This window comes from Acidipropionibacterium timonense, from assembly GCF_900605005.1.
GTDB classification, from domain to species: domain Bacteria; phylum Actinomycetota; class Actinomycetes; order Propionibacteriales; family Propionibacteriaceae; genus Cutibacterium; species Cutibacterium timonense.
The window spans coordinates 2,635,376-2,750,184 of sequence record NZ_LR027558.1; the positions used below are offsets into that span (position 1 = coordinate 2,635,376).

Here is a 114,809-nt window from a genome sequence, read left to right on the forward strand (position 1 = left end):
GGTCCGGTACTTCGTATGGTTCTGGGGTAGGGGTGACGACCACCCTCCTTCCCGACGAAAGGCTGACATGACGACTCCACCACGCCACAGCATGGCCCAGGACGGCCCTGCCGCTGCGAGCCCGGAGGGCCCTCTCACGGGCGCCCGACGCGGCGTCGAACCGATGCCCCCCGGAGTCCCGATGCAGTCCCCCGACGCCGCCGCCGGCATCAAGCTCACCAAGGTCTACGGTTCCGGGGACACCCGGGTCATCGCCCTGGACCAGGTCGACGTGCGCTTCGCCACGGGGTCGTTCACCGCGATCATGGGCCCGTCGGGGTCGGGCAAGTCGACCCTCATGCACTGCCTCGCCGGCCTGGACCGGATCACCTCGGGCCGGGCCTTCCTCAACGGCCACGAGCTCAACGCCATGCCCGACGCCGCCCTCACCCGGGTGCGTCGTGACGAGGTCGGTTTCATCTTCCAGTCCTTCAACCTGCTGCCCATGCTCACCGCCCGGCAGAACATCGTCCTGCCCCTCGACCTGGCAGGCCGCAAGCCGGACGCAGCACTCTTCGACCAGCTCGTCACCGGCCTGGGCATCGCCGACCGACTGAGCCACCGACCGTCCGAGCTGTCCGGAGGTCAGCAACAGCGCGTCGCCTGTGCCCGCGCCATGGTGACCAAGCCGTCGGTCGTCTTCGCCGACGAGCCGACCGGGGCGCTCGACTCGAAGTCGGGCACCGCCCTGCTCGAGTACATGCGTCAGTGCGTCGATGAGCGTGGTCAGACGATCATCATGGTCACCCATGATCCTCGGGCCGCCTCCTACGCCGATCGGGCCGTGCTGCTGCTCGACGGCCGCATCGTCGACGACATCGCCTCGCCGACCGCCGACACGGTCGGCGCTGCGATGGCGCGTCTGGAGGCGTGATGCTCAAGGACGCCGTCAAGGAGGTGCGCTACCACCCCGGCCGGGTGGCAGCCACCGTCATCGCCATCGCCATCTCGGTGGCCTTCCTGGCCGGGGTGTCGATCTACCTGCGCACCCAGGGGGTGGCCGAGGGCAAGCGTCAGGCCATCGCGACCTCGCGCGCGGACCTGGTCGCCAGCGTCGGGACCGCCTCGCAGATCGAGGACCCGACGGCCGTGACCAAGGCCATCTCCGAGGTCCAGGGGGTCGACGTCGTCGAGCCCATCGCGACGGAGTCCGCGGTGCTGTCCCATGGCGGCACGTCGGTCATGGCCACCGTCTACCCGCTGCCGAACGAACGGTTCCGGTGGTCGCGCCTCACCGCCGGCCAGTGGCCGACCTCACGGACCCAGGCGGTCATCTCGCAGGAGGCCGCGAAGAAGCTCGGCGTGAGCATCGGGCAGACCTTCGATCGTGACGACACCAAGGTCACCCTCGTCGGCACCTCCGACGAGCCGAAGTCGATGACGAGCCAGACGATGTACGTCGGGGCCGGTGCGGCGGCCGGTCAGAACGTCAGTGAGTGGGACATCGCCCTCAAGCCCGGTACCGATCGGACCACCGCCATGGATGCCGTTCGTGCAGCCCTGCTCAAGGTTCCCGGCGCCTCGAAGGACGCCAAGGACGGGGTCAAGGTCGTCGACTCCAAGACCTTCCAGAAGGACGCCGTCGACAACCTCATCGGCCAGTTCGACGCCACCAAGTACATGCTCATGGTCTTCGGCGGCATCGCGCTGCTCGTCGGGGTCATCATCATCACGACGACCTTCCTCATCCTGCTGGCCCAGCGACGCCGTCAGATCGGCCTGCTCCGGGCTGTCGGCGCATCCGGTGGGTACGTCCGACGGATGGTGCTGTCGGAGGCGATCGTCCTGGGCGTCATCGGGTCGCTCCTGGGCATCGTCGTCGGTGCGGCCCTCGCCACGGCGGGGGCCTGGTACACCGGTGCCCTGTGGTTCGGCCTGTCGTGGCCGTGGGTGGACCTGCTCGTCGAGTTCGGCGTCGGCGTCCTCATCACCGTCCTGGCGGCCTTCGTCCCGGCCATCCACGCCACCCGCGTCGCTCCCCTGGAGGCTCTGCGTCCGGTACCGACGGTGGAGCAGCGCAAGAAGGCGTCCCTGGTGCGGATCATCAGCTGCTCCCTCGTGTTCGCCGGCGGCGTCGTCATGGCCGTCCTCGCCTTCAAGGCGCCGACGCGCCAGTCCGTGCCGTGGGCCATGGGAGGGGCAGCGCTCATCGCCATCGCCGTTCTCGTCGCCGCTCCGCTGTACGTCCCGACCCTCATCCGCGGAATCGGCCTGCTCGTGCGTCCGTTCGGGCCGACTGCGCGCCTGTCGACGGCCAATGCGGTGCGCAATCCGACCCGGACCTCGCTCACCGCGGTGGCTCTCATGCTGGCGGTCGGCCTGTCGGTGACCCTCCAGATCGGCACGGCCACGACCAGGACGACGGCGATGGACCTCATCGACATGTACTACCCGGTCGATCTGCAGTTCACCAGCCAGCCGACGACCTTCGACCGCACCACCGGCAAGGTGGTGACGAACGCCACGCCGCAGCTGTCGCGGGAGGCGGTCGACGCCGCCGAGAAGTTGCCGAACATCAAGAGCCGGCTCACCCTGCCCGGGACGATGGTGACGACCGGCGACTCCTCGGACTCGCCCGTCCTCGCCCTGGCGGCATCACCGGAGAAGATGCGCGCGATCAGCACACGCACGTCCGAGCAGATGGCCGACGGAACCGTCCTGGTGGCCGAGAGCGGGCCGTTCAGGACAGGCTCCAAGGTGACCCTCACCGGCTCCAAGGGGAAGGTGACCCTCACCGCGAAGGTGACGAAGGCGCTGCACAGCTTCGACGTCATGGTCGTCACCGACGCGACCATGAGCCAGCTCGACACCTCACCCAAGCCGGCGTCGATCTGGATGAAGATGGCCAGCCGGGACAACATGGCCACCACCCTCAAGGCAGCCGTGCCCCTGCTGTCGATGAAGGGGACCAGCATGGACGGCGGGTTCCTCTTCGCGGCCATCCTCGACCAGATCCTCAAGACCCTGCTCATCGCCACATCGGCGCTGCTCGGCGTCGCGGTGCTCATCGCCCTCATCGGGGTGGCGAACACCTTGGGTCTGTCGGTACTGGAGAGACGGCGCGAGTCGGCCCTGCTGCGCGCCATGGGCATGCAGCGTCGTGACCTGCGTCTCATGCTGCTCTACGAGTCCCTGCAGACCGGTTTCGTCGGACTGCTCGTCGGGGTCGTCGGGGGGGCGTTCTTCGCCTGGCTGGGCATCTCGTCGGTGTTCCGGACGGCCAAGGCCCCGGTCGAGGTGCACTTCGCCATCGACTGGGGGTGGACCCTCGGCCTGGTCGGGGTGTGTCTGGCCGCCGCCTCGCTGGCCTCGGTACTCCCCGGACGTCGTGCGGCCCTGGCCGCTCCGACGGAGGCACTCGCCGACGAGTGAGGTGGCCCCCGAGCGACGTGGGGCCGGACCCGGCGAGGGTCCGGCCCCACTGCCGTGTCATCGGCTGCGCCCCGGCGCCGACCGCGGACAACACCTGCGGGACGACGGACAACACTCGGCGCGCAACGAACAACACGCGACGCCGTCCGGACAACATCTCGGCCAACACCGATCCGATGGAGTGGGACCACCCGACAAGGAGGCCCACATGTCCACGATCACCGTCCTCGACCCGACGCGACGCCGCCGCAGTGAGCACCGACGCCTCGGCCCCGTGCCCCGGCGACCCGATCTCGTCTCCGTCCTCGTCCACGACTGGCAGCTGCTGTGCGCCCGAGCCCTTGCGGCATCGTGGTTCGCCGACCTGGGACTGGGCGACGATCCGCGCGAGCTCCACGACTCCGCCCGACGCGACAGGCACCTGGCCACCCGACTCCTCCTGCTGGCCAGGTCGAGCCACGAGGGATCCAGGTGGGCGGCGATGACGATGCTGCGAGCGGTCCTCGACGACCTGCTCCACCTGGCCGAGGTCGATCCGCGCATCGACGTCCAGGACTGGCTCGGTGAGGCATGGGTCCTCATCATGACGATGCCGGTGGAGCCGAGGATCGACCCGTGCCGGGGTCTGGTGGAAGCCTGCGCGCGCTCGATCGGGGCCAGAGGGGCTCCATGGGCCGAATTGCCGGCGCCGCCGTCGGAACTGGAGTGCATCGAGCAGGCGGTCGCGAGACCCTCGGCCTCCGCGGGACGCCGGCGGCGTGTGCCGGGCGTCGACTGTCCCCGGTGTCATCGAGGTCGGGACGGCGTCTCGGGGCGGCTCGGGGCAGTCGCCTAGACTGGCCGGCGTGACGAGAACGACGCGGATCCTGGCGATCATCGGCGTGGCGTACCTGCTTGCGGTCGCGGGCCTGTATTTCGCGCTCTTCGACCGCAACGAGGACTTCGCCCGCAACGGCGAATCCCTCACCGGCACGGTGCAGCGGGTCGACCGCAACGGTCGGGCCTGCACCGGTCCTTGGCGACCGGTCGCCAGGGTCCACGGGTGCAATGTCGCGATCATCAGGTACACCGACAAGGGCGAGACCGCCGCGATCGAGTCGGCGCCGTACTCCAACCCCCAGCAGTACACCGTGGGACAGCAGGTCCAGTTGTCGATCTTCCGCGCCCCCTCGGGGGCCCAGGACAATGTCGTCACCGTGAAGGGTCACACCGTCATGGGGTTGAGGACGATGCCCTGGGGTTTCATCGCCGCCGCGATCGGGTTGACGTGGTACTTCGTCGCGAAGAGCCGTCCGGGTCTCCTGCGACGCCGCCGTGCCGCCGTGACGGCCGGCTGAGGTCGGCCTCAGTCGGCGTCGAGGACCCACTGGAGGAACTCGCGCAGGTCCCCGGTCTCACCGTCTCGCCCGCCGCGGCCGATGTGCAGTGGGGCCGGCGTCGGGCTGAGGCTCACCCCCCGAAGACGCTCCCTCAGGCCGCCGGGTACGACGAGCTGGTAGTAGCCACCGTCGGTCCCGATCGCCAGGGAGCGCTTCGCGTTGAGGTACCAGCCGGTGAGGTCGGTGCGAGCCTCGTGCCCGTCCATGAGTTGGGCGCGAAGAGGTTGGGGTGCGATGCCACGCTCGCGTGCCTTCGACACGAAGTCGTCGATGAGCTCCTGGGCGCGTGCGGCCTCCCGGCGTCGGTCGATCTCCTCGAGTTCGATCCGGCGACGGGCGTCCTCGGCACGTGACATGGGCGCCAGCCTACGCGGCCGTCCTTCCCGGGACGAGATGCAGGGCGTCCCGGGGTCGGTACCGTGCCTCAGAAGAGGCCGACGATCTGGCCGTTCTCGTCGATGTCGATCCTCTCGGCGGCCGGATGGGCGCCCAGACCAGGCATGGTGCGCATGTCACCACAGATGGCGTAGACGTAGCCGGCCCCGGCTGCGGCGCGGACCTCGCGGATCGGCAGACGCCATCCGGTCGGCGCACCCTTGAGCCGTGGATCGTGGGACAACGACAGGTGCGTCTTGGCCAGGACGACCGGGAATCGCCCGTAGCCGAGCTCCTCGAAGTGGGCCAGATCCTTCGCAGCCTGGGGTGACACGTCGATGCCGTCGGCGCCGTAGACCCGGGTGGCGACCGCCGTCATCTTCTCGACCAGAGAGGCCGACAGTTCGTAGGTGTACCGGAAGTCGGTGGGCGCCTCGCAGGCGTCGACGACGACCCGGGCCAGGTCCTCGGCCCCGCGCCCGCCGTCGACGACGTGGGTCGACGCGGCGAAGTGGGCCCCGGCCTCCTCGGCGATCCGCCGGACGGCCTCGATCTCGTCGGGATGGTCGTCGGGGAAGACGTTGAGGGCGACGACCGGTGAGACCCCGAAGCCGCGAACGATCTCGATGTGCTTGCGGAGGTTCGCCGCGCCGGCCATGACGTCGTCGGGGCTGTCGGCGAGCATGTCGAGGGGCAGCGGTTTGCCGGCGACGACCCGGTACCGACCCGAGTGCACCTTGAGGGCTCGGACGGTGACGACGAGGACGGCGGCGTCGGGGCGCAGGCCGGAGGTGCGGCACTTGATGTTGAAGAACCGCTCGGCTCCCATGTCGGATCCGAACCCCGCCTCGGTGAGCAGGTAGTCGCCGCAGCTGATGCCAACTTGGTCGGCGATGACCGAGGAATTGCCGGTGGCGATGTTGCCGAATGGTCCGGCGTGCACGAAGACCGGGGTGTTCTCGGTGGTCTGCAGGAGGTTCGGTTTGATGGCGTCTCGCAGGATGACGGTCATGGCGCCGGCGGCGTGCAGGTCCTCGGCGGTCACCGGACGACCCGATCGGTCGTACCCGATGACGAGGCGACCCAGCCGCGCGCGGAGGTCCTGCAGCGAGGTGGCCAGGGCGAGGATGACGCCGACCTCACTGGCGGCGGTGATGTCGAACCCGGTCTCGCGCGGGACCCCGTCGATGCGGGCGCCCAGACCGACGATGACATTGCGCAGGGCGCGGTCGTTGATGTCGACGACGCGCCGCCAGGACACCGAGTGCGGTTCGATGCCCAGGACGTTTCCTTGGTGCAGGTGATTGTCGATCATGGCGGCCAGCAGGTTGTGCGCCGCGGTGATGGCATGGAAGTCGCCGGTGAGGTGGAGGTTGAGCTTCTCCATCGGCAGCACCTGGGAATAGCCGGCTCCGGCGGCACCACCCTTGATGCCGAAGGTGGGGCCCATCGACGGCTGCCGCAGGGCCAGCACCGAGCGCTTGCCGATCTTCTCCAGGCCCTGGGCCAGGCCGACGGCGGTCGTCGTCTTGCCCTCGCCGAGCGGGGTGGGGGTGACAGCCGTGATGACGACGTATCGTGCTCTGGGCCGATCGCGATGGGCGTCGATGACGTCGAGGGACACCTTGGCGACGTCCCGTCCGTAGTGTTCGAGGTGGTCCTCGGAGATTCCGGCACGTGCGGCCACGTCCTCGATGGGGTCCAGATGGGCCTCTCGGGCGATCTGCAGATCAGACTTCATCGTCATGGCCCCATCCTGCCGTCCTGTGGAGTCGAGGCGCACGCCGGGGGGTCGGTCGTGCCGCATGCCGGCAAGCGCCGGTGCGGTTCCGCCGAGCACGCCCGGACGCGTCGCCCCGACGTCGCCTCGCCGTCCGTCTAGGATCGACTCGCCCGACGAAGGAGATCCCCGTGTTCTGGCAGAACCTGAGACGTCTGGGACGCCACCCCAAGTTCCGCAAGATCGTCGGTGTCCGGTTGGCCACCCAGGCCGCTGACGGCACCCTTCAGGTGGGGATGGCGTCGTACGTCCTGCTCTCCCCCGAGCAGCAGCCTGACGCCTGGTCGATCGCCATGGTCCTGGCCATCACGCTGCTGCCGTTCTGCGTCATCGGGCCGTTCGTGTCCCTGGTGCTCGACCGGTGGTCGCGTCAGCGAATCCTCGTGGGCACCGACGGCCTGCGCTGTGTCATCGCCATCGTGCTGGGACTGCTCGTGTGGGACGGGGCACGCGACGCCCCCTCTCACATCGCCCTGCTCGTCCTGCTGCTCGTGGCGATGAGCCTCAACCGGTTCCTCCTCGCCGCCCTCACCGCCGGCCTGGAATACACGATCGACAAGCGTGAATACCTCACGGCGTCGTCGATCATGCCGACCATCGGCCCCCTGGGGCTCATGGTCGGCGCCATCGTCGCCACCGTGGTGCGCATGGTGGCTGGCCGCTACATGCCGGTCCACCACGCCGACACCATCATCTTCTGCATCTCCGCATGTCTCTTCGCGGCGTCGGTGGCCATGGGCCTTCGATTCGGACGCCGTGAGCTCGGCCCGGCCGTCGTCGACCGCTCCGAGACGGCCCGCGACGTCATGAGAGCGGCGGTCGAGGGATTCCGGCACCTGTCGGTGCTGCCGGCCGTGCGCTCCGGTCTGGTGCTCATCGGGGCGCAGCGGTTGCTCTTCGGGGTCTACTCGGTGGCGATGATCCTCGGTTACCGCAACCTCCTGCACGCCCAGTCCGACATCAACGGAGCCATGGGCGACATGATGATGTGGGCGGTCGCCATGGGCGCCGGATTCGTCCTGTCCGCAGGATTCATGCCCCCGCTGGTGCACGGGCTGGGAATGAGGCGGGCGCTCGTCGTGCTCATGGTGGCCACCGCCGTCATCCAGGTGGTACCGGGGGCCTTCGTCAACCGCTGGGGTCTTCTCGTGGCGGCCTTCCTCGTCGGGCTGTTCGGCCAGTCCGCGAAGGCCGGCGCCGACACCATCTGCCAGGCGCACATCGACGACGAGTTCAAGGGCCGGGTCTTCATCGTCTACGACATGGTCTACAACGCCTTCTTCGTCGCCGGCGCCGCCGTCGCCGCGCTCGTCATCCCCACGCGAGGACTGTCTCGACCCCATCTCATCGGCCTGGCCTGCGCCTACCTCCTCGTCGCCGTGGTCTTCTGGGCCCTCACCAGACGCGACGGGGACGAGGTGTTCAACCGCGGGACGGCGCTGGGTGGGGAACCCCTCGAGGTGGCCTGACCACTCACACCACCCTGGCCCTGGCCCGGCCCTCCATGACCTCCTGGAGCAGGACCACTGACTCGTCCGACAGATCGACGCCGATCCGACGAGCCTGACGCGACAGCAGGTAGACGAGGCGCTCGACCTCGTCGCGCTCGCCGGACAGGTGCGCCAGTCGGATCCGGGAGGCCATGAGGACCTCGTCCTCCGGACAGGCTGTCCCCGCCCTGGCCAGCGCCCGTCGGGCACCCTCGAGGTCGCCGGCCGCCATGCGACGGCGTGCCAACTCGACGCCGACGTCACGGATCGCCTGCACCATGTCGAGGCGCCATTCCTCGGCCCACTGCCACTGGCCGGGGGCGGCGTCGGCCAGTGGCGCGCCGCGAACCAGGTCGAGGGCGGCCGCCAGGCTGGCGTCGCTGGCCCGGTTGACGCCCCCGGCGAGGTGCACCTCGAACCTCTCCCAGTCCGTGGTCACCCGCTCCGACAAGCGCAGACAGCCGTCATAGGCGTCCGGCAGGTAGGACTTCCCGGCATCATCGGCCCCGAGCCACCGACGCAACCGGGACACATTGGATCTTCTGGTGGCCTCGGCCACCAGAAGGCTGTCGGACATCGAACTCGAGCGCGCACCCGGGTGGGCCAGGATCCACGCGGCGTACTCGAGACACTGCCGCTGGGCCTTCGTCGGGGCCGTGCCCCTGGCCCCGATGAGGTCCACCGGGCCGAGCAGCCGCAACACCGGGCTCGGGCCAGCGGCCACCGTCTCCTCGACGACCTCGATCACGGTCTGCTCCTCCCTCCTGGTCGTCACCTCCCCCTCGCTGACATCGCCCTGCGCCGCCCGGCGCGCCGGCGGATCGGCCGACGACTCCGACCCACCGTCCTCGAACTGACTTTCCTCGGGGCGGACGAGTTCGGCGGGGACCCAACCGGGCAACGCCACCGGATCGGAGCCGGCGTTAGGCAGGTCCTCATGGCCGATCGTCGCCTCGGCGTCAGGCACCCACCAGGGGGCTGGCTCGGCCTCGACCCGCCCCGTGAGCTCGACGAGATCGACGACTGCTCGTCGCAGCGGCTCGCTCACCGGCTGGGCATAGAACTCGATCCCGTCGACGACACCGCGCCACCGGTCGGGTCCATCGGACCGCAGGACGATCGTCGTGCCCGGTGTCGCCGGCCGACCCGTCATGACGAGGACGATCCCGTGGGCACGCAGATCGGCGACATCGGGGACGGCGCCGAGGGTCTCGTCGACGAGGACGACCCTCGTCACCGGGACCCTCCGCAACGCCGGCCCGGGCTGGAAGGTCCACCAGCGCAGGTCCTCGCACACGGCGTCGGGAGTGCTCACGGTGACCTCCTCGAGGCCGTCCATCCAGTCCAGCGACTGCCCCGCGACGACGACCTCAACTCCCCCGCTCCACAGCGCTGCGACGAGGGACAACGCCATGGCCGCGAGCATGCCGCGAGCTGGCTCGGCCGGGCCGTCGACGGTGACGAGCCCGCCGACCTCGGCCAGGTCCAGGAGCATGGGGGCACCATCAGGCTCCTGGCCCAGGACGACGGTCGTCGGCGGGAGGTCCTCGACCCCACCGACGTCGACCGGTGGCATGCGCTCCCCGACGTCGGTGCTCTCAGACGCCGAACCGGCTGTCGCGGACGGCACCAGGCTGAGCGAGGCGCCGGTGATCGCCGACCGGGTGGGCGAGACCGCGGTGCGCGTCTCGGCCTCCTCGTCGTCACCGTGGCCCGGTTCGGTCAGGGTCCCGGCGGTGTCCAACAGGGTCTTGACGCGCTGCGCCGAACCGGTGACCTGCGGGATGCGGCGCCCCGGGGCGCGGGTGAAGAGTTGTTGACGGCGTCGGGCGGCCAGGGCACCGGCGATGCCACCGGCCAGGAAGAGACTCAGCCCGCCGAGGGCCGCCTGGACGGCATCGAGCGTGGGGCCGGCCTCGTCGCCGCCATCGGGCAGGGCGAGCGGCCCGGTCGGTGTCGGCGTCGAGGATGCGGGCGCGCCGCGAACCGGGGAGACGGACGTCGCGGCTGACGACGAGGTGCTGGGGACGGGGCTCGGCCGGGCGGCGGTCCCCGGGTCGGTCGCGTCGAGGGCGGACGGGGCCGCCCCCGGGGTGCCTTCCTCAGAAGTGGCGGACCCGGACGTGGCGGACTCGGACGGTGCCGCGTGGGAGGCGGCCGGGGCAGGGATGCCAGGCGCAGGTGCACTCGGGGTCGACGCCGTGGGCGCGGCACGATCCCCCACGTCGGCGGGAGCCTCAGTCGAGGATCTCGGTGACGTCCCGCTCCCCGTCGTCGTGCTCGGGGAGTCGTCGACCTGCGGCAGGACGAGCCGCCATCCGACGTCGATGAGGTCGGGGTCGTCGATGAGATCGCGGTTGAGTTCCCAGATCCGCGGCCACTGGTCGGCCTCCCCCAGGTACCGCTCGGCCAGGCCACTGAGCGTGTCGCCGGGCCGGACCGTCACGGTGCGGGGCCGGTTCTGCGACTCGGGGTGCTGGTCCGTGCCATCCGAGCCGGTGGACGGCAAGCCACGCGGCGCCCCGGGCAGGACGATCGTGCGGCCGGGGTCGAGGTGGTCGGGGTCCAGACCCGGGTTGGCGGCGACGATCCGGCGCCACTGGGTGCCGTCCCCGTAGGTCCGCTCCGCCAGCGACCACAAGTCGTCCTGGGGACCCAGGACGTGCTCGACGACACGTCCGGCGTCACCGTCGAGGGGGCCGTCGCCGGGTGACGGCGCGACCCGCCCACCCGTGACGGAGCCGACGTCGCCACGGACCCCCACGTCACCAAGGGCCCCCATGTCACCGCGGGCCCCCATGTCACCACGGGCGCCGATGTCACCGCCCGGGTGGTAGCGCATCGCCCCGTCGACCACCACCGCGGCCGCCCGCGCCGAGGCCACCTCCATCGACGACGGGGCCGCCGGCGCCACCCGATGGGAGAGAGGCGAGATGAGGGCGACACTGGCCACGAGCAGCCCGGCGGCCACGCCCTGGACGGCCGACAGGCCCGGAAGTCGGGGTTGCACGCGCCAGCGCGTCGCCATGGCCACGGCCTCGACGACGACGCAGAGCGTGAAGACGAACCAGGCGACCCAGCCCACCAGGGTGACGAACCCCAGCAGGACGGTCCCGTCGTCGGGTGTGAGCAGGGTCGAGGGTCCCAGCCTGGCGAGGGCGTCGAGTCGGCCCCAGGTCAGCAGGGCTGTTGGTGCGACGAGGACGAGGGCGACCAGCAGGGTGGTCGCCGCGAGGGACCGGAGGACGCGCAGGATCATCGACGCTCCCGATGGCTGTCGGCCGGCGCCTGGGCGCGGCCTCGGACGGTGAAGGATCCGGGCAGACCCGGCAGGACGAGGTCTCCCATGGAGACGGTGCAGGTGACGTCGACCGTGACCCGTCCCCGCTGCCCGGGTGGTGTGCCGAGGATCGCGGCGTCGACGTCGGTGCGCGGTTGACGACAGCGGGTGGGAGCCAATTCGGCCGAGGCGGTCAGGGTGGCGCGACGGCGTCCGTCATCGACCGACCCACCCACCGAGGCAGCCCTGGCGGCGGTCTGGGCGGCCGACTGGGCATCGGCCCGGGACTGCCACAGACGCCAGGAGGCGACGGTGAGGGCAGCGACGAGGAGGATGAGCGGAAGGATCAGGGCGACCTCGACCGCGGTCGCGCCACGGTCCCGGATCGTGGAATGCGTGGTCACGTGCCCTCCCGGACGGCGTAGGCATGGGCGCTCACCCGGGACAGTGGCCCGGCGATCAGGGTCGGCGCCGTGGCCTGGACGTCGACCCGCACCAACCCGGACTCCTGACTCGTGCGTACCTGGAGGTGCTGGACGCCCGATCCGGCGCACACCTGGATCGCGGCGGCCCGAGCGTCGCCGGGCTGTGACCCGACGAGCGCCTGGGCACGGACCGCCGCCCTGGCCGCCTCGGTGACCGCCGACCTCGCCTGGAGGACGACAGCCCCTTGGACGACGGCCAGGAGGGACAGGAGGACGAGGGGCCACAGCAGGGTCCACTGCACCGATTCCGACATCCCTCGCTCGACCAGGGGTGCCCGGTGAGGACCGGGGCGGACGATCCACGCCCGGTCTCGGCCGGCTCGGCTCACCGGGGCATGTGGTCGGTGACGTAGGCGGTGATCGCCCCGATGACGATCGTCGCGATCGCGACCGCGCCGACGAGGAGGACGGCATTCTCGGTCGACTGGCTCAGGCCACGCTCGTCGCGGCGGGCAGGTCGTTCCCCGGCCAGGACAGGCAGCACTAGCCCGGCGAGGATGTGGATGGTTCTCATGGCTTCCTCCTGGGTCGTGGGGGGCGGTCTGTCCGTGCTCCCCCCGTCTCACCCCGGTCGGACGACCGGGGAACTCCTGGGCCCCACTGCACGGGGCGTCGTACACCTCGGCCGCTCCGAGCGGGGAGGTGTCCGTCACGGCTCCACCGCGTGGGGCGGGCCGAACCACGGCCCGGATCCGTGCGTCGGGGTCCGCGCGCACACCGATGTCATGGGCAGTCATGGCGTCACCCCTGCCAGGGTGAGCAACGGCGGCGTGATGAGCACGAGCCCGAGCACCATGACCGGCACGACCATCCACACCGTCATCGACTCGCTCACCTGCTGGGCGGCCATCTTCTCGGCGGTGAGGTGGGCGTCACGCATCTCGGCGGCACGAGCCCGCAGGGCGCCCGCCAGCGAGGCGCCCTGTTCGTCGAGGCGGAGGACCTCGACGAGTTCGCCGAGCTGGGGGAGGTCGAGGTCGCGCGCGAGGGCGTCCAGACCGTCCCAGGGGGCCTGCTGCTGGAGCCGTGCCCGTTCGAGGGCAGCGCGCACCCGGACCATGACCGAGGTGTGCGTCAGGGACGCCGCCAGGAGCAGTGAGCGGGTCGCCGACTGGTTGGCCAGCCGTGCCAGGGTCACCAGGTCGATGAAGGTGAGCAGCGTCTCACCCGCGTCCTGCCGTACCGACCGTCGTGCCCCGCGCAGCCGCAGGTCGGGGACGAACCAGCCCACCGCGCAGCCGACCAGCCCCACCGCCACCGGGACGGCCGAGACCGCCAGCCCGCCCAGATCACCGATGATCTGCACCAGGACCGGCAGGAGCAGGCCGGCCAGCGACCACACGGCCTTCTCGATCATGAAGTCGCCGATCGATCGACCCTGCAGGGACAAGGTGCGTCGCGTCGACGACGACAACGTCCCGAGACGCGTGTTGGCCAGCCAGGCACCGAACCGGTCGAGGATGCCGTCGCCGTCGGGCACGACGAGCGGCTGAGCGGGCCCCTGATGACCGGCCACCGCGGCCAGGGCGTCCGACAACCGGGCAGGGGCGCGACGTCGTCCGGCCGCGACGAGCACCGGGGCGCAGCCCAGGACGACTCCGCACACGACGAGCACGAGCATGGGTTCAGACATGGCCCGCCCCCACCCCGACGAGGATCCGCTCGCGAGAACGGGGCCGACTGCGCCGGTCGAGCACCCACAGCGCGCCGACGTACATCGCGCAGTAGGCACACAGCAGCACCTGGCCCGGACCCGTCGCGTAGGGATGGAAGTAGTCGCGTCCCACCGCCAGCGCCACGACGAGGACGACGCCCACGATGACCGTCACCTGCCGCACGACGATCCGCGGCTTGGCCCGTTCGGTGGCGATCTCACGGTGGGCCCTCAATCGGTCCTGCATCGAGGAGGCCAGCGCGAGCAGGGTGGACGTCGCCCCGGTCCCGCCGAGCTCGGCGGCGAGGATGATCGCGGCGACGACCTGGTCGGCGTCCGGACTGTCGAGGTCGTCGGCGAATCGGACGAGGGCGTCCCGCGGCTGCCAGCGGGAGTCGAGCCGGATGACGAGAGCCTCCAGCGGCCCGGCGAGGTCATCGGGGGCCTGGGCCCGGGTGGCGCGGATGGCGTCGAGCACCGACTTGCCCGTCGACGCCGACCCGCACAGCAATCGCACCCATCGTTCGAGCGCCGCCAGCACCACCAGGTCCTTGTCGGGCGGGTTGGCGAGCAGCGCCGGCAGCACCGCGAGGAGGACCGGCACGAGGACGACGAGGACGACCCATCCGGTGAACACCGACCCGACGATTCCCAGGCACAGGCCGATGCCGATGCGCCGCCGCAGCGGTGCCGGGAGATCCCGGAACCGTCTGTCCACCGTTGTCCACAACCTTGTGGACAACGGTGTGGACGGCCGTGGGCGTGGGACGAGGCCGACGAGGAGGAGGATGATCCCACCCACCACGAGGACACCGCACAGACCCGCCAGCACCGTGCTCATCCGATCCCCACCACCTCGGGCAGATAGGTGGCCAGTTCCGCCAGCAGGGACGGGTCCGGGTGCAGGACGGCCGGTTCAGTGGGGGTCGCGGCCCGGTACACCAGGTGGGTCACCGGACGTCCCGACTCCATGGCCCCGGTGAGTTGCCGGATCTCCGAGACCATCCGACGACGCACCCCGCCACGCCACGTGTCGTCGACGAGGAGGACGTGGACGAGGAAGGTGATGTTGTGGGCGATCTGGCGGAAGGCCTCCTCCATCGTCAGCACGCCGCCCTGGGCGACCCGGGCGGCGAGCCGGTCCATCGTCGAGGAGGCGGAGTGGGAATGGGTCGTGCTCATGGTGCCCGCCCCCGCCTGCATGGCCTCGAACATCGCCCCGGCCTCGGCCCCGCGCACCTCGCCGACGATGATCCGCGAGAGGTTCTGCCGCAGCGCCTCGGGGATGAGGTCGGCCACGGTGAACTCGCCGACGCGATGGCCGTCGACCCGTTCCCCCAGGCCGACGGTGGCCTGCAGGGCCACCATGTTGCGCTGTCCGGGTTGCAGGTGGGTGAGCAGTTCGTAGTCGGTCTCGAGGGTGCCGAACCGCTCGGTGCGCGGGATGGCGTCGACGAGGGCGCGCAGCAGGGTCGTCTTCCCCGCACCCTGGTCGCCCGAGATGACCAGGGAGGTCCGCGCCAGGACGGCGGCGCGCAGCAGGACGGCGACCTCGTGCGGCATCATCCCGGTCTCGGCGAGCTCGTCGAGGGTGACGTCGGTGAGGGTGTGGTGGCGGATGACGATCGACGGCCGATGTGACAACCCGAACCCAATGGCGTGCAGGCGGTACCGGTCGCCCAGGGCCACCGTCATCGTCGGGTGGGCGTCGTCGAAGGGCCGTGGCGGGCTCGCCGACTCCCCGAGGAACCGGATCGCCTCGACGAGTTCCTCGTCGCTGTCGGCGACCGGAGGTCGTTCCTCGCGGTGCCCGTCGCCGAACTGGACCTGCACCGGGCAGCAGCCGCTGATCTCGATGTTCTCGGCCTCGTCGATCTCGAAGAGCGGTTGCAGCCGCCCGTACCCGAAGATGGCGTCGGTGAGGGCCTCGACGTGCGCCAGTTCGAGGTCCATCGACCACAGGGCCTGCCCCGAGGTCGTCAGCGACTCGGCATGGGCGTGGACGACCTGACGGATGATCGATCCGCCGAGCATCCGGGTGTCCTCCGGCGGCAGGTCGCGCCCGGTGCGGTCCCGGTGGTCCCCACGGGCCCGGCTGATCCGGTCGGACGCCTCCCGACGCAGCGCGACGACCAGCCCCCAGTCGACCTCGCCGGCGCCCTCGCGAGCAGTCGACGACACCCAGTCCGGCGGCACCTGCGCGGGTGTGACGACCCCGGGCCGGACCGCTCCGGGTCGGTGGGCTCCGGCCGGGACCGGACCCGATGGGACGATGGCCTCGTCCCCGGCCCGACGGGGCGTTCCCGTCCCCGGGGCCGTCCCACCCGGACGGGAGCGGTCCGGGGCGAGCCGGCCGATGAGGCTCGTGAGATCGGCGGCGGGGGCGCTCATGGGGTGACCTCCGCCCCCGGCAGGCCGGCGGTGCGATGATGCTCGGCCAGCACCGCGGCCAGCCGGTCGGCGGCATGGCGCAACGACCCGGCATGCCGGCTCCGGTGCCAGCGTCCCGGAGCACCGTCCGACAGGACCGAGGCCCCGCGATGGTCGTCTGCCACCTCGGCCAGGACGGGACGACGGAACTGCGTGGCGATCTCGGAGACGCCGTACGGCTGGCCGACGCCGATGAGGACCAGTCCTGTCCGGGCCGTCGTCGAGTCGGCCATCTCGTCGAGGATCTGTGCCTGCAGGGCCAGACCGGCCAGGGACCGCAGGCTCGACCGGGTGACGATCCCGACCGCCGCGGCCCTCGACACGAGCTCGTCAGGTGGCCGGGTGCCGGACATCCGGCCCAGGTCGACGATGACGTCGATGCCGGCGTCGTCGAGGTCGCGCAGGGCCCGGGCGACCGAGGGCCACACGACCCCCATGAGCCCGGCCTGACCGGGGTGGGTGAACCCGGCCAGGAAACTCACCTGGCAGCCGGGGCTGCCGACCGGACGCGGCAGCTCGACGACCTGTTGCCACAGCGCCGCCGTCATGTCGACCCCGGTGCGATGGGCGATGGCCAGGTGCGACAGGCCCGGGGTGACGCCGGTGCGCCCACCGAGGTATCCGGCCTCGATGCTGCGCGAAGGGTGCGGGTCGGCGTCGACGAGCAGCACGTCGCGCGGCCAGCACAGGGCCAGGCCGAGCGCCGTCGTCGTCACCCCCGGGGCACCGGAGGCGCTGGCGAGCAGGAGGATCGACATCAGGCACCCCGCCTCACCAGGGCGATCCGGTCCCGAGCCGCCAGATCGGCCACGTGAGCGGCCTGCGCGCTCGGCACCGTCACGTCGACGAGGACCTGGCCGCCGTCGGAGCGACGCGGTGGCGACGCGACCAGGGCGTCGACGGCCTCGGGCAGGGTCACCGCCCCCACCTCACCGGTCCCGTCACCGGTCGGGGTGTCCCCGCCCACCGCGACGACGACGACCTTGACACCCACCGTCAACCCCTGCGCCGGCACCCGTCCGGCGGCCAGCTTGAGGCCGACCTGCGAGCTCCCCGGTGGCACGGGGAGCTCGCCGACGCTGTCGGCGGCCACGAGCGACCCGGCGGGCAGGTCGACGAGGGCATGTCCGCCGACGAGCTGCTCGAGCCGCGAGGCCGGGACGGTGGACACCCGCTGTCCCACCGACACCTGGGCCACCGCCAGGTCGGTGCTGCGCACCTCCTCACCTCGCGGCACCGCCCTCGTCATGACGACGACCGACTCGGCGTGGCTCGCCTGGTGCCAGGCCCAGGCCCCGCCCAGACCCCCGAGGCAGGCGCAGAGGACCCCCAGGGCCACGAGGAACGGCGAGCGTCGGTCGCGGACCGCCCGGGAGCGCGTCGGGACGGCCTCATCGGCGGTCACAGCGGACGCGGACGGCATGCCACCGATGCGGGTCACGCCCGGCCTCGTCGGCGCGTGCGGGGAGGTCGATGGCTGCGCGGTGCGGGGTCGGGCGGGCGATTGGTCCGATGCTCGGCGGTCGGTGGGCCTGGTGAGGGTCGACATGGCCGCGACACTAGGCAGGGCCGACGACGACCCTCCAGACTTCATGGCCAAATCTGTGGACAACTTCTCCCGATGTGATGTTCATCACACCTTGACCCGAGTTGTCCACATCGTCACTCGGGTTGTCCACATGAGATCCACACCCGCTGTGGACAACGCCGGCCACGGAGCCGCCCTCGCCCCGCTCAGCTGAGGTGCACCGATCCGCTCACCGTCCAGCTCAGACCCGAGTCCGGGGTGCCCGAGTCGTCACTGACGACGACCCGGGCGCTCACCTTGAGTTCCTCGGCCTCCTCGTACGGCACGATCTGGCCCACCATGAACGACTCCCCTGACCCCAACGCATAGGGCGGCCGGCCGGGATCGGCCCGGAAGGGCGTCCCCGGCGCGCCGTCCTTGGCCTCGACCGACGGATACCGGACCGAGAGCAGGTCCTGCGCCCATCCCCAGTCGGGGTACCGCGTCGTCACGGTGACGGTACCCAGCCCGAGCTTGAGCGTGTCCGTCGACACATTGGTGACGACGTACCGCAGGACGACGAGCTGGTCGCCCTTGGCGACAACGGACTTGCCGGTGCGCGGATCGACCATGACCGACGGACTTGGCGAGCGCGTCAGACCGACCTGGTACACGTCGATGCGCACCCGCGAGTCCGACAACACCCCCAGGTGGGTACCCGTCGTCACGACCTTCGTCGCCCAGGACGCCGTGCGCGGGGAGCTGGCCACGAAGCTGGGGGACGGCGTCGGGGAGGCGTCGACGCCACCGATGGCACCCGAGCAGCCGGTGAGCGCCAGGGACCCGGCCAGGACGACGCCCGCGACCGCCCTCTTCATCGACGCACCTCCCCCGACTCAACCTGTCCCAGTCTGGCATGAGGGCCGGGCTCACGCCGACCGGAGTCGGGCCATCTTCACCGAGTCCCACCGGCGTCCCCGCCATGACCTCGCCTGCGGCACCCTGGCACATTCGACGTAGCCCGCCCGGGCACCGGCCCGCACCATCCGCTCGTTGCCCGACCAGGTCGTCAGGGTGAGGACGTGGGCGTCGGTCTCGTCGAAGGTCTGGTCCGTCCACAACCGCAGGGCGGTCGTGCCGATCCCGTGGCCCCACGAGGCGGGGTCGAAGAGGACGATACCGACCTCCCACCAGCCGCCGCCGACCGGAGGCTCCTCGAACCTGCTGACGAACCCGACCCGCGTACCGTCCACCGTGACCAGGGCCCGGTCGGCGCGGGCGATCTCGGGCCGCCACTCGTCGGCGAACTCCTCGAAGGTGCGATCCTCGGCCGGGAAGTAGGGTCCGTCCCAGTGCGTCCACTCGGGATCGACGACCTCCCCGACCCAGTGCCACAGCCACCCCAGGTCGTCCTCGACGGCCGGGATGACTTCGACGTGCGGGGTCGGCCTCACGGGACGACCACCGAGACGACCGTCGGCCCACCACGGGGCGAGTCGACGTCGATGACGCCGTCGAACGGCGCGATCCGCCGCTGGATGCCCGACAGGCCACTGGGGCCGTCGGCGTCGGGCAGGACGAGCCCGCCCACCCCGTCGTCGGTGACGAGCACCCCGATGCGCCCCAGGGCCGAGGTGAACCGCACCGAGACCGAGGCCGCCCCCGAGTGCTTGGCGGCGTTCGTGACGAGTTCCACGACACAGAAGTACAGCGCGGTCTCCAGGGCCGCGTCCATCCGGTGGATCCCCGGATCGGTCTCGACGGTGACGTCGAGCGGGTGGACGGCCGCCAGGGCGCGGACGGCGTCGACCAGCCCCCGGTCGGCCAGGACGGGAGGGGCGATCCCGCGGACGATCGACCGGATCTCGGCCAGGGTGATCGCCGACTCGTCCCGGGCCTCCCGGATGAGCCGACGGGCCTGCTGTGGGTTCTCGGCCACCAGATGATCGGCGGCCGACAGGGTCATGCCCATGGCCACCAGACGCGCCTGCGCGCCGTCGTGCAGGTCGCGCTCGATCCGGGCGATCTCGTCGGCCCGCGAGTCGACGGCCACCTTGCGGGTCGACTCGAGGGTGCGGACGCGGTGGGTGAGGACCTCCTTGGACGACGGCGTCAGCACCCACAGCGCCAGCCGGTGCCGGGCGCGCACGAGCCACGGCATCGGCAGGGCCGCGGCGGTGAGCAGGAGCAGGCCGACGACGAGGTAGCCGACGTAGTCCAGGAAGGACGGACCCCACGCCGCGCTGGCTCCGGTGAGGTCATCCCAGACGAGACGTCCGACGTGGTCGACGCCGAGCAGGAGATAACCCAGGAGGATCATCGGGACGCAGAAGATGACGAGCCCGGTCACCGGCGACAACCAGTGCCACAGGACGTCACGACGGTGGCCCGGGTCCCTGCGGACCCGGCGCAGCCGCGTCGGACAGGTGTACGACGTCTCGGCTGCGAGGTCGGCGTCCTGCCAGGCCAGAGCCCGTTCGGCGTCGGCGTCGAGACGCACCAGGGCGCGCGCCCGGGCGGCCGAGTTGGTCGTGACCCCGAGCCCGTCGAGGCAGCTCGTGATGACGAGCAGCACCGTGACGACCATCTGCCACAGGGTGAGCGCCGCCAGCCGGAACCCCTGGCCGAGTGCCTGGACCGGCTTGCGACGTCGGTCGACGCGGGGATCGTCGGCGTCGTCGACGTCAGGGTGGTCGCCGTCGGGGAAGGGCAGGCTCGTGCTCGTCATGGACCCATCATCACCCGTGGGGAGGCTCCACGCAGTAGGGACCACCCCACCCTTGCCGGATCGGGACGCCAGCCGGACCGGCACCGACGCCGGGCCCGTGCACGATGGTGGGGCCAGCCCCACTGCGCCCCTCCCCCGTGCCCCGTATCGTGGGGGTCCGGCCCGTATCGTGTGGGCCGAAGGGTGGTGGGGTCGGTGCGTGTGCTCGTCGCGGAGGACCAGATGCTCCTGCGCCATGGCCTCACGACGCTCCTGTCGGCGCACGGCGTCGAGGTGGTCGCGCAGATCGATCGAGGCGACGAGGTGCTCGACGCGTGCGCCCGGACCCGACCCGACCTGGCCCTGCTCGACATCCGGATGCCCCCGACGAACACCGACGAAGGGCTGCGCGCCGCGATCGCCCTGAGACGACGCCGCCCCGGGTTCCCGGTGCTCCTGTTGTCGCAGTATGTCGAGCTGCTCTACCTCGACGAGCTCATGAGCGATCGACGCGGCAGTTTCGGATATCTGCTCAAGGACCGGGTCTTCGACGCCGACGCCTTCGTCGCCGCCCTGACGACGGTCGCCTCGGGAGGCACGGCGGTCGATCCCCAGGTCGTCACCCAACTCATGGCCAAGCGCCGACATGCGCAGGTGCTCGGCCGCCTCACCCCGCGCGAGCGGGAGGTCCTGGCGCTCATGGCCCAGGGTGACTCGAACTCACGGATCGCCGAGCGCCTCGTCATCACCGGCAAGGCCGTCGAGAAGCACATCGGGTCGGTCATGGCCAAGCTCGACCTGCCTCCCGACGCCGACTCCTCGCGCCGGGTCATGGCGGTGCTCACCTATCTACGTGGAACCGCTCCGCGCGGCTGAGACGGGCGTCGGGCCGGAGTCCACGGCGGTTCCGGGGGCCGGCGAGGCGTGCGGGCCGGGGAGGTTCCGGGCGGGACAGCGCCAGCGCAGGAGGTCAGGGCCCGACAGACATCAGGACCGCAGGCTCGCCAGCGCTGCCAGGGCGCGGTCGTCCTCCCGGACCGACCCGACCGACAGCCGGATGCCCTCCCCGGACCACGACCGGGCGAACACCCCAGCGGCGCGCAGGCCGGCGTCAACCCGATCGGTGTCGGCCCCCAGGGCGAGCCACAGGAAGTTCGCCTGTGACGGCCCGACCGGCCAGCCGGCGTCGAGGAGTCCGGAGCGCAACCGCTCACGCTCGGCGACGATGAGTTCGACCCGCTCGGCCAGCTCGTCCTCGGCCAGCAGCGAGGCCATCGCCGCACGCTGGGCCAGGTTGGTCACGGTGAACGGGGTGGCGACCCGGCGCAGGTCGTCCGACAGGTCGGTCGAGCTGACGGCGAACCCGATCCGCAGCCCGGCCAACCCGTAGGCCTTGGAGAACGTCTTGAGGGAGATGACGTTGGGGTACCGGCGCACCAGGTCGAGGCCGTTGACGGCGTCCTGGTCGCGGTTGAAGTGGGTGTACGCCTCGTCGAGGACGACGACGACGTCGTCGGGGACCTGCGCCAGGAAGTCTTCGACCTCCCCGGTGCTCAGGGTCGTCCCGGTCGGGTTGTTGGGGGTGCAGAGGAAGACCAGGCGGGTACGGTCGGTCACGGCCGCGGCCATGGCCGGCAGGTCGTGGCGCAGGTCAGCGGTGAGGGGGACGGGAACCGGGGTGGCCCCGGCGACCCGGGTGAGGATGGGGTAGGCCTCGAAGGAACGCCACGCGAAGACGACCTCGTCCCCGGCCCCGGCGACGGCGTGGATGATCTGCGAGGCGACCTCGGTGGACCCGGCGCCGACGGCGACCTGGTCCGGTTCGACCCCGTGCCGCACGGCGATGGCCGAGCGCACCTCGGCGGCGGCCATGAGCGGGTACCGGTTGATGCCCGCGAGCTGCTCGGTGACGACCTTGAGCACCGAGGGCAGCGGCGGGTAGGGGTTCTCGTTGGACGAGAGCTTGACCGCGTCGACCCCCTGCGCGTCGCCCTGCTTGTAGAGCGGGAGAGCCCGCACGTCGTCGCGCCTGGTCATGGCCGTTCCCTTCGTCGCCGGTGCAGGCCACTGTGGCACACCGGGGCGCCACGGAGGCGGCCGTCCGCGGTGCGGACCGCGCCGGAACCCGCCGGCAGAGCCGGTCCTGCTGACAGGGTCGAGGAGCGGGTGTCAGGAGAATCCCGCCAGCGCCAGAATGCTCCCCTTCAGGGGAACACATCCTCGCTCAGGGGATTTTCCTGACACGAGGACCGCCTGCCCCGACCGTCCCGGGTGACCACGAGGTCAGCCCAGAACCAGGTCCACGAACTCGGCGACCGAGGAGACGACCCGCTCGCACCGGCATGAGACCTCCCGCGGTGCCGCGGCCATGGCGACGGGGTGGTCGGCGACCTCGTGCATGGCCAGGTCGTTCCACGAGTCGCCGATGGTCCACACCGGGCCGTGGTCGCCGAGGTCGGCGAGCACCTGTCGGAGCCCGGTCCCCTTGGTCGCCCTGGCGGGGACGATGTCGATGTAGTCGAGGTTGAGATGGACCTCGGCCCGGCCGTCACACAGCCCCTCGAGCCCCGCGATGACCCTGGCGCGATCGTCGGGGTCGGGCACGTGCACGGGGATGCCGAAGAGGTCGGTGGCCCGGAGGGCCTCGGCCTCACCGGGCTCCCAGAACACCGGGATGGCGCCCTCCGCGACGTCCCGAGAGCGTCGCAGGAGGTAGTCCTGCTCGATCTGCGAGGCGAAGACAGTGGCGTCGACCCCGGCGAGGAGCCCCATGACATCGCCCAAGAGCTCACGCGGAAGGGGTTGGCTGCGCATCACCCGCAGCGAGGGATCGGCGACGACGGCACCGGTGAAGCCGATGAAGGCGTGTGGGGCCGGCAGGGCGTCGTCGACCCAGACCCGCCGGATCGACCCGATCGATCGACCGGTGTTGACGATGAGGACGTTGCCCTCGTCGATCCACCGGTGCAGGGCCCGCGTGTCGTCGGCGTGGACGCCGTCGGGGAACACGAGGGTCCCGTCCAGGTCGGTTGACAGAACTCTCGTCATCGCTGGTCCCCCTGTCGGTCGGCAGATCGTCCCCAGCCTCTCACGTCCTTCCCATTCCCACGCACGGGCATCCGGGCAGCACGATGCCCGGCACTCGCTCACAACACCTTCGACAGGAAGTCCTTGGTGCGCGCCTCCTGGGGATCGGCGAGGATCCGGCGCGGGTCCCCCTCCTCGACGACGACGCCGTCGGCCATGAACATGAGACGCCCGCTCACCTCACGGGCGAACCCCATCTCATGGGTGACGACGATCATCGTCATGCCCTCGGATGCGAGCTTCTGCATGACGTCGAGCACCTCACCGACCATCTCGGGGTCGAGGGCCGAGGTGGGTTCGTCGAAGAGCATGACGTCGGGGCGCATCGCCAGGGCTCGGGCGATGGCGACGCGCTGCTTCTGGCCACCGGACAGCTGGGCGGGGCGGGCCTGCGCCTTGTCGCCCATCTGGACCCGGTCGAGCAGGCCGGTGGCGGCCTCCTGGGCCTCCGCCCGGCTCATCTTCTTGAGCTGCACCGGGGCCAGCATGATGTTCTCGGCCACGGTCATGTTGGGGAAGAGGTTGAAGTGCTGGAAGACCATGCCGATCCTCTGGCGCACCTTGTTGATGTCGGTGGCCTTGTCGGTGAGGTCCTGGCCCTCGATGAGAACCCGTCCCGAGGTGACCTCCTCGAGCATGTTGAGGCACCTCAGGAAGGTCGACTTCCCCGACCCGGACGGGCCGATGACCGAGACCACCTCGCCCTTGGTGATCGTCGTCGAGATGCCCTTGAGCACCTCGTGGTGGCCGAACGCCTTGTGCAGGTCCTGGACCTCGATGACGGGGCCGTCATATGCCGTCTCGCTCATGACCTCATCTCCACTCACTTGTTGAACCTGCGGTCGATGGAATTGGACAGTTTCGTCAGCGCGAAGATGACGATGAAGTAGATCGCGCCGACCATGAGCCAGATCTGGAACGACTTGAAGTTCCGAGCGATGATCTGCTGGCCCTGATAGGTGAGTTCGGCGAAGCCGAGGACGGCCAACAGCGAGGTGTCCTTGAGGCTGATGACGAACTGGTTGATGACCGACGGGGTGGCGATCTTGATGGCCTGGGGGACGATGACCCGCCGCATCGACTGCAACCACGTGAGACCCAAGGACCGGGACGCCTCCATCTGTCCCGGGTCGACCGACCGGATGCCGCCGCGGACGATCTCGGTCATGTAGGCGCCAGCGTTGAGGGAGAGGGTGAGGACGCCGGCCGTGAAGACCCCCATCTTCACCCCGGTCGCCGCGGGCAGCCCGAAGTAGAAGAAGAACGCCTGGACGAGAATTGGCGTGCCGCGGAAGATGTCGACGTAGATCGCGGCGAGGATCTGGAGAATCCTCACCCCCGACACCTTGCAGAAACCGAAGGCGATGCCGAGGACAGAGGCGAAGAAGAGGCTCAACGCGGTGGCGGCCAAGGTCATCGCCAGGCCCTTCATGAGAGCCGGGAAACTCTCGACGAGCAGACCCCAGAACGACTGCTTGGCGGTGGACTGGGTGTCAGGGGCCTTGAGGTACTTGTCGAGGGTCGCCTGGTAGCTGCCGTCGGACTTCATCGCCGCCAGCCCGGCATTGAAGGCGGACAGGAGGGCGGCGTTCTGCCCCTTGAGGACGGCGAACCCGTAGGACGCCCCCTGCTCCTTGGGGGTGACGACCTTGAGACCGTTGCCCTGGGCGATGCCATAGGCCAGAACCGGGTAGTCATCGAAGACTGCGGCAGCGTTTCCCGTCTGCACCTCCGAATACATGGTGTCGGCCTTGTCGAGCGCCTTCACGGTGAAACCGTACTTGCCCGCGATGGACTGCGCGAAGGACAGGCCCTCGGCGCCGGTCTTCGCCACGACCGTCTTTCCCTTGAGATCGGCATAGCTCTTGATGGTCGAATCGCTCTTGACGGCCATCTGCACCCCCGAGTCGAAGTACGGAGCGGAGAAGTCGAAGATCTGTTTGCGGGCATCGGTGATCGACATTCCCGCGATGACGCCGTCCGCCTGCCTCGACTGCACCGCCTGGAGGGCGGCATCGAAACCGATCGACTTGATCTGCACCGTGAATCCCTCGCGCTTGGCGATCTCACGCAGCAGATCCATGTCGATCCCGGTCATGTTCCCCGACGAATCGCGATACTCGAACGGCGCGAAGGTCGTGTCTGTGGCGATGACGAACGTCTTGCCCTTGACCGAGTCATCCGCCCAGGCCCGGGTGAGTCCTGCAGGGAGCAGGCTGAGGATCGACAGCAGGAGGGCCATGGCGGCCATCACCCACGTTCGTCCCCGCATCAGCGTGTGCCGCATGTGGAAACCTCCCTCGGTCGTCCCAGTGACGACTACCCGCGGATAGTACGGCTTTCGGCGATGATTTCCACGCAGCGACCAGATCGCGCGGCGCGGGCTTGACGACGTGGCACCCGATAGGGTGCACTCACCGTCCCTCAGCCAGGAGTGCCCATGAGTCCGACCCAGTGGCAGGCCGCAGCCATCGTCGTCTACCTGGTCGCCATGGTCGTCATCGGTTTCTGGGGGCACCGCCAGACCAGCGACCTCGATGACTACATGTTGGGCGGACGCCGATTGCCGGCCGTCACCTCGGCGCTGTCCGCCGGTGCTGCGGACATGTCCGGATGGCTCCTCATGGGCCTGCCCGGGGCCATCTACCTGTCGGGGCTGGCCCAGGCGTGGATCGCCATCGGCCTGACGGTGGGTGCGTGGACGAACTGGAAGATCGTCGCCCCGCGGCTGCGCAGCTACACCGAGGTGGCCGGGGACGCCATCACCCTGCCGAGCTTCTTCAGCAATAGGCTCCACGACCGCTCCAACATCCTGCGCATCATCGCCGGGGCGATCATCCTCGTCTTCTTCACCTTCTACGTCTCCTCCGGCATGGTCGCCGGCGGCACCTTCTTCGAGTCGAGCTTCGGGGTGCGCTACCTCTGGGGGATGCTCACGGTCGCCGCCGTGACGGTCGCGTACTCGCTCGTCGGCGGCTTCCTCGGGGTCTCCTGGACCGACGTCGTCCAGGGCACGATGATGCTCCTGGCCCTCATCGTCCTGCCGGCGGTCGGGATCGCCCATGTCGGAGGGTGGTCGGCGATGGTGGCGCAGATCCACGACGTCGACCCGAACCTGCTGCACCTCTTGACCGGGACGACGAGCCTGGGGATCGTCTCGGCGGTCGTGTGGGGGCTGGGGTACTTCGGTCAGCCGCACATCCTCGTGCGGCTCATGGCGCTGTCCTCGCCGGCCGAGGCGGCCAAGGCGCGACGCATCGGCATCGGCTGGATGCTCCTGTCGTGTCTGGGGGCGATGGTCACGGCGCTGGTCGGGGTGGCGGTGTACCACCACGACGAGCACGCCCTGCCCAATCCCGAGGGGGTGTTCATCGCGCTGGGACAGCTGCTCTTCCACCCCTTCGTCGCCGGTTTCCTCCTGGCGGCGATCCTCGCGGCCATCATGTCGACGATCTCGAGCCAGCTCATCGTCACGAGCTCCGCGCTCGTCGAGGACGTCTACCGCGGCATCACCCATCGCAGCCTGTCGCCGCGTCAGGGGGTGTGGCTGGGTCGGGCCGGCGTCCTCGTCGTGGCCGTCGTCGCCACGGCGCTGGCGGTGCAGCGCTCCGACACCATCCTCGGGCTGGTGGCCTTCGCGTGGGCCGGGTTCGGCGCCGGATTCGGTCCGACCACCTTGCTCACGCTGTGGTGGCGTCGGCTCACTGCCGCCGGGGCGGCCGCCGGGATGTTCCTCGGCGCGACGACGGTCTTCGTCTGGCACCACCTCGGTCAGACCCGCGGCGGCATCTTCACCCTCTACGAGATCCTGCCCGGATTCGTCGTCAACCTCGTCGTCGCGGTGGTCGTGTCGCTGCTCACCCGAGCCCCGGAGGCATCGGTCGGCGAGGAGTTCGAGCGTGCGGCCGCCTTGGCGAGGTCGGGGCGGCGCTGACGCGACCCGACTCGAGCCAGGGACGTGCGGAAAATCCCCGGAGCCCGCAAACCTTCCCCTCCAGGGGAACAAACGCTCGCTCCGGGGATTCTCCTGACGCTCGGCGGTCGAGCACGGATCTCGTAACACACGTCATGCCTAGACTATTCACAGGCCTACGTGGCTCGCGCGCCCGACGACAGTGTGAACGCCTGATCCGAAGTGATCGCGCGGACGTGTGCTCGCCGACTCACATCAGGAGGATTCTCATGCAGGCTCGACTCAGAATCGCCGCCGCCATGCTTCTCCCAATGCTGTTCACCGCCTGCACGGCGGCAAGCAGCGACGCGTCCACAAGCGCTGAGGACACGAAGGATCCGAAAATCTGCGACATCAGCATGACGGACTACACCTGCAAGTTCGGCCAGACAGCAAGATACGAGCGCGGCACTCGATTCGGCGATGTCAAGTACGAGATCACCGTCGGTCTCCCGGTCACGTTCAAGCCGAGCAAGAACGCGACCACTCCCGACAATCGGCCGCTCGGCCCAGTCAACGTGTACTTCCCCGTACGCGTGAAGAACGTCGCCGACTCGTTCGTCGACGGGAACGTCGCACTGTCGCATGCGTCGAACTCGAAGCAGGGAACGGAGTACGACGGGGTTCTCGAGGTATCCGATGGGGAGATCTCCTCGTTCGGTCTGGACGCCATCAAGTCGCTCAAGCCCGGCAAGACCCTGACAATCAAAGATGGTTTCAGTATGGCAACCCTCGATGGCGTGAAATATGAACTCGCTGTCAACGGCCTGGCCGGATACACCATCAGGTGGGAGCGATGAGGGTAACCATCCCGGCCGCGAAATGCCGGGGTGACGTGCCTACTGGCATGAGGCCATTCTCGGGGAACGCCCGGCAAGTCTGGCGGACGCCGATCGTCAGACATGGCGGGCCTCACCGCGGCGCGATCACCTGGAGCCCGACTACGGCCGCCGCCTCCGCGAGCCGATGGTCGTAGGTGAGGATGGCATCAACCTCGAGCCGCAGCGCCGCCTCGAGGTGTAACGCATCAAGGGTTCTCAGGTGAGGCATCGGCAGCAACCCTGCAGCCCGAAAGGCGGCCCGGTCGAGGACCGCGAGCGACACGTGATCGAGCACCTCGCTCACGAACCCTTGGTCGACGCCTTCCCTCATGGCCACGCGCCGAAGCTCGGTCTCGAGAAGATCACTCGACACTGGTTCGATGTCGGCTCGGTCAAGCCACAGCGCAAGCGCCTCGCTGTGCGGCTGGTCGATGATGAGGGCGGCCAGTGCCGAGGTGTCGACGTAGACCCTCTGGCCAGTCACAGCCGATCCTCGCCCAGCTCGTCCAGAACTTCATCCAACGCGGCACCTGCGCGAACTCGACGCTTCGCGAGCTCGCTCCAGCCCCCTGCACGTCTGGACGGACGCGAGATCTGCAGCCCGGGCACTGGGTGATCGAGCGGAACGAGACGCCCGACCGGGATCCCCGCGTTGGTGACGATGAACGAATGACCCCCTGCGACCTCACGTAGCACACGGCCCGACTCGTTGCGCATTTCACGCTGAGTCAGGCTTTCCTCACCGCGTCCGACGGAAGTCATGGTCAAAATGTAGCACGCGTGCTACGACCTCGAGGTGCTCAGGTGTACCGACATCCGCGGCGGGATGACAGGACGTCAGTGTCCGGAAAATCCCCGGAGGTCGCAAACCTTCCCCTCCAGGGGAACAAACGCCCGCTCCGGGGATTCTCCTGACGCTCGGCGATCGAGCACGGCCCCCGCGCCTCGCCCCATGGACCTTCGCCAACCGCGCACCAGCGGGCCAGGACGCACAACACCCCTCCTGCCGGCTCTTCGCCGCGCAGGAGGGGTGTTCGGTGGGCCTAACTGGACTTGAACCAGTGACCTCCGCCTTATCAGGGCGGCGCTCTAACCGACTGAGCTATAGGCCCGAACCGTGACCGTGAACCGGCCGCGAAGAAGAACGATAGCGCAACCCGCAGAGCGCCGCCAAATCGGCCCGGGTCCGCCCCGCGACGCGGACGCGCCGCGCCACTGCCCCACGACGAGTGCCACGATGGACCCGAACTCTCGGAAGGACCACCATGTCAATCGCCCCTCACCTCGTCGTCGTCGGGATCGGCCACGTCGGCTCCGACGTCGTCACCAACGCCGCCTCCCTGGGTCTCTTCTCGCGCATCTCCCTCATCGACTGCGACGAGAAGGTCCGCGACGGCCAGGCCCTCGACAACCACCAGGCGACCGGCGTCGCACCCGCGATGACGACGACCGTCTCGGCCGCGGACTACACCGCCTGTCGAGACGCCGACGTCATCATCGTCGCCGCTGGCCCCTCGATCCTGCCGGAGAGCTACGGCGGTGGCCACGACTCCCGCAATGCGCTGGCCGAGGTCAACTCGAAGGTCATCCGCGAGGTCATGGGCGGCATCAGCCGGTACACCCACACCGCGCCGGTCATCCTCATCACCAACCCGCTCGACGTCAACGTCCACATCGCCGCGACCGAGTTCGACTACCCGACGAACCTCGTCGTCGGCACCGGCACCTCCCTCGACTCGGCCCGACTGCGTCGGCACATCGCCGACCGGGCAGGCGTCTCCCCCGACTCGGTCCAGGCCTTCATACTCGGCGAGCACGGGGCCACGGCCTTCCCGTACCTGTCGCACGCCTCGATCGGCGGCCTCACCCTGACCGAGGCCTCGGCCACCCTGGGCTTCGAGCCCTTCGAGCCCGAGACGGTGCGCCAGGCGGTCGTCCAGTCGGCCTTCGACGTCCTCGAGGGCAAGGGGTGGACGTCGTCGGGGATCTCTCGGGCCGCCGTGAGCCTGGCCCGCGCCATGATGCTCGACCAGCACTCGATCCACCCGGTGTGCACCGTGGCCGACGGCATCCTGGGCTTCCACGGAGAGGTGTCCCTGTCCCTGCCGGCGGTCGTCGGCGCCCATGGCGTCGAGAGGCACCTGGAGATCTCCCTGGACGACTGGGAGCGCGAACATCTCCAGGCCTCCGCGCAGGCCGTGCGGGCCGTCTACGAGACCGTCCGGGCCGACTGAGCACGGGCCCGGCCACCCCACACAGGACGACCCCACATGCGACGGGAGCGGCGCCCCACCGGACGCCGCTCCCAGCTGCGAACAGGAGAACTCAGTCCTCGGCCAGGGTGAGCTCCAGACCACCCATGACCTGGGCGGCGAGGTTGTAGAGGAAGGCGAAGAGCACCGACAGGGCGGTGAAGAGCACGGCGTCGATGACCCCGATGATGGCGGTCAGACCCAGTACCCGTCCGGTGTTGACGTAGTCGGACAGCTGGAACTTCGTCGTCGACGTCGGGGAGGCGATGAGGTCGTTGACGGCCTTGTTGATCGAGTCGAAGGCCCCGGAGGCCCCGATGACGCCCCAGACGATCCATGTCGCGACGAAGAAGATGATGGCCCCGGCCACCCCGAAGAGCAGCGCGGTCTTCATGACCGACCACGGGTCGATCCGCGTCACTCTGAGCCGCGCCTTGCGGGTGCGATGGGAAGGTCGCCGCGGCGCCGGCCTGGCGGCGGCGTCGGCCCGCTTGACCTCGGTCACCTCACCACGGCGGCCGTCGGCGGGCCGGGGCACCGAGTGACCCGTCCTCGCGCCCGTGTCGCCGTGGTCCGGCTCCGGGGCCGACACGCCCCGATCCGACTCGGCCGACCCGGAAGGGGTGTCCGTGGCCTCCCCGCCGAAGGCACGACCGGCGTCCGCCGCCGTCCAGTGGGTGGCCTCGGGGTCGTCCTTGCCGGCCGCCGGGCTCACCTGCGCGTTGTCGTCACTCACCATCGTCCTCCAGGGTCACGGGATCGGTCCCGGCCGACTCGACGCCCTGCGCCTCGTCCCCGGACAGTCCGTCGCCGTCGTGGTCCTGCCCCACGCTACCGTCTGCGTCCAGCTCCGACGGGCCGCCCTGCGGTGTGCCGTCCGACTCGTCGACGTCCTCCTCGTCCCGCTCGGGGTTGAGGGCGATGATCGAGACGGCGTCGTCCCCGCGGACCGAGACGAACTTGACGCCCATGGTGGAACGTCCCTTGACGGGTACCTCGGCCACCTGCGATCGGGTGATCTGCCCGGAGGTCTTGATGGCGATGACCTCGTCGGACTCCTGGACGACGAGCCCGCCGACCAGGGAGCCGCGCTCCTCGTTGAGGGCCATGGCCTTGATGCCCAGGCCGCCGCGCCCTTGGCGCCGGTACTCGGAGACCGCGGTGCGCTTGGCGAAGCCACCGTCGGTCACCGTGAAGACGAACCGGTCGTCCTCGGGCATGTCGGCGCCGATGATCGACATCGACAGCAGCTCGTCCCCCTCGCGGAACTTCATCCCGGTGACCCCCGAGGTCGCCCGACCCATGGGCCGCAGCTGCTCGTCGTCCGCCCCGAACCGGATCGCCTGGCCCTTGCGGCTGATGAGCAGGACGTCGTCGCGGGCCGAGCACAGCTCGGCACCGATGAGCTCGTCGTCCTCGGTGCGGAAGTTGATGGCGATGACCCCGGCCTGACGCGACGAGTCGTAGGCCGACAGGGCGGTCTTCTTGACCAGACCGGCCCGGGTGGCCAGCAGGAGGTACTCGGCGTCCTCGTAGGAGCGCAGGGTCATGACCCGGGTGATGTGCTCCTCGGGCAGGAAGCTCAGCAACCCGGCGACGTGGCCGCCCTTGGCGTCACGACCGGCCTCGGGCAGCTGCCACACCTTGGTGCGGTACACCCGGCCCATGTTGGTGAAGAAGAGGATCCACTGGTGGTTCGTCGTCGTGAACAGCTGCGCCACCTCGTCGTCGGCGCGCAGGCTGGCCCCGCGGACCCCCTTGCCGCCGCGCTTCTGGACGCGGTAGAGGTCGGTCCTCGTGCGCTTGGCGTAGCCGCCCCGGGTGATGGTGACGACGACGTCCTCGTCGGGGATGAAATCCTCCTCGGAGAAGTCCCCGTCGGCGGCGATGATCCGGGTGCGACGCTCGTCCCCGTACTTCTCGACGATCTCGGCCAGCTCGGTGCTGATGATCTGACGCTGACGCGACTCGTTGGCGAGGATGTCCTTGTAGTCGGCGATGAGCCGCTCGAGCTCGGCCAGCTTGTCGATGATCTTCTGCCGTTCGAGGGCCGCCAGACGCCGCAGCTGCATGTCGAGGATCGCCCGGGCCTGGATCTCGTCGATCTCGAGGAGGTTCTGCAGCCCGATGCTCGCCTCCTCGGTGTTCGGGGAGCGGCGGATGAGGGCGATGACCTCGTCGAGCATGTCGAGGGCCTTGACGAGGGCCCGCTGGATGTGGGCGTCCTTCTCGGCCTGGGCCAGGCGGTACTCGGTGCGCCGGCGGATGACCTCCATCTGGTGGTCGATCCAGAAGGTGATGAACTGGTCCAGTCGCAGGGTCCGCGGGACGTTGTCGACCAGGGCCAGCATGTTGCAGCCGAAGGTGTCCTGCAGGGCCGTGTGCTTGTAGAGGTTGTTCATGACGACCCGCGGCTGGGCGTCCCGCTTGAGGACGATGACCAGACGCTGGCCGGTACGGGCCGAGGAGTCGTCGCGGATGTTGGCGATGCCGGTGATCCGGCCCGAGTTGACGAGGTCGGCGATCTTGAGGGCCAGGTTGTCCGGGTTGCACATGTACGGCAACTGCGTGACGACGAGGCACTGCCGCCCGTCCTTGTCCTCCTCCATGTCGATGACGGCACGCATCGTCACCGATCCACGACCGGTGCGGTAGGCGTCCTCGATGCCCTGGCGTCCGACGATGAGCGCCCCACCGGGGAAGTCCGGCCCCTTGATCCGCTCCATGGCGGCCTCGAGGAGCTCGGCCTTGTCGGCCTCGGGATGGGCCAGGGCCCACTGCACGGCCTCGTTGACCTCACGCAGGTTGTGGGTGGGGATGTTCGTCGCCATGCCGACGGCGATGCCCGAGGACCCGTTGACGAGGAGGTTGGGGAACCGGGCGGGCAGGACGACCGGCTCGGTCTCCTTGTTGTCGTAGTTGGGCTGGAAGTCGACGGTCTCCTGGTCGATGTCGCGGACCATCTCCATGGCCAGCGGCGCCATCTTGCACTCGGTGTACCGCATGGCGGCGGCGCCGTCGTTGCCCTGGGAACCGAAATTGCCCTGACCCTGGACGAGCTTGTACCGCATGGCCCAGGGCTGGGCCAGACGCACGAGGGTGTCGTAGATGGCCGAGTCGCCGTGCGGGTGGTACTTGCCCATGACGTCGCCGACGACGCGCGAGCACTTGTTCCAGCCACGGTCGGGCCGGTAGCCGCCGTCGTACATGGCGTAGATGACTCGCCGGTGGACGGGTTTGAGGCCGTCGCGCACGTCGGGCAGGGCGCGCCCGACGATGACGCTCATGGCGTAGTCGAGATAGGCGTTCTGGATCTCGTCGCGGATCTCGACGGGCTGGATCCCCACGTGACGGCCGGTCACCAGGCCTTGGTCGTCAGCCTGGGTCTGCTCGTCGGGAGTCTCGTCGTCAGCCATGAAGGGTCCTTGTCATTGGGGGTCTGGGGGATCGTCGGCCGCGCCAGGGCGCGTGGTCCTCAGATGTCGAGGAAGCGGACGTCCTTGGCGTTGCGCTGGATGAAGTGGCGTCGCTGCTCGACGTCCTCACCCATGAGGATCGAGAACATCTGGTCGGCCATCGAGGCGTCCTCGAGGGTGACCTGGAGCAGGAGGCGCTTGTCGGGGTCCATCGTCGTGTCCCACAGGTCCTTGGCGTCCATCTCGCCCAGACCCTTGTACCGCTGGATGGGGTTGACCTGGGGCAGCTTCTTGCCGTGGGCCAGGCCGTCGTCGCGCAGGGCGTCGCGCTCCTCGTCGGAGTAGGCCAGCTCGTGGGGGGAGTTCGTCCAGCGCAGCCGGAACAGCGGCGGCTGGGCCAGGTAGACGTGGCCGGCCTCGATGACCGGCCTCATGAACCGGAAGAGCAGGGTGAGCAGGAGGGTGCGGATGTGCGCACCGTCGACGTCGGCGTCCGCCATGAGGATGATCTTGTGGTAGCGCAGCTTGTCGAGGTCGAACTCCTCGTGGACGCCGGTGCCCAGGGCGTTGATGATCGACTCGATGGTGTCGGAGTTGAGGGCGCGGTCGAGCCGGGCCTTCTCGACATTGAGGATCTTGCCGCGCAGGGGCAGGATCGCCTGGATCCGCGGGTCGCGGCCCTGGGAGGCCGAGCCGCCGGCCGAGTCGCCCTCGACGATGAAGATCTCGCACTCGCGAGGATCGGTCGAGGAGCAGTCCTTGAGCTTGCCGGGCAGGGATGTCGAGCCGAGCAGCCCCTTGCGGTTGCGGGCCATGTCGCGGGCCTTGCGGGCGGCGACGCGGGCCTGGGCGGCGGCCTGCGACTTGCCGACGATGAGCTTGCCCTCCTTGGGGTTCTCCTCGAACCAGTCGGAGAGCTTCTCGTAGAGGACCTTCTGGACGAAGGAGCGGGCCTCGGTGTTGCCGAGCTTGGTCTTCGTTTGGCCCTCGAACTGCGGCTCGGTGAGCTTGATGGAGACGATGGCGGTGAGGCCCTCACGGATGTCGTCGCCCGAGACGCGGTCCTCGCGCTTCTTGATCATGCCCCAGGTCTCGCCCCACCGGTTGACGGTGCTCGTGAGCGCGGCCCGGAAGCCCTCCTCGTGGGTGCCGCCCTCGATGGTGTTGATGGTGTTGGCGAAGGTGTGGACGCTCGTGGCGTAGGACGTGTTCCACTGCATGGCGATCTCCAGGCCCATGCCCTCCTCGGGCTTGTGGGCCTCCAGGGAGATGACGGTGGGGTTGATGACGTCCTTGGAGCCGGTGAGGAACTTGACGTAGTCCTTGAGGCCGTCGGCGTAGTGGAACTCGTCGTGCAGCGGGTTGCCGTCCTCGTCGACGTGACCGTCACGCAGGTCGGTGAGACTGAGGCGCAGGCCCTTGTTGAGGAAGGCCATCTCGCGGAACCGGGTGGCCAGGGTCTCGTAGTCGAAGACGGTGGTGTCGAAGATCTCCGGGGAGGGTTGGAACGAGATCGTCGTGCCGGTCTCCTCGGTCTCCTCGAGCATCTCGAGCGGGGCGTCCGGGTCGCCCAGGGTGAAGGACTGCCGCCACCGGTGCCCGTCGCGGCGCACCTCGACGACGAAGTGGCTGGCCAGGGCGTTGACGACCGAGGACCCCACGCCGTGCAGACCGCCGGAGACCTTGTAGCCGCCGTTGCCGAACTTGCCGCCGGCGTGGAGGACGGTGAGGACGAGGGTGACGGTGGGGATGTGCTCGGTGGGGTGCTCCTTGACGGGGATGCCGCGGCCGTTGTCGCTGACCCGGCACCAGCCGTCCTCGAGCAGTTCGACGCCGATGGTGTCGCAGTAGCCGGCGAGGGACTCGTCGACGGAGTTGTCGACGATCTCGTAGACGAGGTGGTGCAGGCCCCGCTCACCGGTCGAGCCGATGTACATGCCCGGGCGCTTGCGGACGGCCTCGAGACCCTCGAGCACGGTGATCTGGCCGGCGTCGTAGGCCCCCTCGACGGCCTCGGGGACGCCGTCGATGACCGATGGGGTGAGGTCCTCGGCCCCCTGGCTCGACTCGGTCGTGGTGTCCACGAGCAGGTCGTCGGTCGGGGTCGACTCGGCCTGCTGGGCGGGCGACGTTTCGGGTGTCGAGGGCTGGCTCACGGGCAATGCGCTCCTGTGTGGTCGGGTCGGGTCCGGACGGGCCCGACGCCTCCCGGGTCCGTGCACGGTGGTGACGGCCCTGGTGGCGAACGGTCACACTCTACCGCAAGCGGCCCACGCAAACCGGTCAGCACCGTCGTCCGAGGCCGGCCCCGACGGATCGACCCGGCTCAGGAGGGCCGTGAACCGGCCTTGTGGTCCCTCGACCCCGGTCCCGGACTCGGGGCACGGGAGGCGGGGTCGGTCGGCTCACAGGACGAATGGCGGAGCTCACCCCACCCCGGGGGCGGCGACGAACCCCAGCCCGTCCCCACGGACGTGCACACACTCTCCCGCCGCGACCCACACCGCCCGTCCGGCCGTGAGCGTCGTGGTGGCCAGGGTGAGGGAGCCCTCGACGACCAGGACGATCCGACCCAGGTCCGACGCCGGCAGGTCGGCGTCGACCGGCCCGGCCAACCGCCACAGACCGAACTCGGGGAACACCGTGCGGTAGGCGTCGACCCCCCCGGCCAGCCGCTGCGGATCCTGCCCGACGACGGCCTGCGGCGACAGGTCGGCCAGCGCCAGCAGGGCGTCGACGTCGATGTGCTTGCCGGTGAGGCCACCGCGCAGGACGTTGTCGGAGCTGGCCATGATCTCGATGCCGGTGCCACGCAGGTAGGCGTGCATCGTGCCGGCCGACAGCTGGAGGCACTGACCGGGAACCAGGCTCACCCGGTTCATGAGCAGGGCGGCCAGGATCGACGGGTCACCGGGGTGGTCCCGGTCGAGATCGACGGCCGTGCGGGCCACCGGGTTCTCCTCGACCCGGGCTCGGCAGGTCTCGACGAGTTCGGCGATGACCCGGCGCTGCGTCTCACTCGGCTTGAGGCACGCGGTGAGCACCCGGGCCAGACCGGCCTGCGGGGTCCCGGTGCGCAGCGGCGCCAGGAGCTCGTCCAGACCCTCGACCGGCCCCAGGCCGGCCAGGAGCTCGAGGCTCGTGGGGACGTCGCGGAATCCACAGAGGGCGTCGAAGGGGGTGAGGGCGACGATCATCTCGGGCTTGGGCCAGTCGTCCCGGAAGATCCGTTCGGGGGCGTCCAGCGCGATCCCGGCCTCGTTCTCGGCGGCGAACCCGGCCTGCGCCTGGTCGCGGGAGGGGTGGGCCTGGATGCTCAACGCCTGGTCGGCCGAGAGGATCTTGAGCAGGTAGGACAGTCGGTCGCCGAACGCGGTCCGGGACGCCTCACCGAGCTCGGCGGGATGACGGCTGAGCCACGCGTCGAGGTCGCCGTCACCCTCGAGGGTCGACGGCGCGGACCGGTGCGCCCCCAGCCAGTACTCGGCCCACGGCGTCCCGTCGGGCCGGGCCCCGAGGATCGCCGGGATGGCATCGGTCGATCCCCAGGCGTAGTGCTGGACGTGTCCGGTGAGAGAGCGCATGGGTCGATCTCACCACGTCCCGCCTGGGGCCGCCAGCACCGCTCAACGTCGATGGACGAGCCCGCGACGGGGCAGGGCCCGACCTCACCCGTAGGTGTCCCGGGGCCCCCTTCCGGGAACCGACCTCGGCCCGTGCTTCCAGCTCGGGGCGCTCGGTCCCTCGATGACGATCCTCGTCACGGTTCCGTCGCCGAGTCGACGGTTGAGTTCGGCGACGAGTTGGGGGGCGATGGTGCGCAGGCTCGTGGCCCACACCGTCGCGTCGGTACGCACCGTGAGGACACCCTCACGGTAGGTCACCGGCCTCGAGTGCTCCGCATTGGTGACGCCGACCAGCTCAGGCCAGCGCACGAGAACCATCCGCAGGCTCACCTGCTTGCCCCACCCTCGGCTGGCGACCAACCGGTCGAAGGCCTGCCCCAGGAGCATGGGGTCACGCCGGTCGGCCCCCGGACCCGACCACGCGGCACCCTGACGGCGTCGGGACCGCCGCGGCGTCCCGCCGACCCCACGGGGTGCGGGAAGCTCGACGTCGTCCCACCGTCGCCGTCGGGTACCGGCGGGCTCACCGCGCGACGCCCGGGCGATGATGCGGGCCAGCTCGGTGCCGTCGACGTCGTGCTCGGCGGCGACCTCGCGGTCCTCGGGGCTGGGCTGCTCGAGCGGATCCTCACCCATCGCCGGACACCTCCTCATGGGCCACGACCTGACCTCCACCGACGTCGAACCGCCGTCCGCGGAGCATCGCCGGGACATCGCCGGCGACCGCGGCGGTGACGAGCACCTGGTCGGCGTCGACGACCGACTCGGCGAGCCGGGAGCGACGGGTCGCGTCGAGTTCGGCGAAGACGTCGTCGAGGACGAGGACCGGCTCGATCCCGTCGGCCCGCAGCAGCTCGAAGGACGCCAACCGCAGCGCCAGGGCCAGCGACCACGACTCCCCGTGCGAGGCGTAGCCCTTGGCCGGCATCGGCCCGATGTGCAGGACGACGTCGTCACGTTGCGGTCCGACGAGGGTGACGCCGCGCACCAGTTCGTCACGGCGTCGGGCGGCCAGGGCGTCATGGAAACGCTCGGCCAGGCCGGCCCGGTCCACCTGTGACGACCCACCCTCGGGGGTCGGCGCCGTCCACAGGCCGTCGAGGTCGATCGTCGACCGGTAGTCGGCGGTGGTGACGTCGTTGACCGGGGCGATGCGGCCGTAGGCGCGGCTGGCCGACGGCATGAGCAGGCTGAGCGTGTCGAGACGGGCCGAGAGGAGTTCGGCACCGACGGTGGCCAGCTGGGCGTCCCAGATCTCCAGGGTCTCGCCGGCCAGGGCCCCGGCCCCGGCTCCCCGCCCGGCGAGCGACTTGAGCAGGGCGTTGCGCTGCTTGAGGACGCGGTCGTAGTCGGCACGCACCCCGGCCATCCGCGGCCACCTGGTCACCAGGAGGGAATCGAGGAAGGTACGCCGGTCCGATGGGTCCCCACGGACGACGTCGAGGTCACCGGGACTGAAGACGACGGTGCGCAACACGCCAAGGACGTCGCGGGAGCGGGCCACCGGCGCCCGATTGATGCGGGCCCGGTTGGCCCGTCCCGGGTTGATCTCGACCTCGATGAGCAGGGCCCGGGCGTCGTCGGTGCCCGCCCGCACCTTGCCCCTCACGACGGCCTGGGTGGCCCCCAGACGCACCAGCGGGGTGTCACTGGTCACCCGGTGCGACCCCAACGTCGACAGGTACTCCACGGCCTCGACGAGGTTCGTCTTGCCCTGCCCGTTGGAGCCGACGAACGTCGTCACCCCCGGGTCCATGGCGATCTGCGCGCGCACGTAGGAGCGGAAGTCGACCAGGTTGAGGTCCTCGACGTACACCGGCCACCTCCTCGACGTGCTCGTGGGCCCCGGGGGCCCGGGCCGGAGCGGTCCGGCTCCGGCGTCCAAGCCTACTGGCGGACGCCGTCCCGGATGGCCTCACGGGCCTGCGGAGGACGCCCACCACGGCGCGACCGGTGACCGGCAGGTCGCGTCCGGGGCGTCGACGGCAACCAGGTCTACGGCAGCCAGGGGGAACCGTGGAGAACGGTCGTGCCGGCAGGAAGATGCGGGTCGTCCCCGGATCGGATGGCGTCGACGACCTCGGCCGGCTCGGCGGTGAGGTCACCGATGAGGCTCCACCCCTCACCTCGCCCGACGAGCTCGAACTGCCCCTCGGCCCCCCGGGCCACGACGAGGTCACCCTCGACGAGGGAGGCCAGGTCGGCGTCGAGCACCCCCAGGAGGTCGGCCGAGCCGCTGTCGCAGGCGTCGCACGCGCAGTCCGGGACGACGTCGAAGGGGTCGCCGCCGACCGACAGGCCCACGACGGGAACCTGGTCGATGTCGACGATGCTCACCTCCACCGCGAGGGTGCCGGGCAGCTCGCTCGTCCATCGTTCCCGACGCGGCTGGCTCCCGAGGGTCTCCACGGTGACGCCGGCCCCGCCGAGCACCTCACGCCAGGCGTCCAGTCGCAGGGTGAGCGCCCGGTAGCGCTGCGGGTCGGTGACGCGGCTGTACTCCTCCTCGAGCACGGTCCGGTCGGGGTGCGGGTCGGGCCACGACGGCGCACCGATGGCGTCGAATGCCGCGTCGACGGCGGACAGGACCTCGTCGATCGTCTTCATGGATCCAGTCTGACAACCGCTGCGACGAGACGACGAGGCACCCCGGAGGGTGCCTCGTCGATCTGCGGTGATGTGGGGGCTCGCGTCAGCTCGGCAGCCTCATGAGCATGATGACGTGCTTGTAGTCGTGCTCCACCTCACCGTCGAGCTCGTTGAGGCCCACGACGAGGCAGGGCTTGCCGGGGGCGGTGAAGGAGAAGTGGACGTAGGGGGTGTCCAGGGCACCGAGGGCGTCCGACAGGTAGTGCGGGTTGAACCCGGCGGCGGTGATCGTCGGGTCGCCGTCGACGTGGTTCGTCACGACCGCCTCGATGGCCTCGGAGGCCTGGGCCTGGTCGCCGGTGGCCGCCGACAGGGCGATGGAGTCGTCACCGATGACCATGCGCAGCGGGGTGTTGCGTTCGGCGACGAGGGCGACGCGACGCACGGCGGCGACGAGCTCGTCGGTGCGCACCCGCACCGACCGGGTGGCCTTGATGTCCATGAGGTGACGCACCTTGGGGAACTCCCCGTCGAGCAGGCGGGTCGTCATCCGACGGGCCCCGTGGGCGCCGTCCCCCTCGAAACCGACGAGGCCGTCCCCGGTCGCCCCGGAGGACAGGTTGATCGTCACGTGCTCCCCCGAGGTCATGGACCTGGCGGTCTCGTTGAGCACCTTGGCCGGCACGAGGGCGGTGGCCTCGAGGTCGGTGGCCGCCGGGCTCCAGGTGATCTCCTTGAGGGCCATCCGGTACCGGTCGGTGGCGAGCAGCGAGAGGGTCTCGCCCTCGATCTCCACGCGCACGCCGGTGAAGACCGGCAGCAGCTCGTCGCGGCCGGCGGCGACGACGACCTGGGAGACGGCCTTGGCGAAGACGTCGGCGGCGATGGTTCCCGTGGCGGCGGGCATCTCGGGCAGGGCCGGGTACTCCTCGACCGGCAGACCCTGGAGGGTGAACCGGACCGATCCGCAGACGAGCTCCATCTTCGTCGGATCAGCGGTGATGTCGACGGGCTTGTCGGGCAGCGACCGGGCGATGTCGGCCAGCAGCTTGCCCGAGACGAGGGCCTGCCCCGGCTCGTCGACCTGCGCCGGAAGGGAGATCTGGGCGGTCGTCTCGTTGTCCGAGCCCGACATCGTCACGCCGTTGCCCTCGGCGCGCACTAGCAGGCCGGCCAGGATGGGCACGGTGGGTCGGCTGGGCAGACTGCGCGCCGCCCAGGCGACAGCTTCGGCCATGACGTCGCGTTCGAGCCGGATCTTCACGTGCGTCCCCTCTTCGGGTGTCGTCGGTGGTGCACCCCACGGTGCCTGCACAGTGATCATATCGACGTCGAGAGACCGTGGCACCGGTCCGGTGAGGACCATGAGGGGAAGGTCAAGGGTTGGGGACGACCCGGGCCATCCCCAGATCCACACCCAGCTTCTTGGAACACCCATGGATGTCTGTCACTCCTTCATCATCATCACTCCTGTGGATCCTGTGGAAAGACGCTCCTTGTCCTTGTCGGAACGGATCCGGGGGTGTGGATGCCGTGGTGGGCGCAGCGTGGGTCGTGGGCCGGACCCTGTGGATCCGGGGCGGTTGTGGGTCCTCGTCCACCGGTCGTCCCCTCGTCGTCCACAGCCCCTGGGGATCCTCGTGCGGCGTGGGATCCGGTCCAGGTGGGGTGTCTGGGCGGTGGTGCGCGCAGGCCGATGTCGCGGAAGTCCCGTCAGCGGAGGTTTGCTCCCCCTCAGGGGAACAATGTCTCGCTCACGGTGATTTCCTGACACAGCCGGCGCGCGAGGGTGCTCGGTGAGGGCCACTCGGGGGAGGGTCGGCGTGCGCGACGTCGTAGGCTGCCGGCGCTCACGGCCGGCCGAGCGCTCCCGGGGTCAGAACTGCTTGATGCGGTTGGTGAGCTCGGTCACCTGGTTGAAGATCTGGCGCCGCTCCCCCATGAGTGCCCGGATCTTGCGGTCGGCATGCATGACCGTCGTGTGGTCCTTGCCACCGAACTCCGCCCCGATCTTCGGCAGCGACAGGTCGGTGAGCTCCCGGCACAGGTACATGGCGATCTGGCGGGCCGTGACGAGGGTCTGGGTGCGCGAGGTGCCCAGGAGGTCCTCCCGGGAGATCCCGAAGTAGGTCGCGGTCTCGGTGATGATCCGGTCGGCCGTCACCGGCGCCTCGCCGCCGTCGGGAATGAGGTCGCGCAGGACGATCTCGGCCAGGGCCATGTCGACCTGTTGCCGGTTGAGGCTGGCGAAGGCGGTGACCCGGATGAGGGCCCCCTCGAGCTCACGGATGTTCGTCTGGATGCGGCTGGCGATGAACTCGAGGACGTCCGGTCCGACGGTGAGTCGTTCGGCCTGCACCTTTCGGCGCAGGATGGCGATGCGGGTCTCCAGGTCGGGTGGCTGGATGTCGGTGAGCAGACCCCACTCGAACCTGCTGCGCAGTCGTGGCTCCAGCGCCTCGAGCAGCTTGGGTGGCCGGTCGGAGGTCATGACGATCTGCTTCTGGGCGTTGTGCAGGGTGTTGAAGGTGTGGAAGAACTCCTCCTGGGTCTGGATCTTCGACTCCAGGAACTGGATGTCGTCGACGAGCAGGACGTCGACATCACGGTAGGCCCGCCGGAACTGGGAGGTCTGGTTCGTCCCGATGGCGTTGATGAAGTCGTTGGTGAGCTCCTCGGTGGACACGTACTTGACGCGCACCTTGTCGTAGTAGCTCGACACGTAGGACCCGATGGCGTGGAGGAGGTGGGTCTTGCCCAGCCCCGAGCCGCCGTAGATCATGAGCGGGTTGTACGACTTGCCGGGGGCCTCGGCGACGGCGACGGCCGCGGCGTGGGCGAACCGGTTCGAGGCACCGATGACGAAGGAGTCGAAGGTGTACTTGGGGTTGAGCCGGGCGACGCCGTCGTCCTCGGCGGCCTGCGGGGCGGGGGTGACGCGCGGGCTGGGACCGCCCACGGTGACCCGGGGGACGAACTGGGCCGGGGCGACCTCCTCCTCCTCGGGTCGGTCCGGGGCACCGAGGGCCAGTTCGAGGTCGGGGTCGATGGTGATGGCCAGGTGGATGGGCCGGTGGAACTCGTCGGACAGGAGATCCTCGAGCTCACTGCGCATCTTCGACTCGATGCGGTCGCGTGCGAACTCGTTGTGGACCGCGATCATGGCGGTCGAGCCGTGCATCGTCACGGGGGCGCTGTTGGTGAGCCAGGCGCGATTGGCCGGGGAGACCTTCTTGACGATGCCCTTCCATGCGGTGACGAGGGCAGCGGTGGGGTCGACGGGGTCCTGGGAACTCATCGGAGGGGGCAGGACGGCGTCCGGATGGATGGTGGGAACGGGAGGGTCGGCGCGGGAGTCGCCGGGGGTGGCGAAGGAGTCGCTCATCCCACCACCCCGTTCCCGTCGGTGTTCTCGTCGGCCGTTCCCGTTCCGGCGTCGTCCATCGGACTCCGCCGGTGTGGCACGTTGTCCACAACGTTGTCCACAGACATGCTAGCGGCACATTCGCCCTCTGAGGACATGACCGTAGTCAAGGCAGGGGGCGACCCGCAAGCGGATTCGCCGATCAATTCGGCCGGTCCACGGCGTGTCGGGTGGACTACATCGGTGTCATTCGATGGGGTGTCCCATTGCGGTCGATCCGGTTTGCCCCGGAGCGCTTCGGCCGCGTAGTGTTGACCAGTCACTGCCCAGCAGCGACGCCCTTCCCCTGCGCCCAGCCGGGCGCCCCGGACATCGGGAGCGAAGACCTCGTTCCCCCGGGTGATCCCCAAGACACAAGGGAGAACATCCCCGTGAAGCGCACTTTCCAGCCCAGCAACCGTCGCCGTGCCCGCAACCACGGCTTCCGCAATCGCATGAGCTCGCGAGCCGGTCGCGCCATCTTGGCGGCCCGCCGCCGCAAGGGTCGCGCCAAGCTGTCGGCCTGATCCCGCGGTGCTCCCAGCCCGGTCGCGCATGCACCGGTCCGGAGACTTCCGCACCGCGATCCGCGGTGGTGTCCGGGCCGGGCGTCCGACGCTCGTCGTCCATGCCGGACGCCTTCTCGTCCCGAGCAGCACGGCCGATGAGACGAGGATGTCCCCAGGGTTTTCCACAGGGGTGATCCCCGCGCCGACCACCGGTTCGGACGTCATGGGTGACGGACCGGTCGTGACTTCCGACCCCGGCATGACGCCGCGGGTCGGTTTCGTCGTGTCCAAGGCCGTCGGCAACTCGGTGACCCGCAACCGCGTCGAACGCCGACTGCGCCACCTGGTCCGGCCCCTGCTGCCCGATCTCAGCGAGGGGACCCTCGTCGTCGTGCGGGCCCTGCCGGCTGCCGCCGACGAACCCGATCGCCTCGCCTCCGATCTGCAGTCGGCCTGGAGCCAGGCCCTCGGCAAGCTCGAGCGTCGCGGCGACGTCGGTGCCCCGACGACCTCCCCTGTGGTGGCGAGGACCAGGCCATGACCGGGGAGCTGACGATGCCGGCCGTGTCGACCCGCGGGACTCGTGACGACGTCGCCGCAGGTCGACGATTCCGTCCGGCGACCTGGCTGGCCATCGCCTTCGTCCGCGCCTGGCGGGCCCTCATCTCGCCCCTCTACGGACCGGTGTGCAAGTTCGAGCCCTCGTGCTCGGCCTTCGGCCTGCGTGCCCTCCAGGTGCACGGTCTGTGGCGCGCCACGCCGATGATCGTCTGGCGCATCCTGCGCTGCCATCCCTGGTCGTCCGGCGGCTACGACCCGGTCCCGGGGACCCCCGAGGCCACGGACTGGGAACGTCGTCACCCCGAGTGCGTCAAGCCCGGATGGGTGACGACCTACACCGCGACCCGCTCGCCGCACCTCCATGACGACGTCGTCGCCGACGCCGTCCTCCCCCACGACCACCCCCGCGCCCACCGGCTCGGGGAGCGTCCGACCTCCGTGGGCCTCCCGCTCACGGACGAGGACACGTCCACCGACTCACGAGGTGAGAACTGATGCTCAACCCGCTGGTCATGCTCGGCCTGGGCAGTGCCCTCAAGGCCATGGGGCATGCCATCATGCTTCCCCTGTACTGGGCCGTGTCCGGCCTCGTCGTCCTCTTCCGGGCCATGTGGGCCCCGATCTTCGGCGCCGACTCCGGTTGGACCTGGACCCTGGCCATCATCACCCTGACCGTCTTCATCCGCGTCCTGCTCATCCCGCTGTTCGTCAAGCAGATCAATTCCGCCCGCTCGATGCAGCTCATCCAGCCCAAGGTCAAGGCGATCCAGGACAAGTACGGCGATGACCGGGAGCGCGCCGGCCAGGAGATGATGAACCTCTACAAGGAGGAGGGGGTCAACCCGGCTGCCTCCTGCCTGCCGGTGCTGCTCCAGATGCCGATCTTCCTGGCCCTCTTCCGGGTTCTCGACGGAGCCTCCCGTGGCATCGCCCGGGGCCACTTCTTCGTCACCGATCCGGACGCCGTCGCGTCCCTGCAGCACGCCCGGATCTTCGGGGCCGAGCTGGCCGGACGCTTCCTGCCGATGAACAACGGGTTCGGTGGCACCCAGGTCGTCGCCCTCGTCCTCATCGTCATCATGGTGGCGACGCTCTTCTACACGCAGCTCCAGCTCATGCGCAAGAACATGCCGCCGGAGTCGCTCACCGGGCCGATGGCCCAGCAGCAGAAGATGATGATCTACCTCTTCCCGCTCATGTACCTCTTCACGGGCGTGAGCTTCCCCATCGGCGTCATGATCTACTGGGCGACGTCGAACCTGTGGACCCTGGGTCAGCAGGAGATCCTCATCCGCAACAACCCGACGCCGAACACTCCGGCCTACATCGACTGGCAGGAGCGGATGCGCGCCAAGGGCAAGGATCCCGACGAGCTCGAGCGGCAGCGTCGTGAGAAGCGCCGGCGCAAGGTCGTCACGGCGACCCCCTCCCCCGTCGTCGACCCCGACGACCCGAATTCCAAGCCCATGGTGGCTCGTCAGGGAGTGGCACGCCAGACCGTGCGCAAGGACTCCAGCGGAGCCGCCAAGCAGGTCGTCCGACGCCAGCAGCCCGCTCGCCAGACCCGCTCCCAGCGCAAGAACTGATCCCCCGCCCCGGCCCCTCCTCGACGACGACGGGCCGGGTCGACCACCCCTCGGTCCGTGTCGGACGGCACGGCCGATTCGACGAAGGAATCCCATCCATGAACGACGACATCCGCGAGCTCGATGAGGACACCACCTCGACCTCGCCCGAGGAGCCCCAGGACGACTCGGTCGAGGCCGAGGACGCCCGCGAGTCCGAGAACCCGCTCGAGGAGGAGGGCGACATCGCCGCCGACTACCTCGAGGAACTGCTCGACATCGCCGACCTCGACGGCGACATCGACACCTACGTGGAGAACGGGCGGGCGCACGTCTCCATCGTCACCGAGTCGACGACCCTCGTCGGGTCCGACGGCCAGGTGCTCGACGCCCTCCAGGAGCTGGCCCGGCTGGCCGTCATGACCGAGACCGGACGCCGATCGCGGCTCATGCTCGACGTCGCCGGGTACCGCGAGAACCGCCGCAAGGAGCTCGTCATCCTGGCGACCGAGGCCGTCCAGTCGGTCAAGGAGTCCGGCGAGCCGGTTCACCTGTCGCCGATGAACCCGTTCGAGCGCAAGATCGTCCACGATGTCGTCGCCTCCGCCGGTCTCGTCAGCGAGTCCGAGGGGGTCGAGCCCAAGCGGCACGTCGTCATCACGGCGTCCTGAGGACGTCGTCCAGGCCCGAACGAGGGCCCGCGAATCGGAGGGGACTCCGGTGCGCGGGCCCTCGTGTCGTGTGCGGCAGACGTGGACGGGAGAGCTCGCGGACACGTGGCGGATGGTCATCATGATGGGGGTGGTGTCGTGAAATCCCCGCCAGCGCGGGATTCCTCCCCTGGAGGGGAACAATGTCGCGCTCAGGGGATTTTCCTGACGTCCTCACCCCGGGACGAGAACACCCGAGTCGGGGCGAGCCCTCCCCCGACCGGCCGGTCAGGACACCTTGCAGGAACCCGACCTGCCGTAGGCCGCCGGGTTCGTCGGCGCCAGGGCCATGACCGCCTGGACGGTCGCCAACAAGGTGGTCTGACGGTACGGCTCGGCGATGGCGTTCCCGTCCGGGATGTCGGTGGCCATGGACGGTTGGTAGCGCACGGCCCCGGCGTCCGGACCCGACGTGAGGGTGGATCGGGTCACCCACTGCGCCGCTCGACGGGCCGCCTCGGAACGGTGCGGGGCCAGGGCGGCACCGGACAGGCCGGTCGTGTTGGCATTGGGCTCCCCTCCCAGGGACGCGGTGGCGAACCCGCCGTCGCTGCCCTGCTGGGTCGACAACCAGGACACCGCCCTGTCACGGGCCGCGGTGACCGAGGTCATCCCCTCGGCTGCAGCGGCGTCGAGGGCCATGGTGGCGAGCGCCGTGGAGTCGGTGTCGGCCCGGCCGTGCTCGCGATCGCAGTCCGAGGTGTCCGATCGCAGGTAGTGGAAGTACCCGGGGCGGCACTGCTGGCGGAGGAGGAAGTCGACGGCCCGGCGTCCCGACGGCGAGGTCAGGGTGTGGGTGCGCGCCATGGACAGCACGGCCAGGGCCTGGGGGAAGGTTCCGGGGACGTCAGCCGGTCCGCCGCTGACCATCCCGGAGGGGCGTACCGACGACGTCACGACCCGGGGAAGGTCGACCCCGCCGACGTCATGGATGTCGCTGAGTCCGTCGAGGGCCAGGACCATCTTGGCTGCCAGGCCCGCCCGATGTCCTGCGGGCGCGGACGAACGGGAACTCGTGGGTGTGGCGGCCGAGGTCGGGTGCAGGGGAACGCTCCGGGGCACCGATGCGACGACCGCGTCGCGCAGGCGGTCGGTGAGGGGGCCGGTGACGCCCGCGGCACGCATCGCCATGAGGACGTCGACCGACGAGGCCCCGACACCGGGACGTCCGGGATCGGCCACGGGCTGGTGGGCGAGCCAGGAGGTCGTCGCCCGCGTGCCCTCGGCGCAGGATGACGCGCGGGTGGTGGACGCCGAGGGGGAGGGTCTGGCGCCCCCCGTGTCGGTGGCGGGGGTCGAGCACCCGGAGGTCACGGTGGCGGCGATGACGAGGGTGAGGGTGAGGAGTCGAGAGCGTGACATGACAGTCCTTCCAAGGTGTGACCCGACGCCAGGTGCCCCACCACGTGAGCGCGGTGGGGCACCTGGTCGCGGGCGTCAGCAGCCCGTCCGGGGCAGGGTCGTCGGGCGGGAGGCCGACGGCTGGGTCGACGGATGCGTCGGCCGGCCGTGCGTGGGGGTGTCGGTCGGTGTCGGGGTCGGGGTGACCGTGGGCGTCGGAGCGGCGGCGAAGGTGAATCCATCCGCGAGGACGACCGGCTTCTGGGCCACGCCGTCGAGGGTCCAGTCGACGGTGACGTCGACCTTCCCCGGTGCGTGCCGTGGCGTCACCACCGAGAGGGTCGACCCGGACTGGCGCAGGTCGGTGCCGGCCTCGCCCCCGAAGGAGACCTTGGTCACGGTGACGGTGGGCATGGCGGCCTTGACCGGGACACGGCTGTCCTTCATGGTGCCGTTGCCGAGCTGTCCCTCATCGTTGTGACCCCACGTGTACACGCTGCCGTCCGAGGCGACGGCGGCACTGGAGTCGCCACCGGCGGCGACATCGGTGAAGGTGAGGCCCTTGGGGGCCACGACCTTCTGGGGGGTGTTGGTCGACAGGGGTGCATCGTTGCCGACCTGGCCGAAGGAGTTCCATCCCCACCCGTAGATCTCGCCGGTGGTGCTCAGCGCGATCGTATGGGCATCGCCGGCGCTGACCTTGCTGAAGGTCACTCCGGCGGGCGCCTCGACGCGCACCGGGACCTCGTGCTTCTTCTTCTTGGTGCCGTCACCGAGCTGGCCACGCCAGTTGGTGCCCCAGCCGTACAGGTCACCGGTGGTCGAGACGGCCATGGAGAACGCCATGCCGGCCGAGATCTGGGTGAACTTCACGTCCCCCTGCTTGACCTTCGTGGCGGAGTAGCGGGTCGCAGCGGTGCCGTCACCGAGGGCACCGCTGTCGTTGAAGCCCCAGGCCCAGGCCGAGCCGGTCGAGTCGAGGGCCACGGAGTGCACCTGGCCGGCGCTCACCTGCTTGACGTGCAGGCCGTCGGATCCGACGACCTTGAGCGGGACACGCGAGTCCCCGTTGTTCGGGTTCATCGAGATGCCCTGGCCGAGCTCACCACTGGTACCACGGCCCCAGGCCCAGGCGGCACCGTCGGAGCCGGCCAGCAGGCTGTGGCGTTCACCGGCACTGATCGACGAGCCGCCGACGGTCGTCACCGGACGCGGGATCAGGCCGTCCTTGTAGGCGGCGGGGACACCGCGCTCGCCGAAGTGGTTGTTGCCCCAGGCCATGACCGATCCCGAGGTCGTCAGTCCGAGGGCATGGTCCTTGCCGGCGTCCACCTGGGAGAAGGTCTGGCCCTCGGGCATGGTCGCCATGACGGGTCGGGTGGGCATGGTGTTGCGCGTGCCGTTGCCGAGCTGGCCGGCGGCATTGTTGCCCCAGCCCCAGACGCGTCCATGGGAGTCGAGGGCCAGCATGAACCCTCCCCCGACGCTGACGTGGCGGAAGCTCACGTCGACGGGGTTCTCGAGGCTCACCGTGGTTCCCCCGGCCTCCGGACCGGTGCCCGGGGTCGGGGCGGCCGCGGCCGCCTGACCGGAGGCGGTGGCGAGCAGGGCGGCCGCGGCGACGGCGCCCAACACATGTCTCATCGTTCTCATGTCGTCCTTTCGTGGTTGTCGATGGTCGGCGTACTGGAGAGCGGGGTGCTCACCAGTTCTTGCCCGTGGGGTCCCGGTGCGATCCGACACGGGAGGTTCCCGCGCCGTCCTGGATCTGACGGGCCTGGCTACGGGCGGCTTCGTTGCGTTGCTGCAGGTTGGCCTCCCGCCCGCCGGCCTGTCCGCCGGCCTGTCCGCCGGCCGAACCTCGGTCCTGGGAGGTGCCCTTCGGCTCCCCTCCGGACCTGGCGGCGGCCACCTTGGAGCTGAGGCGTCGCTGGACCGACTCGCGGTCCTTGCCGCGGTTGCGGTTCGACCCTGATCCGCCGGACGCCTTGGGCGTGGCTGACGATGACGACTTCTGCTGCTGTCGGGCCGTCGACACACAGCTGGACCCGCGGAGCACGGCCTCGGCCTCCTGCCACGTCTTCACGGCACCCACCGGATCTCCGGAGCCGCGTCGGGCGTCACCGTGGGACTCGAGGGTGAGGGCGAGGTTGAGCACGACCCGGCACCGCTGGGTCCGCGGGGCCAGCGGGAGGGCCCGACGGTAGTCGGCCTCGGCCTCGGACCAGTGCCCCTGGCGGGCCTGGGCGACGCCGGAGTCGTAGTGGGCGAGCCAGGGTTCGGCCAGGTTGACGACGCGGTTCGACCGGAACAGACGGGTCGCCGTCACGTCGTCACCCTCGGACATGGCCGCCCGGGCGAGATGGTCGACGCCGACGGTCGCCATGAGCCGCAGGCCCGACAGGACGAGGATGACGCCGAGCACACCGGCGCACACCCGCCCGGCCCGGCGCAGGACCGACCTCCTCGGTGTGTCAGTCGTCATGACGTGCCTCCTGTCGTGCCAGGGCCCATCGCCGGGTCGACCCCGCCAGGTCGACGAGGACGGCGAGCGCGCAGACGACGGCCAGGTACGGATACCATTCGCGTCGACCCGGGCCGTCCTGGGGTTCCACGAGAAGGGGCGGCTGGTGGACGGGGCCCGGTGCGGGTGCATCGTGGGTGAGATCCGCCCCGAGCTGTCCGGCGATCCGCTTCATGGCCGTGACATCACAGACCGACTCGGCCGGGCGCCCCCGGTACATGACGGGCCGGTGATCGGTGCGGGAGCGTCGCACCTGGGCTCCCTCGGTCGAGCCGTAGGCCACGACATGGGCCTCCGTCACGAGGGGACGCAGCGCCGCGAAGGACGCCGGCGTGGCCCGGGCCGTCTGTTCCCCGTCGCTGAGGACGTAGAGGTATCTGGCGGCGGCGGGATCGGCACGCCTCATCTGCTCGAGGACCTTGGTGGCCAGGGGAATGCCGATGGACACGTCGGTGCCCGTGCCGGCGTCGTTCTCGCGCCACCCCATCGCTCGCACCGCCGTGGTCACCGAGTCTAGGTCGGTCGTCGAGGGAACCTCGAGCCGCGCGTCGTTGTCGAAGGTGAGGACGGCGACCCGAGCTCCCTCGAACCGTCGGACGAGCGAGGTGACGTCCTCGACGACCCCGTCCATCCGTGGGGTGCCCCCGCGATGGTCGACGGCACCCATCGAGGCGGATCGGTCGATGACGAGGAGGACGTCGGCGCGCATCGTCCGACGTGTCGCGGTACCACCCTCGATCCCCGGACGCAGGGCCACGGCGGCCACGAGGGAGGCGAGCAGGAGGTGGAGCAGCAACCGTCCCGGACGTCGCCGGCGCACCGCGGCCGGGCCGTCGCACGCGACGACGACCAGGGCCATGACGACCGCGCCGGCGACGAGCCACCAGTTCGGCAGGACGGTGATGTGGTTCATGACACCTCCTTGCGTTGCAGGACGGCACCGCAGGTCGATCCCAGGAGCATGAGGAGCACGCCCGGCCACGGTTCGTCGAGCACCCGCTGGTGCGGGGTCGCCAGGAGGGCCGTTCGTTCCTGCTGGCGGATGCGGTCGGCGATGAGGGAGGGATTGGCCGGTCGGCCGGCCACCAGGGAGAAGGAGTCGCCGTGGGTCCGTCGCACCTGGTCGTGGATCGACCGCGTCGCCTGCTCGTCGTTCCCGGCCGGGACGACACCGAAGACCATGACACCCTTCGCCACGGCGGTGTCCATCGCCTGCGACATGGTGTACAGCGGGGCTCCTGACACCAAGCCGTCGGTCGCCAGGACGAGGGTCCGTGACCGCGGACGATCCAGGTCGTCGAACCGGTTGAGGCATGACGCGATGCCGTCGCCGATGAGCGAGGACCCGTTCTGCCCGTAACTCGTGCCGGGAACCCCGTCGCCGGTGACGGAGGCGCGGGTCGGGGAGAGTGCCTCGCGCACCGCCGAGGCGTCCTTGGTGAGGGGGATGACGGTGACGGCGGACGAGTCGAAGGCCACCAGGCCGATCCGGTCACGGCCCAGGCGGCCGGAGAGGTCGGTGAAGGTGTCGAGGACGTCGGCGTCCACCTTGGCCATGGAGGACGACACGTCCAGGCACAGGACGATGTCGCGACTGCGCTCGTCGGGAGCGTCGTCGTCGACCCGGATGAGCCGGGAAGCGGTGAGCGCGGCACCGGTGAGGGCCAGGGCCCAGCACAGGCACACCGCGGCGAGTCGTCGCCGACGCTGTGCCACGAGGACCCGGTAGCGAGGCAGCCGGCGAAGCCGGTCGAGATGGGCCACGACGACACCGGTCACCGCACCACGACGCCGGGGCCAGCGGGCCGCGATGACCGCGGCCACGATCCCGAGCACGAGGAGAACGGCCCCCAGGGGCCACCAGATCAGTGCCACGACGACACCGCCGTCCTGGCCGCGTCGAGCCGAGGGATCGCCGGGTCATCGGCGTGCCCGGGGTCGAAACCTGCCTCCACACAGCTCGCCAGCAGGGGCACGAAGGTGGACAGCCGGGCGTCGTCGTCGGCGCGGCGGCGCAGATCGTCCATGGACTCGAAGTCGATGTCGGAGGCCGTGGCGACCCCCAGGAACCGGCGGCACACGGCCCCGATGCGACGATGGGCCGTGGACGAGGAGACCCGACCCGAGGCCAGGTCGACCCCGACCTCGTCGAGCCGTGCCAAGGTGTGGCGGCGCAGGGTCTCCAGGTCGACGGGGTCCTCGACCGGACGGGGCGTCGGACGTGTGGACCGTCGCCCGGCGAGGATCGTCAGGGTCAGACCGATACCCACCAGGGCCAGTGCGAGGAGCACCCACCACGGACTGTGCATGACGGCGGGGTACTGCCCGGTCGGTGCCTGTTCAGGAACGATGAGCAAGACGCAGCCTCCTCGGATCCCCGTGGTGGCGTGACCCAGCAGGGCCGCGAGGTCCGCAGTGGCCGAGTCGGGGACACAGCGGGCGTCCACCGCGCGCAGCATCCGTTCGACGTCGACGTCACGTGCCGATGGCCGGGCGATGGTGGGGGCGCCGTCCTCGGCCGAGACCACCGTGACCCGGTCCCCCTGCTGCAGGGCGATGCTGGCCACGGTGGCCGCGCAGGCCACCGCCACCTGGGCCTTCGACTCGGTGGCGTTGGCCGACGCCGCCAAGGATCCACCGGTGGGCACGATGAGCAGGACGCACTGACGCCGTTGGGCGACGTACTCACGCACGAGCATCTGGCCGGTGCGCGCCGAGGCCCTCCAGTCGACGTCGCGCAGGTCGTCGCCACGGACGTACTCGCGCAGGTCCGAGAAGTCGAGGCTGCGTCCCGGGAACACGGCCGGGTGGGCGCCCTCGAGTTGCCCGACGACCCGGTGGCGGGGCGCCAGGAGCAGCTCGGTGCGCACACGTTCCAGATGGGTCATGTCGGTCAGGGGGTGGGGATGGCGTTGAAGACGGCGTCGATGAGGTCCTCGGTGCGCACCCCGGTGGCCTGGGCCTCGAAGCTCAGGAGGATGCGGTGTCGCAGCACCGGGTGTCGTAGCGCCAACAGGTCGTCGGGGACGACGTGGTCGCGCCCGTGGAGGAGGGCCCGGGCCGCCCCGGCCTCGACGAACGCGATGGTCGCCCGGGGGCTGGCACCCAGCTCGATCTCATGGGCCCGGGCATCGGGGAGGCAGCGTTCCGGGTGCCGGGTGGCGTCGACGATCTCGATGACGTAGCGCACCAGCGAGTCCTCGACGTGGACCCGCCGGACGAGCCGTTGGAGCCACAGGACGTCGTCGGTCGAGGCGACCGGCTCGGCCTCCGGCGCGTCGAGGGCGCCGCTGCGCACCCGGTGGACGACGTCGAACTCCTCGGCGGGGGTCGGGTAGTCGACGACCTCCTTGAGGAGGAACCGGTCCATCTGGGCCTGCGGCAGGACGTGCGTGCCCTCCTCGTCGATGGGGTTCTGGGTGGCCAGGGTGATGAAGGGTCGGGGCAGGTCATGGCTCGTCCCACCGATGGTGACCCGGCGTTCCTGCATGGCCTCGAGCATCGCCGACTGGGTCTTGGCGCTGGACCGGTTGATCTCGTCGAGCAGGACGAAGTGGGCATGGACCGGCCCCAGTTCGGTGCGGAACTCGGTGGTGCGGGAATCGAAGACCTCGGTGCCGACGATGTCGCTGGGCAGCAGGTCAGGGGTGCACTGGACGCGTGCGAACGAGGCGTGGACGGTGCTGGCCAGGGTGGCGGCGGCCAAGGTCTTGGCCAGTCCGGGAACCGACTCGAGGAGGACGTGACCGTTGGCGAGCAGCGCCACCAGGAGGGCCTCCCGGAGGTGTTCCTGGCCGACGACGCGCCGGGAGAAGGACTGCTCGATCCGGCTGACGAGCTCGGACGCGCGTGCCAGCTCATCGCGGGTGATGGCCTCGGGGTTCGGTGTGGTCAACGGATATCTCCTGACTTCCAGAGGGAGGGACGACGGTCGATGAGGTCGCGACGAGTGACGGCCTGACGTGACAGTGGGCGCGCCGGGGTGGTCCCGGCCGGCGGCTCGGGTGGCGCCAGGACGTCGCGCAGGGCGGCCAGGGGCACGCTCATCGCCACCGCCGCCGCGGCGAGCACCCCGCATCGAACGGCGAGCGGGCCGAACGGGGCGGCCGCCAGTCGCGTCGACAGGTGGTGCCCCAGGTCGGCCGGGGAGACGGTCGTGGTGCGGGGCAGGGGGCCCGAGGTGGCGGACAGCACCACGCCGACGAGGGCTCCTCCCGCGCCCGCCACCAGGGTGAGGAGGGTGCCTCGGGTGACGACCGATCCGGTCCGCGGCCGTCGCGCCAGCGCGCCCAGGGCGCCGCAGGCCGCGCCGGCGAGGCAGCGGGCGGGCAGGCTCGCATCCGGCACGCCGGTCGCCGTGGCCAGGGCCAGCTGGCCGGACAGCCCGACGAGGACACCGCTCGTGGGGCCGCCGACGGTGCCCATGACCAGCGGGACGATCCACGAGGGCTCGAAGCCGCCGGGACCGTCGAGCAGGACGTGCACGAGCGCGGTGAGGACGGTTCCCGTGCACCACTGGGATGGTGCCGACGGACGGCGTCCGTCCTCGGCCCATCGGATGACACCACACAGCAGGACGCCGGTGCTCACCAGTGCCAGGGCCGCGGACCCGACCCCGGCGTCGAGCACCGAGGGACCGGACAGCAGGGGGTACACCGCCCACGCCGCCACGATGACGACGAGCAGCGCGCTCCAGGACCCCGATGCCAGATGTCTCATCGCCGCTCCGCCGTCGCCGGGACGAGGTCGACCTCGTCCAGATCCGTGACCCGTAGCGGTCGACACACCTCGGCGACGACCGGGAGCCAGGGCAGCTCATCCAGGCTTGCCGAGGGGCCGCGTCCGACACGAGCTGCTCGTCCTCGACGAGGAGCAGTCGGTCGCACACCGTCGTGAGGAACTCGATGTCGCGATCGACGACGACGAGCCCGCCTGCGCCGCCCATGAGGGACGCCAGGTCGGCGCAGGACCGTGCGTCGAGGCCGTCGGTCGGGTTGACGAGCAGACCCGGGGCCGCGTGGTCCCCGGCATCGACGCAGGTCGCCAGCGACAGCAGGTCGACCACGGCGCGTGACTGCCCGGCGGACATCGGGCGCAGCGGTGCCGCAGCGGGCAGCTGCTCGGTGGCGGCGAGTCGGTGCTCGTCGAGGAATCGGCGGGTGGTCCCGCGCGGCTGCCGGCTGGCACGGTCGATCCTCGTGCACACTCCGGGCAGGGCGCAGACCCCGAGCAGGTGCGCCAGGTCGCGATCGTCCGGGAGGGGGCAGCCGGTCCGGTACAGAGCGCGTGCCACCCGCTCGGCCGTCGCATGGGCGGAGCTGACGATCCCCAGGACCTCCATCGACCGCACGGTGATCGTCCCGGTGCCGGTGAGTCCGCCCGCGAGGCCTCGACGGTGAGGAGGTCCTCGCCCGGGTCCTTGCGCCGGCGGGGGCGAAGGTGGCAGGTCATTCCCAGATCGGTGAGGAGTTCCCGCGACCTGCTCACCGTGGAGGTCCGGGACCGCTCGACCCCCAGCCGGTCGGCCAGGCGGGCCAGCGGGGGGGGTGGCAGCACCGGCGACGTCCAGGTGTCGGGTGCCGACACCGTCGTCCCCGCCGACAGGTCGACGATGCGGTCGCTCACCGGGACGGCGATGGTGAGATCGTGCTCGGCCCACACGACGATGCGTCCTCGGTCACCGAGCTGCCTGACGACGTCGGCTGCCCGGCGGCGGGACCCGGCGCACATCGGCGCGAGGACCTGGTCGATGACGACGACCGGCGCCCCATCGATGCAGGCCTCCAGGAGGGCGGCCCGGGCTGCGGCGTCAGGCTCGAGCATCGTCCGGTTGGTCGCCAGATGGGCGCCCAGATCGAGGTCGTCGATCCAGTGTCGGTCGGCGCCGCTGGCCATCGACCCCACGGTGCCGGCCCGTCGGGGCCTGCGTCCGACGTGGCTGACGACGCCATCCAGCTCGGTCTCGCTCGCCCCGGTGAGGGACCGCCCGTCCAGGGCGACCTGGCCCCGGACCGGTCGCTCGGTGCGGCCGGCGATGGCGTCGAGCAGGCTGGTCGCCCCGGACCCGCTGACGCCGACGACGAGGGTGACCCCCGCCTCGAGTTGCAGGTCCACTGGTGTGGCTGACGGTCCGATGACCCGGACGGCACGCAGGTCAAGCATGGCGGACCCCCGTCCGTGAACGTGCCACGACCAGGGCCAGGACCCCGGCGTCGGCGGCGAGCAGTGCCCAGGTGGGGCCCACCTGCCGGTCGACGATGGCCAGGATCCAGGTGACGACGAGGGCGCCGACGCCGATGAGGTCCGGTGCTCCGGGGACACCGAGCCACCGGCGCCCGACGGTGAGCTGTCGGACGGCCACGATGGCCAACCAGACCGTCAGGACGACGGCGGACACGGAGATGTCGGTGGACGGGATGGGTCGTCGTCCGGCCACGAGGGGCAGGACTGCTCCGGCGAGCACGGCGGCCACCGCGACCGACGCGGTGCTGGCGAGGACGCTCGCAGGACGAGGACGGCGTCGACGGGTCCACTGTCGGCACAGATCGCCGGTGCGCAGGGCGACGTCGGCGAGGATGGTCCGCCACGGTGGACGCAGGTGGCGCGAGCGCAGGCCCGAGCGCACCGACAGGCTCTCGTGGAGGGCCTGTGGGGCGCAGACGGCCGGAGCCAGGAGGCAGGCTGCCGGTCCGAGGGCCAGGGCCCATCCGTCGAGTCGGCGTCGTGAGTCGTTGACCTGGCAGGCCCAGGCCCAGCCCAGGAGGAGAACCGAGGCCGGGAGGAGGCCGAGGGTGGTGGAGACGATCGACGGGCCGAACCACAGCCCACGGGCGAGTCCGACGAGAGCCACTCCGATGCACAGGGCCAGGGCGGGCCGCGCCATGGAGCGGCGTGGCCCCCGATCGGTGAGGACGGCCACCAACAGCGTGACGAGGGTCATGACGAGGGCCGCTGTCGACATGACGCCGGGCGTCGTCATCCGCGAGGACAGGATGACGACCGATGCGACGAGCAGGGCGGTGACGGTCGGGGAGATCCGTGTCATCGGCGCGGCTCCCGAGGTCTCGCGGTGACGGAGCGGCGGCGGGTGGCCCAGACCAGGACGACCGCGGCCAGGGCGCAGGCTCCGGTGGCCACCCGGGTCGCCGTGGTGAGCCGGCCGGTGTGCGCGGGGCGGGGACGGGTCGGACGGGCGCCGACGACGTCCGGCGGTGTCCACAGGGTGGGGACGTCGGTCCGGGCGGGGTGATCGACGGTCGGACGGTCCAGGAAGCGGCGGTGGTGCCGTGGACGACGTCGAGCAGGCGGAACTGGTAGGGCTTCGACAGCAGACCCCGGGGGACCTCGTACCGCGTGGTCGTCACCTCGTCGGGTCGGTCGATGGAGGTCTGGGTGACGTCGGTCCCGTCGTGTGGGGCGGCCGGGTGCCACGATCCGGCATCGAGGTACTGCACGACGCGGTCGGTGCGCGCCGGGAGCCCGGCATGCCGCAGGTCGAGGGGCTGGCCGACCGGCTTGTCGGTGCCCCAGCCGTCGCCGAGGAGGGTCGGGGTCGGTGTCTCGGCGGGGACGAACTGGCCGACCGCGTCCTGGGGACGGTGGTGGTCGGCGTCGATGGGACCGATGAAGACCCATGGGCTGGTGAGCGTGATCGGCGCCCGCCATGGTTGGAAGGTGAGCGTGATGCTGGCGGTCCCGTCGGACCCGGTCGTCGTCTCCACGTAGGAGGTGTAGGGGTGCATTCCGGCGAATCGTGCCCGGGAGTCGAGGTCGACGGCCCAGGCGCGCACGGCGACCCACTGGCGCGGGGCTCCCCTGACGGTGACCTGGTAGCTCGATCCCTGGCGCATGACCGATCCGGCAGCGACGCCGATGGAGCAGTGTCCGGTCCGGCCACACAGTTGGGAGGTCATCGTCATGGTGCCCGGTGTGGACGGGGTGGGCGCGGCCCGGCCGGGGACCGGCGTCAGGCACAGCGGCGCGAGCAGGCCCAGCAGCAGTGCGACCGCCAGGCTGGTGGTCCGGCGCAGGAAGGTCGGCTCACTCATCGTCGTCCACCTCGATCCCCGTGCTCGGGACGGACGTCGTGGTGGTGTCGGCGGTCGTGGCGCGCTCGTCGCGTCGACGGCGGGCCAGGAACCATGCACCCGCGGTGGCCAGGAGGAGCCCGGCGACACCGAGGGTGGTGGGGATGGGGTGACGTCGGGGAGCACCGTGGAGGAGACCGGTGGAGGTGGCGTCGGGGCCCCAGACCGGGGTCGGCGATGCGGTCCCCGAGGGCTTGGGACCGGAGTTCGCCGAGGCGGTGTCGCTCGAGGACGGAGCCGGCGAGGAGACCCGTGGTGAGGCGGAGCTGGACGTGGGGGTCGGGGTGGCACTCGTCGAGGTCGTCGGGGTCGCCGAGGAGGACGCCGTGGGCGCCTCACCGGGACGACTCGGGGTCGGCACCGGGCGCCGGGGCGGTCGACGTGCACGTTCGGAGCGACGTCGGTGGTGTCGTGGGACCTTCCGCCGTCATCATGTCGGGGGTCGGGTCGGGGCGCTGCGCCGGACGGATGGGGGTCGGACGGATCCTGGCCGGCTGGTGGCACCTCGTCGCCGCCCTGGTCCGAGGGACCCGACGCGGATGGCGCCGAAGGTCCACTGCCGGGGCCAGTGGACCCGGGAGCCGACGCGCCGGGCCCGGACGGGCCGGGCCCGGGTTTCGAGGGGTCGCCCGAGGGACCGGAGGGTCCGGGTTTCGACGGTCCGGGCTTGGACGGTCCGGGCTTGGACGGTCCGCCGGGGCCCTTGCCGTCGGACGGCTCGGGGGCAGGATCTGGACGGTGGGCGAACTGCGGTCGCTTGAGCGGCGAGTTGGCGTCCTCGGGCAGGCAGACGTGCTTGTAGGCGTCCCCGGGATCGAAGCAGTCGACGGGAGCCAGCGTGACCATGACGAAGGAGTGGTTGTTGCGGTAGAAGACGTTGCAGTTCGTCGTCGTCGAGTCACGTCCGGGCCACGACATCGAGCAGGGCGTTCCGTCGTCCGGCCACGGATTGAGCTTGTCGCCGGGGTCGACGTCGACGAGGACGTAACCGATGCCGTACTCGCCGTGTTCACCGCTGTCGGCGTTCTTGTCGGCGGTGGTCACCCCGAACTGGCGACGTCGGATACCCACGGCCTCGAGGATCTCGTCGGTGCCGAGCGGGTTGCTCTTGGGCCCTGGGTGCAGGCTCACGTCCGACGAGCAGCGCACCAGTCAGTTGCGGGACGCGAACAGGTCCGGGGCCACCTGCCGGATGCGGTGCTGGGCGGCGGAGGGAAGCCGGGACAGATCGACGACGACGGCGTGCCCGGTCTCGTCGATCCGGCACCAGCCGTCGTGCCAGGGTGGGGCGGTGTGGGCGCTTCCGAGCGAGATCGCGGTGGCGGGAAGGGTCAGGGCCAGTGTGGACAGGAAGGCCGCGCAGGCCCGGCGCGTCAAGGATGCGCCGCGGTGGTGGGACGATCGAGGCGAGGCACCCATGGAGATGTCCGACGACGGCCGTTGCAGAGGTCGACCGTCGAGGCGCGGCACCTGCGGCATCGGTTCCTCCCCTTCGGCCCATGAGCGCGTGGGAGGGGAAGAACAGGGGTCCTCCGCTTCCGCAGCCCACGACGGAAACTTCGAGGGGCATCGTGGTCAGTGGTCCGACTCGCCGATTCTCACGGCTCACGGTTGCGGGACAGCGTCGGATTCGCACCGACTTCCCTGACACACATGCCCGTCCGCCGGACGGTGCCCGACGGAGTATCCCACAGCATATGCAGAGAGTATTCATGGTGACAACCTGGGAGGCTGTGGTACAAGGCAGGGTCACGGGGTCTGCCGGTGCGGGGGTTGCTCGGTGACGGGGAGTGATGTGTCGCCATCAACTCGCTCAACGTAGCTTCTGGAGAAGTCATTGAAAACGGTATGAAAGCAGCGTGGTGAGCAGCGGATCCTTGGCGGTGACGAGCGCTTCCTCCGGGAGACGTCATGTGGTCGGGCGTGACCCGGCGGGGCTGTCGGCAGGGCGGTCGGGTCGAGTCCGTCGCCAGTGTTGAGCGCTCGATGGGCGGTTCTCGTGTGACAGCATGGAGGTGTGGAAGACCCCTACGGTGGAATGGACGTCGCCGAAGAGCTGTATGGAGATAACTTCATATGGGTAAAGAAATATGTCGATATTTTGGCCACCAGTGGTGTGGACTGGGGACTCATCGGGCCGCAGGAGGAGCCCCGGTTGTGGCAGCGGCACATCCTCAACAGCGCGGCGATCCATCGACTCATCCCGGAAGGGTGTGAGGTGGCCGACGTCGGCAGTGGCGCCGGACTGCCAGGGATCCCGTTGGCGCTGCTGCGACCGGATCTGGAGATCACGCTCGTCGAACCTCTGCTGCGTCGTTCCAACTTCCTCATCGAGACGGTGGATGCCCTGCACCTGGGAGATCAGGTTCACGTCATCCGATCGCGCGCTGAGGAGCTCGACACGACGTTCGACGTCGTCACAGCCAGAGCGGTTGCCGGACTCATCAAGCTCATCAACTGGACTGGCAAGCTCTTCATCCCCCACGGGATCCTGCTGGCGCTCAAGGGACAGGGTGCCGAGGCCGAGGTCGAGGGCTGCCTGCCGGAGTTGTCACGCCGCCATCTGGCCGCCGACGTGCTCGTGGCCCGCGCGGCTCCTGGGGCCGAGATCACCCACGTCACTCGCGTGCGGGAGATGTTGCTCACCGAGGTCCGGGAGTACTGAGGTCCGGGAGCACTGACAGGGGTGTGGCCAGCGCTCGGGTGAGCCGCTCGATCCGGATCCGGTCGACCGCAGCCCGTCGGCGAGAAGGTGTGTTGCTCGCGGTTCGGTCGGGTTGAAGCGGGCGGCGAGCACGAGGCCGAGCTGGTGCAAGCGGCACGGCGTCGACGGCGCGTCGATGTGTTCTCCTCCCGAAGAGGCGGTGCTCCAGTCCGTGGATCATCGCGAGGTGAGAGCGTCAGGGTTCCCACCGGGAGCTTGTCGGCCGTGTTGCGGACCTCGCGGTGGCTCGTCGGTGATGCAGGACATCAGGAGGCCCGGGTGGCAGGACAGCCACGGGGGACGTCGATCGACCGGACTCGTGCCGGCGGACATGGATGCTCGGCAGGGCCAGCGGTTCGAGGAGTGTGCGTTGTGATCATGGTCGGGATTGACGTCGACGAGGTGATCGGCGCCGACCTGATTGAGATGGCCGGTCGAGTGCCGGTGAGATTGATGGCGGGCCCCTGGGTGTCGCCGACTGGGTGAAGGTGGGCGGTTCGAGTCGTGGGGACCCAGGGACTACGGGGATGCGAGGTCGGCTTCCCCATGGCAGCGTCCCCGACGGCCGGTCACCGATCGATTCCGGCCGGTACGGAGCGCGAGTGGACCGGCCACCGGCGTGAGGCGAGGTGGGTGTTTCACGTGAAACACCCGGTGCCGGTGCATCCGTGAAGAGCTCACTCGTGGTCAGGTACGACCCGGATTGTCGCGGGCGGCAACGACGACATGGCGATCCGGACCGGACCATGGCTGCGGAACGACTGGCTCTGCCAGACCACATCGAGAACGCATGACGGGGCCACCCCATGCGCGGCACCTGGCTCGTCCCATCCGATCGGACGACGCGGGTCTCTTCGACGCGGGTCTCTGCGCGAGTCAGCGACCCGCGTGTCTACTCCTGGTGAGCAATGGTCCGGAAGGATCGGCGACCGAGCGCGACTCATACCGCCTTGGGCGAGCAGGCTGCGTGCGGACACGACGTGGCTGCGGGCAACGGACGGAGCTGGGAGACGAAGGACCCCTGGGAGTGACGGCGACCTGGCTGACCGGCGCGCAGCGGGCTGACGGGCGCGGACCGGGGTGACGGGCGCGGAGCGGGCTGTCCGGTACTCGCCTGTCTGACCGGTACTCCCTGTCTGGCCGGTCCCGAGCGGAGACGCGGACGCCCGACTCGGCTGCAGCCGAGTCCGGCTCGGCTACCGAACGACCGGACAACCCGGGTGAGTGAGGGTAGTGGCGACTTGCGGGCCCGATCCCGGCCGGCAGCCGAGGACCACGCGGTGATCGAGCGCGGTGGCCGTGAAGGTCGTGGCCCCAGCCGTCCCCCCGGGCCCATGATCACATGCGAGACAGGGTGGTCGTCGAGCTTTGCAGACTGAACCCAAGGGCTGTACCGGACATCACCTGAGCCGGCGCGCGGGCACCGGCGGACACCCGGCTCCCGCGGGCGCCCGGCCCCCGCAGACAGCCGGCGGTACATCGTCATGAGGGGTTCGTCGGTCGCGTCGTCGCGAGGCTGCATGGTCCACGAGTGCGGGACTGCGAGCGGCTAGAGTGGGCGCGTCCACGTCGGTGTTTCACGTGAAACACCGCAGGCCACCTTCCCCGAGAGGCAACAGCGTGACGAACGAGGTACCCGTCTACGACAAGGGCCCGAAGAGGGCGGCATTCGAGACCCCCGATGTGCCTGCTCCCGACGCAGATGACGACGCCGCCGACACCGCCCCCGGAAGTGCAGCGGCCACCGAGTCCACACCCCTGCCCCTGACACTGCCCCGTCCCCGGTCGGTCCGCATCGTCGCTGTGGCGAACCAGAAGGGCGGCGTCGGCAAGACGACGACAGCGGTCAATCTGGCGGTCGCACTGGCCATGAGTGGCCTGCGCGTCCTCCTCATCGACGCCGATCCCCAGGGCAACGCGTCCACCGCCCTGGGCATCGAGCACGACTCGGGAACACCTGGCACCTACGAGGTCCTCATCGATGGCGAGGACCTCTCTCTCGTCGCGCGGATGAGCCCCGAGACCCCGGGGCTGGAGGTGGTTCCCGCCACCATCGACCTCTCCGGTGCCGAGCTGCAGCTCGTCTCCGTCAAGGGTCGAGAGTCTCGTCTCAAGAAGGCCCTGGCGAGCTATCTTGCGACCCACGACATCGACTACGTCTTCCTCGACTGTCCCCCGTCCCTCGGTCTCCTCACCCTCAACACGCTCGTCGCCGCCGACGAAGTCCTGCTGCCCATCCAGTGCGAGTACTACGCCTTGGAGGGCGTGACGCAGCTCATGCGGACCGTGGGAGCGGTCCGCAATTCCCTCAATGCCGAGCTCGAGGTCGAGTCCATCCTCATGACGATGTTCGACGGCCGCACACGTCTGTCGGCGCAGGTCACCGAGGAGGTTCGCGCCCACTTCCCGACGCAGACTCTTCGCACTGTCATTCCGCGGTCGGTCCGCGTCTCGGAGGCCCCCAGCTACAGCCGGTCGGTCCTCACCTATGACCCCAACTCCGCCGGTGCGAAAGCCTACCGGGAGGCAGCGGCGGAGTACGCCCACCGCCATGCATCCTCCGCCACCGAGCAAGCGGACATCCCGACGACCGCTTCCGACGACCCGTCGAAGACCACAGAAGGAGCATGATCAATGGCGACGAAGCACCAGGGCCTGGGACGCGGTTTCGGCGACTTCTTCCAGCGCACCGACGTCGACGAGGAACCCGAGGTCATCACTGATCATGCCCATGATCACGTTGACGAGCAGTCCGACACGGCTCCGGCGGCCCTGACCGACGGCTCCTATCTGCGGACGATCCCGGTCAAGTCGATCCGCCCGAACGCCAAGCAGCCGCGCACGGCCTTCGATGAGGCGGCCCTGCGCGAGCTGTCGGAGTCGATCGCCGAGGTGGGCGTCCTCCAGCCCATCGTCGTCACGCCGGACGGTGACGAGTTCGAGCTCGTCATGGGCGAACGGCGCTGGCGCGCGTCCCAGCGGGCGGGATTGACCGAGATCCCGGCCATCGTCAGGGCCACGGACACCCAGGACATGCTCCGGGACGCGCTGCTGGAGAACCTCCACCGGGTGCAGCTCAACCCTCTCGAGGAAGCAGCCGCGTACCAGCAGATGCTCGACGACTTCGGGTGCACCCAGGACGAGCTGGCCGCGCGCATCAAGCGCTCGCGCTCGCACATCGCCAACACCATTCGCCTCATGAGGCTGCCCGGAACCGTCCAACGCCACCTGCTCGACGGCACCCTCACTGCTGGACACGCTCGCGCCCTGCTGGCCCTGGAGCGCGCCGTCGACCAGGAGCACCTGGCCCGCCGCATCGTCGAGGACGGCCTGTCCGTCCGCGCCACGGAGGAGGCCGTCAAGGCTGTCCTGGCGCCGCCGACCGAGGTGAAACCCCATGTCAGAGCCAAGCCGGGCGCCGATCCCGAGGCTCTTCGATGGGCATCGGTGCTCAGCGACCGCTATGACACCGAGGTCAAGGTCAAGAGGTCGAAGGGCAAGGGAACGATCGTCCTGCCCTTCGACGACGAGGACGATCTGGAGCGTCTCATCGGGTTGCTCAATCGATGAACCAATAAAGCGCTATGTCGATAAATAACTGGTCATCCAAGGCGCCCGAGCGAGGATGCCGCGTCGACGCCCGACCGACAGTCCCCATGACCGTCCCCTGAGCCGTGGCTCCCCTGCCCGCGCCGACCGCATGGCCGCACGGCTGGCCCGGACTGCGGCGAACCCTCAGTCCTCGGCCTGCGGATGCGCCGCCCAGTAGCTCATCGCCTCGTCGATCCGCCGATGGACGTCCTTGCGTGCGAAGTACTCGGCGACGAAGGAGAGGAACGGCACCGTGCCGGCCAGGGCGATGAGGACCAGCCGGCTCAGCGGCCATCCGGCGCGACGGCCGAGCATGTACGCCGTGATGAGCAGGACCGCGTAGAGCCAGCCGTGCGCGACGCCGACGACATTGACGAGCAGCGGCTGACCGGCGGCGTACTTGAGCGGCATGGCGATGCACACGAGGACGATGAGGAGGGTGCCGACGACATAGGCCATGACGCGGTATCGCAGGAGGGCGGCGCGCACGCCGGGGATGTCGTTCGGTTCGATCCACGGCTCGGAGGCCCCGTCCGGCGAACTCCCGAGAGGGTCGGGTCCTGCGGCCGAGGGCGCGGAGTCAGGCTCCGGTGAGTCCGTGGCGGGGGAGTGGGGCTTGACGTCGTAGAAGCTGTCGGCGGTGACGTCGTCCTGGGGATCGGTCTGTGGCACGCTCTCAGGCTACCTGCCCGGCCTGAACCACACTCATGTCATTTCAGCTCTTTGTCGACATGGCGTCACAGCGACTCGGGTGGATGCGCGCCGACCCGGTCACGCCGGGAGGCGCGATTCCTCAGCCCTTCCGGGACCGACCTGCGGCCCTGGCGAAGACGATCGACATGCCGAGCGCGAAGGCCGCGAAGGCCCACCACTGCAGCGCATAGCCGCGGTTCCGATCGCCCCCGTCGGTCTCGGGAACCTTCGGCTCGGCCGGTGTCAACCCCTCCTTGACGGCGTCCGCCCGCAGAAGGGTGAGGGAGCCCGGCACGAGCGGTTCGGGCCACGTCTGGGCCAACACCTCGAGGCGCAGTGCCGGCTCGGCCCTGATCGGGGCGGGCACCGTCGTCGCATCGGGTTGGGCCTCGGAGGCCAGGAGGACGCCGGTCACCGTCACCGTCCCACTGGGTGCCGTCGGCACCGGCTGACCACGGTCGACGACGCCGCGCACGACGGGGATCGTCTCGCCCGAGGCCATCGTCAACCCGGTGACGACGCGCAGCGGGTAACTCGTCCCGACGAGCAGCTGGGTACTGGACACGAAGCGCCCGGTCACCTGGACCCTCCGCCCGTAGTTCGACGCCGCACTCCCGGCGTGCGAACCGGTCCCCGACCACACGACGACCGGCTGGCCGATCCGGGACTGCGCCGAGTTGGTACGCTGGGTCTCGAACCGGCCCATCTGCCAGATCCCGAGGATGACCATGACCGTCGCCAGGATCACCCCCACGAGGACGATGAGGCCCTGACGTACCAGGGTGCCGACGCCCGGGCGCCCACCCTCGGAGCCGTCGGGACCCGCCGTTCCCGTCACGCGGCCCGACCTCACGCGGCGCTCACTCGCGCGCCCGGGCGGCGGCGTCGTCGACGAGGGCCGAGCACACCTCGCCCAGGTCGAGCCCGGCGGCCTTCATGGCCACCGGCACGAGGGACGTCGCCGTCATGCCCGGCGCCACCCCGGCCTCGAGGAAGACCGGTCGCCCCTGGGAGTCGATGATGGCGTCGACCCGGCTGATCCCGTCGAGGGAGAGCTCCTTGGCGACGAGCCGAGCCATGTCCTCGGCAGCCTTGGCCTGGTCGGCGCTGATCTCGGCGGGACAGGTGAGGCGCGTCTCGCCGGCCGTGTACATGGCCTGGTAGTCGTACACCCCGCCGACCGGGCGGATCTCGACCGCCGGCAGCACCTGGGTCGACCGGGCGGTGGCGATCATGCCGATGGCCACCTCGACCCCGGTGACGAACTGCTCGACGACGACATGGTCGTCGAAGGCGTAGGCGGTGGCCATGGCCTGGGGCAGGTCGGCGGCGTCGTCGACCCGCGTCACCCCGAAGCTCGACCCTCCCCGGGCCGGCTTGACGATGAGTGGCAGGCCGAGCTTGTCGACGATGGCGTTGACGACGGTGCGGGCGCCCAACTCGCGGAGGATGTCGTGGGTGAGCGCGACCTGGGACGGCGTCGTCACCCCCGCCGCGGCGACGACGCGGGTGGCGATGGACTTGTCGTAGGACATGCGGCAGGTCGCCGGTCCCGACCCCACGAAGGGGATGTCGAGCAGACGCAGCACCTCGTACAGCGCCCCGCTCTCCCCGACGCCGCCATGGAGCATGGGGAAGACGACCGCACCGTCGTGGGCCCGCAGGGTGGCCATGAGGGTGGAGTCGACGTCGGCCTCGACGACCTCGTGGCCGACCCGGCGGAGGGCCTGGGCCACGGTGTGGCCGGACTTGAGCGAGACGTCACGTTGGTGGCTCAGTCCTCCGGCGAGGACGACGACAGGCTGCTTCATGGGTTCATTGTGGCACCCGGTGCGGGCGTCCTCAGGCCTGGTTGGGGGTCGGTCCGAGGTCGCGGGCGCCGCCGCGCGTCGAGGACCCCAACTCGAAGGTCCGGGCGATCTCGAGCTCCTCGCGGATGACCCCCGAGAGCCGCTCGACGCCGGTACGGATGCGCTCGGGCGTCGGGTAGCAGTACGACAGCCGGATGTTCTCCTGGCCACGGCCGTCGGCGTAGAAGGCCGTCCCGGGGGTGTAGGCCACGAGCTCGGTGACGGCGCGCGGCAGCATCGACGCCGAGTTGAGGCCACCGGGCATCGTCAGCCAGACGAAGAACCCGCCCGAGGGGTGGGTCCACGTCGTGCCGGCCGGCATGTGCTCCGCGAGGGCCTCGAGCATGGCGTCCCGGCGGGCGCGGTACATGTCGATGAAGGACCGCACCTGCCCACGCCAGTCCCAGTGGGTGAGGTACTGGGCCACCGCGAACTGGCTGAAAACCGGCGGGCACAGGGTCGCCGACTCCTGGGCCAGGACGAGCTTGTCGCGCACGAAGGACGGCGCCAGGGCCCAGCCGACGCGGAACCCGGGGGCGAAGGTCTTGGAGAACGACCCCAGGTAGATGACGTCCTCGGGAGCCATGGACTTGAGGGTCGGCAGGGGATCGCCGTCGAGGTTGAGCAGGCCGTACGGGTTGTCCTCGACGACGAGCAGATCGAGTGCCTGGGCGGTCGCGACGACCTGCTCACGGCGTCGCACCGACTGGGAGATGCCCGACGGGTTGGAGTGGTTGGGGATCGTGTAGAGGAACTTGACGTGGCGACCGGCGCGGCGGGCGCGCGTCACCTCCTCGCGCAGTGACTCGGGCACCAGACCCTCCTCGTCCATGGCGACGTGGACGACGTCGGCCTGGTATGAGGCGAAGGTGTTGAGGGCACCGACATAGCTCGGCGACTCGGCCATGATGACGTCACCGGGGTTGCAGAAGATCCGCGTGACGAGGTCGAGGGCCTGCTGGGAGCCGCAGGTGACGGTGACGTCGTCCGGGTCGGCGTGGATGCCCTCGACGGCCATGACCTCGCAGATGGGGCCGCGGATCTCGATCTCACCCTGACCCGAGCCGTACTGCATGGCGCGCGTCCCCTCGGTGGCGACGAGATGCTGGAGGGAGTCGGCGACGACGTTGAGCGGCAGGTCGGCGATGTTCGGCATGCCGCCGGCCAGGGAGACGACCTCGGGGCGGTTGGCGACGGCGAAGAGGGCCCGGACCGGGGAGGTCTTGAGGCCCAGGGTGCGGGTCGCGTAGAGGTCGTGGAACTTGTCGAAGCGGGTGTCGACGCGGGAGGACGTGGTGCGGGTCGGGGTGGAGGTGGTCAGGGCGGTCGACGACGCGGCGGCAGCGGCGTCGACACCGGCGGCGCCGGCGGCGGCCTTTCTCACGGTGGGGTCGACGGGGCGGGTGGTCGCGTTGTCAGTGCTGTTCACCCGACCCACTGTGCCCCACGTCGGCACACGAAATCTAGAATGACACTCACGCGATGGTGACCGATGTCACGTGGGCAGGTCCTCGACAGGCGGACGGGAGGCGACCGATGCGACGGTGTCGGACGTTGTCCCGGGCCGATCTGGACGGGTTGAGGGCCCTCGAGGGGCCGGGCGGACGCGCGGTGCGTGCCTCCGGGATGGGGCGCGAGTGGCCGTCATGGGTCGACGCGGCGCTGGCCGCCTGGGGCGGGGTCGGCGTCGGGTGGTTCGGCGCCGCGGGGATCGAGTCGTTCATCCTGCTGGCCCCCGGTGGGACGGTTCCGCAGGGACATCCCCTCGCCGGGACCCCGAGGGCACCGGGGGCGGCGGTCGTCGTCTCCTCCTGGGTGCCGGGGCGTCGTGGCGGGTGCTCGCTGGTCCGCGGACGGTTCCTCGTGGGGCGCGCCGCCGGATGGCTCGACGGCGCGGTACCGGCGATCGAGGCTGCCGGGGTCGCAACTGCGGGGGATCCCCGGTGCGCCCCGGTGTCGTGGCTGGCTCTCATGGGGTTTGCCGAGGTCGAGCCGGTCGACGTCGGGCCGGTGCGGCGGATGAGTCTGGACCTGCGCCGGACCGTGCATGACCGGCGTGACGTCGCGGCGCGGCTCGTCGAGTGGCTCGGCGGGCGGCGTCTTCAGGGAGCGACGAGGACGCAGTCGCCGCAGCAGGCGTCGCGGGAGCCGCTCACCTGCCAGTAGAGGCAGCAGGCGCGGCGACGGAAGGTGGCACCGACGTGGGCGTCGGGGCGTGGATCGATGAGTTCGAGGACGTCCTGCGCCACGGTGCGTACCGGTTCGGCGAGGTCGGGACGACACCGGGTGATCATGATGACGCTCGTGCTCGCGGCCGAGGCGAGGTTGTCCCAGGCGATGAGTGGGGTCAGGCCGGCGTCGATGAACCTTTCGGTGAGGGCTGCGACCGCTGAGTCGGTGAGATCGGGCTCGTGGTCGGGCTCGGAGTGATGGGGGCGGGCGGACCAGGCGATGGACAGCGGGATCGGCGCCGAGGGCACCCCCTGCCACCACATGTCGGCCGGCCGCGGGAGGCGAACCGGGTGTCCCGCGGAACGGGCGGCGATGACCGGGACGAGCAGCCGCGCGACGATGCCCAGGTGCACCGCCGAGACGGCCACGCGACGGCGGACCTGTCCGGGCCTGGCCGTCGAGGGTCTGCCGTGACCGGCGGTGCCGGTGTGGCGTTGGGTGGTGAGGGAGGCGTGGGTGTGGGCGATGCGCGACTCGAGCGTGGCCGGGTCGAGGAGGGTCGACAGGGGCCGCCACGGGTGGACGGGGGTGTCGGCGGGGTCGTGGGAGGCGGTCGCGACCCACTGGTCGAAACCTTCGGCGGTCAGGTCGACGTGGTCCATGGGTCCATGGTGGCCCGGGCGGGAGTCGGGATCGCGAGGTGGGGCCGACGAGGTGTCGGGAAAGTACCGAGAGCTCGAGAATGTTCCCCTGCAGGGGAACACTGGCCCGCTCCCGGGAGATTCCTGACATCCGCCCGGGCTCATGGGTGCATGACCGTCGTGGTCGAGGGGCATCATTGCTGAAGATCGACATCGACCTCGCTCTGGTGAAGGAGATCTCATGACCATCCGACTCGCCGACCTCGACCCGCAGATCCGGGACGCCGTTGCCCGCACCCGGCAGAAGGTCTCGGACCTGCACCAGGACCTCCCCGCCAACAACCTCGTCGTGTGGACCGCGGGCAACGTCTCGGAGCGGGTTCCGGGAGCTGACCTCTTCGTCATCAAGCCCTCCGGCGTCCTCTACCGGGAGCTCGTCCCGGAGAACATGGTCGTCTGCACCCTTGACGGCACGAAGATCGACGACGGCACCCCCGACAACCTCCAGCCCTCACGACTGCGCCCGCTGCCAGACGGCAGCCAACACCACTGCGTCGATATGGAGACCGTCGGCGTGCTCCAGGAGCCACGCGCTGATCTGGTCGATCACCTCATCAGGCGAGTGACCCGCGGTCTGCCAGTGTCGGGTCCGAGCACCGGGGACCCATCCCAGAGCAGCACCGTCCAAGGTCGCTGCCCTTCGGTCACAGACGATGACTGCGCTACCGTCTGGTCGCCAGAATGCCCTGGCCGCCGGGATGGCCACCACCACGGCCTCCATGACCGTTGTTACCTCTGCTCGGCCTGGGTCGCCGATGATGTTGCCTGCCATGATGTCGCCCGGTGACCATCGGGGCCCGCCGCGTGCCCGGAGCCACCACAGGGCCAAGGCCCACGCAATGACGAGGGACCCCAGGAGGAGCTGAAGCCCCACGTGCCCGGCGCCCGCCGCGATCCCTACCACCGCCCACCCGACCATGGCGAGGAGGGGCCGTGCCGCCGAGCGAGCCACGATCGCAGCGACTGATACTGCGATCGTGATCAGTACCCATCCCGACCCCCACAATGCCAGCACACTCATGGACGAGTGCCCCACTGACCTCACCCATCGGCCCACGGTCAGAGCCACCCCGGCACTGGCCGCCACGAACATGATCTGGCCCGCCACCACGGCCGCTCGGGAGCGGATGTGGATGTGGGGGTCGTTGTAGGCGATTCTGGTCAGGTGGGTGTCGTGTGTGGGTGCTTCGGTGTTCTCGGGTTGGGGTATCGGGTCAGGGGTGGTCAGGGTGGCGTCGTAGGCGGCGCGGTGGTGGGGGTCGCCGAGGACTTCCCAGGCTTGCTGGGCTAGGTCGAAGGCTGCGGGGTCGCCGCCTCGGTCGGGGTGGGTTGCTTTGGCTGTGGTGTGCCACGCGGCGGCGATCTCGTCTGGGGACGCATTGGGGGTGATGCCCAGGATGTCGTACCAGGACGAGGAGGTGTTCACCGTACGACGATGGATTGGAGCTCGCCGACGGGGAGGGCTTTGCCTCCGGCCTTCTGGACGTGGACGACGCCGGATTGTCCCATGACGGTCCAGGTGATGTTCCAGGAGGCCACTGCCGTGATCCGGTATTTGCCGGCTGGCAGGGAGGGTTTGGTGTAGCGGTAGCCGCAGGTGGGTGATTCGGTGCCGGGGGTGACTTGTGGGGTCCACGGGGTCGTGGTGGCGCAGGAGATGGTGTTGCCGTCGCCCATGCGGAATTGGATGGTGGTGCGGATGGCGTCGAGGGCTACTGTCTGGCCGGCGAAGTGCATCGTGGCGTGCTGGTGGGTGCTGTCGTTGTTGATGGACAGCCAGAGGGGGTAGCCGACGGCGGCCATCTTCCACTGGTTGAGAGAGGGGTCGGGGGAGATTTGGGGGATGGCCNACGCCTGCACGGCGAACTCGGCATGCGCACCCCGATCGAGATCGAGGACGCGTACTACGCTGACCTCGAATCAGGCCTCCCGGCGACCGCCGGACAGGGAAACCGATAGGAACGAAACCCAGGCCGATTCAGGGGCGGACGTGGACGGCGACGGGGTCAGTCGAGGTGATCGAGGAACTCGATGCCTGTCATGATCTCGATGGGTTGACCAGCAGCCTGGAGGGCAGCGGCCTTCCTCGCTTTTCCGCTGAGGACACTACCTGGGGTGAGTCGGGCGGGGTCAAGGTCGCCGACGACAAGGATCGTAGTGCGTTTGGTGACGCCGGCGTCGGGTTGGGCGCCGAGCTCTGCAGCCCGAGCGGAGGCCTGCGCTCGGGTTAGACCGCCCGGCAACGTGCCCGTGAACACGATGGTGTGCCCGTAGAGGTAGCCGCTGGGATCGGCATCATCATTGGCGATGTATCTCTCGGCCGGGCGCGAGGTTCTGTGCGTGGTGCCATGTGAGGCGCTGCGGGCCACACAACCGGCCCAGCCGTCGGGACTGAGGATACCGGGACGAACTCGTAGGGCTGCAGCCAGATCGGCAAGTTCAGTGACTCCCTTGTCGGCAGCAAGGGCCACGGCTATCCCGGCGGCCGCCATGGCGTCTGAGTCAGCGTCGTGATGATGATCCAGGGCCACGCCGAGGTGCGCGGTGACATAGTTGAGGTTGTATGCGGGCAGGGTCAGGGCACGCCGCGAGAGGACGAGAGTGCAGTACACCTGCCATGCAGGAACCGGAACGTTGCAGACGTCGCAGGCATTGCGGATGACGCTCATGTCGAATGCGGCATTGTGGGCTACGACAGGATCTGCGTCGACGTAGCTGACGATCTGGTCGAGGCGCGAGGAGAACGGGGGTTGGTCGGCTACATCGTCGGGGCCGATGCCATGGAGTCCTGTGTTGAACGGGTCGAACGTGTCGTGGCCGGCGGGTGGCCTCATGAGCCAGTGCCGGGTGTCGATGACTCGGCCATCGCGGACCTTGGCCAGACCGATCGAGCAGGGTGAACCACGAAATGCGTTGGCGGTCTCGAAATCAAGAGCGGTGAAGTCAAGCATGCGCGTGATCCTCGTCAGGTGGTGTGTCCGGTGTCAGGTGCGGTGGGCGCCCCGGTCAGTGTCGTCCCGAGGGCTTCTCCCTCATCGCAGGCGGATCGAGGCGACCGACCTTCTCAGGGTAGTAGCCCAGGTCGTAGGTGGTGCGTTCGAGGGTGGTGACAGATAGCCCGTCAATCCAGCACATGTCATCGGGGCACAGACGTTCGACGTGGACGGTGTAGCCGCTCGCGTCGCGCGAGGTGGGCCGGGTCAGGTGCAGGTCGGCGGGCCGGTCGCAGGCTTCGTGGAACTCGACGGCGGTGTGGTGAGACAGCACCCCAACGCTCAGCGCGGCCCTGTCATCGACCTTCTCTTCGGTGAACAGGTCGGTCCGGATGGACTACCGGATGGCGTGATGAGACCCACGCGGGGCTCGAACAGTGGCGGCACGTAGTGCGCGCCCGGTAGAGAGCAGCCAGCATGGTGTCGACCGCGAGCCTCCTCGAGATGCTGGAGGGATTGGTGCCATGACGCAGGAGCTGTTCGCGGTGATGATTCCGTTCTGGCGTGCGGGCGGAACCCTTGGGCGCGGTCACGAGAGCCCCCTTGTCGAACAGGACAACAGCGTGGCTACTGTGGGGCGTTCAGGTCGTCGGTTCGCAGCCTCCCCTCGGCTGAGCGCCCGGACCCGCACCGGGCTGATTCGAGGGGTGCGACCGTCTAGGATCGGGTGGTCACTGCCGTGCGGCCCCGGGGCCGCGGTCCGATCGTCGCGGTCCCCCGCGGCCCCACATCGAAAGGTCACCATGAGCCAGGTCATCGAGGTCACCGACGCCACGTTCGAGGCCCAGGTCATCGGGTCGTCCAAGCCCGTGCTGGTCGACTACTGGGCCGACTGGTGCGCCCCGTGCAAGCAGCTCTCGCCCATCGTCGAGGAGCTCGCGCAGGTGTACGGGGACCGCATGGTCTTCGCCAAGGTCGACACCAACGTCAACCAGCAGGTCGCCACGAGCCAAGGCATCCTCTCGCTCCCGACGATCCAGATCTGGCAGGGCGGCCAGCTCGTCAAGTCGCTCCAGGGCGGCAAGACGAAGAAGGCCCTGCTCAAGGTCATCGACGAGTTCGTCGGATGAGCGACCCCGACGGGGGCTCCCAGCTGCCCGAGGATGCCGGATCGCCCGCCGATCCGGCGCCTCGACGCACCCGCTGGACCCCCGTCGACGCCCCCGAGACCGGCTCTCCTGACGCGCCCGGATCCCCCGACCACCTCCAGCGGACCGGCCCGGCCGGCCGGGCCGACCACCCCGGACCGACCCGGGCCACCGACACCGCGCCGGCGGAACCGCGGGCCCGGCGACTCGGACGCCGTCACCGACCGTCCCGGGCGGCCGAACCGGTCTCGGGACGGTCCAGGCGGACGATCGTCATCGGTCTGCTCGCCACCGTCGCCCTCATCGTCGTCGCCGGGCTGGTCGCCTACGTCGTCGGCGTGGCCAGCCCCGACCCGGCCCCGACGCCGTCGCACCGGGCATGGCCGCTGGCCCTGCCGCTCCAGGTCGACGGCTATTCCCGCGACCCCAACACGACGACGACCCCGACGACCAAGCAGGGGGTCACGACCCTCTCGGCGACCTATGCCAAGGACAACCAGGACGCCGTCATCGTCCTCATGAGCCGACCCGCCACCGACCTCAGGACGTTCATGACCCAGGCCGCCATGAACGCCGTCGCCGACCAGCCGCTGAGTGACGGGTCGGGCACGGCCAGGTGCGGCGTCAGCCTCGACAACAACCACACCAGTTGCGCCATCATCCAGGACACGACGGCGGTCCTCGTCGTCGGTCTGCTCGACCAACCCCGTCAGCAGCTCGCCGATCTGGCCGAGAAGGTCGGGTCGGCGGCCGCCGCCGGATAGCCCGCCCACACCCCCAGGAGGAACCATGCCCTCGGCCACGAAGAAGGTCACGATCTCGCGTCGCAGCGTCGGCCGCTACGTCGCCACGAACGCCCGCGGCGGGCAGATCCGCCTGGGTACCGGAGAGGACGCGGACTTCACCCCGGTCGAGCTGCTCCTTGCTGCCCTGGGCGGGTGCTCCTCGGTCGACGTCGACGCCGTGACGAGCCGGCGCGGGGAACCGACGAGGTTCGACGTGACGATCCGCGGCACCAAGGTCGAGGACGAGCAGGGACGCCATTCGCTCCATGACCTGTCGCTCGACTTCGAGGTGCGCTTCCCCGACACCGAGGAGGGAGCGCAGGCCCAGGCCCTCGTCGGCAAGGTCGCCCGGATCTCCCGCGACAAGGACTGCACCGTCTCGCGGACCCTCGAGAACGCGTCCCCGGTGACCTTCCTCGTCGACGGGCAGGAACTCGACTGACCCCATGATCCCCGTCTTCGCCCTGTCGGCCGGGGGCTGGGTGCTGCTGGCCGTGGCGTCGCTGCTCCTCGGGGTGGCCAAGACGGCCCTCCCCGGGCTGGCGACCGTGGCCGTCGCCATGTTCGCCGCCGTCCTGCCGGCCCGCGAATCGACCGCGGTCATGCTCGTGCTGCTGCTCCTCGGCGACGTCATCGCCGTGTGGACCTACCGGCACGACGTCGACTGGCGGGGACTTTGAATCGGCCTGGGTTTCGTTCCTATCGGTTTCCCTGTCCGGCGGTCGCCGGGAGGCCTGATTCGAGGTCAGCGTAGTACGCGTCCTCGATCTCGATCGGGGTGCGCATGCCGAGTTCGCCGTGCAGGCGTTGATGGTTCCACCACCACACCCATTCGAGCGTCGCGAGCTCGACCTGCTCGACGGTCCTCCAGGGGCCGCGCTGGCGGATCAGCTCGGTCTTGTAGAGGTTGTTGACCGCCTCGGCGAGGGCGTTGTCATACGAGTCCCCGACGGTTCCCGTCGAGGGTGTTGCGCCAAGCTCGACGACCCGGTCGGTGTAGACCATCGACATGTAGTTCGAGCCGTGATCGGCGTGATGGATCAGCCCGTCCAGCGGGCCGTCCGCGCCCCAGGCGGCCATGTCCAGCGCTTGCAGCGGCAGCACCTCCGCGCGCAGCGTCGCCGCGACGTTCCAGCCCACGATCCGACGTGAATAGACGTCGGTGACGAACGCGACGTATGCGAAGCCCGCCCAGGTGGCCACATACGTGATGTCTGCAACCCAGAGTCGGCGCGGCGCGTCCGCACGGAACCGCCGCTGGACGAGGTCCCGCGGTAGGGCCTGCGCCTTGTCCGGCCTGGTCGTGAACACCTTCTTCGACTTGCGAACCCCACGCACTCCCGCGAGGCGCATGAGGCGCTCGGTCTGGTCGCGGCCGATGCCCCACCCCTGCCGTTTCAGGAGAGCATGCATCTTCCGCTGCCCGTAGACGCCGTAGTTCTGCGCATGCAGCCTGGCGACCTCGGGCACCAGCAGCTCGTCGCGCAGCTGCCGGGCGGAGGCTACGCGGGTCTTCGCGGCGCGATACCCGCGGGACGTGATGAATCCCTGCACTGCCGGGCGCAGCGTCCGGCAGATGAGCTCGACCCCGAACCGCTCTCGATACTCGTCGATGAAGCGGATCATCCCGGTCAGGGCCGGTCGAGCTCCTTCGCGACAAACACGCTCGCAGCCTTGAGGATCTCATTCGCCTTCCGCAGCTCGGCCACCTCGCGGCGCAGGCGCTTGTTCTCCTCAGCGACATCGCTCGGGACACCGGGCTTCGCGCCGGCGTCGACCTCGCGCGGCGATGCCACACCCGCAGCGTCTCCGCGCTCATGCCGAGGAGCCCCGCAACATGCCGCACGGCGGACATCAGATTCGAGTGCTCACCAGAGGCCTTGGCCTCATCGAGCATCCGCAGCGCGCGCTCGCGCATCTCGGGAGAGTACTTCTGGTTCATCGTGTTCCATCCTTGCTTCAAGAACGGAACGAAACCCAGGCCGATTCANATCAGATTCGAGTGCTCACCAGAGGCCTTGGCCTCATCGAGCATCCGCAGCGCGCGCTCGCGCATCTCGGGAGAGTACTTCTGGTTCATCGTGTTCCATGCTTGCTTCAAGAACGGAACGAAACCCAGGCCGATTCAAGCGGGACTGGCCTGAGGAGTTCTCCGAGGGGACCAGGCCCAGGTAAGAGCCGATCGAGTTGCCGCTGAATCTGTTCCAGTCGCCGATCTCGACCGCCAGCCCGAACCCGGTGAGGGTCGAGATCCCTCGCAGGCAGCCGAGCCGCCTGATCGTGTCGGTCCAAGGGCCGTCGACGGCCATGGCTTCGATCCGCTCGTCGAGACGATCACGGCGCGCCGTGATCGTGACCACACTGTCGTAGGCCTCGTCGAAGGCGGCCTGGAGCAGCGGGGATTCGACGCGCTGCCGCCGCAACCAGGCGTCATGGGCGCCGACCCAGGCCTGCCCACCGGAGTAGACGATCCCGTGACGCAACAGGAGTTTCGAGAGCCGGTGTCGGGATCGCATCAGGTCGGAGCGGCAGTCCTCCCGGGCGCGGACGAGGTCACGGGCTGCTTCGGTGAGCTCGTCGGGGACCGTGACCGCGGTGAACGCGTCAAGCCGGAGCAGGGTCGAGAGGTGTTCCGCGTCGATCGCGTCGGTCTTCACCCGCGATCCGGCCGGCTTCTGCAGCTTCGACGGGGCCGCCACCACGGTCCTGATGTCGTGGGACAGGAGGGTTCGGGCGAGTCCGTATCCGGTCGGTCCGGCTTCGTAGATCGCCGCTGCCGGGCCGGGCAGGGCCTTGATCCAGGCCGTCACTTCCAGGGGATCGGGGCAGAGACGGGCTTTGAAGATTTCTCCGGTCTGGACGTCCATGGCATGCGCCACGACGCTGCGGGCATGCACGTCCAGGCCAACACTCGTACGCTCGGTAAACACCGGGGCCTCCCACGTATGTCGGAAAGGCCAGACAGGCCGCCCCTGTCCGGCAACCCACGCATCGTTGCGCGGTGAGGCCCCGGCCCACCAGAGCCTCACCCCGAAACGGGGTCACCCATACCGTCTAGATGCGGCGTCGTCACCTACCCTTGGTGTCCGTGCCCCGCTCCCCGCTGCCCCAGCGTCACGGGCTGGAGTCGGCCTGGGTGCGCACCCCCGACCACGGCGAGTGCCGACGTCGGGCCGAACTCCTGGGGCCGGACGCTGGGCGTTGGCCGTGGGTGTCGATGCGGGACTTCCTCGTGTGGAAGCTGTCACGGATCACCCCGCAGCGGATCGACGAGATGCTCGCGGACGGCCGCTTCGTCGGGTCGGACGGGGCGCCGCTCGCGGGATCGACGCCGTTCGAGCCCCAGACCTTCGTCTTCTTCCACCGCGACCTGCCGCAGGAGACGCCGGTGCCCTTCCCCGTGGGCATCCTCCACGTCGACGAACGGATCCTCGTCGTCGACAAGCCGCACTTCCTCTCGTCCATCCCGCGCGGACAACACGTCCTGCAGTCGGCGGTGGTCCTCCTGCGCACCGCCCTGGGGATGCCCGAGCTCACTGTCGCGCACCGTCTGGACCGGGTCACCTCGGGGGTGCTCCTGCTCACCTGCCAGCGGCGGTGGCGGCGTCCTTACCAGGAGATGTTCGAGCGACGGCAGGTGCGCAAGAGCTACCGCGTCGTCGCACCGCTGGCCGACCTGCGCTCGGTGCCGGCCGAAGGGGTGTGTCGGATCGGTGCCGCCGGTCGCGGCCGGGTGGATGGCGCAGGGAGGGGGGACGACGTCGTCGAGGTACGCAGCCACATCGTCAAGGACCGCGGCGTCCTCCAGGCCCGCGAGGTGCCGGGGGCAGCACCCAACGCCGTGACGCGCATCCGGCTGCTGGCTGCGCGCGGTGACCTGGGACTCTACGAGGCGACGCCGTTGACCGGGCGGACGCACCAGATCCGGCTGCACTTCTGGCGCCTGGGCATCCCCATCGTCGGCGACCCCTTCTACCCGCGGTTGCTCGAGACCGCGGTCGACGACTTCAGCTCGCCCCTCCAACTCCAGGCGCACGAGATGAGGTTCCCCGACCCGGTGACCGGGCAGGAGCGCACCTTCACCTCACGCCTGGCGCTGTCGGCGTGGGACACCTGAACCGGGCGCGGGCGTCAGCAGGTCACTGCGCGGCGGTGAACCGGCCCTCGCGGTGGGCCGGATTCTCGATCTCGTCGAGGATCGCCACGGCCAGGGTGCCGTTGGTGATGAATCCCCCGGCGGGGCTGTCGGTGGCCGTCTCGTAGTGCTCGGCCGCCGGGCCCGGGGCGATCTCGGGGGCGGGGGAGATGAGCGTCCAGTCGACGCCCTGGGAGGCCCGGTACGCCTCGAGGACGGTGGTGAAGGCCTCGGCCTCGCTCTTGTAGGCCTCGGGGAAGTCCGGGGTGTCCTTGAGCAGCACCCCGTCGACGAGGAGCGACCCGGCGCCGCCGACGACGAGCAGACGCCCGGCGGGGCGAGTCTCGATGAGGGCGCGGTGGGCCTCGACGATGGGTTCGGTCTCGCTGGTCGCGCGGTTGCCGGGCACGGCGATGACGGTGGTGTCCTGGCTGCTCACGAGCGAGGCGATGTCGGCGACGTCGGTGAGGTCCATGGCCAGCACTCGTCCGGCCCCCTCGATGGCGCTGCCGTGGCGGGTCACGGCGGTGACGTCGTGCCCGCGGCGTGCGGCCTCGGTGACGACGGCGGAGCCGACCATGCCGGTGGCTCCGATGACGGCGATCTTCATGGCGATTCTCCTGGGGATGTGGGTGGTCAGGCGGCGAGGAATTCCTGGGCGTCGAGGGCGGCGCGGCAGCCGGATCCCGCGGCGGTGATGGCCTGCTGGTAGTGCGAGTCGACGAGGTCGCCGCAGGCGAAGACGCCGGGCACATTGGTGCGGGTGCTCGGCTCGGCACAGATGACGTATCCCTTGTCGTCGACGTCGACCTGGCCGCGGACCAGCTCGGAGCGCGGGTCGTGGCCGATGGCCTCGAAGACCCCGGAGACGTCGAGATGCCGGGTGGTGCCGGTGACGGTGTCCTGCAGGGTGATGCCGGACAGGGTGGAGTCCCCGTCCATGCCGACGACGGTGCTGTTCCAGGCGAAGCTGATCTTGGGATCGGCCATGGCGCGGTCGATCATGGCCTTGCTGGCGCGCAGCGCGTCGCGTCGGTGGATGACGGTGACGGACCGGGCAAAGCGGGTGAGGAAGGTGGCCTCCTCCATGGCCGAGTCCCCGCCGCCGACGACGGCGATGTCCTTGTCGCGGAAGAAGAAACCGTCGCAGGTGGCGCACCAGGAGACGCCGCGACCCGAGAAGGTCGCCTCGTCGGGGATGCCGAGCTTGCGGTAGGCCGACCCCATGGCGAGGATGACGGTCCTGGCACGGTGGACGGTGCCGTCGGTGTCGGTGAGGGCCTTGATCGGGCCCGACAGGTCGGCCTCGACGATGTCGTCGGTGACGAGGTCGGCGCCGAACCTCTCGGCCTGGGCCCGCATCTGCGCCATGAGGTCGGGGCCGAGGATCCCGTCGGAGAAGCCGGGGTAGTTCTCCACCTCGGTGGTCTGCATGAGGGCGCCGCCGGCGTCGGCGCTGCCCTCGAAGACGAGCGGCTGGAGCCCGGCGCGGGCGGTGTAGATGGCCGCGGCGTACCCGGCCGGCCCGGAGCCCACGATGATGACGTCGCGCACCGGGCCCTGGTCGGTCGCGGCCGGCTGGACGGGCTGCGGCGCGGGGGCGGTGGACTCCTCGGACGCGAGGTTGACACCTCCCAGCACGGGGGTGGTGAGGGAGGGCCGGGTCGGTGTGCTCATGGGTGCTCCTTGCGCGTGAGGGGGCCGGGCGCAGGCCCGATCTCACCCTATCCAGCGCATGAGCGTCCGGAGTTGTTCCCGTCAGTCCCGGGTGCCCGGGTGAGCCGTGGTGACGGGGCCCGACGGGATCACCGGTGCCGACGTGGCGACGGGGGTGAGCGGGCCTCCGGTGCTCTCCCGGATGGCGAGCCTCCACGGCACGGCGACGTCCTCGGCCTCGACCTGCTCACCCGATGCCCGGGCCTCGATTCTCCTGCGGACGAGACGCACCGCCTCCCGGGCCAGGAACTCCAGGTCGGGGGAGATGGTCGTCAGGGTCGGGGTCAGGTAGCGGGAGGTGGGGATGTCGTCGAACCCCGCCAGCGCGACGTCGTCGGGAATGGCGACGCCGCGCTCCAGGCACGCCCTTGTCGCACCGACGGCCATGGCGTCGTTGAAGCAGAAGACGGCATCGGGGCGGTGGGGGCGGTCGAGCAGCTCGTTCATCGCCAGATACCCGGAGATCCGGTTGTAGTCGGGCACGCCGACGATGAGGCTCGGGTCGATGTCGAGACCCCGGGCGGCGTGGGCCCGCCGGTATCCCTCGAGCCGGACCGACGCCGTGCCGACCGAGGGGATGTGGCCCATGGCCGCGATCCGGCGTCGTCCGGTGTCGATGAGATGCTCGGTGATGGCCTGGGCGGCCGGAACCGACTCGACGGCGACGTGGTCGAAGCCGGTGGGGACGGCCCGTTCGCCCAGGAGGACGAGGGGCACCTCGTCGGAGCGGGAGGCGATGTCCTCGGTGCGGATCGACAGGGGCGAGAAGATGAGGCCGTCGAGCAGCTGGGGCCCCATGCCGTGGACGACGTGGCGCTCCCGTTCGGGGTCGGCATCGGTGAGGTCGAGCAGGGTGATGAACCCTGACCTCGTCGACTCCGCCGAGATCCTCGACGCGAGTTCGGCGAAGTACGGGATCTCCAGGCCGGGCAGGGCCAGTCCGATGAAGCCGGTGCGTCCGTACTTGAGTTGGCGTGCGGCCAGGTTCGGGCGGTAGCCGAGGGCCTCCACCGAGGCCCGGACCCGGGCCCGCATCTGGGGGCTGACGTGGGGGCGGTCGTTGACGACATTCGACACGGTCTTCATCGACACGCCGGCGTGCTCGGCGACGTCCTTCAACCGAACTGGCATGGCACAGAAGGGTAGCAATGTGCGGCCTGCGCGGGGTGATCGACGAGAACCTGCGCGGATCCCTTGCCAAGCCGTGTACAGCGCTGTAAGAATGATCCCCGTCAGGCTTTTTACAGCGCTGTAAGCGACGGCTGGCCCACTGGCCGGAACGTCGAGCAACTCGATGTTGAGTTCACGGAAAGGACACGACATGCTGAACTCCCTGAGTCGTCGGGGCTTCCTCACCGGGGCGGTCGCCACAGGTGCGCTCGTGGGCCTGAGCGCCTGCGGCGGCACCTCGGCGGGCGGCAAGACCACCTCCACCGCCAGTGGCAACGGCGGTGACGCCTACACCGGCCCCTCCGTCGCCCTGACCTTCTGGAACGGCTTCACCGGCGGTGACGGGGCCTTCATGAAGAAGCTCGTCGACGAGTTCAACTCCTCGCACGAGAACATCAAGGTGACCATGCAGACGATGCAGTGGTCCGACTTCTACGCCAAGCTGCCGACCGCGGTGACAGCCGGCAAGGCCCCCGACATCGCTGTCATGCACCTCGACTCGGTGGCCACCATGGCCGCCCGCAAGGCCGTCCAGCCCCTCGACGACGTCGCCAAGGCCCTCGGCCTGTCCGAGTCCGACTTCGCCGCAGTCCCCTGGAAGGCCGGCGTCTACAAGGACGTGCGGTACTCGATCCCGCTCGACGTGCACCCCATGGGCTTCTTCTACAACAAGCGGCTCATGGAGAAGGCGGGTCTGGACCCGGCCAACCCGCCGCTCACCGGCGACGACTACATGAGCGCCCTGGACAAGCTCAGGAGCAAGGGCATCCAGGGTCACTGGGCCTCGCCCTTCCAGTTCACCGGCGGCATGAGCGTCTACGGTCTGGTGACCCAGTTCGGCGGATCGCTCTTCTCCGAGGACGCCTCGAAGGCGACCTGGGCCGAGGACCCCGGGGTCAAGGCCATGCAGTGGTGGATGGACCTGGTCAAGAAGGGGTACTCCCCGGCCAAGGTCGCCCAGGACGCCGACTTCGTCGCCTTCCAGAACGACAAGTGCGCCTTCAACTGGAACGGCATCTGGAGCCTCAACACCCTCAACGACAACAAGAAGGTCGACTGGGGGGTCGCCGTCATGCCCCAGATCGGCGAGAAGAAGGCCGTGTGGGCCAACTCCCACCAGTTCACCCTGCCCACCCAGAAATCCGCGGACGACAACAAGACCCAGGCCGCGAAGGTCTTCGTCAACTGGGTGTCGAAGAAGTCCCTCGAGTGGGCCAAGGGCGGCCAGATCCCGGCCCGCAACTCGGTTCGTGAGGAGGCCGGCTTCAAGGAGCTCAAGGGCCAGGCGATCCTCGCTGGACAGCTCGACTACGTCGTCTTCCCACCCGCCGTGGCCGGCATCGGCGATGCCCTCGCGGAGTTCTACAAGGCCGTCAACGACATCATGCTCGGTGGCAAGGACGTCTCGGCGACCCTCAAGGAGTCCGCCGACCGTGCCGACAAGCTGCTCGAGCAGAACAAGAAGAAGTACCAGTGATGGTGGCTGCATCGAGCAGCCCCTCGAGGTCCAGGAGGCGGCGAGGGGCGGGACACATCCACGGGTCGCCCCTCGTCGCCCTGGCCTTCCTCACGCCGTACCTCGCCGTCTTCACGATCTTCGTGGCCGTTCCGGCGGTGTACGGCATCTGGATCAGCCTGCACGACTGGGACTTCACCCTGCCGTCACGGCCATGGGTCGGGTTGCAGAACTACGCGGACCTCTTCGACTCCTCGTCGGTGCAGTACGGCGAGTTCTGGAACGGCATGAGGAACACGGGCATCTTCACGGTGGCGAGCGTCCCCTTCCTCGTGACCCTGCCGCTGGCCCTCGCGCTGCTGCTCAACCTCAAGTTCCCGGGGCGCACGTTCTTCCGGGCGGTGTTCTTCGCTCCCTACGTGCTCGGTGTCGCCGTCATCGGCGTCATGTGGAGATACCTGCTCAACGGCAACTTCGGATTCGTCAACTACGTCCTGCACACCCACATCCAGTGGACGACGTCCCAGCCCTGGGCCTGGATCGGCCTCGTCGGCGTCACCGTGTGGTGGACGCTCGGGTTCAACGCGGTCATCTACATGGCGGGGCTGGCGAACATCCCCGCGGAGCAGTACGAGGCGGCGTCCCTCGACGGAGCCGGGTCCTGGCAGAAGTTCCGTCACGTCACCCTCCCGGGTCTGCGACCGGTGCTCGTCTTCATCCTCGTGACGACCGTGCTCGCCAGCGCGAACATGTTCGGTCAGGCGTACACCATCACCCAGGGCGGTCCGGCCCAGTCGACGAGGACCGCCATCATGGTCATCACCGACCTGGGCTTCAGCCAGAGCCGTGCGGGCCAGGCGGCGGCGGAGAGCTATGTGCTCGCGCTCTTCCTCGTCGTCATCTCGATCGTCCAGTTCTGGGCCACCCGTGACCGGGACGCCGCCAGGGAGCACCGTGAGCAGCGGGCCGCCCGGCGTCTGGCGAGGAAGGAGGGGCGGCCATGAGGAAGCCCTCGCGCAACCCCCTGTTCTGGTTGCTCATCGCCGTGCTCACCGTGGTCTTCCTCGGTCCGCTCGTCGTCATGGCGCTCACCTCCTTCAAGTCGAACATCGAGGCCCAGAGCGCCACGCCGACGTTCCTTCCCCAGCAGTGGACGCTGCGGGCCTACCGCCAGCTCTTCGTCGTCGACCAGGCCTCGCCGGTGCTGCGGTGGTTGCTCAACTCGACGGTGGCCGCGACCTCCAACGCGCTGCTCGTGTGCCTCTTCGCCTCCATGGCCGCCTACGCCTTCGCACGGCTTCGGCTCCCCGGCAAGAACGTCCTGTTCGCCCTCGTCCTCTCGACGATGTTCGTCCCCGGCTTCGTCTTCTTCATGCCGAACTACGAGATCATGTCGAAGTTCCAGTGGCTCGATTCCATGGCGGCGATCATCTTTCCCGGCACCGCTGGCGCGTTCGGGGTGTTCTTCCTGCGACAGTTCTTCATCAGCCTGCCCAAGGAGTTGGAGGAGAGCGCTCGGGTCGACGGGGCAGGTCCCTTCACGACCTTCTTCCGCATCGTCCTGCCCAATGCGCGAGGGGCGCTCCTCACGTTGTTCATCCTGTCGTTCCTGGCGAACTGGAACGACTTCGTCTGGCCGATCTACGTCCTCTTCAGCGATGACAAGCTCACCCTGCCCGTCGGTCTGACCAGGCTCCAGGGCAGCTACACCATCGACTATCCGGTCATCATGGCCGGTGCGACGGTGGCCGCCGTCCCGGTGCTCGTGCTGTACACCGTGCTGCAGCGGTACGTCATCGACGGAGTCGCCTCGAGCGGCCTCAAGGGGTGATCCCGGTGGGTCGACGAAGAGGGGTGCGCGTCGCCGCACTCGGAGCCGCCTGTGTGGCCCTCGCAGCCTGCTCGACGACCTCGACCACGGACGGGTCAGGGACGCCCACGGCGAGCCCGTCGGCGTCGGGATTCACCAACCCGGTGTACCAGGGCAACGTCCCTGACCCCCAGATCGTCGCCGACGGCACCCGGGGCTACCTGGCCATCGCCACGAACGGCAACGGCATGAACGTGCAGACCCTCACGAGCCCCGACATGGTGCACTGGCAGCAGGGATCCGACGCTCTTCCCCGGGTGGCCTCGTGGTCGAGCGCGGGCAAGGTGTGGGCGCCCGAGATCATCGCCTGGCCGGACGGCACCTATCGGCTCTACTACACGACCAAGGCGCCGCAGGACCAGTGGCAGTGCCTCTCCGTGGCCAGCTCTCGGACCCTGGCCGGCCCCTACGTCGACTCGTCGACGAAACCGATCGTGTGCGAGGTGGCGGAGGGCGGGTCCATCGACCCCTCCCCGTTCATCGACACGGCGGGACGAGCCTGGCTCTACTGGAAGAACGACGGCAACGCCATCGGCCTCGACACGCACCTCAAGGTCGCCCGCCTGTCGACCGACGGGCGATCGACGACTGGAGCGGTGACCACGCTGTTCAAGCAGACCCTGCCCTGGGAGGGGCACCTCGTCGAGGCCCCATCGGTCGTCGAGATCGGTGGCAGGTTCCACCTCTTCTACTCGGCCAACGACTACGGCTCGGACAGGTACGCCGTCGGCCATGCCGTCGGGGCCACGCCGACCGGCCCCTTCCGCAAGGACCCTCAGCCGGTTCTGTCGACGAACGCCGTGGCCGCCGGGCCGGGGCACGATCAACTCATCAAGGTCGGCGCCCAGTGGTGGATGGTCTACCACGCGTGGTCGCCCGATGCCGTGGGCGACGAGTCCGTCGGCCGGTCCATGTGGCTGTCCAGGGTCACCTTCCACGACGATCGGGTCGACGTCAGCCCGCCCACCAGCCACGTCCCTCAGCTGCCCCGTCCCTGACCCCTCGAGGAGAGACCCATGACCACCTCCGCAGCCCAGATCGTCTGTGCGCAGCGTGCCTCGCAACAGGACGGCCGGTATCCCAGGCCCCTGCTGGTCCGGGACGCCCACGTCGCCCTCGACCGTGAGGTTGGTTTCGCCGTCGACGACGACCTCGTCGGCCTGCAGGAGGGCTGGCACCGGCGCTCCGACGTCTTCGACCGGCAGATCCTCCTGCCCTTCCCGCCGGAGTCGCAGGCCTCCGGGATCGTCGATCCGGGGCCCCACCGCTGCTTCTGGTACCGGATCGAGCTCACCGCCGACGACCTGGAGCGGGCAGGACGGCGCCCGGGCCACCGGCTGCTCCTGCACTTCGGCGCGGTCGACCACAGCGCCATGGTCTTCGTCGACGGGATGCTCGTCGGGACCCATGAGGGTGGTCAGACGCCGTTCTCCATCGACCTCACCGACAGCCTCGACCCGCAGGGCACGGATCACGTCGTCACCGTGCGGGCCCTCGACGACCCCCTCGACATCCGTCAACCGCGAGGCAAGCAGGACTGGCAGGACGAGCCGCACGTCATCTGGTACCAGCGCACGAGCGGCATCTGGCGCACGGTGTGGCTGGAGTGGGTGCCCCCGGTGCGGGTCGAGCGTCTCGTGTGGCGTCCGGACGTGTTGTCCGGCGGAGTCCTCGCCCATGTCGAACTGGATCGGCGTCCAGATCGTCCCATGCCCATGGACGTGGCGGTGGCGCTCGACGGTACCGTGCTCGGGCAGGCCAGCACGCTGGTGAGCGATGAGGTCGTCGACCTCCTCGTACCCCTCGACGTCGTCCGCAACGGCTGCGACCTCGAGCGCATCCTCTGGTTCCCGGAGCGCCCGACCCTGCTCGACGCCGCCGTCGTCCTCGGCGACGACGTCGTCACGTCCTACCTCGGCTATCGGATCGTCGGCTCCGGACCGGCCGGGCTGACGATCAACAGCATTCCGATGACCCTGCGGTCCGTCCTCGAACAGGGCTACTGGCCCACCTCGCATCTCACCGCGCCGTCCGTGGAGGCCATGCGTGAGGAGGTCCAGCTCATGCTCGACCTCGGCTTCAACAACTGCCGCATCCACCAGAAGGTCGAGGACCCCCGATTCCTCTTCCAGTGCGACCGGCTCGGCCTGTCGGTGTGGGGGGAGACCGCGGCCGCCTATGCCTTCGACTCCCTGGCCGTGCAGCGGTTCACCCACGAGTGGGTCGACGTCGTCCGCGCCAACGAGGGTCATCCGAGCATCATCGCGTGGACGCCGTTCAACGAGTCGTGGGGGATCACCCATGTGAGTCGCAACCCGGCGGAGGCGGCATTCAGCCGGGGTGTAAGCGACCTCACCCGCGCCCTCGATCCCACCCGCCCGGTCATCTCCAATGACGGGTGGGAGCACACCGACTCCGACCTCTTCACCATCCACGACTACGAGTGGCGTCGCGAGGTGCTGGTCGAGCGCTACCGGGCCGACGGCCTGGAGGCGATGAGGCGGACCGCGGGTCCCGCCGGGCGGGTCCTCGTCGTCGGCGACCACCAGCGCGCCGACGTCCCGGTCCTGCTCACCGAGTTCGGCGGGGTGGAGTACGTACCGCAGCAGGTCGAGGGTGAGACCTGGGGTTACTCGACCGCGTCCGATGCCGCCGACTACGAGCGACGCATCCGCGACATCATCGAACCGGTGCGCGACTCGCCGGTGCTGCGTGGGTTCTGCTGGACCCAGCTCACCGACACCCTGCAGGAGGCCAATGGGCTGTGCGACGAGAACCGTGTCCCCAAGATCCCGGCCGAGATCATCCGGGCTCTCATCACGGGCCAGGACTGACGGACCCGCCTCGGTGGCAGCCCCGCCCGGCAGGTCGAACCCACAGGAAGACCACAGCGTCGGTCACAGGGTTCGCACAGCACCCCATCGGCATCATGGTGTCATGACCGATCGACAGAGCCCCGAGGACCCCTTCCAGAACAATCCGTGGTCCACCCGCGACGACGCGTGGGCCCCCAGGTCGCGTGGCGAGGCGTCGCCCAATGTGAGTGGCGAGGCGTCGCCCAATGTGAGTGGCGAGGCGTCGCCCAATGTGAGTGGCGAGGCGTCGCCCAATGTGAGTGGCGGCTCCTCGACCGCCGCCACCTCGCAGAGCTGGGGGAACCCCGCCTGGCAGGACGAGCCCACCCGGGTCTTCCCCGCCGGTTCCACCTCGTCCATGGGTGGGACGACGCAGTCCGCGACAGCCGACCCCAGCTCGTCGTCCTGGCAGTCGGGCGGTGGCCGGGCCCCGACCGACTCGACGGCGTCGACCGCCGATGGCTCGACCGCGACGGCCACCGCGACCACACCCCGTCGTGGCCTGCGGATCGGCGCGGTCACCCTCATCGCCGCCATGGCAGCCGGCGTCGGCGGGCTGAGCGGCTGGGCGGTGTCGTCCTCGACCTCGTCCTCCTCGGCCTCGAGCACCGCTGCCATCGCCGCACCGACCGCCACCGTGACGACGGTCGCCCAGGCCAACGGGTCCTCCCCCAACTGGACCGCCACCGCCAAGGCCGTGGCCGACTCCGTCGTCTCCATCACCGTCTCGGGCAGTTCCGGTGAGGAGGAGGGTTCCGGCGTCATCCTCGACACCCAGGGCCACATCGTCACGAACAATCACGTCGTCTCCAGCGCGACCAGCGGCGGCACCATCACCGTGTCGATCAAGGACAAGGTGTATTCGGCCACGGTCGTCGGCACCGACTCGTCCACCGATCTGGCCGTCATCAAGCTCACCAATCCGCCGTCGACGCTGCACCCCATGGCCTTCGCCGACTCGTCGGCGCTCACGGTCGGCCAGCCCGTCATGGCCATCGGCAACCCGCTCGGCCTGTCCGGGTCGGTGACCACGGGCATCATCAGCGCCCTCAATCGCCCGGTGACGACCCAGGACACCAGCTCCCAGGACTCCACCGAGGGCTCGAACGGGTTCGGCCCGGGCACCGGATCGAACGGTCAGGGCAGCAGTGGGTCGTCGACGACGAGCTCCAACGTCGTCGTCACCAACGCCATCCAGACCTCCGCACCGATCAACCCGGGCAACTCCGGTGGTGCCCTCGTCAACGCCTCCGGTCAGCTCATCGGGATCAACTCGTCGATCGCCTCGCTGTCCTCGAGCAGCTCGAGCTCCCAGTCCGGCAGCATCGGCATCGGCTTCGCCATCCCTGCCAACCTCGTCCGATCCATCGCCAACCAGCTCATCTCGACCGGCAAGGCGAGCCATGCTCTGCTCGGCGTCACCACGACGGACGCCTCGGCGACCGACTCGAGTGGTGTCAAGACCCTCGGCGCGGGGGTGCAGACGGTGAGCAGTGGAAGTGCCGCTGACAAGGCTGGACTCAAGTCCGGCGATGTCATCGTCTCCCTGGACGGCACCGATGTCACCTCCGGTGAGTCCCTCGTGGCGCTCATCCGTCAGCATGCCGCCGGTGACACGGTGAGTCTCGTGGTGCTGCGCAACGGCAGCGAGAGCACGATCAAGGTGACCCTCGACAAGGCCTCCAGCTGATCCGAGGGTGGAGATTCGACCTGGGGAGCCCGGAAAACGGGGTTTCACGTCCCGAATCCGGTCCCCACGTCAGAAATCCACCGGTACCCTCGGCCGCGCCCTCGCGACGGGTCGGCGTCGAGGGATCACCCCCGCGCCGCGCTGGCCTTGAGGAACGCACGCCAGTTCGCCACGGTGGTGAGGTCCCCCGGCCGCCCCAGACGCCGCAGCACGGCCCGCGACGACGCCCGGGTCGCCTCGTCCCACACCCCGGTCACCGGGGTGTGGCGGCCCCACAGATGGGTGCAGATGGCCTCGACCGCCTGGTTCTGCACCCGCGACTGGGGGTCGAACCGGCTCATCCCTGACTCGCTCACCGCATTGTCGATGTGGATGTGGTTGCGGTGCAGTGGATCGAAGTGATGGGTGAGGACGTAGGCGAAGTGGAGGTGCAGGGTGGCCGCCAACCTCCAGTAGGCGTTGAGGTGGTAGGCCAACCGGCGTCCCGTGTACCGCGACCAGATGTCCTCGCGGCACGAGACGATGGTGTCCCCGGCCGACAGGCGCGCGATGTCGAAGGCCCGTCCGGCCGCATGGTACGAGTGGCAGTTCGACCCGCCCTCGACATAGGCGCCGTAGGTCGCGATGAGGGTGGGGGTGTCGAACCCGGTGAGCCGGGGGAAATCGGCCAGCCAGCGCTCCACCTGCGCATGGAAAGCCGGTTGGAAGGGGAAGGGCCGCACGGTGTGATCCACCTCGTACTGCAGCGGAGCCCGCCCCACCCGGGCGTAGGACGTCATGGACGACGCCGGCACGCAGAGCTTGCCGCGAGTGCTCGTGTCGATCCCTCCGGGCACCGACCCGTCCCCCACGACGGCCGGCAAGGAGGGGTCATCGGACCTCATGGCCAGGGCGGCCGCACCGCCACCGAGCAGGACGACGCCACCCACCCCCAGGCCCAGGGCGCTGCGCCTGGACAGATGCCCCCTCGTGCCGGTCCCGGGCCGGGTCGACCGCGTCCTCCCGGTGGCGCCGGGACGCGAACTCCCCTCCCGCGCGGGCGTGACCGACTGCCCTGCCGCGCCTTCGAGTTGGGCAGGATCGGCAGGGGGCCCGTCGATGGAGATGGTCGGTTCGCCATCGGGTGACGGGCCGGAGGGGGGGAAGGTCGTCACGATGTCCAGTATGCGCCAGTCGTCAGCCCCTGGGCCGGCATGGCGCGTCGTGTCGGTCACATGAGATCGAGCACGGCTCGTGCCGTCTCGTCGTCGACGACGAGGTCGGTGGCCACCCGGGCCCGCAACGCGGCGAGCAACCCCTGGGCCTTGGCTGTGCCCGCGACGACGCAGATGCGCCGCGGCACCCGGCGGATCTCGGCCGGGGTCATGCCAGTGGCCCGCTCGTTGAAGGGGACGTCGAAGGACCCGTCGGCCTTGAGGAAGACCGTGTTGACGTCGCCGACGACCCCGGCGTCACGCAGTTCGGTCATCTCACCGTCGGTGAGGTAACCGGCCGAGTAGACGTGTGAGGGCACGGGTGCCTGGAGTGCCCCGACGCCGAAGACGACGACGTCGAGTTCGGATCGGGCACGCAGCACGGACTGCACCGCCCGCTCGCGCCACATGGCCGCCCGGGTCACGGGATTGTCGAAGAAGGCCGGCACCGGGAAGTGGATGACGTCGCCGCCGTAGGCGTCGGCCAGCCGCGAGGTGATCCCGCCGACATAGGGGATCCCCGAGGAGGACGGGTTGGCGGCACCGTTCATCTGGAGCACCCGCACCCCCTTGACCTCCTTGGGGACGATGTGGTGCGTCACGGCGTTGAGGGTGGTACCCCACGCGATGCCGATGGTCGTGCCGTCCTCGATGGCATCGGTGAGCATCTGACCGGCGATGCGGGACACCTGGTCGAGCCGATGCACCTCGGTGGTGCCGTACTTCACCGGGACGATCGTCGTGCGCACGCCGAAGGTGCGCGCGAGACTGGCCCCCAGACCGTGCCTGGTGCCGGTCGGCTGGGCCAGGCTGATCCGTACCAGACCGGTCTGTCGGGCCTGCTTGAGCAGCCGCGAGACCGTCGATCTGGAAATGCCGAGATGCTTGGCGATGACGTCCATCGTCTCACCCTGCAGATAGTACATCGACGCCGCGGTCCACACGTCGTCGGCCCACTCGTTCATGCGGGTCCTTTCCTGGTGCACATCAGTGCACAAGTGTAGATCATGCGTGCAGGGTCATGATTTACTCGCACTGTTCGGCCAGTGTGGCGGAACACCCGGCGGCGGTCAGCGCAACGCCGTCAGCCGCACGTCGGGCGTCATGGAAGACGTCCATTCACGAGGAGCACAGATGCTACTTGAAACGACGGTGCCCATCGCCACGATCTTCGGATCGGAATTCCTGGGCACGATGATTCTCATCATCCTTGGTGTGGGGGTGGTCGCGAACAACCTGCTCCCGAAGTCCAAGGGAAATCCGGCACCCGGCTCACTCCAGATCAACTGGGGCTGGGGTTTCGGCGTCATGTTCGGTGTGTACGCCGCCTACAAGACCGGTGGCCACCTCAACCCGGCCGTGACGGTCGGCTTGGCCATCGCCGGCAAGGACCTGGCCCCTGGCATCCCCGCCACCGGCACCAACATCCTTGTCTACATCTTGGCCCAGTTCGCCGGTGCCTTCGTCGGCGCCGTCATCGCGTGGCTGGCCTACAAGCAGCACTACGACGAGGACTGCGATCCCGCCCTCAAGCTGGGCACCTTCGCCACCGGTCCTCAGATCCGCAACCCCTTCTGGAACTGCATGACTGAGGCCATCGGCACCTGGGTGCTGGTCCTGTGGGTCATCATCTCCGGCTTCACCAAGGGCATCACCATCGGCCCGCTCGCCGTGGCCCTGCTCATCGTCTCGATCGGCGCCTCCCTCGGTGGCCCCACCGGGTACGCCATCAACCCTGCTCGTGACCTCGCTCCTCGTATCGCCCACGCCGTCCTGCCCATCAAGGGCAAGGGTGGCTCCGACTGGGGCTACGCCTGGGTCCCGGTCGTCGGCCCGATGGTCGGTGGCGTCCTCGCCGCCGTCACCTACCTCATCTTCTGGTGATCGGTCACTGAGCCGGGTTCACCGGAGCCACCACCTCCTCAGCCCCCGGCCCGCCCGGGCCGGGGGCTCTCCATTTCCCACATGACAGTCAACGTCGACCACGAAAGGCATCACCATGAGCGACGACGAGAAGTTCGTCCTGGCCATCGACGAGGGCACCACCTCTGCCCGTGCCATCGTCTTCAACCACTCCGGCCAGATCGTCTCGGTCGGGCAGAAGGAGTTCGAGCAGATCTTCCCGCGCGCGGGCTGGGTCGAGCACAACCCCGTCGAGATCTGGGAGTCGGTCCGCGAGGTCGTCGGCAGTGCCCTGTCGAAGGCCCAGATCAACCGGCACCAGCTCGCCGCCGTCGGCATCACCAACCAGCGCGAGACGGCCGTCGTCTGGGACAGGACGACTGGCGAGCCGGTCTACAACGCCATCGTCTGGCAGGACACCCGCACCCAGAAGATCTGTGACGAGCTCGCCGGCGACGAGGGCGCCGACCGCTTCAAGGACATCTGTGGCCTTCCGCTGGCCACCTACTTCTCGGGGCCCAAGGTCAAGTGGATCCTCGACAACGTCGAGGGTGCCCGCGCCAAGGCCGAGGCCGGGGACCTCCTCTTCGGCAACATGGACACCTGGGTGCTGTGGAACCTCACCGGCGGCGTCGAGGGTGGCGTCCACGTCACCGACCCGACGAACGCCTCGCGCACCATGCTCATGAACGTCCGCACCCTCGAGTGGGACGACTCGATGCTCGAGGCCATGGGCATCCCCGCCTCGATGCTGCCGCAGATCAAGTCCTCCTCGGAGATCTACGGCTACGGCCGCAAGAACGGACTGCTCATCGACACCCCGATCGCCGGCATCCTCGGCGACCAGCAGGCCGCGACCTTCGGCCAGGCCTGCTTCAACCAGGGCAATGCGAAGAACACCTACGGCACCGGCTGCTTCATGCTCATGAACACCGGCGAGGAGCCCGTCTTCTCCAAGAACGGCCTGCTCACCACCGTCTGCTACAAGATCGGTGACCGTCCGACGGTGTACGCCCTCGAGGGCTCGATCGCCGTCGCCGGATCGCTCGTCCAGTGGCTGCGTGACAACCTCAAGATGGTCGAGTCGGCCCCCGAGATCGAGGCCCTGGCGACCTCGGTCGAGGACAACGGCGGCGCCTACATCGTCCCGGCCTTCTCGGGTCTCTTCGCCCCGTACTGGCGGGCCGACGCCCGTGGCGCCCTGGTGGGCCTCACCCGCTACGTCAACCGCGGCCACATCGCCCGCGCCGTCCTGGAGGCCACCGCCTACCAGACCCGTGAGGTGCTCGACGCCATGAACGCCGACTCCGGCGTCCCGCTCACCGAGCTCAAGGTCGACGGTGGCATGACCGCCAACGAGACCCTCATGCAGTTCCAGGCCGATCAGCTCGGCGTGCCGGTCGTCCGCCCGGTCGTCGCCGAGACGACCGCCCTCGGTGCCGCCTACGCCGCCGGTATCGCCGTCGGCTTCTGGAGCGGCGAGGAGGACGTCGTCGCCAACTGGGCCGAGGACAAGCGCTGGGAGCCCAAGATGGACGAGGGCGAGCGCGACCGTCTCTACCGCAACTGGAAGAAGGCCGTCACCAAGACCTTCGAGTGGGTGGACGACGACGTCAAGGAGTGACCGACACCCTGCTCGGACGCTCGGCCCGCAGGAGGGCTGAGGCGTCCGGGTGACGAGTGGGGCCCCGCTTCGTGCGGGGCCCCACTAGCGTGTCGTGCCCGGTTCCGTGTCGTGCCCGGTTCGAGTGCCCATCGTGACGTGTGCCCGTCGTGACGTGGGCGGGTCGGGCTCTCAGCCGACCTCGTGCCGGGACTGGATGCCCAGCCCCTTCTTCGTGTAGTGGCTGGGCACGTTCGCCTCGAAGGTGCCCATGGTGCACTGCTCGACGAGGTCGGCGAGGGGATCGCCCTGGGACCGAGGGCGACTGCGGCTGGCCTGCTCGGCCGCCAGGGCCGCGGTGACGGCGTCGACGACGTAGCCCGGAGCAGGGGGCGTCGGGACGCTCGACAGAAGGTCGTGCACCCATGCCTCGTCCTTCATGGTCATCCCCCTGTCCCGGCTGTCGCCGGTGTCCGCGTGGCTGTGTCTGGTGGGACGTGCGGACCCCCGTGTCGGTTCCCGGTCATCCTCCATCGGTGTCCTGTCGCTCGAGGTCGTCACAGCTCGTCCCTCATCGGGCCCAGGATCTGGGCGAGGCGGGCTCGTCCACGCGAGCAGCGGCTCTTGACGGTGCCGGTGGGCACACCGAGCTCCTCGGCCGCCTCGACCACCGACAGTCCCTCCATGTCGACGAGGACGACGGCCGCCCGCTGGTCCGGGTTGAGCTCGTCGAGGGCCCGGTCGACGATGCCCGCCCGATCCGCGTCGATGGCGGCCCGTTCCGGGGCATCGGGGGCGACGAGGGCCGGGTGCCGGTCGGGGGACTCGGGCAGGGTGTCGTGTCGGCGGACCGTCTCGCGGCGGATCCGGTCGAGGCAGGAGTTGACGACGATCCGGTGCAACCAGCTCGTCACCGCGGCGTCGCCGCGGAAGGTGCCGGCCCGGCGGAAGGCCGCGATCATGGCCTCCTGGAGGCAGTCGGCGGCCACCTCGGGGTCGCGGACGGTACGCAGGGCGACCGCCCAGAGCCGGTCCCGGTGGCGCAGGAAGAGCTCGGTGAAGGCGTTGGGGTCGCCGGCGACATGTGCGGCGAGCAGCTCGTCGTCGGTCATGGATGCACCGTGATCTCCGCGATCCCACCCTGGTAGCGGCCGCTGGAGACCTGCGGCAGGGAGGTGAGGTAGACGAGCAGGTAGCGCGTCGTCACGGGCGTGGACGGCGTCAGTCTCGTCGTCGAGGTGGCGCCCGAGCGGGCGGACAGGCGGGTCCAGCTCTTGATGGTGCCCATCGGCGGGGTCGACGCCGTCGTCGTCGGACGCCACAGGGACACATCGGTGCCCGCTCCGGTGAGCGTGACGTCGACCGAGGACACCCGGGTCGGCGTCCCCAGGTCGACGACGAGCCCGACACCGGGCTTGAGGCCACCCAGGCGGGCCGATCCCCGGTAGACGAGGGTGCGCCAGACGGTGTGACCCGACCCGTCCCAGGCCCGCGCGACCTGGTCGGGGTTCTCCTCGTCGTTGCCGCCGTCGGCGGACGGGTCGAAGTCGTCGACCTTCGAGATGTGCACCGGCCCGCTCGGCGTCGGACTGGGGGCCGTGGTCGTCGTCGACCGCTGGTGAAGACCGACGAGGACCAGACCGAGGATGAGGACGAGGACGGTGACGGCGATGAGGACGAAGGGCCAGCGACGGTCGCGGGGCCGGGGACGGGTGAGGTCGCGGACGTGGCCCGTCGAGGGGCTCGCGGCGGACTGGCCGCCCGATCCGGGTGCGGTCGCGGAGCCGGTCGGACGCCGCGACGACGAGGCCCCGGCGCCGGTGCGGGACGGCAGGTCGGCCCACTGCCCGGCGGCGGCCTGCGGCGTCCAGTAGCCGTCCTCGTCGCGTCCGGCCGGCTGGTCCGGTGGGTCGCTGACCGGCGGCAGGTCGACGGAGGTGCCGGTGCCGTCGTCATCGTCGTCGAACCAGTCGACGACCGGCTGGGGGGCGGTCGTCCGCGGGTCGTGGTGAGGTACGTCGCCCCGGGCGTCGGTGTCCCGCGGCACGCGCTGGGGGCGCGGCGGGACGGGATAGCGCAGCCGCCGCTCGAGGTCCGCCGCGGCGTCGGCCGACCCGAGCACCCGGGTGAGGGCCTGGTCGACCTCGTTGGCGGTGCGGATCGGCACCTCGTCGTGGCGCGGGAAGTCCGAGAGGATCTGGTCGCACAGGACGTCGAGGGCGGGGGAGACGCCGGCGCGCACCTGCCTGGGCGTGAGCCAGCCGTGCGCGTCGGCCGGGGCCGGGGACAGCCCCCAGGTGCGCATGCGTGGATCGGTGGGGTCGGTGGGGACGGCCAGGGGACGCTGCGGGCTGCCCAGCGGCCAGCGGGTCACCAGGGAGGCATAGAGCAGGCGGCCCAGGTCGTGGACGTCGCTGGCCTCCCGGTCCGACCACGACCGGGCAGCGTCCCCGGGCACCGGGTGCAGGGCGGCCTCGATGAGCAGACCGACGATCTTGACGTTGCCGGTGGCGGTGATGATGACGGTGTCGGGGTTGAGTCGCTCGTGGAAGATTCCCTGGGCGTGCATGGGGGCCATGGCGTCGGCGACCTCGCGCACCACCCAGGCGGCCTCGAGGGCCGACAGCGGGCCCGTGTCGAGGAGTTCCTGGAGGGACCGTCCGGGGGCGTACTCACAGACGATGAAGCTGCCCGGGTCGTCCGGGCCGGCGTCGACGGCGTCGAGGACGCGCAGGAAGCGGGAGTCGGTGGCGACCGCCGCGCGCAGGGCCGCCGAGAGCACGGCCGGGGTGCGGCGTCCCTCCGGGGCCATGACGTGCACGAGGACGGCTCGGTGCAGCTTGAGGTCGAAGGCCCGCCAGGTGAGGGTGCCACGAGGTCGGGCGAGCTCCTGCTCGAGGCGGAACCGCGACCCCAGAACGGCGCCCGCCGACAGGTCGGGCAGCGGCTCGTCCAGCTCGAGGTCCGCCGACGGCAACCAGAGGGACGAGGTCGTCTCGTCGTCGACGTCGTCCACCGTCACCTCCCAGCAGGTCCTCCAGCCGGACGCCCGGGCGGCGTCCCGACACAGTGAACCCTAGTCTGCCGTGCCGGGAGGCCGACCCACAGGAGGCCCACCGACAGTGCCGGTGCGCGGTCCTGTGCGATGGCTCGACGGTGGCGGGCCGGCCCCTGTCGCCCGGCCCGGCCCCGGGCCCCCGCTCAGCCCTGACGCCGGCGGACCTGGCGGATCCGCAGCACCGTCGCCCCGACGACGACCGCGCCCGAGACCACGATGATGATCCAGCCGAAGTCGTCCATCTGGGTGGCCTGGACGACGAACTGGGCCGGGCTGCCCAGGGTGCGTCCGGATGCCGTCGCCAGGGTCGCCGTCATCTCGACCCGGCCGTTGGAACTGGCTTGCGGGGTGAACTTGAGCGTCTGGGTCTCGCGCGGGCCGACGGTGACGACGGCGGTGTCGGGGATGTCGACGCGCTGCGGGTTCTCCGAGGTGAAGGTCACCTTGACCCGGATCGACTGCGACAGGTTGTTCGTCACGGCCAGGGGGAACTCGTTGGACGACGAGGACATGACGAAGCTCGGGGCCGAGTGGAGCTTGACCCCCGACCCACCCAGGGCGGTCGTCGCCGGGGTGATGGCCGTCGCCAGCCAGACCGTGCGGCGCCTCGGGGAGATCTGCTGGGACAGGGACCGGGCGACGACCTGGTCGAGGGTGCCGGACGCCGTCGTCGAGGTGGACAACAGGGCCAACCAGTCGGAGGTGAGGTGGACGGCGTTGCCGACGTCGGCCTGCCACCCGGTGCTGAGCCGGGTCGCGGTGGCCGTGGAGGGCAGCGTCACCCCCTTCGTGGTCGAGGTCGTCGCCTGGGCGAGGGTCGTGTGGTGCAACCAGCTCGTCCCGGCGGTGGCGGTGAGGTCGGCGGTCGAGGTGACGGTGACGACCGTCTGCTCGCCGGCACGGGTGGCCAGCAGGGACTGGGCCAGCACGCGGCCGCGCACCTGCGCCGGCGTGGTCGACGGCGTCGGGGAGGGCCCGCCGGACAGCACGTTCGACGACAGCGGCACGAGGGTCGTCGTGCCGGACGTCCGCACCCCCTGCGCCGCGCCGAGGGCGCTGGTGAGGACGATCTCGGGGCGCAGGGTCGAGGTGAGCAGGGCCAGGCCGGCGGTGGTGAGTTCGCCGTGGTCGTCGAGGACGGCCAGCGGCAGGTCGTGGGCCGGGTTCGAGGAGGTCAGGGCCGAGGCGACGCGGGTGAGGGTGCGGCGATTCCCGGCCAGGGCGATCTCGACGACGTCGGCGCCGCCGTAGGGCAGGCGGTAGGCGTTCCCGGAGTCGAGCAGCGGTCCCACCTGGGCCAGCCAGTCCTTGGCGGCCCGTTGACCCGTCCCGGCCGTCGTGCCCGTGCCACTGGCGACCCGGTAGCCGGCCGCCATGGCGGTGACCTCGTCGAGCAGGGAGGGGTCGACGAGGACCGTCTCGCCGCCGGTGGAGGCCTCGGTGACCAGGGCGCCGAGCCGCCCGGTGAGTTCGGTGGCCAGATGGTCGTCGGAGAAGACGCCGTCGACCCGCATCGACGGGGTGCTCGCCAGGACGATGACCGGGGTGGTGGAGGCCTTCGTCGACGTGCCCGACGAGCTGGTGAGCACGGTGAGCACCCGGGAGCGCCCGACGGTGAGCCGGTCGCGGCCCCGAGGGGTGGCCTGGACGTGGACGCCGATGACATAGGCCTGTCCGGCCGTCGTCAGGCCCATCGCCGTCGGGGTCCCGGTGACCTGGAAGGTGGCTTTCTGCCCGGGTTGGAAGGTGGTCCTGCCGTCGGTGTCGGTGATGTTGTCGATGGAGGCCTCGTTGGCCTCGTGGAACCACCGCTCCCCGGTGGGGACGGTGGCCGGTGCCTGGAGGAGGTTGGTGAGGTCGTCGGTGGTCGAGATGGGGTCGCGGGAGCGCCAGAAGGAGGCCTGGACCCAGGTCATCGGCACCGAGGAGGTGTTCTCGACCGTGCCGCGGATGGTGATGGGTGCGTTCGTCGCCCCGGAGGCCGGGGTGACGGAGGCCAGCGTGATGGTGACGGCCGGCTGGTCGTCGGCGCGGGCCGGAGTGGGTGCGACCCAGGCCGTGGCGAGACCGAGGACGGTCGCCAGGACCACCGCGAGGGTGGCGATCGCCGTGCGCAGGGTCGCCGGGCGGCTCACGGGTGCGCCTCGGGCTGGTCGGCCCACCAGGCTCGCAGCGCCTCCTCGGCCTCCTGCGGGCTGTGCGGACCCTCCTCCAGACGCAGGTCGAGCAGGAAGCGGTAGGCCCGCCCGACGATCGGTCCGGGCCGGATGCCGAGGATCTCCATGATCTGCTGCCCGTCGAGGTCGGGACGGGTGGCGTCGAGCTCCTCCTGGGCCGCCAACTCGGCGATCCGTCGTTCGAGGTCGTCATAGGCGAACTCGAGCCGCTCGGCCTTGCGACGGTTGCGCGTCGTGCAGTCAGCGCGGGTGAGGATGTGCAGACGCTCGAGGAGGTCGCCGGCGTCGCGCACGTACCGTCGCACCGCCGAGTCGGTCCAACCCTGGTCGCCGTACCCGTGGAACCGCAGGTGCAGCTCGACGAGCTTGCTCACCGCCTTGACGACGTCGGACGGGTAGCTCAGCGCCTTGAGTCGCTTGCGGGCCAACTTGGCCCCGACGACGTCGTGATGGTGGAAGCTCACCTTGCCGCCCGGCTCGAAACGCCTCGTCGCGGGCTTGCCGATGTCGTGGAGGAGGGCGGCCAGGCGCCCGATGAGATCGGGTTCGTGGCCGCGGCGTCGCTCCAGGTCGATGGACTGGTCGAGGACGGTGAGGGAGTGCTCGTAGACGTCCTTGTGGCGGTGGTGTTCGTCGCGTTCCAGCCGCAGCGCGGGCAGCTCGGGCAGGACGTGGTCGGCGATCCCGGTGCCGACGAGCAGGTCGAGACCCGCGCGAGGATGGTCGGTGAGCAGGAGCTTGGACAACTCGTCGCGCACCCGCTCGGCCGAGATGATGTCGATCCGGCCGGCCATGTCGGTCATCGCCGCGCGGACCTCGTCGGTGACGGTGAACCCGAGCTGGCTGGTGAACCGGGCCGCCCGCATCATCCGAAGTGGGTCGTCGGAGAAGGACCGTTCCGGCGGGAAGGGGGTGCGCAGGACCCCGGCGGCCAGGTCGGCCAGGCCGTGGTGGGGGTCGACGAACTGGCGGGTGGCGGCGTGGACCGCCATGGCGTTGACGGTGAAGTCGCGGCGGATGAGGTCCTCGTCGAGGGTGCGGCCGAAGGCGATCCGCGGCTTGCGGGAATCAGGCTCGTAGGCGTCGGTGCGGTAGGTCGTCACCTCGACCTGCCAGTGGTCGACCATGGCGCCGATGGTCCCGAAGGCCCGGCCGATGTCCCAGGTGGCCTTGGTCCGACGCCGCAGCAGCGTCTCGACCTCGTCGGGGTGGGCGTCGGTGGTGAAGTCGAGGTCGTGGCCCAGGGTGCCCATGAGGGCGTCACGCACCGACCCGCCGACGAGGTGGAGGTCGTGGCCGGCGTCGGTGAAGAGGGTGCCGAGCTGTCCGATGAGCTCGGTCGTCGCGAAGAGGGCGTCGAGCCGGTGCTCGAGAATCTGGGGGAAGGTGAGGCCCGACTCCTCGGGGGTGGGCCTCAGGGTGTGCAGCGAGGGTTCGGTCGGATCGGCGAACTGCGGCATGGGGAGACAGTCTACGCGGAGGTCATCTGAGGTTGCGACGCCTGACGGCGCGGGTCTGGTGGGAGCGGGCGATACGCGCCAACGTGCGGACCCTGCTGTACTCGCACCAGATGCTGCAGCCGACGATCGCTGCCAGGACGATCCCGGCGACCCACCCCGGTATCCGCGGCAGCGCCACGATCCACAGGACGATGGAGAGCACGCTCAGCGACAGGTAGACGCGGTTCACCATGGCCCGAGTGTATCCGTGGGGGTCCAGTGCGGCCGGGGGAAGAGGCGGCGAGGCTGGTGTCGCGGTGCCATGCTGGACCCATGACACAGGACAGAGCGGTCGTCGTCGCCGTCGACTCCTTCAAGGGTTCGCTCACGAGCAATCAGGCATGTCTGGCGGTCGCCCGTGGGTGGTCGCGGGCCGAGCCGGACCGCCAGGTGCTCACCGTGCCGGTCGCCGACGGCGGGGAGGGCACCCTCGACGCGGCCCTGGCCGCCGGGTTCTCGGCGGTCTCGGTGCGCTGTCACGGCGCCACCGGCGACCTGGGCACCGTCGACTACGCCCGCCGCGGTGACGTCGCCGTCATCGAGATGGCTGCCTGCTGCGGTCTGGAACGAGCCGATCGGGTGTCGGGGCCGCCCACCGTTCGACGCGGGCTCGTGGCCTCCAGCGCCGGGCTGGGCGAGGTCATGGCTGCCGCGCTGCGCGCCGGTGCCACCTCGCTCATCATCGGGATCGGGGGGTCGGCCAGCACCGACGCCGGGGCCGGGATGCTCGAGGCCCTCGGCGCGCGGCTGCTCGAGAAGGACGGGTCCCCGGTGGAGCCCGGGGCGGCCGGCCTGGCCGAGCTCGAGGTGGTCGACCTGTCGGAGCTCAACCCGCGGCTGCGCGAGGTGAGCCTCACCGTGGCGTGCGATGTCACGAGCCCGCTGCTCGGTCCGAGCGGGGCGGCCGCGGTGTTCGGCCCCCAGAAGGGCCTGGACGGCGAGGCGATCGACCTGGCCGACCGGGCCATCGGACGGTTCGCCGACACCCTCGAGTCCGGCCTGGGGGTGCGTCACCGCGACGATCCGGGAGCCGGGGCGGCGGGCGGGGTCGGCTGGGCACTCATGTGTCTGGGGGCCCGGTACCGGCCCGGGGCCGGGGCGGTGCTCGAGTGGACGCGGGCGGCCGAGAAGATCGCCCGGGCCGAGGTGGTCGTCACGGGGGAGGGGCGCCTCGACCACCAGACGATGCTCGGCAAGCTGCCCAGCGCGATCCGCACCCTGGCCCACGATGCCGGGGCCCAGGTGTGGGCGGTCTGCGGGCGCTGCGATCTCGACGAGGGTGAGCGAAGGCGGTTCGACCGGGTGCTGGAGCTGTCCGCCGTCGAGCCCGACCCCAACCGTTCGATGGCGAATGCCGGGGTTCTGCTGCGCGACCTCGTCGAGCAGGAGGTGCGTACGTGGGTTGCGGGTGCCGACGGGCCCGGCGAGGAGGTCGGCGGGATGCCTCCGGCAAGGGGTCTCGGGCCGGACATGTCGTGAAATTACCGTGAGCGAGGAAGAGTTCCCCTCCAGGGGAGGAAACCCCCGCTCAGGGGATTTTCACGACACGGCGTCGTCCTGCCCGGTCCCGCCGTCGGGCTCGGGGACCTCCTCGCGACGCCCGAACCGGGCCAGAACGATGACGACGACCAGTGCCGCGGCGATGACCACCGGCAGGGTGAGGAGCACGAGCAGGACGACCAGCTGCACCCCCGACATCAGAAGGTGCCCCTGATCCGGGCCTCGTCGAAGGCCGTCTTGGCCTGCTGGCGCAGCGCCCGGATCACCTCGAACTGCTGTCCGGCAACGCACTTCGTCATGACCTGGAAGGTCATGGTCTCCCCGGCGATGTCACCCACCCCGAGCACCGTCGGCGGCTCGAGGAGCACCTCGTCATAGGTGTGTGCGATCCGGTCCAGGACGAGGTCGAGCACGCGCGAGACCTCCTGCGGGTCCTCCGAGGCGTGCACCCGGATGTCGGTGAAGGTCGTCGCCCAGCCCTGGGTGACATTGCCCACCTTGAGGATCTCGCCGTTGCGCAGGTACCAGGCGACGCCGTTGTAGTCGCGGATCCTCGTCGTGCGCAGGCCGACGTCCTCGACGACCCCCTCCAGATCATTGATGCGCACGGCGTCGCCCACCCCGTACTGGTCCTCGATGATGATGAACAGGCCGGAGAGGAAGTCCTTGACGAGGCTCTGGGCGCCGAAGGCCAGGGCGACGCCGACGATCCCGGCGGAGGTGAGCAGCGGGGTGATCTTGACCCCCACCGTGGAGCAGGCCGACAGCACGGCGACGACGACGATGACCGCGACCCCGATGTTCGACAACAGCCTTCCGACGGTCGTCGTGCGCTGGCTCTGGCGTTCGCTCGCCGCCCCGGTGGCCGTGGCCAGGAGCTTGCGGGCGCGGCCCGGCAGGGCCTCCTCGCGCCGTTCGGTGCTGCGCAGCATGGCGCGGACGACGACGTCGACCCCCTTGCGCAACAACCAGCGCAGGACGACGGCGACGATGACGATGACCACCAGGTGGATGAGGGTGTCCCAGGTCCACACGTCAATGCTCAATGGGGTCATCGGTCGCTCCAGGGGTCGGCGTCGGTCCCCTCCAGCTTGGCACGGACGACGACCGCGAGCGACAGCCCTCGTCCGGGCGGGACGAGGCGGGAGCTGCCGGCCGCCTCAGGACCAGAAGGCCTTGAGCAGCGGACCGGCCGTCCCCGACCCCGACTCACCGACCTCGACCATGACCGCCGCAGCCATCGTCGAGGTGTACGCGATCATCCACGCATGGGTCTTGAGCTTGCCGGCGGCCCCGAACTCGGCGGTGCCGGTCTTGGCGCCGGTCGCCAGCCCCGCGAGCACCCGCCCGGACCCCGAGGTCACGGTGAGTTCCATGGCCCGACGCAGGTTGGCGACCTCCGTCGTCGACAGGGCCCTGGCCGTCGACGTCGGGCGGTGGCCCTCGATGAGCCACGGGATGACGGTGCGTCCGGCAGCCACGGAGGCCGCGACCCCGGCCATCGCCATGGGGGAGGCGAGCACCCCGCCCTGGCCGATCATGTCGGAGGCCAGGACGTCGGCGGCGGTCGTGTCGTCGATGGTGCCGTAGTAGGCGGGGAAGCCGGCGTCGTGGTCGGTGCCGACCCCCAGGCTCGACGCCGCCTGGCGCAGGGAGGCGGCGGTGACCTTGGCGTGCTGGGAGATGAAGGCCGTGTTGCACGACTGGGCGAAGGCCTCCGACAGCGGGATCGACCCCTCGTGGCTGCTCGAGTAGTCGGCGTAGTTCTTGAACGACCGACCGTTGACGGTGACCGTCGGGGTGCAGGCCACCGTCGAGTCGACGGTCATCCCGGCCCGCAGCAGGGCCAGGGTGGTGGCCACCTTGAACGTCGACCCGGGGGCGTACTGGCCGGTCGTGGCGAAGGACTCGGCGCCGGCGGCCGACGAGTTCGCGGCGGCGAGAATGCCGCCGGTGGCCGGGTCGACGGCCACCAGGCAGGCGACGCCGGAAGCCTTGGTGAGGACGGCCTCGGCCTTCGTCTGCCAGGTGACGTCGAGGGTGGTGCGCAGAGGGGTGCCGTCGACCTTGCGGACGTCGAAGAGTTGCCGGGGCACCGCGGTCGTCGACTCGGTCGGGCCCGAGGAGCTCGTCGGGCCGGCCGAGGCGGACGCCGTGGAACTCGTGCGGGCGACGAGGTGGATCGAGTGGCCGGCCTTGCCGCGCAGCTGGGCGTCGTATCGACGCTGCAGGCCGGACCGTCCGACGACGTCGCCCTCGGCGATCTCCCCCTTGCCGGCGGTGACGTCCGCCTCCTGGGCCTGACCCGAGGTGCCGAGGATGCCGATGGCGAAGGTGCGCGTGGGGGCGAGCCAACCCTGCCGGTCGACGATGCCGACCCCGGGCACCTGGCCGAGGTTGCGCGGGATGTCCTGCTCGCGCAGGGTGATGGCCACGACGAAGGCCTGCGCCCCGGCGGCCTGGACCTTCGCCGCGTACTGCGTCGGGTCGATGGCGACGAGCTTGGCCAGGGTGGCCGCGGCGGAGGCCCACTGGTTCTTGGCCAGGTGCGACTTGTCGATGCCGATGTCGTGGATCGTCTGCTGGCAGACGAGTTCACGTCCCTTGGCCCCGGTGATCGCCGCTCGCGAGCCGGGGGTGCGGGTGTGGCGCAGTCGGGTCGACGCGGTGAGGTCCGGGTGGACGATGGCCGGGTCCCAGCGCACCTTCCACAGGCCGGAGTCCCTGACGAGGTGGGCGGTCGAGGAGAAGCGCCAGGTGCCCGACCCCAGGGTGAGGGCGTGGGCCAGGGTGACAGTGACGGCGTCACCATCGGCGGTCAGGGAGGTCACCGTCGTCGTCGGACGCAGCCCGTCCATCCCGGACATGATCGTCGTGAGGTCGGCCGTGGCGCGGACCCGGTCGTCGAGGTCGACCCCCGACAGGTCGCCGCTGGTGAGACCCTTGGCCAGATCGGTGGCCAGGGTGCGGGCGGCGGCGTCGACCGTGGCCGAACCCGTGCCTCCGGTGCCGCGGCAGGCCGACAGGGTCGCCAGACCCACCGCCGCCCCTGCCAGGGCGGCGCCGAAGGTGCGACGGGGCACGACGTGGTCGGGCGTCATGGTGACCTCCTGAGCTCCGGGTCCATGTAAGCACACGCCCGGGACAGTCCTGCGACAGCACCGTCGCGGGACGTCTCCGCAGCGTGACCTGCCCACGGCCCGGGGTTCGAGGTCGGTGGGCGTCCGTGACAGTATTCAGGGCATGAGTGAGGACCACGTGCGCCCTGACAATCCCCAGGAGACCTCCCCGGTGAGCCCGGAGGACCTGCCCGAGCATCTGGCGGTGCCGACGCAGATGCCCCCGACCGGACCGGCGGTCGCCGACGCCGCCGTCAAGGCCATCGGCGGCACCCCGAGCGCCGACGCCATGATCGACGGCGAGGGCAGACTGCGGGTCGACGTCCTGTCCCTGCAGGACGCCCCCGCCCCCGGCTGGCGGACGTGGTCGACGGTGAGCCTGCACGTCCTGCCCAACCTCATCCCGCTGCAGTCGGGGGAGTCGACCGATGTGCGCGCCGAGCTCATGACGGTCGGCGCCCCCGGGTCCGAGGTCATGGGCAAGGTGCTGGGATCCTGCGCCTTCGCGGTGCTCCAGGACCACTGGCTCATGGCCCCGGGGATCGTCTTCGGCGGGGTCGTGGCGATGTACGACCCGGAGACGACCACCCCACACCTCATGTGGGTGCATCCCTTCACCGCCCAGGGGCTTGACCGGGTCGAGGTCGACGAGTTGCGCGTCCACTGGCTCATGGGCATGCCCATCACCGAGGCCGAGCGGGTGTGGCTCGAGGCCAACGGGTTCGACGCCTTCGTCGATCTGCTCGACGCGGGGAAGGTCAACTACTCCGACCTGAGGCGTCCCTCGGTCGTCTGAGGAGCGGGGCCGGCCGACTCGCGCCAGATGACCTCGACCGGCTGGACGAGATGGGTGTCGGTGAGTTCCTCGCCGCGGATCTGGCGGGTGAGAAGGGTCGCCATGGCGGCGCCCAGGGCGCGCGGGTCGGCCCGGACGGTCGCGATGGCCGGGGTCCACATGGTGGCCAGGGGGGCGTCGTCGAAGCCGACGACGGCGACATCCTCGGGCACCGCTCGGCCTCGGGCACGTAGGGTGTCGATGGCCCCGGTCGCCAGCAGGTCCGAGGCGGCGACGACGGCGTCCAGGTCGGGGGCCCGGGTGAGCAGTTCGTCCATGGCGGCAGCCCCGGCCTCGGCGCTCCATCGCTGTGCCGGGACGCTCACGGGGTCGGGGTCGTCGGACAGGGCGTCGAGGAAGCCTTTGTGGCGCAGGGCCGAGACCGGGGCGATGCTGGGACCGGCCAGCTCCACGATGCGACGGCGTCCGGCCCGACGCAGCATCGAGGTGATCTGCCGGCTGCCGGCCTGCGAGTCGGTGTCGACCGAGGGCACCGTCGACCCGGCGACCGGGGTGGAGGCGGTGACCAGGGGGATACCGGTGCGAGCCAAGGTGGAGACGATGGGGTCGTCGGTGACCATGGCGACCAGGAGCACCCCGTCGAAGGATCCTCCGCGCACCAGGGAGATGACGCGGTCCTCGGACCGGGGCGAGTCGACGAGGGCCTGGAGCATCTGGAGTCCGTCGAGGGAGAACTGCGCATTGGCCCCCGCGGCGATGCCGGCCAGGGCGGCGTCGGTGTAGAAGGCCTCGGCGCGCTCCCGGGCGATGAGGCCGACGGTCCCGGTCGAGCTGTTGCGCAGGGAGCGGGCCAGTCGATTGGGCACGTAGCCGGTCTCGGAGATGGCCTGCCGGACGAGGGCGACGGTCTCGGCGGCGACGTTGTCGTGGCCGTTGAGCACCCGGGACACCGTGGCGTGGGAGACCCCGGCGACCCGTGCGACGTCGTGCACGGTGGGGCGGGAGCTGGGCATGGCGACCTCCGGTTGCTGGTGGGGACGTCGGGGCCGACGTTGGGCCAGCGGTCCCCCTCATGGAAGGTACACGTGTACGAGCGGCGTCGCGAAACGTGTCGTGGGGTGGGCGTGGGGGCCGCGAGGCACAGCTTCGGCAGAGGGTGTCGGGAAATCCCCCGGAGCGCGCGATTCGTCCCCTGGAGGGGAACTTCTCCCCGCTCACGGTGATTTCCCGACATCGGGGAGTCGACCCCGCCGGAGTTCCGCGTTGGTCGGGAGGGCCACGGGACGGTGGCGGCGGTGGAGCCGGGTGCAGATGAGCTCGAGCACGGCCCGCGGGTCGACCCGGATCATCGCCGGTGTGACGTGGAGCACCGTCCATCCCCCGCGGCCGATGCGCGCGGCTCGCCTCATGGTGGCCTCGTAGGCGTCCCGGGAGCCATGGAAGGAGTAGCTGTCCACCTCGACGACGAGGTGTTCGTCGTCGAAGAGCAGGTCGGCGACCTGGTCGTGGTCGTCGGCGCGGATCTCGGCGTTGGCCCGCCAGCCTCGCACCCGGGCCTCGCGGAGGAGACGGTGCAGTTCGAGCTCGGCCATCGACCACGGTTCGTCGCGGACCAGCCGCAGCACCTGGTCGACGGGGCCCCGCCCGTGGAGCCGGGCGGCCTCGGCGCGTACGGCACGAGGCTCATCGATGGTGACGATGCGTTGTCGGAAGAGATGGAAGAGCGGTTCCCAGTCAACGCGCGCCGCGCAACCCAGGACCGCGACGGCGGGGTGGACGCACGTGGCCTCGGCGGTGACGTGGCGGTGGGGCGGCGACGGGGTGCCGCGATGGAACCGCAGCAGCCCGCGATCGGGCAGGTGATGGTCGAGACGGACGTCGATCCTCTCGATCCCCTCGCCCCCGGGCAACGGGACGTGGCACGAGGCGAGCGCCGCCCGGCCGTCGAGGACGGCGTCGGGCCGCCACAGGTGGACGGCGCGCAGCCAGGCGCCGGGGTGGCCGGCGAGGGCGCCATCCATGATGACGCCGGGCAGCGGTCGGATGACGAGGCCGCGCCTCACGGCGCGGCAGGCCTGGGCCTCGGACGCGGCTCCGGCGGGCACGCGCATGACTCCGTGGTGGTCCTCAAGGGTGTGCATGATCCTCATACCCCAGTTGTCGTGGCACGGGCCCGGATCCGGCACCCAGTTCCAGATCTGTGGACAACGCACACGATGGGTGGGCCAGGTTGTCCACAGGGGACGGGTGGAGCACGTGCACGGGGGTCGGCGCCCGGCGACGTGTGTGAGGAAAATCCCCGGAGCGGGCGATTCCTCCCTTGGAGGGGAACTTCTCCTCGCTCACGGTGATTTCCTGACAGTGTCCGTCGGTGCCCCAGGTGGTGCGACGCGGTGCGAGCAGCGGGACGCCCGAGGCGCGGTGGCCCTGACCGCGGCAGCCGAGGATGTGGAGCGCCACGAGACGGCGGGGCGCCGGGCCCTCCCGNGCGCCGGACCTTCCGGTCCGGCGCACCGCCGTGAATGAGGGCTGTCGGGCTCAGGGCGCGCCCATCGCGACGCCCCGCTCCCGGACGAGGATCAGTCGGTCACTCCTGGGCGGCCGAGGGGTGGGTCATGTCGGCGGGAACGACCCACTTGTCGAAGTCCTCCTCGCTCATCCCGCCGACGGTGAGGGCGGACTCACGCAGCGAGATCCCCTCGTGGTGGGCGTTCTTGGCGATCTTCGAGGCCAGGTCGTACCCGATGTGCCGGTTGAGGGCCGTGACCTGCATGAGGTTCTTGTCGAGGTTCTCCTTGATCTTGGCCTCGTTGGGCTCGATGCCGTAGGCGCAGTGCTTGTCGAAGGACACGCAGGCGTCCGCCAGCAGGCGGATCGACTCGAGGCAGGCGTGCGCCATGACCGGCTTGAAGACGTTGAGCTGGAAGTTGCCCTGGGAACCGGCGAAGCCGACGGTCGCGTCGTTGCCGAAGACGCGGGTGGCGACCATCGTCATGGCCTCGCACTGGGTCGGGTTGACCTTGCCGGGCATGATCGACGAGCCGGGCTCGTTCTCGGGGATGAGCAGCTCACCGATGCCGTTGCGCGGGCCGGAGGCGTACCAGCGGACGTCGTTGGCGATCTTCATGAGGGCGTCGCCGAGCACCCGCAGCGACCCGGACACCTGGACCAGCGCGTCGTGGGCCGACAGGGCGGCGAAGAGGTTGGCGGCCTGGGTGAACTCCAGCCCGGTCTCCTCCGAGACGTGCTTGGCGACGGTCTGGCCGAACTTCGGGTGCGCATTGAGGCCGGTCCCGACGGCGGTGCCGCCGATGGCCAGTTCACGGGCCCGCGAGTCGGCGTAGTGGATGCCGTCGAGGGCGAAGTCGAGCTGGGCGACCCAGCCGCTGATGACCTGGCCCAGGCGGATCGGGGTGGCGTCCTGCAGGTGGGTGCGGCCGACCATGACGACGTCGTCGTACTGCTTGGCCTTGGCGTCGAGCGTGTCACGCAGCTGCTTGACGGCCGGGTAGAGGCGCTCGTTGATCTCGAGGACGACGGCGATGTGCATCGCGGTGGGGAAGGTGTCGTTGGAGGACTGGCCGCGGTTGACGTGGTCGTTGGGGTGCACCGGGGTCTTGGAGCCGCGCTCGCCGCCGGCGATCTCGATGGCCCGGTTGCTGATGACCTCGTTGGTGTTCATGTTCGACTGGGTGCCCGAACCGGTCTGGAAGACGACCAGCGGGAACTCGGCGTCGAGCTTGCCCGCGATGACCTCGTCGGCGGCCCGGATGATGAGGTCGGCGACGTCGCCGGGCAGCTCACCGAGCTCCTTGTTGGCCTGGGCGGCGGACTTCTTGAGGATGCCCAGGGCGCGGATCATGTCGCGTCCCCACACGAAGGTGTCGCGCCCGATCTCGAAGTTGTGGAGGGAACGCTCGGTCTGGGCTCCCCAGTAGTGCTCCGCGGGCACCTCGATGGTGCCCATGCTGTCTTTCTCAGTGCGCATCTCTGCCATGCCGCAAGCCTACTTGGGGCCCTCGGGCGGCGGGCCCGGGGGAGGGGGAGTGACGTGGCGGAGAGCCCCGGTGGGCCCGGGGCACGATGGGCAGCGCCCGCCGGGTACTCCCCACCTGAGCCCGACCCACCCGTCAGGAGGTGAACCCGAACCCTCCCGAGAGGTGCCGGTCGCGTGCGTACTCCCCGATCATGCCGACCGCCTCTCGCAACCGTTGGCCCAGGGTCGGACCCTCGGCCGGACCGCCCGACTGGATGACGAGCCCGAAGGCGGACATGACCAGGGCGACCGCCAGCCGCCCCTCGAAGGGGTCGTCGACCCGCTGCCGGGTGAGCCGCTTGAGCTCGTCACGCACCGGGCCCATCCGGTGCCGGGCGTCCTCGACGAGGTCGGGGTGGGCCCGGAAGATGGCGTGGACCCGGGCCATCTCGGAGGGCACCGACAGCTGCGACGCCAGGAGGTCGCACAGGTCGGCGACGAGGTCGCCGTCGCTGGCGAGGAAGGCCTGTCGGCGTTCGTCGTCCAGGGGGACGATGGTGACGCCGAGGATGGCGGCCGCCTTCGACGGGTAGTAGTTGAAGAAGGTCCGCGCCGAGATGCCGACCTCCTCGCTGATCGTCTCGACCGTCGCCGCGTCGATCCCGCGCTCCTCGGACTGCCGCAGGGCGACCTCGTGGATCGCGGCGCTCGTGGCCCGCTTCTTGCGCTCCCGCAGGCCCTCGGCGGGGCACCGTCCGTGGCCGGTCACGCCGGGTCCCCGCTCACGCCCAGGCCGGGGCCCGAGCCGAGGGCGGCGCGACGAGGACGTCCGGGTTCGCCGGCCGTGCCGGAGGATCCCTGGGGCCGACGCGGACCGGCCGCCCGGCGCGGGCCCGACCCGGTCCCCGTCGTGTCCTCGACGCCCGCCTCGAGGCTGCTGCCGGAGGGCTCGGAGGGAGCCAGGTCGTCGTCACCGGAGCCCTGCTCCATCTCGGCGGCGCGCTCCTCGAGGGCCGAGCGCTCGCGCAGCGGCGGCACCTTGAAGAACCACGAGAGCACGAAGGTGAAGGCGATGACGCCGAAGCCGATCCAGTAGATGACCCGGGCCGCGGAGTTGAACCCGTCGAGGAAGGGCTGGGTGAGGCGCTCGTCGGCGCCGTTGAGGAAGGAGGTGTCCGACATCGAGCTGGACGACGTCGTCGACCCGGAGGAGCTGCGGATCGTCGCGGCGAGCTTGGGAGCCAGCTGGTCGACGGCGTGGTTGCGCTGGGAGGCGTTCGACCAGTCGATGGTGAGCTTGCCGTCGACGACGCTGACGTGCTGCTGCTGCGCGACCTTGGCCAGGGCCTGGGCCTGAGCCTGGGTGGTGGCCTCCTTGATCTTCGCCTGGGCAGCGGCCAGGGCGGCCTGACGCTGGTCGGCCGGCAGCTTGGCCAGGGCCTGCGCCTGGCTCGCGGAAGCAGCCTTGGCCTTGGCCTCGACGGCGTCCTGCACCTGGGCGTCAACGGCAGCGGTCGCCTTGGCGAGTTGCTGGGTGTAATTCGCCTTGATGTTCGAGGTGATCGGCGTCCAGACCTTCTCCATGATGCCGGCGTTCTGCGGGGCCGAGGCGACCGAGGGGTCGAGGGCCGCCGACAGGGAGGTCCTGAGCATGGCCTCGTCACCCATGTTCTTCTGGATGTTCGTCGGCATGACCTGGAAGAGCACCGACAGGAGGACGGCGGTGCCCAGGGTGCCGCCGATCTGGCGGAAGAAGGTCGCACCGCTGGTGGCCACGCCGATGTCGCGGCCGGCGACGGCGTTCTGGCTGGCCTGGGTGAGGGTCTGCATGAGTTGGCCGAGGCCCAGACCGAGGATGAACATGGCCAGGGCGGTCGTCCAGAAGGGCCGGCCGACCGACCAGATGAGCAGGAGGAAGGCGACGGCCGTCATGCCCGAGCCGATCCGGGAGAAGAACCCGTAGCGGCCGGTGCGGGCGATGACCAGGCCGACGGTGATGCTGGCGGTCATGATGCCCAGGACCATCGGCAGGGTGGCGAAGCCGGACTCGGTGGGCGACATGCCCTTGACGATCTGCAGGTACATGGGGATCGTCATCATGGCGCCGAACATGCCGAAGCCGACGAGCAGACCCAGCAGCGAGGCCATCGAGAACCCGTGCGACCGGAAGAGCTTGAGCGGGATGATGGCGTACTCGCCGGCGACGCGCTCGGCGAGGATGAAGGCGGCCAGCCCGACGGCCGAGGTGATGTAGCAGGCGATGGAGCCGGCCGACGTCCAGCCCCAGCTGCGACCCTGCTCGGCCACCAGGAGCAGCGGGACGAGGGCGACGACGACCGTCGTGGCGCCCCACCAGTCGACCGGGTGGTGGGCATGGGAGGTCACCCTGGGCAGGTGGAGGAAGGTGAAGAGCATGAAGAGGGCGAAGGCCCCGATCGGCACGTTGATGAGGAACACCCAGCGCCAGCCGGCGATCCAGAGGATCTCGTGGGCGTCGGCGAAGATGCCACCGACGAGGGGGCCGACGACCGTGGAGACGCCGAAGACGGCCAGGAAGTAGCCCTGGTACTTGGCGCGCTCACGCGGCGGCATGATGTCGCCCATGATGGCCAGCGGCAGCGACATGAGGCCGCCGGCGCCGATGCCCTGGAAGGCCCGGAACCCGGCCAGCATGAGCATCGAGGTCGAGAAGCTCGACGCGAAGGAGCCGAGGACGAAGATCGACACCGAGGTGATGAACAGCCCGCGTCGTCCGAAGATGTCGGAGAGCTTGCCGTAGATCGGCGTCATGATGGTCGAGGTGATGAGGTAGGCCGTCGTCACCCAGGCCTGCTTGTCCAGTCCGTTGAGATCGTCACCGATGGTGCGGATGGCGGTCGAGACGACGGTCTGGTCGAGCGAGCTGAGGAACATGCACGACATGAGTGCGAAGACGACCAGCTGGATCTGGCGATGTGTCATGAGCGCCCCGGAGGTGTCCGGCTGGCGCGCAGGGGTTGACTGGGACAATTCTCACCTGTGCTGTCGAAGGGGGGAGGCCGCGGACCGCGCGACGAGAGATCCCGCCGGGACGGTCGCGTCGCTGCGGGTCGGACCCGCCCGTCGGCGAGCCGAAGATGACAGTAGCGCAGATTTGCAGTGCTGCAAAAACTGTGGGTTCCGTGAGTCATCCCCGACTTTCAGCATCGACACATCGAGCGCACAGACTCCGTCGCTGTCATGGAGCCATGTCAACGACCACGTGGCGGGCACAGACCCCGTCGGCGCCGACCATGCGGGCCCCTCAGCGGGTCATCACCGCATCGGACACCGGTGCACCCACACCCGCCCGTCGGGTCCATCGCGCCTGGCGGCGTGACGTCGTCGAGTTCAGCGGATGGCTGAGCATCGCCCTGGCCGTGGGGATCTACCTGGCCGGACGCAGCTCGGCGGACTGGTCGAGTGCCTCGGCCGCCCTCACCACCCTCGGCATGGTCTCCGGCCTCGTGGCCACCGACCTCTTCGTCCTCCAGCTCCTCCTGGCGGCGCGGATCCCCTTCGTCGACCACGCCATGGGCCACGACCGCGCCCTGGCCC

The 114,809-nt window shown here is 70.0% G+C and carries 105 protein-coding genes, 1 tRNA gene, 2 pseudogenes and 1 riboswitch (1 of these 109 cut by a window edge); of the genes and pseudogenes, 36 read left to right on the plus strand and 72 right to left on the minus strand.

The features are described 5' to 3' along the window. Positions 1–67: 67 nt before the first annotated feature. The 4 genes from E0E30_RS12375 (at position 68) to E0E30_RS12390 (ending at position 4,748) form a co-directional block, all read left to right on the plus strand. Complete coding sequence (locus tag E0E30_RS12375) at positions 68–913, plus strand: ABC transporter ATP-binding protein (protein WP_210115827.1); 846 nt, start codon at positions 68–70, stop codon at positions 911–913. Continuing rightward, positions 913–3,411 (plus strand): ABC transporter permease, encoded by a 2,499-nt coding sequence (locus tag E0E30_RS12380; protein WP_130866526.1) that lies wholly within the window; start codon positions 913–915, stop codon positions 3,409–3,411. Before E0E30_RS12375 ends, E0E30_RS12380 begins: the two co-directional genes overlap by 1 nt. A gap of 208 nt (positions 3,412–3,619) precedes the next feature. Next, positions 3,620–4,246, plus strand: coding sequence for a hypothetical protein (locus E0E30_RS12385; protein WP_130866527.1), 627 nt, complete (start codon positions 3,620–3,622; stop codon positions 4,244–4,246). Between the two features lie 10 nt (positions 4,247–4,256). Next, a complete protein-coding gene (locus E0E30_RS12390) occupies positions 4,257–4,748 on the plus strand; it encodes a hypothetical protein (protein WP_130866528.1) in 492 nt (163 codons plus the stop codon). A gap of 8 nt (positions 4,749–4,756) precedes the next feature. Here the strand turns inward: E0E30_RS12390 and E0E30_RS12395 are convergent, their stop codons facing one another. Beyond that, positions 4,757–5,146, minus strand: coding sequence for a hypothetical protein (locus tag E0E30_RS12395; RefSeq protein WP_130866529.1), 390 nt, complete (start codon positions 5,144–5,146; stop codon positions 4,757–4,759). Between the two features lie 68 nt (positions 5,147–5,214). Next, positions 5,215–6,912: a formate--tetrahydrofolate ligase gene (locus tag E0E30_RS12400; RefSeq protein ID WP_130866530.1), complete on the minus strand. Its 1,698-nt coding sequence runs from the start codon at positions 6,910–6,912 to the stop codon at positions 5,215–5,217. A gap of 164 nt (positions 6,913–7,076) precedes the next feature. On the opposite strand from E0E30_RS12400, the gene E0E30_RS12405 reads away from it, so the two are divergent. Next, the gene (locus E0E30_RS12405) at positions 7,077–8,414 is read left to right on the plus strand and encodes an MFS transporter (protein WP_130866531.1); all 1,338 of its coding nucleotides are present in this window, start codon (positions 7,077–7,079) and stop codon (positions 8,412–8,414) included. 4 nt (positions 8,415–8,418) lie between these two features. Here the strand turns inward: E0E30_RS12405 and E0E30_RS12410 are convergent, their stop codons facing one another. From E0E30_RS12410 to E0E30_RS12465, 12 genes are all read right to left on the minus strand, one after another. After that, complete coding sequence (locus E0E30_RS12410) at positions 8,419–11,694, minus strand: LysM peptidoglycan-binding domain-containing protein (protein WP_130866532.1); 3,276 nt, start codon at positions 11,692–11,694, stop codon at positions 8,419–8,421. Continuing rightward, complete coding sequence (locus tag E0E30_RS12415; protein ID WP_130866533.1) at positions 11,691–12,119, minus strand: TadE/TadG family type IV pilus assembly protein; 429 nt, start codon at positions 12,117–12,119, stop codon at positions 11,691–11,693. Before E0E30_RS12415 ends, E0E30_RS12410 begins: the two co-directional genes overlap by 4 nt. After that, positions 12,116–12,454 carry a TadE/TadG family type IV pilus assembly protein gene (locus E0E30_RS12420; protein WP_130866534.1) on the minus strand — a complete coding sequence of 113 codons (339 nt, stop codon included), beginning with the start codon at positions 12,452–12,454 and terminating at the stop codon, positions 12,116–12,118. The genes E0E30_RS12415 and E0E30_RS12420 overlap by 4 nt, the downstream gene beginning before the upstream one ends. A gap of 71 nt (positions 12,455–12,525) precedes the next feature. After that, positions 12,526–12,714: a hypothetical protein gene (locus E0E30_RS12425; protein ID WP_130866535.1), complete on the minus strand. Its 189-nt coding sequence runs from the start codon at positions 12,712–12,714 to the stop codon at positions 12,526–12,528. A gap of 219 nt (positions 12,715–12,933) precedes the next feature. After that, positions 12,934–13,833 (minus strand): hypothetical protein, encoded by a 900-nt coding sequence (locus E0E30_RS12430; RefSeq protein ID WP_130866536.1) that lies wholly within the window; start codon positions 13,831–13,833, stop codon positions 12,934–12,936. After that, positions 13,826–14,695, minus strand: a complete 870-nt coding sequence (locus E0E30_RS12435) for a type II secretion system F family protein (RefSeq protein WP_130866537.1) — start codon at positions 14,693–14,695, stop codon at positions 13,826–13,828. The genes E0E30_RS12430 and E0E30_RS12435 overlap by 8 nt, the downstream gene beginning before the upstream one ends. Continuing rightward, positions 14,692–16,245: a CpaF family protein gene (locus E0E30_RS12440; RefSeq protein WP_342588120.1), complete on the minus strand. Its 1,554-nt coding sequence runs from the start codon at positions 16,243–16,245 to the stop codon at positions 14,692–14,694. Before E0E30_RS12440 ends, E0E30_RS12435 begins: the two co-directional genes overlap by 4 nt. After that, positions 16,242–17,042 (minus strand): hypothetical protein, encoded by an 801-nt coding sequence (locus tag E0E30_RS12445; RefSeq protein WP_130866538.1) that lies wholly within the window; start codon positions 17,040–17,042, stop codon positions 16,242–16,244. Before E0E30_RS12445 ends, E0E30_RS12440 begins: the two co-directional genes overlap by 4 nt. Further along, positions 17,042–17,707 (minus strand): SAF domain-containing protein, encoded by a 666-nt coding sequence (locus tag E0E30_RS12450; protein ID WP_245306607.1) that lies wholly within the window; start codon positions 17,705–17,707, stop codon positions 17,042–17,044. Before E0E30_RS12450 ends, E0E30_RS12445 begins: the two co-directional genes overlap by 1 nt. Before the next feature lie 311 nt (positions 17,708–18,018). After that, a complete protein-coding gene (locus tag E0E30_RS12455) occupies positions 18,019–18,669 on the minus strand; it encodes a hypothetical protein (RefSeq protein WP_130866539.1) in 651 nt (216 codons plus the stop codon). A 51-nt stretch (positions 18,670–18,720) separates the two neighbouring features. Next, positions 18,721–19,245 carry a GNAT family N-acetyltransferase gene (locus E0E30_RS12460; protein ID WP_130866540.1) on the minus strand — a complete coding sequence of 175 codons (525 nt, stop codon included), beginning with the start codon at positions 19,243–19,245 and terminating at the stop codon, positions 18,721–18,723. Continuing rightward, positions 19,242–20,519, minus strand: coding sequence for a sensor histidine kinase (locus E0E30_RS12465; protein ID WP_167853949.1), 1,278 nt, complete (start codon positions 20,517–20,519; stop codon positions 19,242–19,244). Before E0E30_RS12465 ends, E0E30_RS12460 begins: the two co-directional genes overlap by 4 nt. 195 nt (positions 20,520–20,714) lie before the next feature. Between E0E30_RS12465 and E0E30_RS12470 the strand changes: the two genes are divergently transcribed. Beyond that, positions 20,715–21,374 carry a response regulator gene (locus E0E30_RS12470; RefSeq protein WP_130866542.1) on the plus strand — a complete coding sequence of 220 codons (660 nt, stop codon included), beginning with the start codon at positions 20,715–20,717 and terminating at the stop codon, positions 21,372–21,374. A gap of 111 nt (positions 21,375–21,485) precedes the next feature. Here the strand turns inward: E0E30_RS12470 and hisC are convergent, their stop codons facing one another. The 4 genes from hisC to E0E30_RS12490 form a co-directional block, all read right to left on the minus strand. Continuing rightward, positions 21,486–22,535 (minus strand): histidinol-phosphate transaminase, encoded by a 1,050-nt coding sequence (gene hisC / locus E0E30_RS12475; protein WP_130866543.1) that lies wholly within the window; start codon positions 22,533–22,535, stop codon positions 21,486–21,488. A gap of 246 nt (positions 22,536–22,781) precedes the next feature. Beyond that, positions 22,782–23,546, minus strand: a complete 765-nt coding sequence (locus E0E30_RS12480; RefSeq protein ID WP_130866544.1) for an HAD family hydrolase — start codon at positions 23,544–23,546, stop codon at positions 22,782–22,784. A gap of 98 nt (positions 23,547–23,644) precedes the next feature. Continuing rightward, positions 23,645–24,394 (minus strand): amino acid ABC transporter ATP-binding protein, encoded by a 750-nt coding sequence (locus tag E0E30_RS12485; RefSeq protein ID WP_130866545.1) that lies wholly within the window; start codon positions 24,392–24,394, stop codon positions 23,645–23,647. Between the two features lie 14 nt (positions 24,395–24,408). Beyond that, positions 24,409–25,872: an amino acid ABC transporter substrate-binding protein/permease gene (locus E0E30_RS12490; protein WP_130866546.1), complete on the minus strand. Its 1,464-nt coding sequence runs from the start codon at positions 25,870–25,872 to the stop codon at positions 24,409–24,411. A 153-nt stretch (positions 25,873–26,025) separates the two neighbouring features. Between E0E30_RS12490 and putP the strand changes: the two genes are divergently transcribed. Together putP and E0E30_RS12500 are read left to right on the plus strand one after the other, a co-directional pair. After that, a complete protein-coding gene (putP, locus tag E0E30_RS12495; protein ID WP_130866547.1) occupies positions 26,026–27,519 on the plus strand; it encodes a sodium/proline symporter PutP in 1,494 nt (497 codons plus the stop codon). 248 nt (positions 27,520–27,767) lie between these two features. Further along, positions 27,768–28,337 carry a hypothetical protein gene (locus E0E30_RS12500; protein ID WP_130866548.1) on the plus strand — a complete coding sequence of 190 codons (570 nt, stop codon included), beginning with the start codon at positions 27,768–27,770 and terminating at the stop codon, positions 28,335–28,337. Between the two features lie 112 nt (positions 28,338–28,449). Here E0E30_RS12500 and E0E30_RS12505 read toward each other — a convergent pair whose 3' ends face one another. The 3 genes from E0E30_RS12505 to E0E30_RS12515 all read right to left on the minus strand — a co-directional run bounded on the left by E0E30_RS12505 (position 28,450) and on the right by E0E30_RS12515 (position 29,470). Continuing rightward, positions 28,450–28,842: a type II toxin-antitoxin system VapC family toxin gene (locus E0E30_RS12505; protein WP_130866549.1), complete on the minus strand. Its 393-nt coding sequence runs from the start codon at positions 28,840–28,842 to the stop codon at positions 28,450–28,452. Then, positions 28,839–29,120 carry a type II toxin-antitoxin system Phd/YefM family antitoxin gene (locus E0E30_RS12510; RefSeq protein WP_130866550.1) on the minus strand — a complete coding sequence of 94 codons (282 nt, stop codon included), beginning with the start codon at positions 29,118–29,120 and terminating at the stop codon, positions 28,839–28,841. The genes E0E30_RS12505 and E0E30_RS12510 overlap by 4 nt, the downstream gene beginning before the upstream one ends. Before the next feature lie 276 nt (positions 29,121–29,396). Then, a tRNA-Ile gene (locus E0E30_RS12515) sits at positions 29,397–29,470 on the minus strand. 153 nt (positions 29,471–29,623) lie between these two features. Between E0E30_RS12515 and E0E30_RS12520 the strand changes: the two genes are divergently transcribed. Continuing rightward, positions 29,624–30,592, plus strand: coding sequence for a lactate/malate family dehydrogenase (locus E0E30_RS12520; RefSeq protein WP_130866551.1), 969 nt, complete (start codon positions 29,624–29,626; stop codon positions 30,590–30,592). A 91-nt stretch (positions 30,593–30,683) separates the two neighbouring features. Here the strand turns inward: E0E30_RS12520 and E0E30_RS12525 are convergent, their stop codons facing one another. From E0E30_RS12525 to dnaA, 9 genes are all read right to left on the minus strand, one after another. After that, entirely contained in the window at positions 30,684–31,346 is a 663-nt protein-coding gene (locus tag E0E30_RS12525) for a DUF3566 domain-containing protein (RefSeq protein ID WP_245306608.1), read from the minus strand. Continuing rightward, positions 31,339–34,026, minus strand: a complete 2,688-nt coding sequence (gene gyrA, locus E0E30_RS12530; protein ID WP_130866553.1) for a DNA gyrase subunit A — start codon at positions 34,024–34,026, stop codon at positions 31,339–31,341. The genes E0E30_RS12525 and gyrA overlap by 8 nt, the downstream gene beginning before the upstream one ends. A gap of 59 nt (positions 34,027–34,085) precedes the next feature. Further along, complete coding sequence (gene gyrB / locus E0E30_RS12535) at positions 34,086–36,182, minus strand: DNA topoisomerase (ATP-hydrolyzing) subunit B (protein ID WP_130866554.1); 2,097 nt, start codon at positions 36,180–36,182, stop codon at positions 34,086–34,088. A 270-nt stretch (positions 36,183–36,452) separates the two neighbouring features. Then, positions 36,453–37,610, minus strand: a complete 1,158-nt coding sequence (gene manA, locus E0E30_RS12540) for a mannose-6-phosphate isomerase, class I (RefSeq protein WP_130866555.1) — start codon at positions 37,608–37,610, stop codon at positions 36,453–36,455. A gap of 84 nt (positions 37,611–37,694) precedes the next feature. Further along, positions 37,695–38,288, minus strand: coding sequence for a DciA family protein (locus tag E0E30_RS12545; protein ID WP_130866556.1), 594 nt, complete (start codon positions 38,286–38,288; stop codon positions 37,695–37,697). Continuing rightward, positions 38,281–39,408, minus strand: coding sequence for a DNA replication/repair protein RecF (gene recF / locus E0E30_RS12550; protein ID WP_245306688.1), 1,128 nt, complete (start codon positions 39,406–39,408; stop codon positions 38,281–38,283). Before recF ends, E0E30_RS12545 begins: the two co-directional genes overlap by 8 nt. Positions 39,409–39,647: 239 nt before the next feature. Next, positions 39,648–40,259 (minus strand): DUF6226 family protein, encoded by a 612-nt coding sequence (locus E0E30_RS12555; RefSeq protein ID WP_130866558.1) that lies wholly within the window; start codon positions 40,257–40,259, stop codon positions 39,648–39,650. Positions 40,260–40,344: 85 nt separating this feature from the next. Continuing rightward, positions 40,345–41,505 (minus strand): DNA polymerase III subunit beta, encoded by a 1,161-nt coding sequence (gene dnaN / locus E0E30_RS12560; RefSeq protein WP_130866559.1) that lies wholly within the window; start codon positions 41,503–41,505, stop codon positions 40,345–40,347. 612 nt (positions 41,506–42,117) lie between these two features. After that, the gene (dnaA, locus tag E0E30_RS12565) at positions 42,118–43,626 is read right to left on the minus strand and encodes a chromosomal replication initiator protein DnaA (protein WP_130866560.1); all 1,509 of its coding nucleotides are present in this window, start codon (positions 43,624–43,626) and stop codon (positions 42,118–42,120) included. Positions 43,627–44,036: 410 nt separating this feature from the next. Between dnaA and rpmH the strand changes: the two genes are divergently transcribed. From rpmH to E0E30_RS12590, 5 genes are all read left to right on the plus strand, one after another. Then, positions 44,037–44,171 (plus strand): 50S ribosomal protein L34, encoded by a 135-nt coding sequence (gene rpmH / locus E0E30_RS12570; protein ID WP_130866561.1) that lies wholly within the window; start codon positions 44,037–44,039, stop codon positions 44,169–44,171. 7 nt (positions 44,172–44,178) lie between these two features. Then, entirely contained in the window at positions 44,179–44,694 is a 516-nt protein-coding gene (rnpA, locus tag E0E30_RS12575; protein ID WP_130866562.1) for a ribonuclease P protein component, read from the plus strand. An 8-nt stretch (positions 44,695–44,702) separates the two neighbouring features. Continuing rightward, a complete protein-coding gene (gene yidD, locus E0E30_RS13830) occupies positions 44,703–45,209 on the plus strand; it encodes a membrane protein insertion efficiency factor YidD (RefSeq protein WP_411914032.1) in 507 nt (168 codons plus the stop codon). Continuing rightward, positions 45,209–46,300, plus strand: coding sequence for a membrane protein insertase YidC (gene yidC / locus E0E30_RS12585; RefSeq protein ID WP_130866563.1), 1,092 nt, complete (start codon positions 45,209–45,211; stop codon positions 46,298–46,300). Before yidD ends, yidC begins: the two co-directional genes overlap by 1 nt. Before the next feature lie 89 nt (positions 46,301–46,389). Then, positions 46,390–46,950 carry a Jag family protein gene (locus E0E30_RS12590; RefSeq protein WP_459348735.1) on the plus strand — a complete coding sequence of 187 codons (561 nt, stop codon included), beginning with the start codon at positions 46,390–46,392 and terminating at the stop codon, positions 46,948–46,950. Between the two features lie 267 nt (positions 46,951–47,217). Here E0E30_RS12590 and E0E30_RS12595 read toward each other — a convergent pair whose 3' ends face one another. From E0E30_RS12595 to E0E30_RS12645, 12 genes are all read right to left on the minus strand, one after another. Further along, positions 47,218–48,351 (minus strand): prenyltransferase/squalene oxidase repeat-containing protein, encoded by a 1,134-nt coding sequence (locus tag E0E30_RS12595; protein WP_130866565.1) that lies wholly within the window; start codon positions 48,349–48,351, stop codon positions 47,218–47,220. 75 nt (positions 48,352–48,426) lie between these two features. Continuing rightward, positions 48,427–49,983, minus strand: a complete 1,557-nt coding sequence (locus tag E0E30_RS12600; RefSeq protein WP_130866566.1) for an RCC1 domain-containing protein — start codon at positions 49,981–49,983, stop codon at positions 48,427–48,429. Between the two features lie 49 nt (positions 49,984–50,032). After that, on the minus strand, positions 50,033–50,815 hold the full coding sequence (locus E0E30_RS12605; protein ID WP_130866567.1) for a tetratricopeptide repeat protein: 783 nt from the start codon (positions 50,813–50,815) through the stop codon (positions 50,033–50,035). Next, positions 50,805–51,767, minus strand: a complete 963-nt coding sequence (locus E0E30_RS12610) for a vWA domain-containing protein (RefSeq protein ID WP_130866568.1) — start codon at positions 51,765–51,767, stop codon at positions 50,805–50,807. The genes E0E30_RS12605 and E0E30_RS12610 overlap by 11 nt, the downstream gene beginning before the upstream one ends. After that, on the minus strand, positions 51,764–52,729 hold the full coding sequence (locus E0E30_RS12615) for a VWA domain-containing protein (protein ID WP_130866569.1): 966 nt from the start codon (positions 52,727–52,729) through the stop codon (positions 51,764–51,766). Before E0E30_RS12615 ends, E0E30_RS12610 begins: the two co-directional genes overlap by 4 nt. After that, the gene (locus tag E0E30_RS12620; protein ID WP_130866570.1) at positions 52,720–53,742 is read right to left on the minus strand and encodes a DUF58 domain-containing protein; all 1,023 of its coding nucleotides are present in this window, start codon (positions 53,740–53,742) and stop codon (positions 52,720–52,722) included. Before E0E30_RS12620 ends, E0E30_RS12615 begins: the two co-directional genes overlap by 10 nt. 5 nt (positions 53,743–53,747) lie before the next feature. Beyond that, complete coding sequence (locus E0E30_RS12625) at positions 53,748–54,749, minus strand: AAA family ATPase (protein ID WP_245306609.1); 1,002 nt, start codon at positions 54,747–54,749, stop codon at positions 53,748–53,750. Beyond that, complete coding sequence (locus E0E30_RS13715) at positions 54,746–55,573, minus strand: hypothetical protein (RefSeq protein WP_245306610.1); 828 nt, start codon at positions 55,571–55,573, stop codon at positions 54,746–54,748. Before E0E30_RS13715 ends, E0E30_RS12625 begins: the two co-directional genes overlap by 4 nt. A 96-nt stretch (positions 55,574–55,669) precedes the next feature. Continuing rightward, the gene (locus E0E30_RS12630) at positions 55,670–57,016 is read right to left on the minus strand and encodes an ATP-binding cassette domain-containing protein (protein WP_130866572.1); all 1,347 of its coding nucleotides are present in this window, start codon (positions 57,014–57,016) and stop codon (positions 55,670–55,672) included. Next, a complete protein-coding gene (locus tag E0E30_RS12635; protein ID WP_130866573.1) occupies positions 57,009–57,899 on the minus strand; it encodes a hypothetical protein in 891 nt (296 codons plus the stop codon). The genes E0E30_RS12630 and E0E30_RS12635 overlap by 8 nt, the downstream gene beginning before the upstream one ends. Before the next feature lie 995 nt (positions 57,900–58,894). Further along, a complete protein-coding gene (locus tag E0E30_RS12640; protein WP_130866574.1) occupies positions 58,895–59,302 on the minus strand; it encodes an LPXTG cell wall anchor domain-containing protein in 408 nt (135 codons plus the stop codon). A gap of 791 nt (positions 59,303–60,093) precedes the next feature. Continuing rightward, the gene (locus E0E30_RS12645; RefSeq protein WP_130866575.1) at positions 60,094–60,360 is read right to left on the minus strand and encodes a hypothetical protein; all 267 of its coding nucleotides are present in this window, start codon (positions 60,358–60,360) and stop codon (positions 60,094–60,096) included. Between the two features lie 84 nt (positions 60,361–60,444). Then, positions 60,445–60,644: riboswitch (cobalamin riboswitch) on the minus strand. 335 nt (positions 60,645–60,979) lie between these two features. On the opposite strand from E0E30_RS12645, the gene rsmG reads away from it, so the two are divergent. The 3 genes from rsmG (at position 60,980) to E0E30_RS12660 (ending at position 65,215) form a co-directional block, all read left to right on the plus strand. Then, a complete protein-coding gene (gene rsmG, locus E0E30_RS12650; RefSeq protein ID WP_130866901.1) occupies positions 60,980–61,606 on the plus strand; it encodes a 16S rRNA (guanine(527)-N(7))-methyltransferase RsmG in 627 nt (208 codons plus the stop codon). A 1,659-nt stretch (positions 61,607–63,265) separates the two neighbouring features. After that, entirely contained in the window at positions 63,266–64,276 is a 1,011-nt protein-coding gene (locus E0E30_RS12655; RefSeq protein ID WP_130866576.1) for a ParA family protein, read from the plus strand. Positions 64,277–64,279: 3 nt separating this feature from the next. After that, positions 64,280–65,215 carry a ParB/RepB/Spo0J family partition protein gene (locus tag E0E30_RS12660; RefSeq protein ID WP_130866577.1) on the plus strand — a complete coding sequence of 312 codons (936 nt, stop codon included), beginning with the start codon at positions 64,280–64,282 and terminating at the stop codon, positions 65,213–65,215. Between the two features lie 165 nt (positions 65,216–65,380). On the opposite strand, the gene E0E30_RS12665 is transcribed toward E0E30_RS12660, so the two are convergent. The 4 genes from E0E30_RS12665 to E0E30_RS12680 form a co-directional block, all read right to left on the minus strand. Continuing rightward, positions 65,381–65,908, minus strand: a complete 528-nt coding sequence (locus E0E30_RS12665; protein WP_130866578.1) for a DUF3817 domain-containing protein — start codon at positions 65,906–65,908, stop codon at positions 65,381–65,383. A gap of 121 nt (positions 65,909–66,029) precedes the next feature. After that, positions 66,030–66,767 carry an SURF1 family protein gene (locus tag E0E30_RS12670; protein WP_280953286.1) on the minus strand — a complete coding sequence of 246 codons (738 nt, stop codon included), beginning with the start codon at positions 66,765–66,767 and terminating at the stop codon, positions 66,030–66,032. Positions 66,768–66,789: 22 nt separating this feature from the next. Further along, the gene (locus tag E0E30_RS12675; protein ID WP_130866579.1) at positions 66,790–67,740 is read right to left on the minus strand and encodes a D-alanine--D-alanine ligase family protein; all 951 of its coding nucleotides are present in this window, start codon (positions 67,738–67,740) and stop codon (positions 66,790–66,792) included. A 31-nt stretch (positions 67,741–67,771) separates the two neighbouring features. Further along, entirely contained in the window at positions 67,772–69,163 is a 1,392-nt protein-coding gene (locus E0E30_RS12680; RefSeq protein WP_130866903.1) for an aminotransferase-like domain-containing protein, read from the minus strand. Between the two features lie 152 nt (positions 69,164–69,315). Between E0E30_RS12680 and E0E30_RS12685 the strand changes: the two genes are divergently transcribed. After that, the gene (locus E0E30_RS12685) at positions 69,316–69,945 is read left to right on the plus strand and encodes a hypothetical protein (RefSeq protein ID WP_130866580.1); all 630 of its coding nucleotides are present in this window, start codon (positions 69,316–69,318) and stop codon (positions 69,943–69,945) included. Here the strand turns inward: E0E30_RS12685 and E0E30_RS12690 are convergent. Beyond that, entirely contained in the window at positions 69,882–70,613 is a 732-nt protein-coding gene (locus tag E0E30_RS12690; RefSeq protein ID WP_130866581.1) for a (2Fe-2S)-binding protein, read from the minus strand. The genes E0E30_RS12685 and E0E30_RS12690 overlap by 64 nt on opposite strands. 220 nt (positions 70,614–70,833) lie before the next feature. Here E0E30_RS12690 and E0E30_RS12695 point away from each other — a divergent pair, with 220 nt between their 5' ends. Then, positions 70,834–71,439 (plus strand): class II aldolase/adducin family protein, encoded by a 606-nt coding sequence (locus E0E30_RS12695; protein ID WP_130866582.1) that lies wholly within the window; start codon positions 70,834–70,836, stop codon positions 71,437–71,439. 190 nt (positions 71,440–71,629) lie between these two features. Continuing rightward, on the plus strand, positions 71,630–71,803 hold the full coding sequence (locus tag E0E30_RS13365) for a hypothetical protein (RefSeq protein WP_167853950.1): 174 nt from the start codon (positions 71,630–71,632) through the stop codon (positions 71,801–71,803). A gap of 95 nt (positions 71,804–71,898) precedes the next feature. Here the strand turns inward: E0E30_RS13365 and E0E30_RS13970 are convergent. The 4 genes and pseudogenes from E0E30_RS13970 to E0E30_RS12710 form a co-directional block, all read right to left on the minus strand. Beyond that, positions 71,899–72,078, minus strand: a pseudogene (locus E0E30_RS13970) (J domain-containing protein); the annotation flags it as partial. Continuing rightward, positions 72,075–72,455 (minus strand): hypothetical protein, encoded by a 381-nt coding sequence (locus tag E0E30_RS13370; protein ID WP_167853951.1) that lies wholly within the window; start codon positions 72,453–72,455, stop codon positions 72,075–72,077. The gene E0E30_RS13370 and the pseudogene E0E30_RS13970, both read right to left, overlap by 4 nt. Positions 72,456–72,658: 203 nt before the next feature. After that, entirely contained in the window at positions 72,659–73,603 is a 945-nt protein-coding gene (locus E0E30_RS12705; RefSeq protein WP_130866583.1) for a 3'-5' exonuclease, read from the minus strand. Between the two features lie 55 nt (positions 73,604–73,658). Then, positions 73,659–73,919, minus strand: a complete 261-nt coding sequence (locus E0E30_RS12710) for a hypothetical protein (protein WP_130866584.1) — start codon at positions 73,917–73,919, stop codon at positions 73,659–73,661. A 469-nt stretch (positions 73,920–74,388) separates the two neighbouring features. On the opposite strand from E0E30_RS12710, the gene trxA reads away from it, so the two are divergent. Genes trxA through E0E30_RS12730 form a run of 4 tightly spaced genes read left to right on the plus strand, consistent with a single transcriptional unit; the run spans position 74,389 to position 76,198 of the window. After that, positions 74,389–74,715, plus strand: coding sequence for a thioredoxin (gene trxA / locus E0E30_RS12715; protein WP_130866585.1), 327 nt, complete (start codon positions 74,389–74,391; stop codon positions 74,713–74,715). Continuing rightward, on the plus strand, positions 74,712–75,497 hold the full coding sequence (locus E0E30_RS12720; protein WP_130866586.1) for a hypothetical protein: 786 nt from the start codon (positions 74,712–74,714) through the stop codon (positions 75,495–75,497). The genes trxA and E0E30_RS12720 overlap by 4 nt, the downstream gene beginning before the upstream one ends. A 25-nt stretch (positions 75,498–75,522) precedes the next feature. After that, a complete protein-coding gene (locus E0E30_RS12725) occupies positions 75,523–75,960 on the plus strand; it encodes an OsmC family protein (RefSeq protein WP_130866587.1) in 438 nt (145 codons plus the stop codon). Between the two features lie 4 nt (positions 75,961–75,964). Continuing rightward, entirely contained in the window at positions 75,965–76,198 is a 234-nt protein-coding gene (locus E0E30_RS12730) for a hypothetical protein (protein ID WP_210115828.1), read from the plus strand. 19 nt (positions 76,199–76,217) lie between these two features. Here the strand turns inward: E0E30_RS12730 and E0E30_RS12735 are convergent. Beyond that, positions 76,218–77,460, minus strand: a pseudogene (locus tag E0E30_RS12735) (IS3 family transposase). An 82-nt stretch (positions 77,461–77,542) separates the two neighbouring features. Beyond that, complete coding sequence (locus E0E30_RS12740; RefSeq protein ID WP_210115829.1) at positions 77,543–78,547, minus strand: IS110 family RNA-guided transposase; 1,005 nt, start codon at positions 78,545–78,547, stop codon at positions 77,543–77,545. A gap of 188 nt (positions 78,548–78,735) precedes the next feature. Between E0E30_RS12740 and E0E30_RS12745 the strand changes: the two genes are divergently transcribed. After that, complete coding sequence (locus E0E30_RS12745) at positions 78,736–79,635, plus strand: pseudouridine synthase (protein WP_130866905.1); 900 nt, start codon at positions 78,736–78,738, stop codon at positions 79,633–79,635. A gap of 22 nt (positions 79,636–79,657) precedes the next feature. Here the strand turns inward: E0E30_RS12745 and E0E30_RS12750 are convergent, their stop codons facing one another. From E0E30_RS12750 to E0E30_RS12760, 3 genes are all read right to left on the minus strand, one after another. After that, complete coding sequence (locus tag E0E30_RS12750; protein WP_130866589.1) at positions 79,658–80,263, minus strand: NAD(P)-dependent oxidoreductase; 606 nt, start codon at positions 80,261–80,263, stop codon at positions 79,658–79,660. 26 nt (positions 80,264–80,289) lie between these two features. Beyond that, positions 80,290–81,330: a thioredoxin-disulfide reductase gene (gene trxB, locus E0E30_RS12755; protein ID WP_130866590.1), complete on the minus strand. Its 1,041-nt coding sequence runs from the start codon at positions 81,328–81,330 to the stop codon at positions 80,290–80,292. 81 nt (positions 81,331–81,411) lie between these two features. Then, positions 81,412–82,500 carry a LacI family DNA-binding transcriptional regulator gene (locus E0E30_RS12760; RefSeq protein ID WP_130866591.1) on the minus strand — a complete coding sequence of 363 codons (1,089 nt, stop codon included), beginning with the start codon at positions 82,498–82,500 and terminating at the stop codon, positions 81,412–81,414. Positions 82,501–82,690: 190 nt separating this feature from the next. Between E0E30_RS12760 and E0E30_RS12765 the strand changes: the two genes are divergently transcribed. The 6 genes from E0E30_RS12765 to E0E30_RS12790 all read left to right on the plus strand — a co-directional run bounded on the left by E0E30_RS12765 (position 82,691) and on the right by E0E30_RS12790 (position 90,410). Beyond that, positions 82,691–84,016 (plus strand): ABC transporter substrate-binding protein, encoded by a 1,326-nt coding sequence (locus E0E30_RS12765; RefSeq protein WP_130866592.1) that lies wholly within the window; start codon positions 82,691–82,693, stop codon positions 84,014–84,016. Then, positions 84,016–84,999 (plus strand): carbohydrate ABC transporter permease, encoded by a 984-nt coding sequence (locus tag E0E30_RS12770; RefSeq protein ID WP_130866593.1) that lies wholly within the window; start codon positions 84,016–84,018, stop codon positions 84,997–84,999. Before E0E30_RS12765 ends, E0E30_RS12770 begins: the two co-directional genes overlap by 1 nt. Continuing rightward, the gene (locus E0E30_RS12775) at positions 84,996–85,826 is read left to right on the plus strand and encodes a carbohydrate ABC transporter permease (protein WP_130866594.1); all 831 of its coding nucleotides are present in this window, start codon (positions 84,996–84,998) and stop codon (positions 85,824–85,826) included. Before E0E30_RS12770 ends, E0E30_RS12775 begins: the two co-directional genes overlap by 4 nt. A 5-nt stretch (positions 85,827–85,831) precedes the next feature. Continuing rightward, a complete protein-coding gene (locus E0E30_RS12780; RefSeq protein WP_167853953.1) occupies positions 85,832–86,863 on the plus strand; it encodes a glycoside hydrolase family 43 protein in 1,032 nt (343 codons plus the stop codon). Positions 86,864–86,881: 18 nt separating this feature from the next. Continuing rightward, on the plus strand, positions 86,882–88,699 hold the full coding sequence (locus tag E0E30_RS12785) for a glycoside hydrolase family 2 protein (protein ID WP_130866596.1): 1,818 nt from the start codon (positions 86,882–86,884) through the stop codon (positions 88,697–88,699). 103 nt (positions 88,700–88,802) lie between these two features. Continuing rightward, on the plus strand, positions 88,803–90,410 hold the full coding sequence (locus tag E0E30_RS12790; protein WP_245306611.1) for a S1C family serine protease: 1,608 nt from the start codon (positions 88,803–88,805) through the stop codon (positions 90,408–90,410). Positions 90,411–90,535: 125 nt separating this feature from the next. Here the strand turns inward: E0E30_RS12790 and E0E30_RS12795 are convergent, their stop codons facing one another. Together E0E30_RS12795 and E0E30_RS12800 are read right to left on the minus strand one after the other, a co-directional pair. After that, positions 90,536–91,564, minus strand: coding sequence for a hypothetical protein (locus E0E30_RS12795; protein ID WP_130866597.1), 1,029 nt, complete (start codon positions 91,562–91,564; stop codon positions 90,536–90,538). A 56-nt stretch (positions 91,565–91,620) separates the two neighbouring features. Next, positions 91,621–92,568, minus strand: coding sequence for a sugar-binding transcriptional regulator (locus tag E0E30_RS12800; protein ID WP_130866598.1), 948 nt, complete (start codon positions 92,566–92,568; stop codon positions 91,621–91,623). A gap of 169 nt (positions 92,569–92,737) precedes the next feature. On the opposite strand from E0E30_RS12800, the gene E0E30_RS12805 reads away from it, so the two are divergent. Together E0E30_RS12805 and glpK are read left to right on the plus strand one after the other, a co-directional pair. Beyond that, entirely contained in the window at positions 92,738–93,487 is a 750-nt protein-coding gene (locus E0E30_RS12805; protein WP_130866599.1) for an MIP/aquaporin family protein, read from the plus strand. A gap of 115 nt (positions 93,488–93,602) precedes the next feature. Further along, entirely contained in the window at positions 93,603–95,129 is a 1,527-nt protein-coding gene (gene glpK, locus E0E30_RS12810; RefSeq protein WP_130866600.1) for a glycerol kinase GlpK, read from the plus strand. A 171-nt stretch (positions 95,130–95,300) separates the two neighbouring features. Here glpK and E0E30_RS12815 read toward each other — a convergent pair whose 3' ends face one another. The 6 genes from E0E30_RS12815 to E0E30_RS12840 all read right to left on the minus strand — a co-directional run bounded on the left by E0E30_RS12815 (position 95,301) and on the right by E0E30_RS12840 (position 102,035). Beyond that, positions 95,301–95,549 carry a hypothetical protein gene (locus E0E30_RS12815; RefSeq protein ID WP_130866601.1) on the minus strand — a complete coding sequence of 83 codons (249 nt, stop codon included), beginning with the start codon at positions 95,547–95,549 and terminating at the stop codon, positions 95,301–95,303. A gap of 116 nt (positions 95,550–95,665) precedes the next feature. Further along, positions 95,666–96,220, minus strand: coding sequence for an RNA polymerase sigma factor SigM (gene sigM / locus E0E30_RS12820; RefSeq protein ID WP_130866602.1), 555 nt, complete (start codon positions 96,218–96,220; stop codon positions 95,666–95,668). Further along, on the minus strand, positions 96,217–98,085 hold the full coding sequence (locus E0E30_RS12825; RefSeq protein WP_210115897.1) for a protein kinase family protein: 1,869 nt from the start codon (positions 98,083–98,085) through the stop codon (positions 96,217–96,219). The genes sigM and E0E30_RS12825 overlap by 4 nt, the downstream gene beginning before the upstream one ends. 224 nt (positions 98,086–98,309) lie before the next feature. Beyond that, entirely contained in the window at positions 98,310–100,301 is a 1,992-nt protein-coding gene (locus E0E30_RS12830) for a DUF6049 family protein (protein WP_130866603.1), read from the minus strand. After that, complete coding sequence (locus E0E30_RS12835; RefSeq protein ID WP_130866604.1) at positions 100,298–101,803, minus strand: CCA tRNA nucleotidyltransferase; 1,506 nt, start codon at positions 101,801–101,803, stop codon at positions 100,298–100,300. The genes E0E30_RS12830 and E0E30_RS12835 overlap by 4 nt, the downstream gene beginning before the upstream one ends. A 22-nt stretch (positions 101,804–101,825) precedes the next feature. Next, positions 101,826–102,035, minus strand: a complete 210-nt coding sequence (locus E0E30_RS12840) for a hypothetical protein (protein ID WP_130866605.1) — start codon at positions 102,033–102,035, stop codon at positions 101,826–101,828. A gap of 80 nt (positions 102,036–102,115) precedes the next feature. Between E0E30_RS12840 and E0E30_RS12845 the strand changes: the two genes are divergently transcribed. After that, positions 102,116–103,321, plus strand: coding sequence for a glycerate kinase (locus E0E30_RS12845; protein ID WP_130866606.1), 1,206 nt, complete (start codon positions 102,116–102,118; stop codon positions 103,319–103,321). 60 nt (positions 103,322–103,381) lie between these two features. On the opposite strand, the gene E0E30_RS13375 is transcribed toward E0E30_RS12845, so the two are convergent. The 3 genes from E0E30_RS13375 to E0E30_RS12855 form a co-directional block, all read right to left on the minus strand. Next, complete coding sequence (locus tag E0E30_RS13375; protein ID WP_167853954.1) at positions 103,382–103,531, minus strand: hypothetical protein; 150 nt, start codon at positions 103,529–103,531, stop codon at positions 103,382–103,384. An 8-nt stretch (positions 103,532–103,539) separates the two neighbouring features. After that, positions 103,540–104,397, minus strand: a complete 858-nt coding sequence (locus E0E30_RS12850) for a mechanosensitive ion channel family protein (protein WP_130866607.1) — start codon at positions 104,395–104,397, stop codon at positions 103,540–103,542. A gap of 105 nt (positions 104,398–104,502) precedes the next feature. Then, a complete protein-coding gene (locus E0E30_RS12855) occupies positions 104,503–106,443 on the minus strand; it encodes a penicillin-binding transpeptidase domain-containing protein (protein WP_130866608.1) in 1,941 nt (646 codons plus the stop codon). Between the two features lie 142 nt (positions 106,444–106,585). On the opposite strand from E0E30_RS12855, the gene E0E30_RS12860 reads away from it, so the two are divergent. Further along, positions 106,586–107,257 carry a suppressor of fused domain protein gene (locus E0E30_RS12860; RefSeq protein WP_130866609.1) on the plus strand — a complete coding sequence of 224 codons (672 nt, stop codon included), beginning with the start codon at positions 106,586–106,588 and terminating at the stop codon, positions 107,255–107,257. On the opposite strand, the gene E0E30_RS12865 is transcribed toward E0E30_RS12860, so the two are convergent. From E0E30_RS12865 to E0E30_RS12885, 5 genes are all read right to left on the minus strand, one after another. Then, positions 107,224–108,249 carry a LacI family DNA-binding transcriptional regulator gene (locus tag E0E30_RS12865; RefSeq protein WP_210115898.1) on the minus strand — a complete coding sequence of 342 codons (1,026 nt, stop codon included), beginning with the start codon at positions 108,247–108,249 and terminating at the stop codon, positions 107,224–107,226. The two genes, E0E30_RS12860 and E0E30_RS12865, sit on opposite strands and share 34 nt — an antisense overlap. A gap of 222 nt (positions 108,250–108,471) precedes the next feature. Further along, a complete protein-coding gene (locus E0E30_RS12870) occupies positions 108,472–109,407 on the minus strand; it encodes an endonuclease domain-containing protein (RefSeq protein ID WP_130866611.1) in 936 nt (311 codons plus the stop codon). Positions 109,408–109,844: 437 nt separating this feature from the next. After that, positions 109,845–111,254, minus strand: coding sequence for a class II fumarate hydratase (gene fumC, locus E0E30_RS12875; protein ID WP_130866612.1), 1,410 nt, complete (start codon positions 111,252–111,254; stop codon positions 109,845–109,847). A 133-nt stretch (positions 111,255–111,387) separates the two neighbouring features. Further along, positions 111,388–112,002: a TetR/AcrR family transcriptional regulator gene (locus E0E30_RS13525; RefSeq protein WP_210115830.1), complete on the minus strand. Its 615-nt coding sequence runs from the start codon at positions 112,000–112,002 to the stop codon at positions 111,388–111,390. After that, a complete protein-coding gene (locus E0E30_RS12885) occupies positions 111,999–114,194 on the minus strand; it encodes an MDR family MFS transporter (RefSeq protein WP_210115831.1) in 2,196 nt (731 codons plus the stop codon). The genes E0E30_RS13525 and E0E30_RS12885 overlap by 4 nt, the downstream gene beginning before the upstream one ends. A gap of 266 nt (positions 114,195–114,460) precedes the next feature. On the opposite strand from E0E30_RS12885, the gene E0E30_RS12890 reads away from it, so the two are divergent. Beyond that, positions 114,461–114,809, plus strand: the start of a protein-coding gene (locus tag E0E30_RS12890) for a ferredoxin reductase family protein (protein ID WP_167853955.1). The gene runs 1,103 nt beyond the window's last position; only the first 349 of its 1,452 coding nucleotides appear in the window; it begins with the start codon at positions 114,461–114,463; the stop codon falls past the right edge of the window.

Bases quoted from the DNA above. Each gene is read 5' to 3' on its own strand.
- E0E30_RS12375 (WP_210115827.1), top strand. From the start codon at position 68: ATGACGACTCCACCACGCCACAGCATGGCCCAGGACGGCCCTGCCGCT.
- E0E30_RS12380 (WP_130866526.1), top strand. From the start codon at position 913: ATGCTCAAGGACGCCGTCAAGGAGGTGCGCTACCACCCCGGCCGGGTG.
- E0E30_RS12385 (WP_130866527.1), top strand. From the start codon at position 3,620: ATGTCCACGATCACCGTCCTCGACCCGACGCGACGCCGCCGCAGTGAG.
- E0E30_RS12395 (WP_130866529.1), bottom strand. From the start codon at position 5,146: ATGTCACGTGCCGAGGACGCCCGTCGCCGGATCGAACTCGAGGAGATC.
- E0E30_RS12400 (WP_130866530.1), bottom strand. From the start codon at position 6,912: ATGACGATGAAGTCTGATCTGCAGATCGCCCGAGAGGCCCATCTGGAC.
- E0E30_RS12410 (WP_130866532.1), bottom strand. From the start codon at position 11,694: ATGATCCTGCGCGTCCTCCGGTCCCTCGCGGCGACCACCCTGCTGGTC.
- E0E30_RS12420 (WP_130866534.1), bottom strand. From the start codon at position 12,454: ATGTCGGAATCGGTGCAGTGGACCCTGCTGTGGCCCCTCGTCCTCCTG.
- E0E30_RS12425 (WP_130866535.1), bottom strand. From the start codon at position 12,714: ATGAGAACCATCCACATCCTCGCCGGGCTAGTGCTGCCTGTCCTGGCC.
- E0E30_RS12430 (WP_130866536.1), bottom strand. From the start codon at position 13,833: ATGTCTGAACCCATGCTCGTGCTCGTCGTGTGCGGAGTCGTCCTGGGC.
- E0E30_RS12435 (WP_130866537.1), bottom strand. From the start codon at position 14,695: ATGAGCACGGTGCTGGCGGGTCTGTGCGGTGTCCTCGTGGTGGGTGGG.
- E0E30_RS12440 (WP_342588120.1), bottom strand. From the start codon at position 16,245: ATGAGCGCCCCCGCCGCCGATCTCACGAGCCTCATCGGCCGGCTCGCC.
- E0E30_RS12445 (WP_130866538.1), bottom strand. From the start codon at position 17,042: ATGTCGATCCTCCTGCTCGCCAGCGCCTCCGGTGCCCCGGGGGTGACG.
- E0E30_RS12450 (WP_245306607.1), bottom strand. From the start codon at position 17,707: ATGCCGTCCGCGTCCGCTGTGACCGCCGATGAGGCCGTCCCGACGCGC.
- E0E30_RS12455 (WP_130866539.1), bottom strand. From the start codon at position 18,669: ATGAAGAGGGCGGTCGCGGGCGTCGTCCTGGCCGGGTCCCTGGCGCTC.
- E0E30_RS12465 (WP_167853949.1), bottom strand. From the start codon at position 20,519: ATGACGAGCACGAGCCTGCCCTTCCCCGACGGCGACCACCCTGACGTC.
- hisC (WP_130866543.1), bottom strand. From the start codon at position 22,535: ATGACCAGGCGCGACGACGTGCGGGCTCTCCCGCTCTACAAGCAGGGC.
- E0E30_RS12480 (WP_130866544.1), bottom strand. From the start codon at position 23,546: ATGACGAGAGTTCTGTCAACCGACCTGGACGGGACCCTCGTGTTCCCC.
- E0E30_RS12485 (WP_130866545.1), bottom strand. From the start codon at position 24,394: ATGAGCGAGACGGCATATGACGGCCCCGTCATCGAGGTCCAGGACCTG.
- E0E30_RS12490 (WP_130866546.1), bottom strand. From the start codon at position 25,872: ATGCGGCACACGCTGATGCGGGGACGAACGTGGGTGATGGCCGCCATG.
- putP (WP_130866547.1), top strand. From the start codon at position 26,026: ATGAGTCCGACCCAGTGGCAGGCCGCAGCCATCGTCGTCTACCTGGTC.
- E0E30_RS12500 (WP_130866548.1), top strand. From the start codon at position 27,768: ATGCAGGCTCGACTCAGAATCGCCGCCGCCATGCTTCTCCCAATGCTG.
- E0E30_RS12510 (WP_130866550.1), bottom strand. From the start codon at position 29,120: ATGACTTCCGTCGGACGCGGTGAGGAAAGCCTGACTCAGCGTGAAATG.
- E0E30_RS12520 (WP_130866551.1), top strand. From the start codon at position 29,624: ATGTCAATCGCCCCTCACCTCGTCGTCGTCGGGATCGGCCACGTCGGC.
- gyrA (WP_130866553.1), bottom strand. From the start codon at position 34,026: ATGGCTGACGACGAGACTCCCGACGAGCAGACCCAGGCTGACGACCAA.
- manA (WP_130866555.1), bottom strand. From the start codon at position 37,610: ATGCGCTCTCTCACCGGACACGTCCAGCACTACGCCTGGGGATCGACC.
- E0E30_RS12545 (WP_130866556.1), bottom strand. From the start codon at position 38,288: ATGGGTGAGGATCCGCTCGAGCAGCCCAGCCCCGAGGACCGCGAGGTC.
- recF (WP_245306688.1), bottom strand. From the start codon at position 39,408: ATGGACCCGGGGGTGACGACGTTCGTCGGCTCCAACGGGCAGGGCAAG.
- E0E30_RS12555 (WP_130866558.1), bottom strand. From the start codon at position 40,259: ATGAAGACGATCGACGAGGTCCTGTCCGCCGTCGACGCGGCATTCGAC.
- dnaA (WP_130866560.1), bottom strand. From the start codon at position 43,626: ATGAGCGACTCCTTCGCCACCCCCGGCGACTCCCGCGCCGACCCTCCC.
- yidC (WP_130866563.1), top strand. From the start codon at position 45,209: ATGCTCAACCCGCTGGTCATGCTCGGCCTGGGCAGTGCCCTCAAGGCC.
- E0E30_RS12595 (WP_130866565.1), bottom strand. From the start codon at position 48,351: ATGTCACGCTCTCGACTCCTCACCCTCACCCTCGTCATCGCCGCCACC.
- E0E30_RS12600 (WP_130866566.1), bottom strand. From the start codon at position 49,983: ATGAGAACGATGAGACATGTGTTGGGCGCCGTCGCCGCGGCCGCCCTG.
- E0E30_RS12605 (WP_130866567.1), bottom strand. From the start codon at position 50,815: ATGACGACTGACACACCGAGGAGGTCGGTCCTGCGCCGGGCCGGGCGG.
- E0E30_RS12610 (WP_130866568.1), bottom strand. From the start codon at position 51,767: ATGAACCACATCACCGTCCTGCCGAACTGGTGGCTCGTCGCCGGCGCG.
- E0E30_RS12620 (WP_130866570.1), bottom strand. From the start codon at position 53,742: ATGACCCATCTGGAACGTGTGCGCACCGAGCTGCTCCTGGCGCCCCGC.
- E0E30_RS13715 (WP_245306610.1), bottom strand. From the start codon at position 55,573: ATGAGACATCTGGCATCGGGGTCCTGGAGCGCGCTGCTCGTCGTCATC.
- E0E30_RS12630 (WP_130866572.1), bottom strand. From the start codon at position 57,016: ATGCTTGACCTGCGTGCCGTCCGGGTCATCGGACCGTCAGCCACACCA.
- E0E30_RS12635 (WP_130866573.1), bottom strand. From the start codon at position 57,899: ATGACACGGATCTCCCCGACCGTCACCGCCCTGCTCGTCGCATCGGTC.
- E0E30_RS12645 (WP_130866575.1), bottom strand. From the start codon at position 60,360: ATGGGTGCCTCGCCTCGATCGTCCCACCACCGCGGCGCATCCTTGACG.
- rsmG (WP_130866901.1), top strand. From the start codon at position 60,980: ATGGACGTCGCCGAAGAGCTGTATGGAGATAACTTCATATGGGTAAAG.
- E0E30_RS12660 (WP_130866577.1), top strand. From the start codon at position 64,280: ATGGCGACGAAGCACCAGGGCCTGGGACGCGGTTTCGGCGACTTCTTC.
- E0E30_RS12675 (WP_130866579.1), bottom strand. From the start codon at position 67,740: ATGAAGCAGCCTGTCGTCGTCCTCGCCGGAGGACTGAGCCACCAACGT.
- E0E30_RS12685 (WP_130866580.1), top strand. From the start codon at position 69,316: ATGCGACGGTGTCGGACGTTGTCCCGGGCCGATCTGGACGGGTTGAGG.
- E0E30_RS12690 (WP_130866581.1), bottom strand. From the start codon at position 70,613: ATGGACCACGTCGACCTGACCGCCGAAGGTTTCGACCAGTGGGTCGCG.
- E0E30_RS12695 (WP_130866582.1), top strand. From the start codon at position 70,834: ATGACCATCCGACTCGCCGACCTCGACCCGCAGATCCGGGACGCCGTT.
- E0E30_RS13370 (WP_167853951.1), bottom strand. From the start codon at position 72,455: ATGGCCGCCGTCGGCTACCCCCTCTGGCTGTCCATCAACAACGACAGC.
- E0E30_RS12705 (WP_130866583.1), bottom strand. From the start codon at position 73,603: ATGCTTGACTTCACCGCTCTTGATTTCGAGACCGCCAACGCATTTCGT.
- trxA (WP_130866585.1), top strand. From the start codon at position 74,389: ATGAGCCAGGTCATCGAGGTCACCGACGCCACGTTCGAGGCCCAGGTC.
- E0E30_RS12720 (WP_130866586.1), top strand. From the start codon at position 74,712: ATGAGCGACCCCGACGGGGGCTCCCAGCTGCCCGAGGATGCCGGATCG.
- E0E30_RS12725 (WP_130866587.1), top strand. From the start codon at position 75,523: ATGCCCTCGGCCACGAAGAAGGTCACGATCTCGCGTCGCAGCGTCGGC.
- E0E30_RS12730 (WP_210115828.1), top strand. From the start codon at position 75,965: ATGATCCCCGTCTTCGCCCTGTCGGCCGGGGGCTGGGTGCTGCTGGCC.
- E0E30_RS12745 (WP_130866905.1), top strand. From the start codon at position 78,736: ATGCGGGACTTCCTCGTGTGGAAGCTGTCACGGATCACCCCGCAGCGG.
- E0E30_RS12750 (WP_130866589.1), bottom strand. From the start codon at position 80,263: ATGAAGATCGCCGTCATCGGAGCCACCGGCATGGTCGGCTCCGCCGTC.
- trxB (WP_130866590.1), bottom strand. From the start codon at position 81,330: ATGAGCACACCGACCCGGCCCTCCCTCACCACCCCCGTGCTGGGAGGT.
- E0E30_RS12760 (WP_130866591.1), bottom strand. From the start codon at position 82,500: ATGCCAGTTCGGTTGAAGGACGTCGCCGAGCACGCCGGCGTGTCGATG.
- E0E30_RS12765 (WP_130866592.1), top strand. From the start codon at position 82,691: ATGCTGAACTCCCTGAGTCGTCGGGGCTTCCTCACCGGGGCGGTCGCC.
- E0E30_RS12770 (WP_130866593.1), top strand. From the start codon at position 84,016: ATGGTGGCTGCATCGAGCAGCCCCTCGAGGTCCAGGAGGCGGCGAGGG.
- E0E30_RS12775 (WP_130866594.1), top strand. From the start codon at position 84,996: ATGAGGAAGCCCTCGCGCAACCCCCTGTTCTGGTTGCTCATCGCCGTG.
- E0E30_RS12785 (WP_130866596.1), top strand. From the start codon at position 86,882: ATGACCACCTCCGCAGCCCAGATCGTCTGTGCGCAGCGTGCCTCGCAA.
- E0E30_RS12790 (WP_245306611.1), top strand. From the start codon at position 88,803: ATGACCGATCGACAGAGCCCCGAGGACCCCTTCCAGAACAATCCGTGG.
- E0E30_RS12800 (WP_130866598.1), bottom strand. From the start codon at position 92,568: ATGAACGAGTGGGCCGACGACGTGTGGACCGCGGCGTCGATGTACTAT.
- E0E30_RS12805 (WP_130866599.1), top strand. From the start codon at position 92,738: ATGCTACTTGAAACGACGGTGCCCATCGCCACGATCTTCGGATCGGAA.
- glpK (WP_130866600.1), top strand. From the start codon at position 93,603: ATGAGCGACGACGAGAAGTTCGTCCTGGCCATCGACGAGGGCACCACC.
- E0E30_RS12815 (WP_130866601.1), bottom strand. From the start codon at position 95,549: ATGAAGGACGAGGCATGGGTGCACGACCTTCTGTCGAGCGTCCCGACG.
- sigM (WP_130866602.1), bottom strand. From the start codon at position 96,220: ATGACCGACGACGAGCTGCTCGCCGCACATGTCGCCGGCGACCCCAAC.
- E0E30_RS12835 (WP_130866604.1), bottom strand. From the start codon at position 101,803: ATGCCGCAGTTCGCCGATCCGACCGAACCCTCGCTGCACACCCTGAGG.
- E0E30_RS12840 (WP_130866605.1), bottom strand. From the start codon at position 102,035: ATGGTGAACCGCGTCTACCTGTCGCTGAGCGTGCTCTCCATCGTCCTG.
- E0E30_RS12845 (WP_130866606.1), top strand. From the start codon at position 102,116: ATGACACAGGACAGAGCGGTCGTCGTCGCCGTCGACTCCTTCAAGGGT.
- E0E30_RS12850 (WP_130866607.1), bottom strand. From the start codon at position 104,397: ATGACCCCATTGAGCATTGACGTGTGGACCTGGGACACCCTCATCCAC.
- E0E30_RS12855 (WP_130866608.1), bottom strand. From the start codon at position 106,443: ATGACGCCCGACCACGTCGTGCCCCGTCGCACCTTCGGCGCCGCCCTG.
- E0E30_RS12860 (WP_130866609.1), top strand. From the start codon at position 106,586: ATGAGTGAGGACCACGTGCGCCCTGACAATCCCCAGGAGACCTCCCCG.
- E0E30_RS12870 (WP_130866611.1), bottom strand. From the start codon at position 109,407: ATGAGGATCATGCACACCCTTGAGGACCACCACGGAGTCATGCGCGTG.
- fumC (WP_130866612.1), bottom strand. From the start codon at position 111,254: ATGGCAGAGATGCGCACTGAGAAAGACAGCATGGGCACCATCGAGGTG.
- E0E30_RS12885 (WP_210115831.1), bottom strand. From the start codon at position 114,194: ATGACACATCGCCAGATCCAGCTGGTCGTCTTCGCACTCATGTCGTGC.